A 115343-nucleotide genomic window follows, 5' to 3' on the forward strand; every position below is an offset into this window, starting at 1 on the left:
GGATGGTTGAGACTTAGATAGAAAACATACTTTTGGTCGTGTTCGTGGATGAAGTTGGATGGATCGTCAAATAAAACGGGCGCATTCCCGCCAATCCAGCCTGCTCCGTGTTCGTTGGTTAGATCCAAATCCGCGTAATAAAGGATACAATCTGATCTCTCGATTAAAATATTTGTTTTGTTCTCCATCCTTCGGTGCAACTCCTCTCAAAAACTAACATTACCGTCACAGCTGTGATAAAAATAGTGTTGCTGAACTGAATAGTGCTGGTTCGAATTCGTATAGTTATTATTTTATTATAATGAACGCTCGCAAACGAAGCGACTTCTCTCGAATGAATTCAGAGAGAAGTCGCCAGTTAAGCTTTTTTATATTGTGCAGCAGGATTCTTCCCCGTTCATGTCTTGCTTCGCTTTATTGGATGTTACCGAATACACGATCACTGGGTTGAAAAAAGAGGTCAAATCAGTTCATCCTGGTGACCTCACATACGATTCTTTAGGCTGATGACATTCTATTTGTTTGTGCTAAGCGACAACAAGTGTTTCAGATTATCATCGATAAATTGATTGTCGGCACTGTTGATGCCGCGACCGGCAAAGTGACCCCAGATGGATGGGATCGGGTTAAAGGTAGCATGAGGGATACGTGCAGCCTCATATTCATTATCGTCTGCTGTACAGAAGAGATCGGTGCTCCCTGGCATGATGAAGGCAAGGGCTTGTATACTCTTAAGCGCTCGTTCAAAATCTCCGTTATAGGAAGGGTTGGCACTAATATCTGCATGCTGACCTGTCCATAACATGGTCAGAACATTATGCGGATCCATATTCATAAAGCTATTTTCCCAGACACCAGCTACAAAATCCTCCAATGTGTCAAATCCCATCTCACGATAAAGCTCTTCTCTATAAAATGCATGGGATAGTCCCCATCCTGCATACACCCGACCAACGGCACGCATGTCTGTAGAGGTTAGCTGGTTTAGTTTGCTTGAGTCGAAGCCAACGGCAGATAGCAGTGAAGATTTTACCCCTTCCAGCACCACATATGTGTGAGGCCAAGGTTTGGCGATGCCTCCGAAAGGTGCAATTCGTTCGACCATCTCCGGGTAACTTGCACCCCATTGAAATGCCTGAATGCCGCCCATGGACCACCCAACGACAAGAGCAACTTTTTGAATACCGAATTTGTCAGTCAGCAGCTGGTGCTGGAATTGAACGTTGTCATAAATGGTTACCTGTGGGAAGTTAGCCCGATCGAATGGAGGCGGCGTATTACTTGGAGACGAAGATAGCCCATTGCCCAGCAAATTGGGAACGATAATAAAGTATTTCTCGGGATCGAGTGCCATCCCGCTGCCAATGAGCCATTCATTCTGAATATGCTGATCTCCAAAAGCCGTTGGATAGACAATAACATTATCCTTTTGTTCATTTAATTTTCCGTATGTTTTATAAGCAAGAAAGGCATTTGGTAACGTCACTCCTGATTGTAAAAGTACATCACCCAAATTATAAATTTCATAGTCCATCATGGATTCGCTCCCTTCAAAATGAAGACCACATGTTCACTGTGATCTCTTGTGCTCAGTATAGAGCCGTGATACTCTCAATAAAAGTGAATAGAATTCAAGATAGTATTCAATAAAATTGAAAGATAAGGGAGAAGCATCAGATGGAATTGCGTCAACTGAATACGTTTTGCACGGTTGCAACAACTTTGAATTTCACACGTGCAGCAGAAGTGCTGAGCTACGTTCCTTCCAATGTCACGATGCAAATTAAAGCATTGGAAGATGAGTTGGGTGTGCGCCTCTTTGATCGGTTGGGTAAGCAACTCGCGCTCACAACTGCGGGGAAACGGTTTTTAACACACGCCCAAGGCATTCTTGAGAAAATGGACGAAGCTCGCAGTGTTGTTCATGATAATGAAAAACTAAGTGGTACCTTAACGATAAGTGCGAATGAGGTTATTTGCTCCTATCGGCTTCCGCCAGTTTTCCAAAGGTTTCGTTCGCAACATCCCGGCGTTCGTCTGATCTTTCGCTCCGTTCCGAATCAAGAACTTAAGCAAACGTTATTCGAGGGAACGACAGATATCGTGTATATGCTGGATGAACCTATTCGCTCAAAGGGACTTGTGGTTGAATCACTTGTGGAAGAAAATTTCCGTTTGTTAGCGGCTCCAGATCACCCTCTCGTTAAGCGAGCTGTGCTGCAGTTAGAAGATTTTCATGAAGAAGTATTCCTGACGAATGAAAAGGGGTGTCCATATCGAACGATGTTTGATCGTTCATTTGAGAAAGAGGGCATGGATAGCATCACATATCTGGAGTTTCAAAGTGCTGAAGCCATTAAACAATGTGCGATCTCAGGCATAGGTATCGGATTTCTTCCCGAAATCGTCGTGCAAGCTGAAGTTGAGCGCGGGGAACTTGTTGTTCTTCCATGGCAAATTCCGGACTTACAGGTGCACACACAAATGTTGTGGCATAAGGACAAGTGGCTTTCACCGATCATGCTATCTTTTATTGAAGCAACAAGAGATGTTTTTCGTTCACAGATGAAGGAAGAAGAAGTATAGTCTCCTAGGTTAAAAAAGAAGAAAATGTCGATTTTAAATTTAGATGCTGCTCTTAGTTATATTACAATTCACTTTTGTGCATATCAATTCCGATATACTATAATAGAAGTAAAATACTGGATAGTAGGAGGATGAAAAGTTCATGATTAGTATGAAACAGGCACTTCGCGGAGCACTCGCTCTAGTTCTTGTATTCGGGGTGCTAGCACCAACACTAGTCTTTGCCGCCACAGGAGATGTCACTTCGATTGAGATCACCAATGAGAGCCCGCAGAAAATGAGTGTATCTGAGACGGCTACGCTTCAGGTTATGGCCGTCATTGAAGGTTTTGATAATAAACAGGATGTGACAGAGGGAGTTACGTGGTCAACCAGCAATGCAGCCGTTGTAACGATTGCAAAGGGGAAAGTGAAGGCTGTATCAGCCGGAGAAGCAACGATCTTTGCACAGCTCGATGGAGCGAAGGCTCAATTGGTTGTTCAGGTTCAGGATAAGATTAAGAGCATCAAGGCTTCGCCTACCTCCTATAGTTTTGTCAAAGGTAGTGAAGGTACACTGCCGAAAGTAACGATTACCCGTGCGAATGGCAAGTCAGAAGACGTCACTTCGGAGATTGTATGGACAGTTTCCAGCTCGTCGGCTGTGTTGGAAGACGGGAAGATCAGAGGTATTACACCTGGTCGCGTATTATTACAAGGGAAGTACGGTTCAACAACGGTGAAAGTACCGGTTGCCATCACGGATGTGATTACGAAGATCGATGTAACACCGAAGGCATTACAGCTCAACATCAAGAAGTCGAAGGCATTGAAAGTAGTTGGTACATATGCGAATGGCAAAACAATCAATCTTTCGAAACAGGTGATCTGGACCTCTTCTAATAATGGTGTAGCTACAGTTAAAAATGGTACCGTTAAGACGTTGACTGAAGGACAAGCAACCTTGACAGGAACGTATCAAGATCAGACAATCACTGTAGAGGTTACTGTCGTACCTTTGCTCAAAAAATTGATTACAGGGCAGAAAAAACTGGTGTTATCTCCGCAAGGAAGCACGACACTCAGCTTGATGGCTCAGTATGATACGGGCAAAATGACTGTCGTAACCAACAGTGCAGTATGGACCAGCACTAAGCCTGGTGTAGCGACGGTTACAAACGGGAAGATTCAAGCGGTATCCAAGGGCAAAACCTCCATTGTAGCAAAATGGGGAAACAAAAAAGTGAGCATACCTGTTACGGTAAAATAATCTCAGAACTACAACACGGGTCTGTAATATGATATGTATCTGGTGACAAATAGCGTTATATATGTAATATTTATACAAAAGAAAAGAGGCAGGGAGCGTAGATTATACGCTCCTTTCTTGTAACCTTTATCAGAATCGCAAGGATCGGATGTGATCGTTTGAAAGGTTCCATTATAAGTTCAGAGTGCAATTCGAATGATGTGGCTTATCTTCGATATCTCCTGTTATCGATTCTCTCGGCACTGACTTTTCAGATGAGTGACAAGATTGAAGGGATGAAACATCGTGCCTATACCAAGTACCTTGAAGGGTATCGATTGAAGAGTAAGCAGATCCAATGAGAAGCAGACTTGTCTATTTCATAGCAACGATCATCACGATGGGACTAGGTCTTGCTTCGCGTCATTATGGAGATCAGTTACCCAAGTGGGTGAGTGAACATGCAGGAGATGCACTGTGGGCAGGCATGATTTATTTTGGTGTACGCATGGTATGGCTTAGGCGTAGTAAAGTATGGACAGCGATGATTAGTTTGCTGTTCTGCTGGATGATCGAATTCTCACAATTGATTCAGACACCATGGTTGATTGAGATTCGTTCAACGTTGTTAGGTGCACTTATTTTGGGCCATGGTTTCCTTGTGGTTGATCTCATTCGTTATGCTGCTGGAATTCTGTGTGTGTATATGTTGGATCGTTATTTCCCGAGCAATATCAATCGCATGTAAGATGGTGAAGCAGGTATTTAGAAATAGGTGCCGATAAAGGTATCGATAAGGAGATGCTGTTGATGAATGTGGATAAGCTGTTTAGTGAATCCCCGGAATTTGAGACAGAGCGATTGTTACTAAGACGTCTCACAATGAATGATGTTGATGAGTATTTCCAATTTGCTTCCGATCCACGTGTGAGTCAACAGAGCTTGTGGAACAGCCACGAGACGGTTGAGGACTCGGTTCATTATATTCAACGCGTCTTGGACAACTATGAGCGTAGAACAGTTTATATATGGGCTTTTGTTTGGAAAGAGACAGGTCAACTGATTGGTAGAGGCGGGATCTTTGATCTGAATGAGTCTATGCATAGTGCTGAGCTAGGATATGCTATATCTAGTTTATATTGGAATCAGGGTGTTGCATCTGAAGCGATGCAGCCGATTGTACATTATTGTTTTGAAGAGCTTGACTGCAATCGTCTAGGTGGTAGATGCAATGCAGGTAATATAGGATCTGCACGTGTGATGGAGAAGATTGGCATGTCATATGAAGGAATACTGCGTAAGCAATTGAAAATCAAAGGTGTCTTCACCGATCAGAAAATATACTCCCGCATTCGGGATGATCTATAATACATGAATGACGGATCGAACTTGTAATGTTATAACATTGGTTTTGCATTGAACTTTACATATGAATTCAGGAGGTATAACGATGATCTACAGTATCATATCCCGCTCCACTTGGGAGCAACTATCGGGGGAGAGCTTCTATGCTCCTGACAGCTTGAATACAGATGGTTTCATTCATTGTTCTACGAAAGAGCAGATTCCGTGGGTAGCTGGGCAATATTATGAAGGACGTACCGATCTGCTCCTGCTTGGTATTAATGAGAAAGTATTACAGGCAGAGTTAGTATATGAGGATTTGTATAACTTAAACGAACTTTTCCCACATATCTATGGTCAGCTTAATCTGGATGCCGTGCAAAAGGTTCTCGATTTTAGCCCAAATGAAGATGGATCATTTTCTTTTCCGGAATAGTGAGGTAACTTCTGATTCTAATCATGTAGGAACCTTAACAGGAAGAGCTTCATCATCTGGTCGTAATGTGGAAATTGAAATTAACATTCTCATATCAGGAAAGGTGTGATGTTATGGATCTCAATCTAAGCTTTCTGGAGACTGCCGAGAAACAATTTTTATATTACAAACAGCTCGGGGATAAGGCCATGGCGCAACTTGAGACGGAGCAACTATTTCAATCCTGGAATGAAGATACAAACAGCGTTGCTGTGATAGTAAAGCATCTATGGGGAATATGTTATCCCGTTGGACAGATGTATTAACGACAGATGGCGAGAAAGCGTGGCGGGAACGTGATGCTGAATTTATCAACGATCTATCTAGCCGGGAGGAATTGCTGGACAAATGGGAGGAAGGTTGGAGCTGTTTGCTGAGCGCCATTCGTTCATTCACACCTGATCAATTATCCCATATCATCTACATTCGTAATGAGGGCCATACCGTCATGGAGGCAATCATCCGCCAGCTAGCACATTATCCGTATCATGTTGGACAGATGGTTTATGTCGCCAAAATGCTCAAAGAGACGTCATGGGATAGCTTATCCATTCCGCGAAATGGGTCTACCCTCTATAATGGCGACAAATTCGCCAAGCCTAAGATGACAAAGCATTTTACAGACGAGGAACTTAACAGGGAGGAACCAAAATGACACAATTAACTCTAATTCGCCATGGGAGTACGGCTTGGAATAAAGAGAAGCGATCACAGGGACAGACGGACAATCCGCTGGATCAAGAAGGCAGAGAACAGGCGGTATTGCTTGCCGCAAGGCTTAGCACAGATTCATGGGATGCGATCTACGCCAGTGATCTGGAACGTGCCAGTGAGACAGCCCGAATCATCGGTGATCGACTAGGTATCAAGGAGATTCATCTCGATCCACGTCTACGTGAAATGGGCGGAGGTCAGGTTGAAGGAACAACAGAAGAGGAGCGAGTGTCACGGTGGGGCGCAGATTGGAGCAGCCTAGAATTGGGGAGAGAGACAGCCGATGCGGGAACGTCACGTGGTATGGAGGTCATTGAAGAAATCTGCCGCAAGCATCCTCATGATCGAGTACTTGTCGTTAGTCACGGAGCGATACTCCGTAATACCCTTAGAGGATTGCTGCCTGAACTTGATGTAAGTGTTAAGCTGTCTAATACTTCGGTTACCCGCATCGAAAAGAACACAGAGGCTTGGGGTTGTGAGTTGTACAACTGCAGCGTGCATCTGAATACATCTGAAGGAACGCGATAGATGGAAGCTGCAGCGCTGAAAGAACAGTTGCAACTTTTCCGGAGGAACGATACATCGCCTTCTGATATTGAGAACCCATATGAAGTGGCATGGCATATGTTACGACATATTGGCAACACCGATCCGGTTCTGCGGGACGAACTGATCTATGTTACGTTTGCAACTTGGATTGCGCATGGTGTGTTCTCTGCTGACCAGCTGAGAGAAATATTGCATATAGCGATAGATGATGAGCATCTCTTCTATCGTCTGGGCGAGCAGGGGACGGACAGTGTGTTTACAAGAACATTTTCGGTGTTGTTATTGCCCCCTATTCTTAGCATGGATCGGCAAAGTCCTTTTCTAAACAAAACAGATATCGATCGTGTACAGGAACGTTTGGTTGCGTACTTGAAGGAAGAGAAGGATATTCGAGGGTACGTCGAGGATAAGGGATGGGCACATGCTCCAGCTCATGGTGCAGATGCCGCCGAGGATCTCGCGCAATCGTCTGATATCGATCGATCTGGCTTAAAGGAGCTAATGGCAGCACTCGCTGTGAAAATAATGGAGTCTAGTACAGTGTACATCTATGATGAGGATCAGCGAATTGCGCATGCCGTCGTAGCGATTCTCCGCCGTAACCTGTTGGAGCTAAGCGAAATTACGAGTTGGATCGATTCTCTTCAACGTTCAGATTCTAGGGGAATCCAGACACTGCAAGAGACCAGCCAGCAGGCGATGAATGTACGAGTCTTTCTGCAAACTCTATATTTTATGATCCGTACAGAAGAGGCAGAGCCGTTTACATTTGTTCGTCACGAAATGATAAAGGTTATTGATAAAGCTCGCCTTTGATGCGATATGCCTTCCGGCATGATTTGCATCCAATATGGATTCAAGCTGAAAGGTGATGACTAATCTGGGGTGAGGAGGAGAGAGCTTGAATACACCGATGTATTTATGGATAGAAGAGATGTTGTCTCCGATCAGCGAGTCAGCAATCATTATACGTTGCGGTGATATGATCTCCGATGAGGTTCATCAACGGGTAATGTCCGTCTGCTCTATGCTAGAACAAGATCATATGCATATATCAGGATTAATAGAGGCTGTGCCGTCATTTGCATCGGTCACACTTTTCTACGACCCTTATCTTCTAATGCAACATATGTCTAGCAGTCTAGATTCTACATCTACGACAATAGAAATAGGTGGATCATACGAACACCCACGAGCCGATACATCAGCCACCTCCCCATACATATACTTGCGTAACCTCCTCCTCTCCTCTTTACAAGAATTACAATCGGCGGCAGCATCCAAACAAGCCAGAACGGTTACGATACCCGTATGTTATGGGGGAGAGTTTGGGCCGGATCTTGAATATGTAGGGTCAGTGCATGCATTAACGCCAGATGAGGTTATCGCTATTCATACAGCAGGTGAATATCTGGTGCATATGCTTGGATTCGCCCCGGGATTCCCCTATTTGGGGGGACTATCTGCGCGTATTGCCACACCAAGACGTGCAACGCCAAGACTTCGTGTGGAAGCTGGCACAGTTGGAATCGGCGGTGAGCAGACGGGCATATATCCACTCGCGATTCCTGGAGGCTGGCAGTGTATTGGGCGAACCCCAATCGCATTGTTTCGTCCAGATGACAATCCACCTAGTTTATTGACTGCTGGGGATCGGGTTCGCTTCACACCTATATCCATTCAAGAGTATTTCGAACATCAGGGGGCTATGTCATGAGCATAGAAGTGATCCGCTCAGGTCTGTTGTCCACCGTTCAGGATGAAGGTAGATTCGGACAACGCCGGTATGGAATTCATCCCGGAGGAGCGATGGATACTTTTGCTGCGAGGGTGTCTAACATGTTAGTGGGCAATACTCGGAATGCAGCCGTAATTGAGATGACGATGACGGGGTCAGAGCTTCGGTTTGAGGAAGACCAGTTAATCTCCCTATGCGGAGCTGATCTGTCAGCAAAGGTAGATGATATGGACGTTCCGATGTGGCGCCCCATTGTAATGCCTGCCGGAGCAGTCTTGCGATTCGGACGATGTCGCTCAGGGCTCCGAACATATATGGCCGTTGCAGGTGGCATCGATGTGCCTGTAATCATGGGAAGCCGAAGTACGGATCTGAAGACCGGAATCGGTGGTATCGATGGACGTGCTTTGCATGTCGGTGACAAGCTGAGGATCGGAAAGCCTTCTGCAGAAGCGAGCATGATCTTGGATTTCTGGGGGACAAAACGGAAGTCTGATGTTCATCGTGTGAAAACAACTGCATGGTATTTCTCCAGCAATGAATGGCCTGGCTATCGCGCAGAGCCTGTTATTCGTATTGTACCGGGCATAGAGGATCGTGGATTTACGGAAGAAAGCTTAAGAAAATTTTACGAAGAGTCCTACCTTGTATTGCCTCAATCGGATCGAATGGGCTATCGTATGCAAGGTGCTGTCCTAGAACGGAAACAAGCCAGAGAGCAGCGATTATCTGAAGCGGTCACCTATGGAACGGTGCAGATTCCTGCGGACGGTCAGCCGATTATTTTGATGGCAGATCATCAGACCATAGGCGGCTATCCTGTACTTGGTCAGGTTGCTCGGGTTGACTTACCAATTCTGGCGCAGGCTAGACCTGGAACAAGGGTTACTTTTAGACAGATTACATTCAGGGAAGCGGAGATGTTATGGCTCGAACAGGAGCGGCATCTACGATTGGCTGAGAATTTCATTTGCAGCAGGATGGTAGCGGGAATGGAGGAACTTCGGTGAAACATGTGGATATAAACTGTGATCTAGGTGAAAGTTACGGGATTTATCAAATGGAATCGGACGAAGCAATATTGCCTTTGGTCACCTCCGCAAACATTGCCTGTGGCTTTCATGCTGGCGATCCGGGGACAATGAGGCGCACTGTAGAACTTGCCATGGAACATCATGTCGCTATTGGAGCCCATCCGGGATTACCTGATCTGCAAGGGTTTGGCAGAAGACGTATGGAGATTACTCCACGGGAAGCCTATGACATGGTAGTTTATCAAATGGGTGCTTTGAATGCATTTGTCCGTGCCCGAGGAGGACAGATGCATCATGTGAAGCCGCATGGAGCCCTGTACAATATGGCAGCCGTGGATACTAGCTTGGCCGAGGCAATTGCAGAGGCTATTTATCAGGTTCAGCCTGAACTGTATCTATACGGTTTGGCAGGTAGCGCCATGATCGAAGCAGCGGATCGCATTGGTTTGCGTAGCGTGAGTGAGGTATTTGCAGATCGAACCTATGGAGCAGACGGTAGGTTAACTCCGCGAAGTCAGGAGGGAGCACTGATTCAGCATACAGAACAATCGCTCAAGCAGGTACTTCATATGGTGAAGGAAGGACTTGTTGATACGACCGCAGGCACGAGTATACCTATTAAAGCGGAGACGATATGTATACATGGTGACGGGGTACATGCCCTTACGTTTGCACGCCAGATTCGTGCTATGCTAGAGGCCGAGGGAGTTACCCTGTCTGCGATAGGAACAATTGGATGAGTAGGAGAGATAAACATGACTAAACCGATACGTAATTCGGCGAAAGCTGTCATTGTACAGGATGGACGATTGCTCGTGATTCGTGTGGAGGATCAGTACGGTACAGCGTATATTTTCCCTGGTGGGGACAAGAGAAATATGAGGAATTGAAGGACAGCGTACTGCGGGAATGTCTCGAAGAGATTGGTCAGGCGGTTACAGTGGGTGAGTTGATGCACATTCGGGAGTATATCGGTAAAAACCACGAGTTCGCCGAGTGGGATGCGGATTACCATCAGGTCGAGTTTTATTTTGCATGCAGTTTAATCGATCCGGCAGCGACAAGTTACGAAGGCTCTAATCCAGACAACCATCAGGTTGGTGTGGAATGGATTCCGCTTGAAGACCTGTCTAAGGTTCGGTTATATCCAAAAAGAATCGGAGAGATGCTGCTCGCACAGGACTCCTCCAAGATCTATCTTGGCGATCTGAACTAACAGTAACTAATCAAATAGATGTGCCTATTTTGATATATAAACATTTTAATAAATAAAATTTCCAGTATTGTCACGTTTGCAGGTCCGGTTCATGGATTCACCAATGATGAGGTGGGTACACTATAAGTACAGGCTTATACAACAATATCGTTATAAGCGGTGCCAGTTGAAGAACTCTGAAAGTAGTGAAGGGAACGGAATCGATTCTGAAGAAGCAAAGCGCTCGCCTTTGTTTCTGAATTTTATACCGATAGAAATTTCAATGAGAAAATTCAGAAACAACAGCGATCGAAAGAACGATCCGTAACCGTAACGTCACACACAGCTTCTGTCAAAATACCCCCAAACCCGAAAGGAGCAACTCCCATGAACCGGACTGAATTGGAAGAGAACATTGTAAAGGCATTAGAGAATAATCCGTTTTGTAGCTTCTCCACGGTGGAGAATGGCAAACCCAAATCTCGCTATATGGCTCTGTTTAACGATGGAATGAACATTCATCTTGCAACGAATCGTCGCACGCATAAGGTAGAAGAATTGGAGAACAATCCGAATGTAAGCCTTCTGCTTGGTTATGAGTCGGGTGGCTCCAAAGAAGTTGTTGAGGTAGAAGGAACGTGTGAAATCACGAAAAACGAAGGATTGCGTGAACAGGTGTGGAATGATGAATTGAAGGCATGGTTTGACGGTCCTCAGGATCCGAATTATGTCATTCTGGACATTACACCAACGCGGATTGAATATACGGGGAAAGATCACGAACATCAAGTGTGGGAACAATAGAATTCGTACTTATGAATCACCTTTTGCGAACGATGCGTGAATGCACTGTTTCGGAAGAGGTTTCAACCGTGAGGCCATGTGGCTTCGCGGTTTTTTGAGGTTAGACATAATCGTTCTAAAATGGATATACATGTAAGATGAATGTAATATACGTATTTAGCATGATGAGTAAACTATTTTTAGAAAAAAACGCGAGGAATTTGTCGAAATTACGCATGATTGTGTAAAGTAAGGCAGGTATGTGCGGATAACGTAAAAAAATAAAGCTTTTCAACGACTTCACATTGCGGTATTATTTGGAATGTAAACGACACGCACAGATATGAATAGATGTTCATGTGAGATAAACTAACCTGGAATTTTGATGGTTTCATCAGAAGATCAGCACGCACAACCCATGGAATCTATCTTGGTCTGCGCTTGTTCGTTTGCGTACTAATGCATGATTCAATGTACATAACCGGGAGGGGTTATTTTGAAAAAGAGTAAGAAAGTATTATCAAGCCTGACTGCCGCTTTGGTTGCATTTAACGTGCTTGCGGTATTTCCAGTACCAGTATCGGCTGCGGACGCTGCCAAAGTTAAATTGCGGATTATGGAAACGACAGATATTCACGTCAATCTGCACAACTACGACTATTATTCTGACAAAGAAACCGATCAGTATGGACTGGCTAAGACAGCAACTCTGATCAAAAATGCACGTGACGAGGCGAAGAACAGCCTGCTATTTGACAATGGTGACTTGATTCAAGGAAATCCTTTGGGGATTATGTTGCCAAGATTGATCCACTGAAAAAGGGTGAAACTCACCCTGTATATAAAGCAATGAACCTGCTTGATTATGATGCAGGGAACATTGGTAACCACGAATTTAACTATGGCCTTGATTTCTTGGATATGACGCTTGAAGGCGCTAATTTCCCTTATATCAATGCCAACGTATATATCGATGACGGTGATGATGATGAAACGAATGACAAGAACTATTTCACACCGTATGAAATTCTCGACAAAAAAGTAACGGACGAAGATGGCAAAGAGCACACGATCAAAGTGGGCGTGATTGGCTTCGTTCCACCACAAATTATGCAATGGGATAGCGCGAATCTTGAAGGTAAAGTCATTGCCAAGGATATAATCGCAACTGCGAAAAAATTCGTTCCACAAATGAAGGCTGAGGGTGCTGACATTATTGTTGCTATTCCTCACTCCGGTTTCGAGGATATCCCTCAAACAGACCTGATGGAGAACTCCGTATTATATCTGAGCCAAGTTGAAGGTATTAACGCGATCTTGTTCGGACATGCCCACAAAGTCTTCCCAAGTGCTGATTTTGCAGGTAAAAAAGGTGTAGATCTTGAAAAAGGTACAATTAATGGCGTTCCATCTGTTGAACCAGGTTTCTGGGGCGATCACCTAGGTATTATTGATCTGGATCTGGAGCAAGTAGACGGCAAGTGGAAAGTAGTGGATTCTTCTACAGAAGCACGTCCGATCTATGATACAGCGAACAAAAAACCATTGGTGGACGCTGACCAAGAGATCATTGATGCTGTGCACGAAGAGCATGAAGGTACACTTGAATATGTTCGTGGTCCTGTTGGCGAGACAACTGCACCAATCAACAGCTTCTTCGCACTCGTTCAAGATGATCCATCCATTCAGATCGTAACGAATGCACAGAAATGGTATGTTGAGAAACATCTGCAAGGAACGGATTATGAGAATATTCCTGTATTGTCTGCTGGAGCGCCATTCAAAGCAGGTGGACGTTCAGGTGCTTCGTACTACACGAATATTCCTGCTGGTACGATCGCAATCAAGAACGTAGCGGATCTGTACGTATATCCAAATACGGTACATGCTGTTGAGATCAACGGTGCTGAACTCAAAGAATGGCTCGAATGGTCTGCAGGACAATTCAATCAGATCGACCCTGCCAAAGGTGGACAGCAGCAATTGATCAATATGGACTTCCCAACATATAACTTTGACGTTATTGACGGGGTGACATATCAGATCGATGTGACACAACCAGCGAAATACGATGCCAAAGCAACAGTGGTTAATGAATCCGCAAGCCGGATTAAGGATCTGAGCTTTGAAGGTAAACCGGTTGATCCAGCACAAAAATTCATTGTAGCTACGAATAACTATCGTGCTTCTTCATCCAAACTGGCCAATCCAGATGGTAAACGCATCGTTCTGGCTGCACCGGATGAGAACCGTCAAGTCATTATCGATTATATTCGTGAGAACAAAACGATTAACCCAACAGCTGATGGTAACTGGTCTTTGGCACCAATTAAACCGTCAGCAGGTGTAACTGCAGCAGCCTTGAATGATCTCGAAGTGGTGTTTGCTTCTTCTCCAGATGCGAAGGCTCTGGTTGAAGCTAATCCAGCGATGTCTTTCATCGGTACAAACGAAGATGGTTTTGCTGAGTATGGTTTGAAATTGACAGGAGACGCGGTTACAACTCCAACAACAGGGGCTGAGCCTACTCCAACGCCAGCACCAACTCCGACACCTGCACCGGCTCCAACACCTAAGCCACAACCGGAAAAACCTGCAAAGGACAACGTGGTATATGTGGTGAAAAAAGGAGATAACCTGTACCGCATCGGATTGAAATATGGTGTGGACTGGCGCAAACTCGTAACGGTAAATGCAATTAAAGATGTGCACAACTTGAAAGTTGGACAGAAAATCATAATTCCTGCTTCCTAATGTGCAGATTGACGACCGACAGTCTTAAGACTGTCGGTTTTTTTGATAAGTCTAAAAGCTCACTCCCCGTCATAGAGGAAGTCACCAAAACAGTAGAGATTAATTTGAATACCCGTGCTATAATATTTACAAACTTTGGGTATATACTAATATTAATGAAACGGCAAGGGGGTTCTACATGAATTGCAGTGGCTGCAGTCCAATTTATCCGATTGAGGATCAAGGTACTCTGTATCTGCGTCCGTTTTCCCCCATTTTGCTGGAAGCGCTGCAAACGCAGGGGATGAGTAGCGAGCATTCAGATCGCTATATCTGGGTGCATTTTGACAATCTTGACATGCTGCAGAGCAATCTGGAGAAGATCAGGAAGCTGAATCAAGCTGTATTGGACACGATTTCATTTCAAGTGAGAGCAATCCGTGAGCAGGCAGACCAGGAAGACTGGATCAGTCTGGGAATGCTGGAGAATCGGTTCAAGCATGCGGATATGGTTTCGATTATTTTAGAAAAAAGATTCAGTAGTCATATGCAGCCCATTGTGGATGCTTCACAGCAAATTATTGGATATGAATTCCTCTTACGTCCTGCTGAGAACGGAAGATCATTCAATGCGTATGAATTGTTTGAAATTGCACGGGATACGGGATTGCAATCCTTTTTAGATCGAACAGCAAGGATCTCGGCCATTGAGACGAGTTCCGTTTTTTTGCCACAGGGAATTAAGCGTTTTGTTAATTTCTTACCTTCCTCCATATATAACCCCGAATACTGCTTAACACATACATTTGAAGTCATTGAACGATTAAGGTTAGACCCTAAAGACTTTGTATTTGAAGTTGTTGAAACTGAGCCGATTAAACACATGGATGCCTTACAGCATATTTTTCAGGTATATCGTAATCATGGGATGTCTGTAGCGCTGGATGATGTGGGAGCCGGGTTTTCGACGGTAGAGCTGATGAATCGATTAGAACCGGATTTTGTCAAAATAGATCGGAGTCTCATTGATCATTGTGATGATGATCCTGTAAAACAGCAGAAAATCATTCATATTGTCGAGATGTCGCGTCGATTTGGCGGTCAGGTGCTTGCCGAAGGCGTGGAACGCATCGAAGAATTTGAGTTTTGTCGATCTGCCGGGATCGAGCTGGCACAGGGATATTATTTTGGGAAACCTGTGGCACAGCCTCCAACCTATTCGAATTGAAAATAGTATCAATACCAAATATGACCTTACACCTCGAACAAGTCACTTCGTATAGAAGTTGGCTTGTTTGGCATGCAATGTCCATTTTTTATATCAAATAAATCCCCCCATTCAGCCGATATATAATATAGGCCTTTAAGAGTAGTCCATACATAAAAGAGAATGAGGACAATTTTGATATTTGAGGGGGAGAAACGTGATGAGCCAGGATCAAAAGCAGATAAAAGCAGCTAAACCTGCCAAACCAAAAAATAATAAAAAGAAGAGTAAAAAGAAAGGTTTTGTCTGGAATATAAGGAACAAGCTATTGGTATCGTTCTTGGCCGTGCTGATTCTGCCTAGTCTGGCGATCGGCTTCGTTACGTTAATTATTGCAGAGGATAGCGTACAAGAACAACTGATGGATAGTGCCGAGCAAAGTGTGAGTACAGCGAATTCCATCGTGGAGAGCCAAGTCAGTTATAAAGTGAACGACATTAACTATTTTGCCAATACGCTTGATTCAAGTTTAATTAAGGGTGAGAACGATAGCACCGAGCTTCAGGCGAAGCTGGAGCAATATCTGGGTTTACATCCGGACGCCAATAATATTTTTGTAGGTACGACAGAGGGAGTCATGGTTCGGGGGAAACCGACGGAAAGTAGCTTGCGCGGCGATGCCTACGATCCAAGGGAGCGAGAGTGGTACAAGCTTGCGATGGCGAAGCCCGGCACAGCCGCTGTATCGAATGTGTCCCTTAATACGGATGGAAAAGCCGTTGTATTTATCTCCAAAACGTTGAGCGATCAATCCGCTGTAGTTGGTTTGTCCATGGATCTAACGGATCTGCGTGAACAGGCATCCATCAGGGTAGGTAAAGAAGGCTACGTCATTATTATGGATGCCAACAAAAATTATGTCGTATCTCCTGTTGTAGAAGCTGGAACGCAGGATACAAGTGATACCTTAAATGAGATGTTTGAGAAACAAGAAGGACAATTCGATTACGTGTATAATGATGCACCGAAAATGATGATTTTCTCTACTAATGAAGCAACAGGGTGGAAAATTGCCGGCACGATGTTTAAAAGTGAAGTAACCGAAGCAAGTAAAGATATTCGCATGGCAACATTTATTGTTATTCTGGCAGCTACATTCATTACCCTCATCTTTATTATCTGGTTTACGCGCTCGATGCTGCGTCCAATCAAACGATTGCAAGAATCGGCTAGAGCTGTAAGTAAGGGTGATCTGACTGTCAAAATGGAAACAGGTCGCAAAGATGAAGTGGGTGACTTGGCGAAGTACTTTGAACGAATGGTTGATAACCTCCGCATGATGATTCTGGGTGTGCAAGAAACGACAGAGCAAGTATCGGCTTCTTCGCAGGAATTGTCGGCTAGTGCAGAACAAACGACCAAAGCGATTGAGCACTCTACGCTGGCGGTACAGGAGCTTGCCGAAGGTGCAGAGCAGCAAGTAAGGAGTGTCAAAGAAGGTTCAGGACAAATGAGCCGTATGGCGGAAGACGTACGTCTTATGTCTGAACGTGTGCAATCCATTACTACGAATATGCGTCATACTTCAGGTGCGGCTCATTCGGGTAATGAGGCAGCGAGCGAAGCAATGGAACAGATGAATAGCATTCAGGAAACGGTGGAACAACTGGCGAAGGTAGTACAATCCTTGAATGCCCGTTCCGTAGAGATCGGTAGCATGGTTGATGTCATTGCTTCCATCTCCAAACAGACCAATCTACTGGCGCTGAATGCGTCCATTGAAGCGGCAAGAGCGGGTGATGCAGGTCGTGGCTTCGCTGTCGTAGCTGGAGAAGTGCGCAAGCTTGCTGAGGAATCCGGAAGCTCTGCGGCACAGATTGGGGATTTGGTTCATAACATTCGGATGGATATGGATGCAGCCCTTCATGCGATGAATGCAGCTCAGACTCGGGTAGGCGATGGTATTCAAGCCGTGAATACATCAGGGCAATCATTTGCTCAGATTCGTACTGCTGTAGAAGACGTTGTTCATACACTTGATGATCTGTCTGAAACAACGAAGCAGATGGAGCACGGTGCTACTCAAGTTGCTCAAGCAATGAATGATATCTCTATCGTTACCCAAGAATCGGCAGCGAACACCGAATCCGTATCGGCTTCGTCCCAAGAACAACTTGCATCTGTTGAAGAGATTGCTTCATCTTCTGCACATTTGAACAGCATGGCTGAACAGCTCCAAGGACTCTTGGGAATGTTCAAAATGATAGAAGATACGCCGAAGAAGAGCGACAAATCCTAAGTGATAACGGATTAACGTTCTAACCCATTTACAGCAAGAAAATAAAGATAGACAATCCTCCTGTTGCCCTGTATAACTAGATCGTCTGGTTATTCCGTACCGGTTGCGGTGTAATCGTATAATAGAAGAAGTGGATGATAGGGGCGCAGGAGGATTCATGACATATATAGCCATCTTAATATTTATCTTAACCATTACACTGGTCATCTGGCAGCCGCGAGGGCTGGGGATTGGTTGGTCTGCTATGGGTGGGGCGATTCTAGCGCTACTCTGCGGTGTTGTTAGCTTAAATGATGCATCTGATGTCGCTTCCATCGTATGGAATGCAACGCTAGCCTTTGTCGGCATTATCATGATCTCATTAATTCTCGATGAGACGGGTTTCTTCGAGTGGGCAGCGCTACATATGGCTAGACTTGCTGGAGGCGATGGACGCAGGTTATTCATATACGCGATCTTGCTGGGAGCGGCTGTGTCAGCACTCTTTGCCAATGATGGCGCAGCACTTATTTTGACACCCATTGTCTTGGCTATGGTAAGAGCGCTCAAGTTTGATGAACGCATGGTGCTAGCTTTTGTCATGGCCAGTGGCTTTGTAGCGGATACGACATCATTACCTCTCGTCGTCAGTAATCTAGTGAACATCGTATCTGCTGATTATTTTGGCATTACGTTTCTGGAATATGCTGCGAAGATGATTGTGCCCAATATATTTTCCATTGTCGCGAGCACAGTGATGTTATTTTTGTTCTATCGCAAAAGCATACCGCTTCGTTATGATATCACCGCTGCGCGTGATCCGAAGGAAGTTATTCGCGACCCACGTATGTTCCGCATTGCATGGTTCATGTTAGTATTACTGTTGGTTGCGTATACGCTTAGTGAGTTTCTCCCGATTCCAGTTTCGGTTATCGTGGGTGCCGTAGCACTGCTATTCGCATGGCTTGCGCGTAAGAGCGAAGCGGTTAATTTGAAACGGGTAGTGATGGAAGCGCCATGGTCGATCGTTGTATTTTCCGTTGGCATGTATATCGTCGTATACGGGCTTCGTAACGCAGGTTTGACTGACCATCTGAGTCGCTGGCTTGATGCGATCGCAGAACATGGTGTGCTAGCAGCATCTGTTGGGATGGGCGTCATTGGTGCAGTGTTATCCTCGGTGATGAACAATCTGCCTACCGTGCTGATTAACGCCCTAGCGATCCATGGTTCGAATGCTGAGGGCATTGTGCGTGAAGCGTTAATTTACGGTAATGTGATCGGCTCCGATCTAGGTCCCAAAATGACACCGATCGGCTCGCTTGCAACGTTACTATGGCTGCATGTGTTATCACGTAAAGGTGTGAAAATCACATGGGGATATTATTTCAAGGTTGGCGTAATCCTAACCATTCCAACATTGCTAATTACGCTTGCGGGTTTGGCGTTATGGTTGTGGATTCTAGGTTAGTAAACTAAAATAGTTACACTTTCTACTTCGATGACAGAATAACTTTCCGATCGCTGTTATCCCCAGATTTTTTGATTCCTTTTCTAAGGGAAAATCCAGGGATGGCGTATGCTTCCGATGTAGCTTTCTTTCAGAAAGCTTTCAGCCGAACGCTTCGCTTCTCCATGTTATTTCTGTCCTCTCCGTTCTCGTGTACATGTTTAGGTTATAAAAACAATTTAGTATAAAACTGCTCATAGTTGGTGCTGATGCACTCACTGTGAGCAGTTTTTTTATTAGCCGATTGTTTTCTGGGATAGCGACCAGGCGAGCATAACGCATTAAAACATGACCAGCCTCTCCTGAATTCCATCACTAATTGTTAAACACCGTTAACAATGGACGGTGGAGCAATTCATTGTAGGCCTGGTCTTTTTCCTACCCTTCCCTAGGCTGTAGATTGAAATGTTTGGGGAGTTTCATCAGCGCTGACATAGCGCAGGGAACGGAACGATTGTGGAAAAGCGGAGCGCTCGCCTTTATCCCCGGATGTTTTCCTTGGAAAAAACAAATCATATACATCAGGGGATAACAGCGATTGAAACAACGTCCGTTCCCGGAGCGACCTACTCAGCGATGAAGTATATCCAGTTATTTTCCAAACACAGCCTACATTTTTAACATTGCGTTTACAAAACAATGATTTTGAGATGACATACCGAAACTACAATGATTAAAGAGTTGATGGTGAACACACAAATTCACAAAACGCCATCACTAAATTGGGGGAGGAAAACAAAACTATGTTTAAAAAGTTGCCGTTTATTTTGATGACCTTGTCGTTCGTACTCGTGCTTGCAGCATGTGGATCGAACAATAACGCTGGAACAGAGGGTTCTGCAAGCAATGGATCAGGCGAAGCTGCCACTGAACTTAGTGGTAACATTCTGGCTGTTGGATCTACAGCATTACAACCTCTGGTTGAGCAAGCTGGACAGAAATTTATGGCAGTTGATGAATATAAGAACGTAACAGTACAAGTGCAAGGCGGCGGTAGCGGTACTGGTCTGACACAAGTGTCTGATGGACAAGCTACTATCGGTAACTCCGACGTATTTGCAGAAGAGAAATTGGAAGACGAAGCAAAAGCAAAAGAATTGGTTGACCACCAAGTAGCAGTTGTAGCTATCGCTCCAGTTAGCAACAAAGATGCAGGTGTAACAGACTTGACGAAGCAACAATTGATCGACATCTTCTCCGGTAAAATCACGAACTGGAAAGACGTTGGTGGTGCGGATCAAGCAATCGTTATCGTTAACCGTCCTGGTAGCTCCGGAACTCGTGCAACATTCGAGAACTTCGCACTGGGTACAAAAGTAGAAGATATCCAAGGATCTATTCAAGAAGATTCCTCAGGTACAGTTAAGAAATTGGTTTCCGAAACGCCAGGAGCTATTGGATACCTTGCACTTTCTTACCTGGATGACAGCTTGACGGTTCTGAAATACGAAGGCGTAGAAGCATCCGTTGAAAATGTTGAAGCTGGAACATACCCAGTATGGGCTTACCAACACATGTATACAAAAGGTGAACCTGATGCAGCTACAAAAGCATTTCTTGATTACATGCTGAGTGACGAAATTCAACTGACAGACGTTAAGGAACTGGGCTACATTCCAGTATCCGGTATGAAAGTTAAACGCGATGCAACTGGCGCAGTGACTCAATAATCTTTGAACTTGCTCATACAGCGAGAGAGGCGGACTTAGGTCCAGCCTCTTTGCGCGGTTTATGAAATAATCCCATATTTTACATTAATTCTACGATGAAGGATGGTTGTTATGGAACAGACCGAAGGGGAACGGTAATGAACAGCAACATGAAACCTCGCCGGCCCTTGAGAGAGAAACATTACTGGGAAGATTGGACAGGTCGTATTTATACGTCGATTTGTGTTGTTTTTCTGATCGTTGTTATGTTTTCCATTGTGTATTTTGTGGCGTCCAAGGGTCTGACGACCTTTTTCCGGGATGGCGTGAGTTTACGTGAATTCATATTTGGAAGAACGTGGAATCCGTCTGCCGAACCATCAGCTTATGGAGCATTACCGTTCATCACCGGTTCCTTTACAACCACCTTGCTGGCGGCTTTGATTGCAAGTCCACTCAGCCTATGTGCAGCGCTCTTTATGACAGAGATTGTACCGGGCAAAGGGAAAAAGATACTGCAGCCTGCAATTGAGCTGTTGTCTGGGATCCCGTCCGTTGTTTATGGATTTATCGGTCTGAGTGTAATTGTGCCTTTGATGCGTACTCTTTTCGGTGGAGCTGGCGTCGGGATTGCTGCGGGATGTTTGGTATTGGCTGTTATGATTTTGCCTACAGTAACAAGTATTATGGCAGACGCTCTCTCTGCTCTTCCTAAAGGATTGCGTGAGTCATCCTATGCTCTAGGTGCTACACGTTGGCAAACGATTTATCGTGTCATCATCCCAACGGTTCTACCAGCCTTGTTGACAGGGGTTGTACTGGGGATGGCTCGTGCATTTGGTGAAGCGCTGGCTGTGCAAATGGTTATCGGTAACGCACCACATGTACCGACGTCCCTGCTTGAGTCTGCTTCAACGTTAACTAGTGTTATCACATTAAGTATGGGTAATACGACAATGGATTCAGTTCATAATAATGCGCTCTGGAGTATGGCACTGGTATTGCTCGTAATGACCTTTGTATTCGTTATTCTGGTTCGCTTGCTTGAAAGGAGAAACCGGGTATGAGAATGAAGGCCAAAACAGTAGATAAAATTGCTACCTATGTCATCGTTGTGCTCGCACTGTTCATCGTTGCATTGTTGCTTGGGTTACTTGGTTTCATCTTGGCACGAGGAATTGGCCACATTGACTGGAACTTCCTGACCAGTGCACCCCAGATGCTCAAAGGTGGAGGCGGTATCGGACCGCAGCTCTTCAACTCCATATTCCTGCTTGTGTTAACACTGATTATTACGATTCCGCTCGGATGGGGCGGAGGAATTTATATGGCGGAATATGCGAAGCCAGGACGCATTACAAGCTTCATTCGCTTGGTCGTTGAGGTACTGTCATCCTTCCCGTCAATCGTTATCGGTTTGTTCGGACTTTTACTCATTGTAAATACATTTGGCCTGGGCTTCTCTCTAATCTCAGGTGCGATGGCGCTTGCGATCTTCAACTTGCCGCTTATGGTACGTACGACAGAGCAGGCTTTCCGCGCAGTTCCTAAGGAACAAAAAGAAGCTGGATTGGCACTGGGCTTGTCCAAATGGAAGATCATCACATCCATCTTGTTGCCTGTGGCTCTGCCAAGCTTAATTACAGGTACGATCCTGGCTTCTGGACGGATCTTTGGTGAAGCAGCTGCCCTCATGTTTACAGCAGGGATGAGTAGTCCACCGCTCGATTTCACGGATTGGAATCCAACGAGCCCAAGATCACCGCTCAATCCATTCCGTCCAGCTGAGACGCTGGCCGTTCATATCTGGAAAGTTAACAGTGAAGGCATTGGTCCAGATTCCAAGGAAGTTGCAGCCGGTGCGTCCGCAGTCCTTGTCATTCTCGTGCTAGCTTTCAATCTAAGTGCACGCTGGATCGGTCGGGTTGTATACCGTCGTATGACAGCTTCGAAATAAGGAGGAATCTCACATGGCCATACCTTTTGGTACGGAACAGTTAAGCATATATTATGGGCATTTCCAGGCAGTTAAACAGATCAGTCTGGCATTCCCTGAAGCAAGCGTGACGGCGCTTATTGGTCCGTCAGGCTGCGGTAAATCGACGTTCCTTCGTTCTTTGAATCGGATGAATGATGAGATCGCTGGATCTCGCACAGAAGGTCATATCTGGATGGACGGCAAAGACCTGAACGAGCCGGGTACGGATGTAATCAAGCTTCGCCAAAAGATCGGCATGGTGTGGCAGAAGCCCAATCCTTTCCATAAGTCTATTTATAACAATATCGCGTTTGGCCCCCGCTATCGCGGTACGAAGAGTAAAAAGGCATTGGATGAAATTGTGGAAAAAAGCCTGCGTCGTGCAGCTCTTTGGGATGAGGTAAAAGACAGACTTAACGAGTCGGCCTTGTCACTATCTGGTGGACAACAGCAGCGTCTGTGTATCGCACGCGCACTGTCGGTTGACCCGCAGATTTTGCTGCTTGATGAGCCAGCATCTGCGCTTGATCCAGTATCTACGGGTAAAGTAGAGGAATTGATCTCCGAACTGAAGAAGGATCTACGGATCGTTATTGTAACGCATAACATGCAGCAAGCAGCACGTATTTCGGATTTTACCGCGTATTTCTATTTGGGTAGCATGATTGAACACGGGAATACAGAACAGATCTTTACGAACCCGGACAATCGCCTGACACAGGAATACATTATGGGACGTTTCGGTTAATCTCAATTGGAGTGGTTGGAGGACATCGGAACTAAGGTAGGATAGAACATATAGAGAAATAAGAGAGCATAATTCTTGGGTGAACGCGCCAGGGTTATGCTCTCTTTTATATATACATGGAAAGATACTTCAATATTTTCTGAAAATATAATATGGGAAAGTTTGCCACACTCAAAACAATCATGCTACGATAATTTGCAGGTAATAAAGCAATAAGGAGTGGTGATGAGAAGGGTGATTAGAGAATGAACAATATACACAATGATGATACAAGTGCTAAAGAGAACACAACAGGCGGCACAATAGAGGAGAGCGAATTAGTAGAAACCGCATCCAATGCTTCTAGTCCAAAATCACTAAAATCACAGAGCCTTCGACGTCTTCATCCCAAAGTAAAGCGGGCAACCGCTATGACATCGCTGATCACCAATGGAATATTGGGCGCTATAGCGGCTGCGTACTTGGTCGTAGCATTTAATCGAGATTGGACGTTGTGGCCAGGCTGGGCTGCGCTCGGATTATGCATCTTGTCCTTCATCTGGTTTGGCTGTGCTCTGCCAGCACTCCAATATCGTTATTTCAGTTTCCGAGTTGCTGAGGATGAGCTTGAAATTCATTCCGGCTGGCTGTGGATTACTGACACGATTGTGCCAATGACACGTGTGCAGCAGGTAGAATTGGAGAGCGGCCCGTTGCTGCGAAAGTATGGGCTGGCTAAGGTTAGCATCGTTACCGCGGCAGCTACACTTGAAATCGCTGGTCTGGAGCGTGAGGAAGCGGAGCAACTCAAAAGAAATATTGGACATTTAGCCAAGGTGGAAGATCGAGATGAATGAGATGAATGAAACGAGTGAAACAACGCGCCTACACAAAAGTTATATTTTATTTCCTTTGTTCAGTGTCCTCAAATCGTTACTTCCCTTCTTCGTACTACTAGTATTCAGAGGGCTGAATTGGAGCGAAATCCCTTGGTATCTCTATGCAGGAGGTATCGCGCTTGTTTTGCTGCCCTCTCTTCTATATGGCTGGTTGAAATGGCGGAAATTCAGCTATACCCTGCAAGAGGATCGCATTGTACTACGGCGGGGGATGTTTGTACGGGAAGAGAAGTCTATCTATTTTAGCCGGATTCATGCTGTACAGACACAGCAGCCGTTAATTCAGCGAATGCTTCGAATCGCACAGCTTAAGATTGAGACGCCTGGTGGTAACAAAGAGGCAGATGGTGTGTTACCCGCTCTCCGTGTTGATGAAGCGAAGCGAGTGGAGCGATGGCTGTATCAGAAGCGGACTGAGGCAGTGGTGAAGGAATCTGCTGTGAACAGCCCCGAACAACAGATGGAGACATCCAGAGTAGAGATAGGAACCCATGATGAATATGCCGGAATTAAACGTGAGCAGGGTACAGAACCCGGTCTAGGATCAGTTCATGAGACGGGTGCAGATTCTAGACCAAACAGGGTGGATGGCTTAGAACTTCTAGAACCTGTTCATGCGGAAGATCCTGTACAACAGGAGCCGCTCCTGCGATTGTCGGCGGGCAGATTGTTTGTGGGGGCATTGACGACCATGAATCTGCCGCTCCTGCTCGTTTTTGCGACAGGGATCTATTCCTTTGCAGATGATCTGCTACCGGATCATTTTTATCGACGTCTAGTGGAGGAAGCTGGGAGTTTGCCGGCCATTTGGTGGCTAGGTCTAATTCCTCTCATGTTCCTGCTGGCTTGGATTCTATCAGCGGTGTTATTCACGATTAAGTATGCTGGGTTCACGGTAGAGCGTGAGGGTGGTAACATCTCCATCGTCTCAGGTCTGTTGGAACGCAAAAAACATGTGTTTTCGCCTACCAAGGTGCAGGCAGTCGCCATTAGAGAAGGCCTGCTGCGTCAACCCTTCGGGTATGCGGAGGTTGAGATTTATGTGCTGACTTCCGAGAAGGAGAAAAAAATGATGCTTCACCCGCTGTTACCCATGCGTGAGGTGAACGAATTGCTGGCAAGCATCGTGCCACAATATGAATTACAAACAGATATAGCGCAGCCGCCGACACGGGCGCTCTGGTTGTTTCTCCGTTGGAAACTGCTGATTGCCCTGCTAGTTGGAATTGCCGGAACGATATATTTTGGCATGGTGGGCGTAGGGCTATTCCTTCTGCTGCCTGTGTTCGGTATGTGGGGATATGCACGCTACAAGGATGAAGGACTGAACATATATGAGAAGCAGCTATTGATCCGCCAGCGGCAAATCTCCCGTCTGACCGTGTTAATGCGCCGTCCTCATGTGGTTACAGTGAATACCATCGCAACATCCCGCCAACGTGCTAGGTCATTGCTAACCGTACAGGCCACATTGATGGTGAACCGTGGCGGCTGGAGGGCGACCTTCTTGGATCAAACTCATGCGGTTGCTGTTATGAATTGGATGCATCAGGCTTCTTTCTATTCAAAGTCGAGGGGGAAACGATAGATGAAGAACAGCCAGGAGAGGGTAGAAAAGTCTGATAACCAGCCTGGCGGCTGGAAGCATGCCGGACTGTTATTAGGTGGAGTGGGTATATCCAACCTGGGTGATTTTATCTACATTGTCGCTATCAACCTGATGGTGCTGAACATGACCCAATCTCCAGCAGCCGTAGCAGGGTTATGGATCATCTCGCCAATCGCTTCAGTATGCACCAAGTTCTGGTCAGGCAGTGTCATTGACCGCTACGATCAACGCCAGTTGATGATTGGGCAGATATCATACGGGCATTGCTGGTCGCGACACTTCCCTTATTTTCAAATCTGTGGATGATGTATGCTGTGATGTTTCTGATTAGTATGTCGTCCTCGATATTTGTACCTTCTTCCCAGGTGTACATTACTCGGCTGGTACCGGCTGAGCGGCGTAAGCGATTCAATTCGATGCAGGCACTCATTAGCTCAGGAGCTTTTATTACGGGGCCTGCTGTAGCTGGCGTATTATTGTTCTATCTATCCCCGCAGTAGCGATCTACGTGAATAGTGTTTCGTTTGCTGTGTCCGCTCTGATTCTTATGATGTTGCCGAAATTGGGTATAGGCGAGCAGCGTGGTGGGCCATCGAAATTGTCGCCGCGGATCATCGCTCAGGACTGGCAAGCCGTGCTAAGGTTTAGCCGCAAGAGTGGTTACGTTGTAGGGATTTACGTCATTTTTCAGATTGTTCTCGTCATTGGCATGTCGCTGGATGCACAGGAAGTCGTGTTTATTCGCCAGGTGATGAACTTGTCTGAATCTCAATACGGGGCATTGATGAGTGTTACTGGCGTCGGTTATCTAGTTGGTTCGCTGCTTGTCACCCTGTTTGCCAAACATATTCCGATCCGTCATATGATGGGGATCGGCGTGCTTATGGTTTCGCTTGGTTATTTCCTATTTGCACGTTCGTTTTCCTTCGAGCTTGCAGCGTTCGCCTTTATCTTGCTTGGGCTGTGCTCAGCACTTGCCAACACAGGCCTGATTACCTTTTACCAGAATAATATTCCGGTAGATCTAATGGGCAGGATGAGCAGTGTCATTGGACTGATGCTGAGCGCGCTTCAAGTGGCTTCTATTTTGATTGCAGGGGTAGTGGCAGAATATTTATCCCTTCGTCTTGTGTATACGGTTGTCTCAGCAGCCATGATGTTAGTGGCACTTATCTTATGGATCACCAGCTTGCTTCCTTCAAGAAGTTCGTATTATCAAGAGGCTGTGACGAAGAGTGCAACGATGAAGTAGGTTAGACTGATGCGGAGAACAACTGCAGAAGTGAAATGGCTCGACAAAAAAAGAAAGAAAGTAATAGTAAGTAAGTTGGGCATTGGTGTGTCCTATAGGGGAGAAGGTCTTGGACAGAAGGTTTTAGACAGAAGTTTGCCTTAACACCCGAACCATTGGACACACCTGAACATACATAGAATTAACAGCAGAGATGTAAACAAATGAATAAACATGAGTGCCGATGTGACAAAAGTTCACAGTAGATAACGCTTACATTTGATTTGAAGCTAACAAATCGTTAAGTTTATTGACATGAAACTTCCGGTCGATTAATCTTAATGAGTAAGAGTGTTTTTTCGTCGGATCACGATATGATTTAGCTTTAATGTCACTATTTTGAATCATAATTATCATCATTCTGATCTCATCAGAATAATTCCATACAGCGAATGATAACGAGCGGGAGAGACCTGAGTTGGCTAAGTAAGATGGCCTGCGATCAGGCACCGAAGGAGCAAGCTGCCTACGCACCCGGCGCGGCGGTTAATCTCTCAGGTAAATGTACCATCGTTGGACGCAACTCTGGAGAGTGCGCATGATGCGCCACCCAAGGGGTATATGATTAAACAGCTTGGTACAGTATGTGTAAGAACAAGGCATGCACTGTATCGACTGACGCTGTTGATCATGAAACTCTCAGGTATCGAGGACAGAGAGAGGGCTTAAGGCCTTCTTCTGTCCTTTTTTGATGTCATCATTCAGTAATAATGGAACGTTATGGTTAAGTATCTGGATGAACATGACGAATACAAATGGAGGGTTTTTGATGCGTTTTAAAGATGTTTTCTCAATTATTGGTCCATCCATGACGGGACCTTCAAGTTCACATACGGCTGGTGCGGCGAGACTTGGCAGAATTGCTCGTCAGTGGTTGGGTTGTACGCCGGAGCGCGCCCGGTTAACACTATACGGATCGTTTGCCGATACGTATCAAGGGCATGGCACAGATCTTGCGCTAATCGGCGGATTGCTTGATTATGCGACAGACGATCCGCGAATACCGGATGCTGAAGAGTATGCAGAGCAAGCGGGTATGGAGGTTGAGTTTTTCACAAGTGGCCTACCTGCTCCCCATCCCAATACGGTCAAAATTGAACTGTGGCACGGTGACCGTGAATGTTCATTGATTGGTGCGTCCATTGGGGGCGGCAGTGTGTCAGTGCATGCCTTGAATGATTTTCGCGTCCAGATCAGTGGGGAGTTCCCAACATTGGTGCTGCGTCATGCGGACAAAGCAGGGGTGCTTGCATCCGTGACGTCCACCATCAGTTCCTCAGGCGTGAACATCGGTTATATGCAGGTAGACCGGAAAGGTCGGGATGGTGAAGCATTGACTGCGATGGAGATGGATGGGGCGCCAGACCCGAATATGTTAAGCCGTTTGAAGTCGCTGGATCATGTGCTGGATATTCGTGTAATTGATTTGAAGAAGGGAGTGAGTCCAGATGCGATTTAAGCATTTGCATGAACTGAATACGATCTGCACGGCTGAATCCAAGACCATTGCTCAGTTAATGATTGAAGAACAAGTCCAAGAGACGAATACGCCGGAAGCAGATGTCGTGCAGCAGATGTCTGAATATTATCAGGTGATGAAGGAAGCGGTTCATAAAGGACTGAATGAAGATACAGTTTCGCGCAGTGGTCTGACTGGTGGAGACGGCAAGAGGATGGCGGAATACATTCGTAAAGGAGAGACTTGCTCAGGTGATGCTTCAGCACTTGCGATGGCATATGCCCTGTGTGTCTCTGAAGTCAATGCATCCATGGGGCGAATTGTTGCTACACCGACAGCGGGTTCGTGCGGCATTATTCCAGGTGTGTTCATCAGTTCACAAGAACGTTTTGGCTGGACTGACGAGCATCTGGTTAACGGACTGTTCTGTGCTGGGGCGATCGGATATGTTATTGCAAACAATTCGTTTATCTCTGGTGCTGAGGGTGGCTGTCAGGCTGAGGTAGGCTCCGCGATTGGTATGGCGGCGGGTGCTATGGTTGAGCTACGTGGAGGCACGCCGGAGCAGGTTGTTCATGCGGTAGGTTTGGCGTTAAAAAATACACTCGGTCTTATCTGCGATCCAGTCGCAGGTCTCGTCGAAATTCCTTGCATCGTCCGCAACGGACTGGGCGCTGTAACCGCTCTAGCCGCTGCTGATATGGCACTTGCTGGGGTGCGTAGCGCCATTCCATCGGACGAAGTGATTGATGTCATGCTTGAAGTGGGCAGTGCTATGCCAAGCAGGCACCGTGAGACGGCTCAAGGTGGACTGGCTCAGACCCCGACAGGACGCAAAATGATGGAGAAGCTTGCGAAACCGAAGGCAAAGCGTGCTCCGGAACCAGAGTTAGAAACAGACGGGGCAGCAGGTTCAACGTCAGAATAAAATTAAAATATGAAGAGGCGCCTAGCAGTGTAGTAACCTTCTGCTGGCGCCTCTTTGGCTTTCATGGGTTCGAAACGGAAAGCTGGTACGAACCCCTTATATTACTCCAGAGCCATGCTTAACACTGCATATCCATAAGCCGGAAGCTCAATCGCAAGTATGCCATCCTCCAGTGCGATCCGGTGCTTCTCGCCAAACAGCTCATTCCAATCATCTGTACTCGTCTCCAGCTCAACGATGGCCGTTTCTTCTGAGCGATTGAACAGAATTAGAATGCGCTCTTCTTCATCCTGACGTTCCATGACAAGCTGGCTGCCACCTTCGCGGGCTTGTAGGAATCGAATCGTACCTTCAGCACGCAGAGCAGGATGAGCGTGACGGAGCGCGATAAGTCTCTGATAAAAATCAAACAGTTCACGGTCTTGCTTTGCCTCATCCCATTCCATACATTTGCGACATCCAGGATCATGATCACCGTCTAGTCCAATCTCGTCTCCGTAATAGATACACGGTGCACCCATGAAACTAAATTGGAATAATGCAGCCAGCTTCATCTTCCGTTGATCCCCTTCACAGAGGGTAAGCAAGCGGGGTGTGTCGTGGCTATCTAATAAGTTAAAAGCGACCTCGCTCGCCTGATGAGGATAGCGGGATAATTGACGACCAATAGAATTAGCAAATTGCTCGGCATGCATTGTATTTTTGACAAAGAAATGATTGACCGCTTCGGTAAACGGATAGTTCATCGACGCATCGAACTGATCACCCTGTAGCCATGCAGACGATTCGTTCCACACTTCGCCAAGGATGTAGGCTTCCGGATTGGCAGCCTTCACAACCCGGCGGAAATCTCGCCAGAAGGCATCATCTACTTCATCGGCGACGTCGAGTCGCCAGCCATCGGTGCCTACCTCTTTGATCCAATACTCGGCAACCTCCAGCAAATAGGCTTTCACCTCGGGATTCTCTGTATTTAGCTTTGGCATATGGGCTTCGAAGCCAAAGGTCTCATACGTGGGAATGCCATCCTTCACATCCAGCGGAAACTCATGTATGTGGAACCAGTCCTTATATTTGGATTCTGCGCCGTTCTGCTGTACATCGACAAACGGTGCAAATGTCTTCCCGGCATGGTTGAATACCGCGTCCAGAACGACACGGATTTTACGTTCATGGCACAGCTTAACAAGCCGTTTAATAGTATCTGCATCTCCAAAGTGCCTGTCTACCCGCATGTAATCCTCGGTATCGTATTTATGATTGGTTGTCGCTTCGAAGATCGGTGTGAAATAAATCGCATTAATGCCAAGCTCGCTGAGATAATCGAGGTGATCAATGACGCCTTGTAGATCACCGCCGAAGAAATTAAACGGTGTCGGCTCGCCTCCCCAAGGCTCGACCTTCTCTGGATTAAGCTCAGCATTCCCGTTTGCGAACCGTTCGGGGAAAATTTGATAAAACACGGCATCTTTCACCCAAGCAGGTGGCGTAAATACAGCACCTTCATGAATGTATGGGAACTGAAACATTCGCCCCGGCTCATCGGGTTCTTCCTCTTGGAAGTCGGTTTCAGTCATCCAGATTTGTTCGGTTTCACTTTTGAGGAGAAAAGCATATTTTAGACGGTGATAAGGAGGGCGTACTTGCCCTTCATAATAATCAAACATCGAGTCCGATGTATACTTCGTTAGAGGGATCAATTCTTTTGTTTGTTCCCAAGCGTATTTGTCCCCAGTCAGGGCGTGTACCTCGGTGAGGTCATTCTTTTTGGCACGTAGACGCAAGCGAACGGTATCCTTGTCATAGGCATAAGCCCAATTGCGTTTGGGTTGATGATAGATGGCTTCCAGCAGCATAGTAAGTATCCTCCCGTCGTAACACACAGCGTATGTTGGCATGTTGGATCGTAATCCCTCGAATGTGGCTGATTACTCTGCATGATGCAGAGCATCACTTGTTTATGTAACATTTCCCAGATGAGTGATTAGGTTATAATGGAATGTAGAGGGACTCACTGTACCCCGATGTCATGAATTTGTATCTATTTAATGCAAGAAGCTTGCCTTGATCGTTCAGATTCAAGAAGCTGAGAATGATCGAACAGCATCTAATTGTGCTTCAAATATATTTAACCCAAAGGGTAAAGAAGGGAAACGAATCGAGCGTATGAAGCCGAAACTATTATACATTGAAGATGAGATCGAAATTGCGACATGGGTTAGAGCAGATCTGGAAGAACGTGAATATGAGGTCATCTGGTTGGAAAGTGGTGAAGGTGCAACGGAGGCGGCCAAAGGCTGCGCTCTGATTATTCTTGACGTCATGCTTCCGGGTCTGGATGGATTTACGGTAGGGCAGCGACTCAAAAAAGAACATCCTAGCATTCCAATTGTCATGCTCTCGGCTAGAACGTCTATTGACGATAAGCTGCATGGACTTGATTTTGCCGATGATTATGTCACGAAGCCTTTTCACCCGGACGAACTAGCCGCTAGAATAGAAGTCCAATTGCGTAAGGCTGGGACGAATATTACTGCGGATGAAGTTGTGAAGCTTGATCATCTGTCCATCTATGAGAAGGATAATCGGATTGTGAATGAGCTTACGCAAGAGGAAGTCATTCTATCTGGGAAACAGTTCCATATTTTTGCGTACCTGCTCAGGCACATGGGCATGATTCGAACGAAGGAGCAAATCTATGAAGCGGTCTGGAATGAGTCCTATCTGGATGGAGACAAAACATTAATGGTACATATTCGTCATCTGCGTGAGAAATTGGAACGTGACCCAGCCAATCCGACCATCATTCAGACAATCCGTGGTGTCGGTTACCGCGTGAAGAAGCCATGACATGGCGAGTAGGCTCACGCAAAGGCAAGAAGCAACAAGAGCAGGAGTCTGTGAAAAAGAAAAAGCTCCGTTTCGGACGTTCCTTAATGTCCCGTTATATGTTTCTTATTTTGGCGGCCATTTTATTCGTGCCTGTCGTTCTTCCAATTACATCTATTATTTACGTGGTTGTGGTGAACAACAGTTATAACAATGATGCACCTTATGGTGACGTAAACCATATAAGCAATCTATGGTCTAAAGAGGCAATGAAATTAGGCGAGGCCAGTTCAACCGAGGTTGATCAACGGATCAAGCAGCTACATAACAGGTATCCCAAGTCTTCCATGTACCTGGTGGATGAACGTGGGAATACAATCTTTATGTTAGCAGGCGAAGGCGTAACTCTGTCAGAAGTGACGTCAGGCGATACGGTCATGAAGACGCTGCGATGGACATTGGATGACGGAAAGAGCGTCGTGACGCAAGTTCCAACCGTGTGGGATGCGGCGAGTACATTGCAATTTATGAAGGAAGCGACGTATCGAGATCCGCTCACGGTGGTTTCTTTTATCGAAGGCGGCGATCAGGACAAGGGAAAAGGCTTCATGGTAATTGAAGTTCCTCGTTACTTGATGCAAAAACAACAAAATAACTGGCCGATGGAGCTCCTGTACCTTGGGCTATTCATGGCCATCATCTTTCTATTCTTCATTCTGATGTCGATTCTGTTCTTCGCTCGTATTCGCAAGCGGTTAGTCCGTTTACAGACGGCAATGATGGCACCAGGCAAGGAAGGCATCCCGCTACCTGTTGATATCCGACGAGAGGATGAGATTGGGCAACTGGAGGAGTCGTTCAACGATATGATACGTCAGCTTACAGATAGTCGGCACCGGGAGAGAGAGGAAGAACAGCTGCGCAAACGTCTCATTGCGGGGCTTTCCCATGATCTTCGCACACCGTTGACGGTTATTCGAGGACATATGCACGCTCTGCACAAAGAGCAGCTAAGTCATACGGGCAATAATTCATTACTGCGCATGGAAGCGAAGATGGAGGATCTGGGTGGACTTATCGACAACATGTTATCCTATAACCTGCTGACGAGTGGAAAGTATACGTTGAAGCTGGAGGAGAAGGATATGCTGCGGATCGTCAGGGAAGTAGCTGCGGCATGGTATCCAGTCTGGGAGAAGGAACAGTTCGATATCGACATTGATCTACCGGACGAGCCCCTACTCTGGCAGGTGGATGAACAGGGCATGCGCCGTATTCTCGATAATCTGTTTCAGAACATTGTTCGATATGCAGCAGTAGGCAAATATATTGGCATCTCGACAGAGCAGATTCAGGGACAGACGGCACTACTTATTCAGGATCATGGGCCAGGCATGCTGGAGGATACAGGTACGAAGGGGACTGGGCTTGGTCTATCCATCGTGGATCTGTTGGTTCGTGAGATGGGTCTCCGCAAGAAGGTGGACAGTTCAGCAGAAGGGGTTCGAATCTATCTCTATGGCGGCTCAGGAGTGAAAAGTGATAAAACTGATTTTTAAACTAAACTTAAACTTCAGATAACGTTGATTTTAACCTTGGCGGGTTACGATGTTATCCGAGGTGATTAAACAGTGAGTGATAACATTATTCAAACGGCTAATCTATGGAAAACATATCGTAATCGAGCAGCAGTACGTGAGCTTGACCTGCATATCAAAAAAGGAGATATCTACGGCTTCTTAGGTCCGAACGGTGCGGGCAAAACAACAACGATTCGCATGCTACTAGGCTTAATTAAGCCAACAAAGGGTGTTATTCGAATCTTCGACCAAGATATTCGCAAAGATCGCATGGACATTCTGCGGCGTATAGGATCACTTGTTGAGTATCCTTCGTACTATGGTCATCTGAATGCGGTGGAAAATCTGGAGGCATTGCGCCGGATTATTAACGTGCCGAAGTCGAGAATTGCAGAAGTTCTGTCCATCGTGGATCTGACTCGGGATGCCAAACGTCCAGTGAAGGGATATTCTCTGGGAATGAAGCAGCGTCTGGGTATCGCGAGCGCCTTGTTGGGTGAGCCTGAGTTATTGATTTTGGACGAACCTACGAATGGGCTTGACCCGGCAGGTATTCAGGAAATTCGAGAGCTGATCAAACGTATGCCGCTGGAACATGGTATTACCGTTCTTGTATCCAGCCACTTATTGAGTGAAGTAGAGCAGATGGCGAGCCGAGTTGGCATTATCCGCGAGGGTAAGATGGTGCTGCAGGATACCATTGCTAATCTGCACAGTCAAACGGGCAGTTCTATTTGTCTGACGGTGTCCGAACCGGAAGACGCGATCAAGCTCGCTAGAGAGCAGGGGCAATTCGGTCAACGACAAGGTTCTGTGCTAACGTTCCCGTACATGGATAATAGCGCTATCGCATTATTAGTAAGACGTCTAGTTGAGCATGACCATGCCATCTATCGTGTGGAGGAACATCGCCAATCGTTGGAACACCTGTTTATGCGGGTGATTGGTGAGGGGGCGACCGTATGACGGGACGTGCTTTATCATCGGATTGGCTTAAGATTCGTGGCAAGGGCATCTGGTTTCTTGTATTCCTAGCTCCGATTGGTCTTACACTGATGCAGGCGTTGAATTTTGGATTACGATTGGATTATCTAAAAGGTGTTTATGGCGGAAACCTATGGGAAGGTCTTCTGGAGAATGTCATCGTCTTTGTACCCCTGGCGCTCATGTTAGGAGCAACCATTATTAGTTCCATGATGGCGAATGTGGAGCATGAACAGGGCTCATGGAAACAACTGCTGGCATTACCTATTTCAAGACCAGCGGTGTACTTAGCTAAATTCATCATGACCTGTGTGCTGCTGATCATTTCTTGTTTGCTGTTATCTGTTGGCACTATTGGGCTGGGATTGATCTTTGGGTTTGATGCGAGTGCGATTCCGTGGTTATCCATTGTTAAATTAGGTATTCTGCCGCTGGCTGGCGCACTGCCCGTATTATCCGTGGAGCTATGGCTCACCATGGTTTCCAAGAATCAGGCTCTACCTGTAACGTTTGGGATTGTTCTTGCAGTGACAGGCATGTTTGCGCTGACCATCTCACCACATTTTCCACTTGCTTGGTCAATGATGGCTTGGAAAGGCTCCTTGATCTATCCCGCGTTGGGCTTAGGCGTAGGCATCTTGATTATGCTGATGGGTATGGTTCATTTCAGCCGGAAGGATGTGGCGTAGATGAGCTTTGCGACAACCTATTTCCGAATCCTGTCTTCTGAACGGTTAAAAATGGGGAAATCTCCGATCTGGCTTTTAATTCTGCTTAGCCCGTTAATCGCGCTGCTCATCGGCTTGCTGTCATCGCCTTCTGGGCAATGGGAAGTGCTGATGAGTACAATGGTGCTCCTTCATGGCTTACTGCTGCTCCCAATTCTGACTGGTGTATTTACTTCTTTTGTCTGTCGATTTGAACATTCGGGCGGAGGGTGGAAGCAGATGCTGGTCTTACCGCTTACACGCACTGGTGTATATGCCGCCAAGCTCACCATTGTGTTGTTGCTCTTAGCGGGTACACAAGTGTTGCTATTTGCAGCCATTATGCTGGCAGGTCTCGTTCATGGTATAACGGAACCAATACCGTGGGGATTAATTGTGGGTAAGTTATCCCTTGGACTATTCGCCTGTGTGCCACTCGCTGCGCTACAACTGCTGGTCTCCTTGATCTGGAGCAGCTTTGCCGCACCACTCGCGCTGAACTTTGCTCTAACGGTACCGAATATTCTGATCGTGAACTCGGTGACATTTGGTCCATATTATCCATGGGCACAGCCGGTCATTCTTATGGCACCGATGGAAGGCGGGGATTTGGAGCCTACAATGTTCCGCTGGCGACGATGCTGACGGTTGTTGGTGGGAGTGCTGTTCTTTTTATCCTCGCAGGTATTCTCTATTTCAAGAAAAAAGAGATCTGATGAAGTGTGCCCCCTTGCTCCTTCTCGGTATATATAAGTTCAACTAAAGAAGGTTTACACTTACCACTTCGATGACAGAATAACCTTCCGATCGCTGTTATCCCCAGATTTTTGGATTCCCTTCTTCCAAGGGGAAATCCCCTTCAAGCACAGCGTGCAGATGTGATCTGCATGAATGCCTGAAGGGGATCTTTGTTTGTTATAGCACGAGTTTATTTGCTATCTTCTAATCCATCCGTCATGGATGGTTAATTCCCGAATGACTTTGGCAGGTGCTCCAGCCACAAGGGTGTTATCAGGAACATCCTTGGTGACGGTGCTTCCGGCAGCAACCACGGCATTTTTGCCAATCGTTACGCCAGGAAGAATGAGAGCCCCTGTTCCAATCCAGGCATTATCCTGAATCGTTATCCGCTGTGCCATCTCACTCCCATCATCCAGAGAATCGATTCGGTGGTATGCACTATCGAATATACTTGTGCGCGGTCCAATCATCACATTGTTACCAATGACAACCTCTATATTGGCGGCTATTCCTACGCCTGCGTTAATCAGTACATCGTCACCAATGGTTAGACGTGCTCCTTTGACCACTGTTAGCTGGGTTCCCCAAGGTTTCCCTATGATATTAAGTCGTTTACCTACCTGTAGTTCTCCCGATTTGTTCAAATACACTTTGCCTCGTATTCTCGGCAGTAGTCCAAGTGTAGGTTGTATTTTTCCGAACACAGCCCATCCCCGCATCTTGCCATACGCAATCTTCACCTTGTTCGGAAATACCATGTTCAACTTCATCCCTTCTGAAGGTTTATCAAAATTCAAATCTAAGCTTAGGCAGGTACTTCTCCTGTTGTGCTACGCTCCACCTGAACAGGAGTAGCGCTTCGTCCCTTCCCAATCTGACCGACCACGAATTTTCCAACGCGAACGCGATTGAGTAAATACACCGTGATGATGGAGAACGTGAGAGCCCCTAGGAACAGAACCGGAATCGTGAAATACCCTAATGATAAGGAGGCGGCTTGTAGTAACTGTGCCATCAGATGAAGGTAGAACCAGTGAACAAGATAGATCCCGAAGGAGTAGTCACTGATAAGAAGTAAACTTCGTGGAACGCGTTGAAGTCGGCTTGCGAATTGGTATAGCCCGAAGAAGAGAAAGGTCGTGAGCAAGAGCATATCAATCCGCTTGGAATCGGAGACAGGAATGATTTCGCTATGGTACAGGAATAATACGATTCCCATCAGAACCAATGGAAGCGTGCTAACCCATACTTTATGTTGGGCAAGAAGGGCTTTGAACTGTTCTATATTTCGACCACAGTAGTAGGCGAGTGAGAAGTAAAACAACCAACCGACAAAAGGCAGCCAATTAAAGCTACTCCAGATGATGCCGGATAGCGGAATGCTTTCAATTTTGCCTACAAAATTGAAGAATCCAAGATAAGCGACATTAATGATGAATGAGACGGTGATTACAGTTAAGGGATTCCATTGATCAAGGAGTTTTTTGAACAGGTAGAACAGTATGTAGAATTGAAAGATAATCACTACGAAATATCCGTGGAATCCTGCCAGAAAGATATGTTGGAATAACACGCTGGGTAGGCTTCCGAAGCTCCGATTCTCCGCGTCAAGAAATCCGGATACAGCAAGTCCGCTGTAAATTCCGCTGAATATAAGAAATGGAATGAAGATGTACTTGAACCGTTTGAGGAGGAATCCCTTTCTTATTCCGTCGCGGTATGAGTAGGAGAGTAGGAGAATGGAGATGAAGACAAACATTGGGGTGCCGAATTTGAGAAGAAGGTTCAGACTATCCAAAATGTTTCTTCCAATGACGTGCGAAGAATTCAACAGGTCGGTATAAAACTTGGTGGAGAAACCGATCGAGTGTGTGAGTACGATGGCTAGACATGAGATGCTTCGGAGAAAATAAATTTCAATTAATTTCTCTTTTTTCACAGACATATGCACATCCTTTTTTGTATCCATTATAACTTGTTTGATACAAAATGTATCGTTATATTTGTATAAAATTGGAACAATCTTTTCTTAATTGATTTACGTCTGTATACCAAATGATACTGCATTGAGAGAATTTCAATTTTTTTAAAGAGAGGTTTTGAGAATTTAAGGCGAGATATTAATCCAAAAAATATTGGAATCTGTTAAAATAAAAAAAGCTGTTTCTAGGCGGGTTTACATGGTTATTCGAGGGTAAGCCTAGTTATAATTACAGTGTTATATTTCGTTGTTATAAGAAGCTTTAGGCTAAGAAAAGAGGGGTAAGCCTTGGAAATGAATAAAACGGAAACCCTAAAACGCATTATTTCTGAGGGAAGTTCACACCAATCCTTGTTTTTTAACCACCCGGATGCCATCTATGTTATGGATATCCATGGAAACTATATTGATGCTAATCCCTCCGTTGAGCGGATTTCAGGGCACACACTTGAAGACTTGATTCATATGAACCGGGAATATCTCTGTCCACCAGAGAGTGAGAAATCACGTCAACAATGTATTGATGAAGTATTGGCTGGACGTTCAGTCAGTAACTCTCTCAAGTTCTATCATAGAGATGGCTCGCTGAGACAGGCGGATATAACTTATGTGCCGATCACGTCAGAAGGAGAAGTCGTGGGCATATATGGAATTGCCAAAGATGTAACTGAGATCATGGAAGTGGAGCGTAAGTTGCATGAGACCCAGGAAAAGTATCAGATTCTTGCGGATCATGCACAGGATCTCATCACGAAATGTTCGCTAGATGGAGAATTGCTGTATGTGTCTCCCTCGGTGTATCCTTTGCTTGGCTATCGACCAGAAGAGGTGACGGGCAAGTCCTTCAAAGACTACTGTTACCCAGGGGATTACCCAGATCCATTAGATGTATCCGTAATTGGCAATGGATGTACGATGCGTGTTATGCACAAAAAAGGGCACTACATCTGGATGGAGACGTTGGCGAAGCCGGTATCAGGCAGAGAAGGTGAAGATACGCAGGTTGTAAGTATCAGCCGAGATATTACACAGCATAAGGATGCAGATCGACGCTTAAGAGAGAGTCGTCAGCGGTACAAATCGTTATTTGAACATACGCCAGCGGCCGTGTATTCGTTGGATCTGGAAGGTAGATATAGTTCAGTCAACCGTAATCTTGTTCAATTGCTCAATATTCCGCGCAGTGAATTGATTGGGCGATCCTTTCTGAACAATTTAGACAAAAACGAAGTGCAGAATGGTAAAACCTACTTTGAACTAGTAAAGCAGGGAAAGCCACAGCACTATGAGACATGTGTCGTTAATGCTAGAGGTAGACAGATCGATGTATCCATCATGAATGTGCCTATCATTGTGGATCAGGAATTGGTCGGTGTATACGGTATTTTATCTGACATCACAGAGCGAAAAGATTATACGGAACGGATTCAAGAGCTTAGCAAGCAGCATACGCTGATTCTGAATTCGGTTACGGAAGGCATCTATGGTCTGGATGCAGATGGAATAACGATGTTTATGAATCCCGCAGCGGCATCGATGTTTGGTTATGAAGTGAAGGAGCTTGTGGGTAAAAGCTCGCATCCGATCATGCACCATTCTCGCGCAGACGGAAGTTATTTCCCCGTAGAAGAGTGTCCAATTCATATGACTGTCATGGATGGACAGCGACGCTTAATCAAAGAGGATGTATTCTGGCGTAAGGATGGAAGCAGCTTCTTGGTGGAATACCAGGTGACGCCAATTATAGATCAAGGTCAGATTCAAGGAGCCGTTGTCGTATTCAACGATGTCACTGGCGAACGTGAAATTGTACGTGCCAAGGAGACAGCGGAATTGGCGGCTCAGGCTAAGTCTGAGTTCTTGTCTATGGTGAGCCATGAGATTCGTACACCGATGAATGGGATCGTGGGCATGACAGAGCTTCTAATCGGGACGGATCTGTCTGAGGAACAGCGTGAGTATGCCCAGATTATACAGGAGAGCGGCGACGCATTGCTCAATATCCTCAATGATATTCTGGATTTCAGCAAGCTGGAGTCTGGCAAGATGGCGCTAGCTTACGAACCTTTCTCACTACGCAAAATGTTAGAGCAGGTGGCGGAGTTGTTCAAGCCTCGCGCGGATGAGAAGCAACTGAAGATCAGATATCGTCTCAATCCTAGCATTCCGGAATTCATGGTTGGTGATGCGATGCGGATTAGACAGATCCTTGTGAACCTCGTTAGTAATGCACTCAAGTTTACGGATCAGGGAAGTATTGATGTCACGGTAGACATTATTAAGGGACGCAGACCTGAATCCAGCGTGCTAGATTTTGCGGTTAAGGATACGGGTATCGGTATTCCCGCAGATAAGCTGGATCAGTTGTTCCAGTCGTTCTCCCAATTGCATCCGGTCATTAATCGGAAGTATGGAGGTACAGGGCTTGGACTTGTTATCTCGAAACGCCTTGTCGAGATTATGGGCGGAAGCATCAGCGTAGAGAGTGAGGAAGAAGAAGGTTCTACCTTCCGGTTCGCCGTCCCTGCCACAAGTGTCGATGTACCGGAAGAGGAAGCCGCACGCCAATTCTCACATGATCGTACACGTCAAGGTGACAAGGTGCCGATCAGTATATTAGTTGCTGAGGATCATCCGGTGAATCGGAAGATTTTGACTGAATATCTAGAGAAGCTTGGATACAAGCCAGATGTATGTACGAATGGTGTCGAAGCGATTGAGGCCATCTCTCAGAAAACCTATAATATTGTACTGATGGATATTCAAATGCCTGTCATGGATGGGCTTAAAGCGACGGATCTTGTCCACCGATTGATTCCACAAGATCGTATTCCAACGATTATTGCGGTCACGGGCAATTCGAAACGGGAGGATAAGGAGGCTTGTCTAGAGATCGGCATGCGCGACTTTATCAGCAAGCCTGTTATGCTCAGTGAGTTGAAGAGGGTGCTCCAGCAATGGGGACCAACCGATCAGCCGCAGCTTGCACCTAATTGAAGTGAGATCAAGTTTTAATTAAACTTGTATAGATACGCATAGATAAAGACGCCAGTGCATTCCTCTCGGGAATGGTCACTGGCGTCTTTGGTTACTTTTCACTAAGTTATACCATGGTAAGGCGATCTATACTTCCAGATAATACAGCGCAGGAGCGTTCGAATTTCTCGCGTTCGGATGCATCCAGATTCAATTCGATGATCTCTTGGATGCCATTGCCACCGATAATCGCGGGAACGCCCGCACAGACATTGTTCTGTCCATACTCTCCCTCAAGGATCGCGGAGACGGCGATGATCTTATGCTCGTCATTGAGGATGGAGCGTGTGATATGAGCAAGTGCATTACCGATGCCAAACTGGGTAGAGCCTTTGCGAGTGAAAATCTCCCAGCCTGCGTCCTTCGTTTTACGAGCGATATCTTCCAGATCGAGATGTTTGAAACGATCTTTGTGCTGCTCCATAATGTGCAGGATCGGCTTGCCGCCAATGGTAACGTGCGACCAAGCAACAAACTGTGATTCTCCATGCTCACCTAGAGCATAACCGTGCACACTGCGGGGATCAATGGAGAAGACCTCGGACAACAGTGTTTTGAGTCTGGAGGAATCGATGGAAGTCCCTGTGCCGATGACGTGTTCGCGTGGAAGACCTGACAGCTTCCATACCATATAAGTTACTATGTCAACCGGGTTCGCTGCGACGACAAAAATCCCGCTGAAACCACTTTCCATGATAGGGACGACAATATCTTTGGCGATGGATTCGGCTTCTTCCAGAATATCTAGACGTGTCTGACCAGGCTTAGGGTTCGCCCCAGCTGTGAGCACGATCACATCCATACTGCCACAGTCAGCATAAGTGCCTGCGTATACTTTGGTGCGATTATGTGTGAAGTCCATACAATGGGAAAAATCTAAAGCCTGCGCAACAGCGCGATCGTATGTCCGATCAACCATCATAATTTCCCTACAGATCGACTGATTAATCATTGAATATGCACAACTTGAACCAACAAGACCTGCCCCGATCACCGCTACTTTACCTGATTTGCCTAACACAGCCGTTCATCCCCCGTATCCTTTTGATTTTTCCGATTATTTTGAGTCCTATGTTAAGTATTGTCCTATAATTTATGCTGATAATGGCTTCTACGTTACATAAGATAACACACAAAAAAGCTATACAGCAATGATATCCGTTATCGCGGGAGCGTATTGGAGTAATGGAGTTAACAAAATTGACATGAATATCGTGTTTCCAAAATTTTGACGGCATTTGCATTGACCGCATTCGACATGACACCATTCTTGTAGGTTGTCGGATCATCAGAGATTTATGCGAATAAGTGGTCTGACAAAAGTTCTTATGAATCCACAGAAACAGAACTAAAGCGTCAAAGGGTTCGCAAGCAGAACTGACGAATACATATTGGCAAGCGAATCATAATGCATATGCATGTGCAAGTATCGTCCATGTATATGCGGAGTAGACAAGTTGCCCCGATCCGATGGTTGTTACAAAAGGTTGATGCAGAAGTCACGACCTTGATTACAAAACTTCATTCCGGGAGGGAATAATGATGATTGAAGAAGCAGGAGCTACGACGGAAACGGCCAAGAGTCTGGGCATTGGAGCCAGTACACTTCGAAAATATGCAGCAGCACTTGAGGAGCAGGGCTATCGGTTTGAACGCTCTGCCAACAAATCCAGACTGTTTCGATCCGAGGATGTGGAATGCATTGAACGTCTGATGACGGAGCTTAGAGAACATAATTTGCCCTTGGTGGATGCTGTGGTTACGGTTCTATCTCCAGAAGCATCCACAGTTGAAATAGGTGATACGTCCGAAAGCGAATGTGCGGCAACGATCATGCCTGCGTTATTCCCGGAAGGAGCCGAGCCGCCAAATAGCTTGAGATCATATGAGGGGTTAGGGCAGTTAGTTACTGAAGTAACGGCTGGTGCAGTGGCGCAGCAGGATGATCGAGTGCAGCAGCTACAGCACCGGGTGGATGAATTGGAATTAACCTTGAAGCATCTTGCCGATACGCATGAAGCTCTCCAAGAGCAGATGGAGAAGCAGCGCCTATGGATGAATGAAAAGCTGGAGGAAGAGCGGGATCGTGAATTGGTGACCAATTTACGCAGCTATCAGGGAAGAAAGCGCAAGCCTAAGGGAACGACGCTCCGCATGTTATTTGGGCTGCTGCCGAAGAAGCATAAGGAGGCATAAGCGTAAGCGGGCATACGGCATAAGATCCACTGCTGTTCGTGCTATGATTGCCCATCTTCGGACTGTTATAATAAGCTCCATAACAACAAGAAAATCAGCAAACAAAGCTTGCTCTGCATGATCATGATGGAGTGGTAGCGGTCGTATGCTAATGGGGATAATGAGTGGAGCTGCAACGAAGCTGGCAAAGATTGCTGGGACTGTGGACAGATCGACCCTTGCCAAAGGGGGCAAAAATAGCGGAAAGATATACGATATGCGAATTGCTTGGTATGGGAAGCTACGGACTGACATACCTCTGTATAGATGAACAAACAGGAGATGAGGTTGCGTTAAAAGGTTCGAAGCCCAGCAAAGGCAAGTTATCTGCCCGATTGCTGAGTAGAGAAGCAGATGTGATGAGCCGGCTGCAGCACCCGGCGATTCCCAAACTTTTGAATGCATTTATATATAAGGGAAGAAGTTACATTGCTATAGAATATATTCGGGGAGAGACGCTGGAGACGTATATCTTCGAACAGGGCCAGGTATATAGCGAACGAGAATGTATTGAACTGGCGAGCCAGTTATTATCTCCAATCGCTCATGTTCATCAGCAGGGTTATATCCATGGGGATGTACGAATTCCCAACGTGATTATGAAGGATGGGCACTTGCATCTGATTGATTTTGGCCTGGCGAGGCAAATGGGGGAGCCGTTGTTGCCAGAGCTGAAACGACGTATGCGTGAGTTGCCTGCACCTGAAGATGAACCAGCAACGCCTGATCAGGATTTGCAGGATCTCGGTCATTTTCTTCTATTTATGCTGTACTCTGCCTATGAACCAGAGAAAGGGAAAGCACCTGCAAGCTGGCAGGAGGAACTGGATCTTCAGCCGGATCTGGTCATTATGCTGGAGAGGTTGCTGGGGCTTAGACCTGGGTATGAGGCGGGGGCACCCGAGCTGCAGGCTGAGATGCAGCGGATTCTGCCCAAGCTGCATGGATCAGTTTAACATCAGGTGTAGGACGAAGATGGTGACGAATGACCTCTGTAAACGTCATAGCGGAGGTCCTTTTTGTTGTTAAATTATACGGAACGAATGCATAAAAAGGGTGTCGCGCTGGCTTAAAATACAGCCAGCGTGGACACCCTTTTGTTAATTTACACAGCACGCCAAAGTGAGTTTTACAAACCTAAATTGGAGTTCTACTATGCACATTCTATCGTTCAAGAGCGCGCAGCTTGATTAGCTTGAGCTATACTTTCTGCTCTTATAGTAACCAGAGCCATGACGGCTATCCCGGTATTTCATATCGGATGAGGAGTAGCGTTTATAGGAACGTTTCCCTGACGAACTGCTGTACCGTTTATAGGAACGTCGTCTGTCAGAGGAGCTGTAGCGCCTTCGGTGTGATGAAGATTTGGAGTCGAGAAGTTTGCCAAGAATTTTTTTGAGCATGAGCTTTCATCCTTTCGTCTACCATCGTTTTTAGCATATACGCACGGCCGAGGAAGAGGGTTTCGGGTTTCTTCAGAAAAATATATTCATAAAGATCGGGCCAGGCGTATAATAAATTGTTGGTATTTTCACGGTTATTTAACAATTTACTTATACTGAATTTCTTATTTTGAGTAATTAGCGTTACAATAGAAGACAAGGTAAGATCTTAACGGACAAGGAGAAGTCGTCATGATTACATTGAAAACAAAAGAGCAGATTGAACAGATGAAAAGAGCAGGTGAGATTCTTGCCGCATGCCATAGAGAAATAGCGAAAATGATTCGTCCAGGGATCACAACGCAGGAGATTGACCAATTTGCAGAAGCTTTTATGAAGAAAAATGGTGCAACGCCGGAGCAAAAAGGGTATAACGGATACCAATTTGCGACATGTGCTTCAGTAAACGACGTAATCTGTCATGGTTTTCCCGGGAAATATGTGTTGCAGGACGGCGACATTGTAACGATTGATATGGTCGTGAATTTGAACGGATGGCTCGCTGATTCTGCGTGGTCTTATGCAGTAGGGCAAGTTACACCAGAAGCACAACATTTGTTAGATGTGACCAAAAACTCGCTGTATAAAGGCATTGAACTTGCTGTCGTTGGCAACCGGATCGGGGATATTTCGCATGCAATCCAAACATATGCTGAAGGCGAGGGGCTGTCGGTTGTTCGTGAGTTTATCGGGCACGGCATTGGCGAGAAAATGCATGAAGAGCCGCAGGTGCCTCATTACGGCCCGCCTCATCGTGGACCACGACTCAAAGAAGGCATGGTCATTACGATTGAGCCTATGTTGAACATCGGTACGTTCCGCAGTAAGCTTGATTCAGATGGTTGGACGGCGCGTACAATGGATGGAAGCTTGTCTGCTCAATATGAGCACACCATTGCGATTACAGCAGATGGCCCAGTGATTTTAACGGCTCAATAGGGGAATACGACGGAGGCTCAATCACTATAAGTGCGTGTTCAAAAAGGGCGGTTTTCAGTACCAAGAAGATGGGATGAAGCTAGAAATGGAGTAGCGGAGCGTAGGCAGGACTACGTGAGCAACGGACATTTCGGCTGAATCCCATATTCGATGCTGAGATGCCGCTCGCGCATCCTTCGTAATCAAAAGCGGACTTTTTGAACAACCTCTATAATTTTAGTGAATTTCAAGGCGGCCCACGTTTGTGATCCGCCTGTTTCGGTTTAAAATATAAGAGTGTGTTCAAAAAGTCCTGTTTTCATTAGCTGGGGACGATTTGAACAACTTTTGATGAGAAGGTTATAACATATCGTGCTGGTGGTAGAGTGTAAGCGTAAGCGAGAGTTAATGCTGATCCACTGGTTACAAGGAGGTCATTAAGATGTCTGAAAATGAACAAATCGTACTTGCATCTCGTCCAGAAGGTGCACCATCCCGTGACAATTTCCAATTTATAAATACACCACTTCCTGAACCGGAAGCAGGACAGGTTCTGGTTCGTACATTATATTTGTCTGTTGATCCGTATATGCGAGGTCGGATGAAGGATACGAAGTCCTATTCACCACCCTATGCGCTGAACGAAGTGATTAAAGGCGGAGCAATTGGTCAAGTGGTGGAATCCTCGGAGCCTAATCTGCGTAAGGGTGACCTTGTGACAGGGATGTGGGGCTGGCAACGTTATGCGGCGGTTAATACAGGAGATCTTTCATTGATTGATACCGAAGAAGCTCCATTGACTGCATATTTGGGCGCGGTTGGACTTACGGGGCTAACAGCCTATTTCGGAATGGAGGATATCGGTAAACCTAAGGAAGGCGAGACGGTCGTTGTATCAGGCGCAGCAGGCGCGGTAGGGATGATCGCAGGACAGATTGCCAAGATCGTAGGCGCTCGTGTCGTAGGTATTGCTGGTTCTGATGAAAAATGCGCATACCTCAAAGACAAATTAGGATTCGACGTGGTATTGAATTACAAACAAGAGAACGATATGACTGCTGCCATTGAACGGGTATGCCCTGATGGCGTAGATGTCTATTTTGATAATGTTGGCGGCGAAATTTCGGATGCGGTGTTGCGTCACATTAACCGCAATGCACGTATCCCATTGTGTGGACAGATCTCGTCCTATAACTTGGAGAAACCAGATATTGGTATGCGTCCGCAGACCCTGTTGTTAACCAATACAGCATTAATGAAGGGGTTCCTATTAGGTGACTACGCCAAGTCCTTTAAGGAAGGGCGTGCGAAGTTAGCTAAATGGATCAAAGCAGGTCATATTCAATATGAGGAAAACATTGTAGAAGGTTTCGAACAGACACCTGACGCATTTATGGGTCTCTTCTCAGGGGATAACCTGGGTAAACAACTAGTTAAGGTTGCCGACCCTGAGTAATGTAGATGAAATGATGAAATGAGAATTGATGAAATGAGAATTGATGTGAAGTGAAGTGTACTATCCCTTTTGGTTCTGCGGCTGAATTCCAATGGGACGCAACCACATGGAACTTAGCGCTATAGAACTTAGCCTTATAGAACGCTTAACCTTAAAAAGACACGTTCTTCCGCATACCGATGCAGAGAACGTGTCTTTTGGTGTGTCTATGTGTGTGAAAAAATGGAGCGGAGAAAGATACACTTCAGCGAGTTTTCAGACGCGACCTAGGCTTCCTCTGCATTAATGACTTCTTTATAGTGCTTATACATGTACACACGCCAGCGGACGATCATACCGAAGGCGAGTAGGAAGAATAGTCCACCTGTCTGTGGAATGGATACATAACGCTGGATAACTTCATGCAATATGAGCCGCACAGCGAGCAGTCCAAGCAAGATAAAAGCAAAGCTGCGTGAGCGCGTTGCGAATATTTCGCCGTTAATGCGTTCGAAGCGAGTACTGCGGATAAGCGGATACGAGAAAATAAACCAACCCACAAGCAGTGCAATAGCTGCCCACAGCAGTGGGACATGCGTTTCAGGAACGACAAACATGAGAAACCCTGTGCTCATACCGAGTGGTGGAATCAGAATTTTACGAATAGTGACAGGGCGATGACTGGCTTTCATGCGAATGAAGATGGCGAGCAGCGCCATGATGAGCATACCTAGAGTTGCACCGATCTGAAGGTAAAATGGACTAATTTGAGCCACGAAGATATCCCTCTTTCTGGAATAATATATTACTGAAGCCTTTCGGATCATCATGTGAAGTCTCAGAATTTTCTTTCCCTATTATATCACAAACGTAGTTTGCCGATAGAATGCTTAGTAAGCATTTTGACCGTATCTAAGGACGGCTAATAATCAGCAGATCATACGTATATCGCACCGGTTGTAAGACGAACATTGTTCTTTGGAAATGGTTACTAGTGTAACCAATGGTAGGCGGTTTATTCGATTGAGGGACAAGTCATGAGTGAATATATGAGAAACAGAGTGCAGTGGTTTGGGAAATCCATGTCGGGATGGACGGAAACGGGAAGTAGTTATTTGGTTCAGGTGACCGGTTTAATCTGTGGAGGCGTGTTGGTGACACTCCTGGCCATCTATCTCGTTTTGTTGTGGAGAAATCGGCTGAAGCAACGAACGCTAAAACTCCAAAAAAAGGCCTTTCGCGACCTAATGGCTGATGATTCTTCACTTCGTCACTACCTTGCAGGAGGAGAGATCACACCAAAGCTGCTGGATGTGAGGAAAGTTCAGCAAAAAGCGCTACAGGAAGTGTTACTGCAACAACTGGAGGAAAGTACGGATGATCTCCAAAGGGAACGGATTCGCTTCCTCGCAGGACAGGCCTTTGGTACGTTGTACCGGACACAGCTTGGTTCGATGAAATGGAGTGAACGTATTAATACATTGCTCTACATAGAGCAGTTTCAGATGACGGAACTTCTACCTAGGCTGGAAGAGATGATGCGTTCTTCGTTATGTTCGATCCAGGAACGTTTTATTATTTTGAGAATTTACGCTAGATCAGGCTATGTACGATTAGTGAAAGAGCTGCTTAAGAGAAACACAGCCATGTCGGATTCGCAATATTTGCAGATCATGCTATTACTTACGGATGAGATCTGGGAGAAGGTCGTTGACCACTATGCGGAGCTTCCTGTGCAGGCAAAGTGTAGCGTCGTGGATGCCATGCGTATTCGAAATGTGCAAACGACGAGGGAGCTGGCGTTATTAGAACGACTGCTATTCGAAGATCATGTAGAGCAGCGCATCTTTTCGCTGCGTGCCTTAGCCCAGATCGGCAGGATGAGTGATGGAACCAAGGATAAGCTATTACTTGCTTGGCATGAAGAGAGATGTATTCGATCACGTCTAGAACGACTTATGTACGCTAGGTTGTTGGGACGTGTTCACACAGAGGGATTTATTGAGCATCTGAATGGACTTATGGGTGATCCCGCTTACGAAATAAGGCAGGAAGCTGCTAACTCTCTCGCTCAATATGATCAAGGAATCGAGAAATTACGCTGCGTAGCAAGAGTACATCCGGACAAATATGCGAGGCAGATAGCGGAAGAAACGCTGGAAAGGAAGCAGTATGAACGAAAGATGGCTTGAACTGCTGCAGAGTTTAATTCTGTTATGTTATAAAGGCATATGGATATATCTCGTTGTTGTGATCATCGCATGTATTTGGTTATTTCTAGCGGCCGTTCGTACGATGGTGCGAAAAAAGGATCTAGATCTGCTTCACTATGATGAAGTGCTTAATGAAGCACTCGCTCCTCCGGTGTCTGTACTGTTACCAGTTCATAATCGAGAGAACACCATTATTGCGGATGTAAATCATCTCCTTGATATCCATTATGGCTGCTACGAAGTGATTGTGATTAATGACGGCTCAACAGACGATACGATGGAACGATTAATGGAAGTGTATAAACTGTCTACTGTTAAGAGCAAGATTCATTATTCGAGTATTGGGCAGGCCGTTGGAGAGATCAGAGGTGCATATCGTTCATTGCGATACGATAATCTTGTCGTGGTCGATAAGCAGCATGGGGGACACTCCGATGCTTTGAATGCCGGAATACGTGTCTCACAATATCCGTATTTTGCATCCATTGGCCCTACAACCATGCTGGACAAATATGCATTTGTGAAAATAATGAAGCCTATTATGGCTGCATTGCCTGACGAAGAAATTATCGCATGTGGTGGGCGATTAGAGCTTGCGAACTCGCAGAAGGTGTCCTGCTCCAGATTCCACATTCAGAGTGAAAAGCCTGTTGCAGATCTTCCAAAAAGTCCACTGCTTATGATGCAGAGAATTGAGTATATCCGTGCATTTCTCATCAGTGGATTGGGCTTGGTTAGATATAATATCAATACGTTATTGTTCACGTCAGAAGCTTTTGGATTGTTCAAAAAAAGTTATGTTATGGAAGTCGGAGGATATAATCCTGATCCGAGAATGGCACACCTAGAGCTGATCATGCGTCTTCACAAGCACATGAAACAGATCAAGGGCAGGGGGCGAATCGTGTATATAGACGATCCCGTGTGCAGCACAAAAGTGCCTGAGTCATGTGCTGGGCTGCACCAGCAGCGAATACGCTGGCATCGTCAGTTGACCAACACTATGTGGGAGCAACGGGAGATGGCAGGCAATCCGAAGTACGGTTGGATGGGCATGGTGACGATCCCTTATTTTATTATGGTTGAATTGATTGGGCCTGTTTTGGAAATAGGGACGCTATTGCTATTATTCATAGGTCTGCTGCTGCCGTTTGTGGAGAACAGTCTATTAGTTGTGCTGGGTATGCTCTTACTGCTCTACGGTTCACTCCTATCTGCGGCAGTCATTCTATTTGAAGTTTGGCTGGCGCGTAGAAGGTATACGGCACGTGAAGTCACACGTCTGTTCTTGTACGCGTTATCCGAATCGTTCTGGTTCAGACCGATGAATAACATCTTCCGTATTCATGGACTCATCAAAGCTCTTTGGAGTCTGAGAGAGCATGGAGACTCAGGAAGGTCGGCTTATTCGGGGCTTCGGGCAGATAAGTAAAAGTGCTGGTAGTTTCACAGTATAAGTGCGTGTTCAAAAAGGGCGGTTTTCAGTACCAAGAAGATGGGATGAAGATAGAAATGGAGTAGCGGAGCGTAGATGGAGCTACGTGAGCAACGGATATTTCGGCTGAATCCCATATTCGATGCTGAGATGCCGCTCGCGCATCCTTCGTAATCAAAAGCGGACTTTTTGAACAACCTCTATAATTGAATTAAACTTTATTGTGTGGGACAGGATAAGAGGCGATGTCTAGGACACAATCATATAAAACAAGAGGGTTGCAGGGATGATGCTGCAGCCCTCTTGCGTGTTTATGAGTTACTCGCGGGATATGGTAGGAGACAGTTAACTAATTGTCTGTACGAAGATGCTTTAAGCCGTCAAGGAAGGCTGAAATCGTAAGATGTAGGCTCTCGCTTGCTTCGAAATTCATGGCGAACCCACCTTGTGCACCAATGGAGGCAAAGCCATGACACAGACTTCGTAGTCCACGCACCGCATGAAGCGCATCGGCTTCGGACAGTCCATACGGCTGTAAAGAGTCTAGCAACAACTGTAGCGCTACGGTGCTGGCCGCAGCGAGTTGTGGCTCATCCCGATCAGGGGCATGGAAGGAAGCTTCGTAAAGCCCAGGGTGCTGGCGTACAAAATGAATATAGGCGGTAGCGATATCCTGAATGGCTTCGCTACCGACACGTCCTGCGGCGGCCACGGTTAAAGCCTGGCCGAGCTGCTCTACGGACATCAGCGCAAGTTCCTGGCGAAGCCCGGGTAAACCGCTGATGTGGTTATAAAGCGACGGGGAGCGCACATCGAGCCGCTGGGCCAATGCGGCCAGCGTCAGCGCATGAAATCCGTCGCTGTCAGCAAGCTGGGACGCGGCATTCAGCAGCATGCCGCGATCCAGCCCTTGCCGCGGGCTCATCGAAGCCCTCCGGCAGGGCGCAGCCGTTGCTCGGCGTCAGCCATTGCTGCGCGCATCGCCGCTGCCGGCTGACGTAACATTCGTCCGTGGCCTACAGCCAGCACGGACGGCTCCAGCTCAGCCAAGCGCTTGGCGCTGGCAAGAGCGGTTTCACGGTGCCATGTGGCAAGCGCAGGAAATGGAAAGAGTGGGCGTAGCTGACCGGCAACGGCCAAGCCGCCATGCAGTTGATAGGCATCGCCGGCGATGAGGACGCCGCTGCGCGTATCCATAAACGCCATATGCCCTGGTGTGTGACCAGGAGTAGCAATCGCCAGTAACGATCCAATGCGATCCCCATCTTCGAGCAGGCGATCGGGGCGGGTGTGAATGTTCTTGGGTACACTGCCCCGTACCGGAGTCTGCGGTTCATCAGGTAATAACGAAGCATCTCCAGTGAGTAGTGCAGCGTCCCGTCTAGAGATGATCACCTCTACATCAGGGAGTGCATTCTTGAGACCGTCTAAGGCGCCAACATGGTCACCATGGGCGTGAGTTAGAATCACTTTGGTGATAGGTTTGTTAAGAGATTGAGCAGTGGCGAGGATACCCTTGAGACTGAACGGCATCCCTGCATCGACAAGAGTTAATTCACTGTCCTCTTCAACAAGATAAACGTTCACAGGAAAGAGCCGAGGTAGGAATGAAACCTGAATGACATTATATTCACATGTAATACGCATCGTAATTCCTCCTTAAAACTAATGGTATTAGTAATATAACTAATGTCATTAGTTTTCGCAATACCCTTTGCAAAAATAAACAAAGATACGAAAAGATTATTTTAACAAAAAAAGCGTTTTCAAAATAAAGATTACCGATTATAATGATCAAGTAAGCCCTTTCATATGTCTATCTTATTGGAGCCTTTCGCGAAGCGGAGGGCTCACTTTTTTGTTTTCTTTAATAGGTTAAATACATAGTGATCAAGTAAAGGGTGAGCTTGGATGTGAGGCTGTATATATAGACACATCAAGGGATATCCTGTGTTCAGGCACTGCGAGAGAAGAAGTTGACAAACATAACTGTCATTCATATAATAACAGTTATACTTACCTTGGATTGAAGTCCATCGGTGTTTTTTGCCGGGAAGGGAGTAAGTCATGAACAGCGAGTTTACCATTGCCGTCCATTGTCTTGTGTTTCTATCCATGAAGGAAGACTGTATGGCCAATAGTGAAGATTTATCTCAGAGTGTAGGTACACACCCTGCAAGAGTTCGTAAGGTGCTGAGTGTGCTGCGGAAGCATGGGTATTTGACAACCAAAGAAGGCGCTCACGGAGGGTACCTGCTTAATCGTGCAAGTGATGAGATCAAGCTTGGGGAATTGTACAGACTGGTTGCCGGAGGTTCACTTGGACCCAATTGGTGTTCTGGCGAATCAGGTTCGCCATGCGTTGTGTCCTCTAACATGAGGGATGTCATGGGAGGCATATATGACGGAGGCGAGGAAGCGCTGAGCATTTATTTTGATCGCATTTCCATCGAGGATGTGAAGCATCGGATCGGGAAAAGTGAAGGGCTATCTAAGTCCATGAATGAGTTACTGAGACAAGATAAGAATTAATTCTGGCTACAGAATTGATGTGGCTACAGTTTATATGTATACATTTCATATTTAGGCTCAGTTCTGATACCCTGTGATTATGGGGACACTGCAGACTGCGTATAGAACATAACAAGCGTTGCCCCGGTTTCGCGATTCATGAAGGCTTCAAGATTATTCCGGGCATAACGTGAACACAGATAGAGTTAATCTTCTGCGCTGATGTTATTTTCGGAAGGTGGGTATGTCATTACACCACTTATCATGGTTGTTGGATCAAAGCCTTGCGAAATTAAAAGCGATATAACAGCAATGATATTTACAATAATCAATAGAAATAGGAGTGGAGAACATGTCTAACAATGAAACACTTCGCGTAATTAGCGAACGTCACGCTGTCAAAAAATACGAAAAAGGTTTTGTATTGCCTGAGGCTGACCTGAATGCAATCTTGACTGCAGCTTCCGAAGCACCATCTTCTTGGAATCTGCAACACTGGAAATTCCTCGTTATTGAATCCGAAGCGGACAAAGCTAAATTGTTGCCAATCGCTTATGGCCAAAGTCAAATCGTAGACAGCTCGGTTACAATCGCTGTTCTGGGTGACCTGGAAGCTAACCGCAACACCTTCATCTACGATCAAGCTGTTGAAGCTGGTGCATTGCCTGGTGAGGTTCGTGATGCGTTGGTTGGACAAATCAACGGTGCTTACCAAAGCGCGCAAACTGCTCGTGATGAAGCGATCCGTAACGCGTCATTTGCTTCACAAAACATTATGCTCGCTGCACGTTCTTTGGGATATGATACTTGCCCAATGGGTGGTTACAATCCACAACAATTGGTTGAAACGTTCAACATTCCTGCACGTTACATCCCAACATTGTTGATCACTGTTGGTAAAGCTGCAGAGCCAGCTCGCCCAGCAGGTCGTTTCCCATTATCTGAAACTGTAGTTAAAGGTTCTTTCTAAGATAGAGCTACTATAAGCACCATTATACGGTGTGTATAAATTCAGCCGCATGTTCCTCAAGTGAGGGAACATGCGGCTGTTTTGCGTTCGAATACGGGAACCGGCATGAGTCCTCAGGTATGTAATACAGATCTTACGGGTGACGGTAGAGAAGAAGCAGTCATTATCATTCAGACGGGCAAAGGTACAGGGCTGGATAACTTCGATATTGATGTTCTTGGAGGTGACCAACCAAGCATTTGTCCATTGATCCAAGACAACCCCTTACCGTACAGCCAGCGATTAGACTAAGTGCATCTTGCCTGCCAAAGTCTTCTCGTGATCTGTGATAAGGGGCTTTTAAATTTCTGAATAGAATGGAGGTTACAGCGCAATTTCGCCTGTTATTCCACTGCTGTTACAGAAATAATAATTGAATTATTTTTCAGGTGTTTCGGGGACTACTGGTGCGTGAAAGTTATCCATATGTTCAATCGCATTGAACATCATCACAGCAGCTTCTGCGCGAGTAATAGCCTCTTTGGGATGGAAATTGCCTTCGGCATCCAATGTGTTAATCTTGAACGCTAACGAGCGCTGAACTGCTCCTTGATACTCAGGCGTAAGCTCTTGCTCATCTGTAATATCTACAGGTTGAAGCTTGATCATCGGTAGGCCGCCTTTGGCTTCGATGCCTTGCATGATGAACAGTGTAAATTGCTCACGAGTCATCGGTTTGGATGGATCGATATCATCAGCCATCTGGATGCCATTATATTTTGCACGAATGAAGGCATTGCTGTACCACACATGATCAAGCACCTTGGAGAAGGAATCACTTGGTAGAGGTTCTTTGACAAAACGGATCGTATCCAAATTCAGATCCAGGCCATCTGCAAGCAACTGTATACCTTGTGCCGTGTTTAATTGTTGTTCTGGTTTGAACAGGTTGTCGCTCACGCCTTTAATCAGACCATCTTGATGCAATGCTTCAATTTTATCTGCTCCCGCAACTCCCTGAAGATCTGTGAATCCGCCTTGCGCAGCATGAATAGGTGTAGCACCAAGAGATAAGGTAAGTAATGCTCCAGCAGTCATCAAAGCAATTATATTTTTTTTCATATCAAGTCGCCTCACTTTTCTAGGAAGGGTATCCCTTTGTATTAAAGTTATTTGCCCCTATAGACGACCCATCCCTGCAAAAGGTTGCTGCATTTTTCCATATATATTTTATGATATATAAAATTGAGCTACCCTTTGGACTTGTTCCGATAGTCGGTGGGTGATTTACCAATCATTTTACGGAATAACCGTGAGAAATAATACGGGTCTTTGAAGCCGAGTTTGGAGCTAATCTGCTTCACCGTCCAATCGGTAAAGTCAAGGTAACGACAGGAATGTTGGATCTTCAGCCTTAGAAAATAATCAATTGGAGAATGTCCTGTCGCTTGCTTGAACAGTTGTGAATAATGCGGGCAGATAAGCTGGCTTGTGCAGCCAATTCTTTGAGTGTGACCCCGCTTTCCAGATGCTCCAGCATGTACTGCACAGACTGTTCGGCAGCTCGTTTGCTGCTAATCATATTGCCCTCCGTACCATGTCCGTAAGCGAGCATGCCTAACATATATCCAACAATCTGTGAGGCGTACGTCATCGTTTGTAAAGAATAACCCGTCTCCAATGCTCCATAACATTCATGATATAGTTCCAGCCACTTCTGAGCTTTCGCCGGAGCCATAGTTAACAAACTTTCAGCCAGCAGTGGCTCCATATAGGCAGCGGCATGTTCACCACGTAAGTGAATCCAATAGATACTCCAGGGATCGGCTGAGTATGCGCCATAGATATGTGCGACATGGGCAGGAAGAACAACGAGACTGCCTGCTTTAACATCCTGCCTTTTGCCACCGTCCGTGGCGTACCATCCTGTGCCTTCGGTACAATACATTAAAATATGGGAGGGGCAGCCCTTTGGACGATCCCGGTAATGGTTCTCTGCCTCATGGAAGTATCCAATGTCAGTAACGTACAAACCGGACGTTACGGGATAAGCCGCGGCTTCCTCTAGTAGCGGGTCAGGTAATACGATTAGTTTCTGCATACGGAATCCGTCGGATTTGCGTAAGGTAGATGAGCTGTTATATGGTTTCATACTTGTATTATGGTGAGGTAGAATAAACGAGTCAATGATATTTGCGCAAGCGTTATCAAAATGAGCTTTGGTAGAATAACTTGAGCTTAGAAACTGAAGGACAACAAAGAGAATTGGTTAAGTACATAACAGAGAAGCAATATGAATTTTAGTTTTGAAGTTAGACATTAACGTTGAAGTTAAGGATTTTTCAGGCACGACCTAGCATGTAGGCACTTATTTTAGCATATAAGGAGCGATGGAGGAATGGAACAAGTGGTGAACAAGGATACGTTTTTCTATATCGGAACTTATGCATCAGCGGATCAACCAGGTATTTATGTAGGTGCGCTGAATTCGGATACAGGTGAGATGCGGATTGCACATGATATGGCAGGGGTGGACAATCCATCTTACTTGGCTTTAAGCCCAGGTAAAGACTCTATATATGTTGCAAGTGAAACGGATGAGGGAGAGGTATTGGTCTACCGCCGGGACATCTCCACGGGTGAGCTGCACCTTATGGATCGCAAAAGCACCAAAGGAGCCTCGCCTTGTTATGTCTCAGTCACGGCAGATGGCAAATGGGTACTCGCATCCAATTACAGTAGTGGGAGTGTCAGCGTATTTCCCGTAGGGGATCAAGATACGTTAGATGAGACGAGTGCGTTAATTGAGCATACCGGAAGAGGGCTGAACGACGACCGTCAGGAAGGGCCTCATGCACATTCCATTCAGCCAGATCCATCCGGACAATATGCAGTTGTATGCGATCTGGGGTTAGATCAGATCATTGTCTACCGTCTGGAAGAAGGTCGATTGGTAACACACCGGGAGACGAATCAACCTCCGGGTTCAGGGCCAAGACATCTCGTGTTTCACGAGAATGGCAAATGGGCCTATGTCATTAATGAGCTCAATAATACGGTGACTGCATTTATGTACGATGCGCGCAGAGGAGAGCTTAACACAGTGCAGCATATATCCACTCTTCCTGAAGGACATACGGGAGAAGGCACGGCTGCGGATATCCGAATCTCCCCTTGTGGACGTTTCCTATACGCCTCCAACCGTGGAGACGATAGTATTGTTCTCTATCATATTGATCAGGAATCCGGTGAGCTTGAAGCGGTGGATTGGACTTCCACACTGGGACAGACTCCGCGAAACTTCAATGTGCTGCCAGGGGGGATACTGCTCGTAGCCAACCAGGAAAGCAACAATATCGTTGCATTCCAGATGGATCGCGAGGATGGAAGACTCACACACACCGGCTTCAAGCTGGAAGTTCCACGTCCGGTATGTATTGTGCCTGTAGATTAAGATATTCTCTGCTGCAATCGACGAATACTGAACAACACATATAAGCTGTGAGATCATGTGTACGCACGTGATTTTACAGCTTTGTTATTTATATAGCTATCTGACAACAGATGCAATTTGGCTGAGTTTTCTTCGATTTCTTCTATAATCAAGCATTAGAATAATTACGAATAGAACAGCATAAAGAAAATACTGCTTCTTATCCTCTTGAATCGCATAGTAAGGGTATAACAATCCACATACGAGCATTAACACTACGTTTAATGACATCATCACCTGATAGTAGATCTTCATAGAGGCTCTCCTTCCTTCAAATATAGAATGGATAATAATAGGAGTTTAATATAAATTGTAACACACATACATAGATCGCATAAATACAACAAACCATTTCCCCGGCACAACAAATGAAAGTTACTAATTAAGTCCTATAGATGGAATTAAATGTTTAATTTAAAATGGTATACATTAAAGCGCTTACAATACAGATGCGCTACAGAGCATCGGGCTTACCAACACATTTGGGGAGGCTAATGGTATGGTCAATCGATCGTCATGGAAGCGCACGTTGCGAACGGCAGGCATTACTCTACTAAGTTCAGCATTGCTTGTTACATCTCTAGGTCTATCAGCTCCGTCGGTGACTCATGCAGCAGGAGCACGTCAGATGGAATTTCTAGACCGCGGAGTTGTGGCGGTGAAGACGGGGAATGGGGTCTTTGTGAGCTGGCGGTTACTCGGTACGGAAGGTTCGAATGTTTCTTTTAATGTATATCGGGATGGCACGAAGGTGAACGCTTCACCGATCACGAACAGTACTAACCTTCAGGATGCCAGTGGAACGAACAACTCCAAATACACGGTTCGAGCAGTCGTAGGCGGGACAGAGCAAGCGGCTTCCAAGGTAGCAAGTGTGTGGGGAAATAATTATCTGAACGTTCCTCTTAGTGTTCCCGCTGGTGGGACAACCCCGGATGGAGTTGCATATACCTACAGTGCCAACGATGCCAGTGCAGGTGATCTGGATGGGGACGGCGAGTATGAGCTCATCGTGAAGTGGGATCCTTCCAATTCCAAGGATAACTCGCAGAGTGGTTACACAGGGGAAGTATTTATCGATGCCTACAAATTGAATGGAACCCGACTATGGCGGATCAGTCTCGGCAAAAACATCCGAGCAGGCGCACATTACACACAGTTCATGGTCTATGACCTGGATGGAGACGGCAAGGCTGAGGTGGCGATGAAAACCGCGGATGGCACCAAAGATGGTGTAGGTACAGTAATCGGAGATGCGAGTAAGGATTATCGGAACAGCAGCGGATATGTGTTGTCAGGGCCAGAGTTTCTAACGGTCTTCAATGGACAGACAGGTAAAGCGCTCACCACGGTCAATTATGAGCCTGCACGCGGCACTGTATCGAGTTGGGGAGATAATTATGGTAACCGCATGGATCGTTTTCTAGCTACGATTGCTTATTTGGATGGAGAGCGACCAAGTCTAGTTATGGCACGAGGCTACTACACCCGGACAGTGCTCGTGGCATATAATTGGCGGAACGGACAATTGACGAAGCAATGGACGTTTGATTCGAACACTCCAGGCAACTCAGGCTACGCTGGACAGGGGAATCATAATCTAAGTGTGGCGGATGTGGATAACGACGGGAAAGACGAGATTATCTATGGTGCGATGGCAGTCGATCATGATGGAAAAGGTTTGTATACCACTGGGCTGCATCATGGCGATGCCATGCATCTGAGTGATCTGGATCCAGATCGCCCAGGGATGGAGGTATTCCAGGTTCATGAGACACCGTCTAATGCAGGCATTGAATTCCGCGATGCAGGAACAGGTCAGTTGATCTGGGGTATACCAACAACGAAGGATATTGGACGCGGCATGGCTGCAGATATCGATCCAAGGTATAGAGGAGCTGAAGTATGGGCGAACGGTGCGCTGTATACAGCGAAAGGGCAGAGAATCGGGACAACCGTACCTTCGTCTACGAATTTTGGCATCTGGTGGGATGGTGATCTGCTTCGCGAACTATTAGACAGTAACCGTATCGACAAATGGGATTATGCGAATGGACGGACGATGAATCTGCTAACTGCCTCAGGAGTTTCCTCCAACAACGGAACGAAGTCTACGCCGAACCTTCAAGCGGATCTGTTGGGCGACTGGAGAGAGGAAGTGGTATGGCGAACCAACGATAGCTCGGCACTCCGTATTTATACGACAACCGCACTCACGGACAAACGAATCCACACGTTGATGCATGATCCAGTGTACCGTCTGGGCGTAGCTTGGCAAAATGTAGCCTATAATCAGCCGCCACATACGGGCTTCTATTTGGGAGAAGGCATGAATCCACCTCCGATTCCGAATATTCGCATTGCAGGACAATAGGTGACAAGCCTCTCGGCGCATTGTATTCTGTCTGAGATTCTCATAATTCAGTTATATCAGTAACGTTAGTAACGTATCGAATATGGCTCAGAGATCGTTGGAAGGAATAGGGTATACGAACCCTATTCCTTTTTTGGCTTTTTTCCAGTTGTAAAATGAATTGGGCAAAAATCGGAAAAAACGTTTGACAGGTATAAGGGCTACCCTTATGATACATATAACTTACTAAACAGGTAGGAATAATTAAAAAGACTGTGTAACATGATGAACTTCTTCATGATTCAGTCCAGCAGCACAGAATGTCTTCTGAACAGAATAACGTTCTCACCGTATCGACGGAGGAACACCGCAGCACATCGACCGAGATAAAGCATACACGGCAGCGAGCCGGCATGACTTTGTGAGGGAGAGGTGTGTACAGGTGTCCCTCCGTTATTTGTTTTTCGGTGGTTCCAAGCTGTTCAGCCTGTTCATGTAGTCACGCAGATCCACAGGGGGAGTGTTATTGATGAAAAAGAGAGTTCAAAAAGGTATTCTATTTGGTCTGGCACTGGTGTTGACAGGCGTGCTGGCAGGTTGCGGAGCAAATGGCGGCGATTCTAGTGCAACTGGAACATCTGGAGGGCAGGATAGTGGTGGCGATAGCCCGAAGGCCATTGAATTGCTGAATGTATCTTATGATCCAACACGTGAGCTCTACGAGCAATATAACAAGGCGTTTGCGGCGTACTGGCAGAAGGAAAAGGGTCAGGACGTGACCATTAAACAGTCTCATGGTGGTTCGGGTAAACAGAGCCGCTCCGTCATTGATGGCTTGGACGCAGACGTGGTTACACTGGCACTGGGCTATGACATTGATGCAATTGAAGACAAAGGTCTCATTAACGAAGGCTGGCAAGATAAATATGAGCATAACAGCTCCCCATATACATCCACGATTGTATTCCTGGTAAGGAAAGGCAATCCAAAAGGCATCAAAGACTGGGATGATCTAATTAAGGGTGATACTCAGGTCATTACACCGAATCCAAAAACATCTGGCGGAGCCCGCTGGAACTATCTCGCAGCTTGGGGGTATGCGCTCAAGAAGAATAACAATGACGAGGAGGCAGCAAAAGCTTTTGTCAGTGAGCTGTTCAAGCATGCACCTGTACTGGATTCAGGTGCCCGCGGAGCTACAACAACGTTTGTAGAACGTGGACTTGGGGATGTTCTGCTGGCTTGGGAGAATGAAGCGTTCTTGTCCGTGAAGGAGCTGGGTCCGGATAAATTCGATATTGTCGTTCCTTCCGTGAGTATTCTGGCTGAGCCTCCGGTAGCTGTCGTGGACAAAAACGTCGACAAAAAAGGAAGCCGTGAAGTTGCTGATGCTTACCTGAAATATCTGTACAGTGAGGAAGGACAGACGATCGCGGCCGAAAACTATTACCGTCCAACACTGGATACCGTGGCCGAGAAGTTCAAGGATCAGTTCCCTGACCTGGAGCTATTCACGCTGAACGATGTATTCGGTACATGGCGTGATACACAGGCTAAACATTTCAATGATGGCGGGGTCTTTGACCAAATTTACGTTCCAGGCAGTTAAGTTTGGGTAATCTGTACTCGATCCTATGGCAAGGAGCCAACCAGCCTGACCGGCTGAAGGCAAGAGAGGATGACGTTCATGAGCAAGGTAATAGCAACCCGGAGGCGCACGCTTCCGGGATTCGGGTTAACGATGGGATACAGCGTATTTTACCTCAGCCTTGTTGTATTGATCCCGCTGACAGCCCTGGTGTTTAACTCCACAGGTTTGACCTGGTCTATGCTGGTGGAGACAGCCACGAATCCCCGAGTGCTCGCTTCATTTAAGGTCAGCTTCCTGACCGCAGGTGTGGCGGCTCTAATCAATCTGGGATTAGGGCTGCTCTTGGCATGGGTATTGGTGCGGTATGAATTTCCGGGTAAACGGCTCTTTGATGCCGTGATTGATCTACCTTTTGCGTTGCCAACAGCGGTGGCAGGGGTTGCTCTTACGGCACTGTACGCCGGCAACGGCTGGATTGGGCAGTTTATGGAGCCTCTGGGCATCAAATTGGCCTACTCTCAAGCAGGCATTACGCTAGCTCTGATGTTTATCGGTATTCCATTTGTCGTTCGAACGGTGCAACCGGTATTAGAAGAGCTGGAGGCCGAGGTTGAAGAGGCGGCTGCAACGTTAGGGGCAGGAAGATGGCGGATATTCCGTACCATTCTACTTCCTGATCTTATTCCCCCACTGCTGACAGGCTTCGCGTTGGCGTTTGCCCGAGGTATTGGAGAATTTGGCTCGGTCGTGTTTATTTCAGGCAATATGCCGATGAAAACGGAGATTGCGCCGCTGCTCATTATGGCGAAGCTTGAACAGTTTGATTACGCAGGAGCTACGGCTGTCGCTTTGCTGCTGTTGCTGGTTTCATTTATCCTGTTGCTGGTCATTAACTCCTTGCAACGATGGAGCCGGAAGGCAGGCAGGGCGTAACAGATTCGAATCGGTGCGCCCTAACGAATGCTATATCCACCGTGTGCAAGAGCCGCGGGAATATCTAGGCATTCAATAGGTTGTTATCTGATGGTAGCTTTTCACTTACCCCACTGAAGGAGGTGCAGCGTATGGCGGGTTCTGTTCCGCTGAGTTCGGCTTCGCGCATACCAAGTAGCCCTGGGCCAAACCGTGCAACTACGGAGGCTCCTTGGGTCAAATGGCTGTTAATTGGACTGGCAGGTCTTGTATTGTTGTGGTTGCTTATTTTGCCGCTGGTCATCGTCTTAATGGAGGCATTGAAGCAAGGATGGGGAGTCTATATCGCCGCTCTGACCGAGCCTGATGCGATGTCTGCTCTGAAGCTGACGCTGCTCGTTGCAGCAATTACAGTGCCGCTCAATACGATATTTGGTGTGGCGGCAGCTTGGGTCATTACGAAGTTCCAGTTCCGGGGTAAAGGAATCATGATCACGTTAATCGACCTTCCTTTCTCCATTTCTCCCGTTGTCGGCGGGTTGATCTTTGTATTGGTGTTTGGCTCTAATGGTTGGTTCGGCCCATGGCTGGCTGAGCATGATATCAAAATAATTTTTGCACTGCCAGGCATTGTACTGGCGACGCTGTTCATCACATTTCCCTTCGTCGCCAGGGAATTAATCCCGCTCATGGAGGATCAGGGAACCCGCGAAGAGGAAGCGGCGGTGACGCTAGGAGCCTCAGGATGGCGGATCTTCTGGAACGTGACGTTACCCAATATTAAGTGGGGACTGCTCTACGGGATTATTCTGTGTAATGCTCGCGCGATGGGTGAGTTCGGGGCGGTATCCGTTGTGTCTGGACATATTCGTGGTGAGACCAACACACTGCCGCTGCATGTCGAGATTTTGTATAACGAATATCAATTCTCTGCGTCTTTCGCCGTCGCTTCATTGCTGCTGATACTTGCTCTGGCGACATTATTGGTTAAGAGCTGGCTCGGGCATAAGAATGTGAGCGAACGATGAGTGAAGGCTAAGTACGGTAAAAAAGAATCCTTAACCGGTTAACGGAAAATACCGATTGACAGCTACTGGAAGCCCTGATATTGTATAATCCAAGTATATAGGTTGGATAAGAATGTTTTATAAGTCAGATGGATATAAGTGCGTGTTCAAGTAATATTGCGGGCACAGCCCGAGAAGAGGAGGCGGCTCTATGGCTAAGCCGTTGAAAGTGGATGAGGTATGGATGGACAGAATCGCTGGACAGCTCAATGACATGGAGTTTGGGTCGCTGCACATCGTGGTACACGAGGGTCAGATTGTACAGATGGAGCGAACAGAACGTAAGCGTTTTGAAAATACACCGACAAGTAGCGCCTCCAAATCCGGCGGTGCTGCACGGAACAACACGCCTCGTTCATTGCGCGGCTCCAATGCCAGCGGTGCGAAGGGATAGTATGATGCAGTGAGATGGAGTTTAGCGGGGCAAGGGTGATGCATGAGAAGATGTATCACTAGATTGTCTAGGATGTCTCCAGCAGAACTGTTTCGCGCGAAGAGTTTGGATGATGGGTAAAATAAAGAGAAGCCGCAGGTTGCGAGCTTCTCTTTGTTTTGTTTTGTATAATGAATACTGTGGATTAACCGGCCTTACAAATCGGTCTATTGTTGTGCCGTGATGTTTGATGATCACTGCAAATGTAGTCCAGTGAGCCTGCGTTACTCGTCCACTTTGGCACCGGATTTGCGCGTTGTGTTCACTTCGGTCTCCGTAGAAACTTTCTTTGCCGTAACTAGCTCTGTATGCCCTGCGTAAGGACGTTCACTGCGAGAACTTGTACCTGTGAGACGGAAACCAGACACGAACAATATGAGCTGCAAGCCCAACGTGTAAGGAGCGGCTACAGGTCCAATGAGGTGCAGGAGAGAGCAGAGTGCAATGAGCGCATATAACACCTTGGTCATCGTGCCGGATGCACCTGGTGTCCTGCGGCGAGGACTAGCCAAGAGCAGATAACCATAGAGCACTGTAATACATAGAGAGATGAAGCGAATCCAGAACAATGCGTTGACCCAGCCATGCCAGAATGGTTGATTCAGTCCTTGTTGAACAATGATGAAATCAGCGATCAGATACAGCAATGCTGCTACAGCTAGAGGCTCGACCGCAGATCGAATCACATTCCAGACGGCTTCCCACCAATGCACCGAGTGTGCCTGGCTGCGAAGTTCTTCCGATAGGCTGGAACTTTCTCGCTCCAAGGCTCTGTGCATCAAGGTTAGCCGCGCAGGATCGGGGTCTTGAATGCAGCTATGAATCTGATCCTGAAGCTGTGGTGATAGGCTAACGGCTGTTCTGCACGCCAGCATGGCGTTAAGCAATTCGTGCTGTTCGGCTTCCGTGCGTGTAGATTGGGTATTTTCAATAAAAGTGAGTTGCCCGAGCAGTGGTGTCGTTATGTATAATGTATCTCGTATCGCTTGTGTTCGTCGTTCTCGGCTTCGTCTAATTTCGGTGACAGACCATATGTATATGCCTAGGAAGATGGCAATAATTCCGAGCAATAAGGCTACGAAGCCTGGATATGAGAACAGAAAAAGCATCCAACGTTGTAGCACCGTTGTTCCTCCTTTGTACGAAAGTTGGGCGTAGCATAAATTCCGGTAATCTAAGCTTCTCTCACTATTACACAGGAAGTAGTTGAGTTCAAGCAGAAAGATGGGAATGGAAGAGGTGCAGCAAAGTTTATATGATACAGTTCTTGAAGAGATTGAACAGAACAAGGGAGAAGAGTACTCCTATGACGATGCTCGTGAATTTGTAGATTAGGGGAAGACCATGGCTAGTGGATCGTGGAAGATGCAGGTGGATGATCAAGGTCGGTTGTGGCTCGGTCAGTTACTGATAGACCTATCCTATCAATGGATAATACCTACTTATATTCCACCTGTGTTATTGTTAAAATCATGGCATAAGGTAACAAGAGTACAATTGTAATTTAGTATATTGGGGAGGGTTATTTCATGGATCACGTTATCGTTGAACACGCACCACCTGCCGTAGCCGAGTATTTATCGTTGCGAGAGATTGCAGGGATGAGTCCAAGAAGCCGTGAAGGCGCTGAGCGAGGATTGCCGAATAGTCTATTTGCTGTGTGTTTGCGACAAGATGGTGTACTTATTGGTATGGGACGAGTAGTGGGAGACGATGGTTGTTTCTATCAAGTGGTCGATATCGTTGTACATCCAGATGAGCAGGGTAAAGGGTATGGCAAGCTGATCATGAACGAGATCATGAAGTATCTAAAAGAGAATGTACCTGCCCGCGCTCTGGTGAGCTTACTTGCAGATGTTCCAGCGGATCAGTTGTATGCTCAGTTTGGCTTCGAGTATACAAGCCCGCAATCAGAAGGTATGTGGTGGAGACAAGAAGGATAGTTTGTTCTAAACCGTACATACATAATGAGTGAGGTTACAAGATGACCATGGGAAAACTGTCTAGGGTATTCCAGATACAGAATAGAGAACCACGGTATACATGCTGGGTTGCATTAAGATAGAGCCGGCGCATGATGTGATTAAGCATGGGCTGGTTGGATCTTTTGGCATGAAAGATTGCTAAATTAATAGATAGGCTTGAGGAGGCCGCATTTGCGGCTTTTTTTGTCATTACCGAATGTATACTTCATTGAGTTATTGCGGTTTGTGCGAATTACCTTAGCTAACACCCATGGAATGTTCCAGGTTGTCGGTGCTTGAAGGGGCAATAATAGAGGGCTGGATGAATTCATCGGTATTCCCCGTTTACAAGCGAGGCTGTTCGGTTTAAGATGGCGTGAGCCGTTTAAGGTTATAATAGTAGGATTGGGTATCACAATAACGGTACATTCGCATAATGGAATATATAGAAAAGAGGGATTAGATATGAAAGTAGCTATTTTTGGAGCAACTGGAGCAATTGGGAAGACAATCTTGTGGGAGTTAATGGATCGTGGGCATGAAGTGACTGCGATTGTTCGTGACCCATCGAAGGTTGAGATGAAGCATGAGCGTCTACGTGTAGAACAAGGAGATTTGCTTAACCCGGATCAGGTGGCTGATTTTACAGCAGGTCAGGAAGCGGTAGTGAGTGCCTATGGCCCGAAATTTGGCTCCGAGGAAGAGTTGCTTGAAGTTACACGTTCCCTTATTGAGGGTGTTCGACGTGGTAAAGCGGCTCGTCTTGTTGTCGTAGGTGGAGCTGGAAGCTTGCTGACGGATTCGAATGAAATGTTGATGGACACACCGGGGTTCCCTGAAGAAGTCAAACCGCTTGCGAAGGCTCATGCAGATGCATATGAGATCCTTGCGGAATCGGATATTAACTGGACCTATATGAGCCCGGCGGCGACAATCACGACAGGACAGCGGACTGGTCAGTTCCGAATCGGGATGAATCGTGTTGTAACGGACGATCTTGGCGAGAGCACGATATCGGTTGGTGACTTTGCAGCGGCTCTGGTGGACGAGTTGGATGATCCACAATTTATTCAATCCCGCTTTACGGTAGCTTACTAGGGCGTGTCTGAAAACTCAGAAGGACGCAGATTGGATCGAATCTTCGTTCCAAGCAAGGAAAGTGACTAAGTAGGGTGCGAAAAGGTGATAAAAGATGCACTTCAGCGGGTTTTGAGACATGACCTAATTACAGGGTACGAATTCCTTGAAATGCGGTTGGGGAGGGATGAGTTGTTGTTTATCGTTACGGCTGAACAGATGAGAAGCATCGACGAGCATACGATTCATACGCTAGGCATTCCTGCGGCAAGTCTGATGGAGAATGCGGGAAGAGCTATTGCGGAAGAAGTCATTCGGCTGTGCCGGGAAGAGCAAATACATGGTAGAGCAGGGCGTATGGATGAGTCCAAAAGAGGACAGACCCGGGCGCACACAGGGCCAGGGGATTGGCCTGGACGAGGTGGCGACATCACCGCCGATTCGGCGCTGGTGATGGAGCAACCCGGTGATCAGCAGTGGTATATGCTGATCGGCAAGGGCAATAATGGCGGCGACGGGCTGGTGGCGGCGCGCCATTTGGTTGAAGCGGGGCTCGGCGTGACTGTGGTGTACGCCGATACACCGGAGACACTGCGGGGCGAAGCCGCAGTGCAACGGGATGCCGCCGCGCAGCTCGGCATCCCTGCTCTTGTCCACGGGCGCGAAGCCGTGGACTTCAGCCGGTGCACAGGCATCGTAGATGCACTGCTGGGCACCGGCTCGCGGGGGGCGCCGCGCGAAGCTTACGCGGCGCTGATCGAGGCGGCGAACGACAGCGGTAAGCCTGTCGTGTCCGCCGATGTGCCAAGTGGGCTGAATGCCGACACCGGGGAGGTATACGAGCCCTGCATTCAAGCCCGGGTGACCGTATGCCTCGCGCTGCTCAAGCGTGGGCTGGTGCAGTACCCGGGCGAATCTGCCGCGGGGCGCATTGTGGTGCGCGCCATCGGCATTCCCACGCGGCTTGCGCCAGAGCATGGCACCACGGTCCGTCTGTTGACTGACGAGGTGCTGCGCGGTGCGCTGCGCGTGGACACTAGCCGTCTCCGGGCACCGGACGGCCACAAGGGCACCTACGGCCACGTACTGTTGGCCGCAGGAAGTCTGCCGATGAGCGGCGCTGGCCTGCTCTCGGCGAAGGCCGCGCTGCGCGCAGGCTGCGGGCTCGCCACATGGGCGCTGCCCGCGGCACTGCTGCCGCATGTCATCGGCACCGTGCCAGAGCTCATGCTCGCCGCCGCTGCCGATGGCGACAGCGGCGAATGGAACGCGGCTTCCGCAGACGCTGTGCTGCATCTGGCGGACAGCCGCGACGTGATCGCGACCGGCCCTGGGCTCGGCCGCTTCAAGGGCGACACAGACTGGCTACGCCGTCTGTGGCAACAGACGGATCGCCCGCTCGTCATTGACGCGGACGCCCTCAACATGCTGGCAGACGCTGGCCCACATGGGCCTCGCGACTGGGGCAAGCGAAGTGCGGCGACAATACTGACGCCGCACCCTGGCGAGATGGGTCGATTGCTGGGCATATCGACCCCGGAAGTGCAGCGTGATCGAATTGAACACGCTGCACGGTACGCCCGCGAGCAGGGCGTGACCCTTGTGCTCAAGGGAGCACGAACGGTCATCGCAACGCCATCCGGCGAGGCGTACATTAACACCACCGGACACGCCGGCATGGCGACTGGCGGTGCCGGCGACGTATTGACCGGCATGATCGCCGGTCTACTCGCCCAAGGGCTTAGCGCGGAGCAGGCTGCCGCGTTCGGCGTATATCTGCATGGTGCAGCCGCCGAACGAGCTGCCTTGCTCCGCGGTGATCCAGCGTCTCTGCTCGCAGGAGATATTATCGACGCACTGTGATGTCGATTTCCCAGTACACGTTGCCCTGCTTCATGAACAAGGGAGGCAGGCACAAACGCAGACGCTGGGTGCGATAATATCCCCTATCGTACGGGCATCACACCAATAACCGGGTTACACGACCCATCTCCATCAACAAACCGCAAACAAACGCAAATAAAGCTTAAAAACCTCCCGTCTCTCTCATGAAGAGAAACGGGAGGTTTTCTTTTGTTCTATTATGGTATATTGCATGTCCTTCGATCAAACCCAGCTTACCCAGCCTAAACTCAATTAAGCCAAACGACGACCAGAAGAACCTAACTTAAACAAGCTTGCCCTCAACTTTACATTCAACCTGCTCGTTCACCCTAATCTTCAACCTCAATGTTTAACTCCACACACGGAACCAATCCGAAAGGTACGCTTCAAACTACCAAGCTATCTACCCAGCAGTACCAAATACACTTACTTTACCGACCTCTAATGTAGCGCCTACCTATCGAAGCCTATCTATTGACGCCTACCTATAAACGAAACCGCTGCAACTCCTCATGCATCTCTGCACTGATCTCGCGGAGTGATTTCACCTTAAGACTTGCTTCAGCGAAGGATCGCTGTTGCTCCGTCGTAGAGGCTGTAATCTCTTCACTGCTCGCAGCCGATTGCTCGGTGATAGCACTGATGTTTTCGATGGCATGCTGCACTTGGGAACTAAGTTCATTCGAATGCTGCATCTCCTCGGCAAGCTGGTGGATACCTGTACTGATGCGCTCTGCACTTTGGCGAATCGCAGCGAAGGATTCCCGCGTCTGTCCAGTGGCCTCTTCCTGCTGGGCAAAGAGCTGCATGCTCTGTGCCACAGAGCCTTTAACCTTCTCCATAGATGTCGTAATCTCATCCACAGCCGCATAGATCTGTTTCACCGACTGGGCGGACTGCTCGGCGAGCTTGTTCACCTCACTGGCGACAACGGCAAATCCACGTCCAGCTTCACCTGCCCGAGCCGCCTCAATGGAGGCATTCAACGATAGAAGCGTCGTCTGCTTCGCGATTTCCGAGACGTATCCAGTCATGGTGGTGATGCGCTCGGCGCTTTCCTCCAGTTCCAGTACCGTCTGTTCCACCTCAGACATCGCCAGACGATTCACTTCGGCGAGACGAAGTTGTTCGGCGATCGCCTTATTGCCTTCCTCAACGGTATTCAACACCTCACGGCCATCTATAGCTGATTGGGAAGTAGCCTCCAGGTTGCTATTGAAGGTGTGCTGCATCTTGTCTACGACCATCACGGTTTCGCTCAAGTCCTCCGCAATTTTCTGGCTGCCAATCGACAGCTCTTCGGTGGTACGAGAGACTTGCTGCACAATGGCCTGAGAAGTATCATTGCCACGATCAATATCCTGCGCCATTTCATCAACACGGTTCCCGGCTGTACCAATAGATTGAATGATTCCGCGGATATTGCTGGTCATTAGGCGGAAGGAGCGACTGAGGTCATCAAGCTCGTCTTTGCCTTTGGCTTCGGGTAATTGTCCGGTCAGGTCGCCGTCGGCAATTTGCCCTGCGGCGACTTTTAACGTACCGATACGTCTAGCGATCTGGCGTGAAGTGTACATATTGAACAGCATGACCGCAACGAGCAATACGATGGCACCGCCGAGAGCGACCTGCCATGTTTGCTGAATGTTACGTTCCAGTTCAACAGTATATTGATCGTACCGTTCTCGGGTAATCTCATCCAACATATAGATGTCATTCTGTATACCTCGAACCCGTGTACTGTAGCGTTTGGCTTCCGCACTATTCATACTGCTCATCGCTTCAGTGGCACCTTGACTAAGTGTTGCTAATTTTGTTTGGATCGTCTGAATAAGTTCAAGCTGCTGATCCGTTTCTAGCAATCCATCCGTAAGCTCCTGAATCATCGTTTGACCATCTTCAAGCAAACGGTTGACCGCATCCTGATTACCTGCCGTCATAGAGAACGAATAGACATCAAGCGCCTGTTGGATCTGAATCTGATTGGCATTTAGTTCACTAACCTTGAGCATGGCAGGTACTAAATTTTGATTTTTAGCATTCATGCCAAGCAATTCCATAATGATATAAGCTACTAGCGCAAGGCATAGAAGTAGCGAGATTAGAGCGTTAAGTAATAGTTTTCCCTGTAATTTCATATGTGCGTACCTCCTCGAATCCGCTTGAGTTATTGATCCAGCTTAATTTTGATTTGACCGGATGAGATCTGAGTTTTCAGATCCTCGAAGGTTTGCTGCTCTTCATCACTGAGCGTGATATTATGTAGAGCGGTCAGGCCTACGGCGTTCTCAGCCAGCCCCTCGACAATTTCCTTTTGAGGGAAGGCGTGTTTATTTTGAATGAACGTGTGAACGGCATTGTAGATGGATACATCCACATTTTTCAACATCGATGTCAGAATCGCTTTTTCCGCCAAAAAGAATTGATCGGTATCTACGCCAATCGCGTGTTTCCCCAATTTCTGAATCTCCGTGAGTGCGCCGACCCCGGTTAAGCCAGCAGCCACATAGATTACATCAGCACCATTCTCCTGGATCAGTTGTGCAGCAAGTTCCTCACCCAGTTTGGCATTTCCAAAGTCTCCAGCGTAAATAATATCTACCTTCGCATCCGGGTTGGCAGCGAGTACGCCTTGCTCGAATCCCTGCTCAAAATTGCGAAGCACAGGAATCTCCATGCCGCCTAAGAAGCCAACATGATCTTCCGTGGTCGCCATCCCGGCAATAATGCCTGCGAGATAACTACCTTCTTCTGCCCGGAACGAGATGGAGGCAATGTTGGGCAGTTCGGACTGACTGTCAATCAGCAGGAATTGTCGATCAGGGTACTTCGTCGCTACTTTTTCCATATCGGCTTGAATGGTATCGCTAAGACCGATAATCAGGTCGAATTTGGCTTCGGCAAATTGTTCAAAGGAAGCTTCAGCAGTCAGCTTCTCATTAGGTTCACGATAGTCAAAGACAATGCTATTCTCATCCCTCGCTCGAACAAGCCCATCAAACGCAGCATCATTGAAGGAGCGATCCCCCAGACCAACTTCCGTCATCACGATGCCAACCTTCGTTCTGGCTTCCGTTGCCGTTGATGTAGGATTTGCTGAGCATGCTCCCAGAACGAACACCATTAGGATCAGAATCATGGTGAACCCTACGCGGGTGGTATGGTTTGTTTTCATGTGTGATACCCTCATTTCTGTCATGACAAAGTTTGATTGTAGTGTCTTTTTGCAATACATTGGAAAAAGATCTAACCGAGAGATATTGCGGATAAAATAATATAGGTAGGGAGTATTTCCCCTTATCTATATCGGATAGAGATGCACTGTGTTTTATGGTATGTACTGAAAATTTACGAAAATATAACCTAATTTCATGAATTAAACATTTGATTTACATTTCTTGACGTAACCATATGGTTATACGCTTATACAAGTTGTTTGCTGATGTAAAACTAGGGAGTGTCTTACATCTCATTTAAGGATATCTTCCGCCACCAGTTGGCTGCTTGCTGCGTCACGTTCTCTAGACTTAACCCGATATGCTTGCAAAATAGTTTCTTACCTGTAAGAGGTTGTTCAAAAAGTCCGCTTTTGATTACGATGGATGCCTGAAGGCATCTCAGCATCGAAGATGAAATTCAGCCGAAATGTCCGTTGCTCACGTAGTTTTGCCTACGCTCCGCTACTCCATTTCTATCTTCATTCCATCTTCTCGGTACTGAAAACCGACCTTTTTGAACACGCACTGTAACGTAATTCAGACAAAATATGCTCCTTTCGGAGTGATAAGAGACACTACAGGAAAACGAAAAAAACCAAGCAGAGATCATATGAATCATCTCTACTTGGCTCTGATTGACAGTTTGCCTTATGAATATGATGTGCCAGTTCATTACTCATATTCATCCATCCTGCATCACGAGCACACCGAATGATCGACGCAAGGTTTACTACCATGCGGCAATGGTGCCATCTGCTCGACTTTCCGTTCCTCCGCATAATACCCCATTGTCAAGGTTACGCCAGATGATCTGACCGCGACCGAACTGGGACGGATCGACCTGCACCTGGATATCATGCCCTTTACGGGCGAGTGCTTGTGCAATATGCTGCGGGAAGTCTGGTTCTACAAGAATGGTTTTGGCCTTGATCCACTGCCAGCGAGGGGAATCCAGTGCGGCCTGCGGATTCAGATGATAGTCGACTGTGTTCATCACAACCTGCACATGACCCTGCGGCTGCATGAACCCACCCATGACCCCAAATGGCCCAACCGCTTCGTTGCCCCGCGTGAGAAAGCCCGGAATAATCGTGTGATACGTTCGTTTTCCAGGCTCTAGTGCATTGGCATGGCTCGCATCCAGCGAGAAATTATGTCCGCGATTTTGCAGCGCAATGCCTGTACCCGGTACAACGAGTCCGGAGCCAAAGCCCATGTAGTTACTCTGAATAAAGGAAACCATATTGCCTTCACCATCGGCTGTCGCGAGGTATACCGTTCCGCTTGCGCGTGGATCACCTGCTTCCGGTGCACGTGCTGTATCACCAATGAGCTTGCGCCGTTCTTCCGCATAGGCTTCAGACAACAGCTCATCCACCGTTACGTCCATTTTACGTTCTTCCGTAATGTACTTCTCTCCATCGGCAAAAGCCAGCTTCATCGCTTCGAGCTGTCGATGATAACCGAGAACGGATTCCTTCTCGTCAAAATCATAACCCTTCAACAGATTGAGCGCAGCGAGGGCAATCAATCCCTGACCATTCGGTGGAATCTCCCATACATCATATCCCCGATAGGAGACCGAGATTGGATCAACCCACTCTGGCTTGAACGCCGCGAGATCCTCTTTTGTCAGATAGCCACCATGCTCTGCTATAAAGTTATGGATGCGCTCGGCCAGTTCTCCTTCATAAAAGTCTCGCGCTTCGCTCTCGCCAATTCGGCGCAACGTTGCCGCATGATCCGGCGAGCGCCACAATTCGCCAGCGGCGGGCACGCGCCCGTCCGGTGCAAATGTCTCAAACCACGCACGCCCTGCCTCGGCATTCCCCTGGCGTGCATAGATGTCGGCTGCCCGTGCCCAGTGGCGGGCCAGCCCTGGCGCAAGCGGATAACCTTCCTCCGCATAGCGGATGGCAGGTTCCAGCGCTTCCGCCAGCGTGAGCCGTCCGAAACGACGGCTCAGCTGAGCCCAACCCGCCGGTGCGCCAGGCACCGTCACCGGAATAACCCCAGCTTCGGCATCTCCGTATGGCCTGCCGCTTGAAGCGCCCCAATCGAAATGCTCTGAGGCGCAGGGCCACTGGCATTCAGGCCGTGCAGCTTGCCCTCTGTCCAGACGAGGGCAAAGGCATCGCCTCCAATGCCATTGGAGGTTGGCTCCAGCACGGTGAGTGCTGCCGCAGTTGCTATGGCGGCATCAATGGCATTGCCGCCTTTTTTCAATATCTCAAGACCAGCCTGTGCCGCGAGGGGCTGTGATGTGGCAACCATGCCTTGTTTGGCATAGACAGGTACACGGTAAGAGGGGAACGGTTGATAGAGTGGATCAAAATGCATCAGACGTCAGCTCCTTGTCACAAGATGTCATGTTCCGGTATTACCGAATAATCACTCCTAACCCTCTTCGCAACGGAACATGGGATATCCTGCTAATGGAGCCAAATTCACTCTGACATCAACGTTACAGCGTGCCAGAAGTACACAGCTGTAGCCTGTTCGATGCACACAACCAAAAGCTGTGCAACGCGCATAGCTCCCATCACGCATTACACAGCTTCTATCAGATTGTCTTATGTGGTTACCATATCGCCGCCGTTCACATGAATGCACTCGCCTGTGACATAGGAGGAATCCCGGGATGCAAGGTAGACATAGGCAGCCGCAAGCTCGTAGGGCTGACCAGCCCGACCCAGCGGTGTATCTGTCCCAAATACCTGCACATCTTCAGCAGAGAAGCTGGCAGGAATGAGTGGTGTCCAGATTGGCCCCGGGGCAACTGAGTTTACCCGAATCCCCTGCGCGGCGAGCGATTGAGAGAGTACACGGGTCAGTGAGACGACAGCACCTTTGGTGGAAGAGTAGTCAATTAACTGCACGTTACCTTTGTACGCTGTGATGGAAGCTGTATTAATGATCGATGCGCCTTTACATAGATGGGGGAGAGCCGCTTGAATCAGAAAGAAATAGGCAAACACATTCGTTTGAAATGTGTGGTAGAGCTGTTCTTCTGTAATATCGACAATGCTAGGCTGTACATACTGCACCCCATGGTTATTGACCAAAATATCAATTTTTCCGAACGTTTCCATCGTTGTGCGAATAACCGCTTCGCAGTTCTTTTTTAGCCTGAGATCAATCTCAATCAGCAGACACCGCTGTCCCAATTCCTCAATTCGTACACGGGTCCTCTCGGCGTCGGTTCGTTCATATAGATAAGCAATGGCTATGTCTGCACCTTCTTTGGCAAAAGCAATAGCTGCCGCTCTTCCAATCCCACTATCGCCCCCCGTAATAATAGCCACCTTGCCTTCTAATTTGCAGCTGCCAATATAAGCGGGATCTTCGCTGATCGGTTCGGGTACCATTAAGGTTTCGAGACCGGGCTGTTGATCCTGATGCTGGGGTGGAAAAGCTAGCTTTTGTTCCTTGCACACCGTTTTCTCACCATAAAAAGGATAGACGGGATTCATGAAAGCACATCCTCCTCGAACGTTCATTGATACGGATAACCTATGCATTCGCCCAGAAGAAGGTGCGGTATTCATCAGGAATCATTTGTTTTTTGCATGCGGAATATACCATAATAAGGATATACAATTATTCCATGTAGCTCCGTAAATGAAGTGTAAGATGAGATGTTGATCATACGATGGAGGTGTCAGGTGTCAATGAACATTCAAGGGATTAACCATCTGTGCTTTTCTGTATCCAATCTCGAAAAGTCCATCACATTCTATGAGCGGGCGCTTGGTGCTCGCATTCAGGTGAAGGGACGTAAGCTAGCCTATTTTGAGCTGGCAGGTTTGTGGATCGCTTTGAATCAGGAAGATGTCATTCGCAATTATACGGAACAAACGTATACACATATTGCTTTTACCGTTACAGAAGAGGATTTTGATGCATCTGTACAACAGCTGCGGGAAGCGGGTGCGAACATTTTACCAGGCAGACCGAGGGATACGAAGGACGCATTGTCCGTTTATTTTACTGATCTCGATGGGCACCTGTTCGAACTGCACACCGGGAACCTGCAGCGTAGGCTGGAATATTACCGTGAGGACAAACCACACATGACCTTTTATACGGAATAATTGAACGTCCAACACTTAAGTTCCAACACTCAAGTAGGATCTCATTTACAACTTGGTAAAGACATATAAAGATTACGTATAGAAAAGTTGGATTGAAAATAGCTTACACATCTCTTGTGTAAGTCATAGGTCACCTATAATATGGATTTAACCACCTTATTTTACCACTGTTAGATATTTTCCATTCCACAATAAACGAGTTGCCATGTCAATGTCCGATCTCAATCTCAATGTGTAAACATTCTCAAGGAGGTTTCTCATGATTGAATTTCCTAAACCAGATGTAGAGCAGTATTTTCAATCCTACCGGATAAGTCATTTTGCCGTATCGAGTGATGAGACACGTTTGTTTTTTGATAGCAACTTGAATGGTCAGCCCAATATTTGGGCGATGGATCTGCCGGGAGGGTTTCCTTATCCGCTGACATACTTGAATCAGAGCAGCATGTTTATTAAGCCCGACCCACTGGGGCGTTATATCTTAACTGCATTTGATCGTGATGGCAACGAGAGTTATCACTTATATGCCATTCCGCCAGAGGGCGGGGTACCGAAGCCGATAGTACCTGCAGAGCCGAATGACCGCTGTTACTTTGCTCATCTATCCGAAGATGGGGAGCGTCTGTACTATTTTACGAGTGCTGGCAATCCGAATTATCTGAATTCTCGTCGTCTTGATCTTGCTACGGGTGAGGATGTATTGCTCCATAGCGGGGAAGAGGTGTCCAACAGCTTGGCTGCGGTGAGTCCAGATGAGAAGAGCTTTGTCATTGTGAAAATGTACTCGAATACATATCAGACAGCGCATCTGCATCGAGATGGTGAGATCGAGGACATTTTACCTGTGTCAGAGCGGCAGAGTCAGGTACCTTTTGTCATCTATGTGGATGATAAACGTCTATTGATGCTCACCAATGATAACGAGGCGTATTCCTATATTGCGGAGTATGATCTAGATACTCGTGAATTCCGTCCGGTAGTTAAAATCGAAGGTGAAGATGTTGAGAGATTTCGTTGGCACAAAGAAACCGAAACGTTATATCTATGGACACTTACGGGCACGGAGAACCGGATGTACATCCTGGGCAAACAGGACGCTACGCCTCGGCGGGTGGACATGCCTTTAGATACGATTGCGCAGGCGACCGTGAGCCAATCAGGTAATCTGTATATCCTTGGACGTGGAGCTATTCAGCCACATAACATTTATCGATTGCCTGCGGGCAGCAACTCATGGGAACCCCTGACGAATAATCGGGTGACTGGGCTGAGTCCTGATGATCTGGTATATCCAGACGTGATCCGCTATAACTCGTATGATGGGCTGGAGATTGAAGCCCTGTTGTTTAAATCCAAGGCAGAGCTGGCAAATGGATATACGGTATTTTGGCCGCACGGAGGGCCTCAAGCCTCGGAGTCGAAGTTTTTCCGTCCGATGTTCCAGATGATGTTAGCTCAGGGCTACCATATTTTTGCACCTAATTTCCGGGGAAGTTCCGGTTATGGAGCTGAATTCATCAAGATGGTGGAACGTGATTGGGGCGAAGGACCAAGACTGGATTGTGTTGCTGGGATTCAGTGGTTGTTTGACCAGAACATCTCCTCACCAGATCGCCTGTTTGTTGTAGGTGGTAGTTACGGGGTTACATGACGTTGCTTCTCGCAGGTCGCCATCCGGAGCTGTTCCGAGCAGCCGTTGATATTTTTGGCCCAAGTAATCTGTTCACATTCCTGGAATCCGTCCCTGAGGATTGGAAACCCGTGATGGAGAAGTGGTTAGGTGATGCCGAGCGTGACCGCGAACGGTTAACAAAAGATTCGCCAATTACCTATCTGGATCAGATGGTGAACCCAATGCTGGTTATCCAGGGAGCTAATGATCCTAGAGTCGTGAAGGCAGAGTCAGATCAGATCGTGGAGGCGCTGCAGCAGAAGGGTCTAGACGTCGAGTATCTGGTGTTGGACGATGAGGGCATGGCTTCTCTCGTAAAGAGAATGAGATTCTCGTGTATCGGCGCATGCTGGAATTCTTACAGAAACATCAGGAAGCCCCGGTACAGCAAGTTTAATTCTGGACGGACTTGTACATTGGCAAGTAAACGTAACAGTACAAGTAAGAGTACAAGAGAAAGTAGAGAACAGGAGCAACACTTCTAACTTTAAGCTCCTAGCAAAATAGATCCATTTAAAAAACCGGCAGGACGTGAGAGTCTATCAACGTTCTGCCGGTTTTTCACATTTATTTTTCCAGACCTAATACTAACCATATTCTTCTGGTATATATACTATATTTTCAATTAGTCCAGCAGGGCAATAACCGAGTCAATATACTGCTGTGCCCATGTGGCAAAAGGTAGATCTGCATCCCAAGTGACTTGTTGAGTCGCTTTGGCTTCACCCCATACCAATATGCGCTGATATAGAAGATGGATTCGCAGGCGTTCAGCAAAATGCTGACACCGTTTCACATCCTCAGCACAGATCAGCTGTCGGTAAGTACATAGAAAGCTTTGAGCTAGCTCAGGCTTACGATGGCGAAGATACATAGCCGTTATTTTGGTCAGATCGGCGGTGCCATCTCCAAAATACGAAGTCGTAAAATCGAATAAACCACTAATCTGCCATGCATAAGGCGCCTCCTGCTGCTTCTCCATGACCAAATTCTCGGACTTATAATCACCCATGACAAAACTATAGACCGACATGGCTTCAAAAGCAGACCTAGCCTGACTTAGCTGCTCGTCCACCCAGTGTATATCCTCATCGGTAATTCTAGAATATTGGGTAGCATCCTGTAACCAGTAATCAATCGCGCCATATAACCAGTCCGAATACGTTCCTGCAAAAGGTACAATTCGCTCAGCTACCGGATCATACTCCCCTGCATTTGGCACCTTCCAGTGATGGAGTTCGGCGAGTGTATGTGCCAGCATCCTGGCAATCTGCCTTTCCTCGTCTGGATTCAGCGATGCTTGCAAGGCAGGATCATGCAGATGCTGTCCCGGTAATTCTGGCATAATGGCATAACTCCAACCGAGAAGTTCTGTCTCCTCATGAATCTGATAGGGGATAGGGACAGGAATAGTAGTGTGCTCTGCTAGCTGCTCTACGAAAAACTGTTCTTCCTGAAGCTGTCCGTTATATAACGGATTGCCTTTGAGGATATACTCACCCTGAGAAGTGTGGATATGCAATGTCTGTCCCATAACCCCTTCAGCCGTTCGGCGATAATGGATGAGTGTGCCGAGGTTGAGGTAGTCTAGCGCCTTCTGTAAATCCTTCTCTGCTATTTCTCCAAGTAAATTGGTGGCAAAATAAATACGAGTTGTCATAGAAACCTCCTGACTACTCCTTAGTCCAATTCAGCTCTGGAGAACAGGTCATGAATGAGATCATGCTGTTCACAGGCCTGTTTGAACCCTCGGGTGAACGTTATAAGTGCATCCTTGTTATCCGAGTAGACACAGAACATGTCGGCTTCAGGATCAAAATGAATTACAGCTACTAACTCGGGCATTTTTTCTTCGAGAAACACGGCTGCAAGGGAAGCCCAATCGTAACCATTGCCCTCAAACCCTTCGTCGGCACGTGATTCAAAGACTTCTTGCTTATACGTACCTACATTCAAAATAACAGAATAGGAACCCGTCTGTGCATCAATAAATATAAACGGTGCAAGTTCTTCTTTTAGTGTCGATGGCATTAGCTGCCCCTCCTTGGAAATAGGTTAATTGTCTTGTTCGTCTTCATCGAATATTTCGAAGGTGTCGGGATCAACCAGCCCACGTACAAATGCTTCAAAATTAGCAGCCAGGTATGTAATCTCGTAGTCATCTTCTTGATCGACATGAACTACACAGGGCTCACCCTCCGGGCCACAGAACCGATAATCCAGCATTACAACATCGTGACCTGCTGATGGACAATCACAGATCACGATTCCGAGATCAGGGTATCCCCAATCTTCAATCATGAACCGGCTTCCGAATTCCCCGCCCAGGGAGTACATTTTATCCCGTCCAATACCCAGGATGCTTGTAATCGCAATGTGATCCTCGGCCCAGGAAGTTGCTCCTTGAGTAGGGAATGCAGTGAGCGTTGGAACGCCACCATTTTGGGTATTCATCAGCTGAATGTAGGAAGCAGGCAGCTTGTACCCTAATTCCCGCTCAATCGAACCAATCATTTCCTCGTCAAAAGGCTCGGAGACATGGTTATCTAACGCATAATCGCTCTGCTCCCAGAACGATGCAGGAGCGTAGGTTCCAGAGGCGGCTCTAAGGTGATTCAATGTCCCACGACGTTCCCATTCATCTCGTTCCGCTTTATATCGTTGCAGGTCCTGTTGCATCTTTGCCGCTTTGGGTCTGAGCAATTCGAGGAACTCCAGCGTAGAATCGTCATGTGGCAAAAGTTCGTTCGCTCGCTCAAAAGCCAATAATGCCTTTTCATAACTCGCAATGTAGGCATATGCGTACCCTAAACGGTATTGCCAGAGCGGATCATTGGTTCCTCTCTCATGAACAGATAGTAACTGCTCAATTGCCTCCCGGTATCGTCCCGTATTGTTATAAGCCCTCGCCAGTTGACCAACTAGCTCGTAACTACGGTCAGATTCCGGGATGTTATGAATATGCTCTATAATGCGCTTGTACTCGTCCTGTTCATGCCAGATGTTCAGCTGTTCTAGCAGTTCTCTTTCCATCATTACACCTCATTTCTATAAATGCGGAGTCTTCCTTAATTTGTATATGTACATTGTACAAGGTCTAAAGTCAAAAAAACACTCCCGTCAGCAGACCGCCGTGAAGGCTTCCACTAAGAGAGTGTTTTGGTAATGCCGTTAGGCATATTCGGGTGAATTCCATATTCGATGCTGATCATGCCGCTAGGCATGTGTCGTAATCAAAATCGAACTTTTTAAACTACCTTTTACAGATCGTCGAATCCGTTGTCGTCGCCGACTTTACCGTAATTCCGCGATTTAGCTTCGAAGAAGTCTGTTTTGGTTGCATTCAGCGCTTCATCGGAGAATGGTTTGATCCAAGGCATGCAGTTTACATCAACGCCTTCATACGCTTTTTCCATACCCATCAGACGCAGGCGTTTGTTAGCGATGTACTTGATGTAATCTTCCAGCTCATTCAGGTCAATGCCGCGAACGTTGCTGAGCGTGTAGTGTGCCCAGTTCGTTTCGAGCTCAACCGCACGGTCAATCGTTTTGTACACGTATTCCATGTTCTCTGGTGTGTTCAGTTCTGGGAAGTCGATCAACAGTTGCTTGTACACTTCTGCGAAGAAGTAGCAGTGTTGGTTCTCATCACGCTGAATATAAGAGATCATTTGGCTTGTCGCCATCATTTTCTGGTCACGGGCCAGATTGTAGAAGAAGGCGAATGTACTATAGAAGAAGATACCTTCAAGGATCAGATCGGCAACCATCGCTTGGAAGAACGTCTGTGGAGACGGCTCATCCCGGAAGCTTTGATAGATGTCTGCGATAAACCGATTGCGATCCAGTAATACCGGATCATGCTTCCAGTATTCGAAGATTTCTTTTTGCTCTTGGTCAGATACGATGGAAGACAGAACGTAAGAATACGATTGGTTGTGAACAACCTCTTGTTGTCCAATGATTGCAGAGATCGCTTCAAGTGAAGAGTCGGTAAAGTAACGTTTAACATCACCAACAAACATCGTCTGCATGGAATCAAGAACAGCGAGTAGGGAGATGTTAATTTTGAATGTACGTTTCTCTTCCTCTTCCAGTTGCGCAAACTGTGAGGCATCTTTGGACATCGGAATTTCGTCCGCGATCCAGTGGTTAAGCAATAACACTTTGTACAATTTGTACATGTGAGGCATACGAATGTCGTTCCAGTTCAAGATCCCTGAGCATTCGCCTTCAATGATACGTGTCGATTGGTTAGGGGCTTCGGTATTGAAAATTTTCTGTACTTGCATAATCCGTTCACTCCTTAGAAATATTCACTGTGTAACTAAGCTGACAGAATAACCTTCTGATTTCTATATTCTCTCTTCTTCGTTGATGTGAAAATTTTAAATAATTATTGTAGTAAAACATCTATATCAACATCGCAAGTGATGTTGTGATCGGTTTTAGGCAAAAAAAGTACCAGGGCAACGCTATTTTGCATTCAAAACAGGATGCCCTGGTGGTCATCGTATGTCTGGTAAATATTTGCGAAGACAGTTTTAACTAAACATTTACACGAGAACGGAGAGGACAGAAAAAACCTGAAGAAGCGGAGCGTTCGCCTTTATCCCCGGATTTCCCCCTTTTAGCAAAAGGGATCAGAAGAAATCTGGGGATAACAGTGATCGGAAGGTTGTTCTGTCATCGGAGTGGTCAGTGTAAATAGTTCCTTTAGTTAATCAGCTTGCGCAAGAATCACATTCTTCAATCGTTAATGCACGGCTACGCACATAATACGTAGATTTCAAGCCAGCTCTCCAAGCGTGCAAATGCAGTTCCAGGAACTCCGTCGCTTTGATGTCTGGACGAACGTACAGGTTGAAGCTTTGGCCTTGGTCAACGTGACGTTGGCGAGCAGAAGCCATATTAATGGAAGCATGCTGATCCACCAGGAAGGCTGTTTTGTAGTACCAGATCGTTTTGTCGGACAGATCCGGTGCCGGGTTTGCAATTTTGTATGTTGTTTTCTCTTCATAAGACAACAGTTCGTACAATGGATCGATGCTGGCTGTAGAGCCGGCAATAATAGAAGTCGATCCGTTTGGTGCAATGGCGAACATCCAAGCGTTACGTACCCCGTTTTGTTGTACTTCAGCTTGCAGGTCTTTCCATTGTTCTGTCGTTACGAATTCACCTACGCGCTCACCGGAAGTGTACTCGCGTTGGTCGAAGTATTTACCACTTTCCCAGTCAGAGCCTTTGAATTTCGGATAATGTCCTTTTTCTTTGGACAACTCCATGCTGGCTTTAACCAGAAGGTAGTTAATTTTCTCATACAGATTGTCGTTATACGTAACAGCCTCTTCAGACTCCCAACGGATGCCTTCAAGCGCAAGCAAGTGATGGAGTCCGAATGTTCCCAGACCGACTGCACGGTATTGACTGTTCGTGTATTGGGCTTGCAGTACTTCAATATTGTTAATGTCGATGACGTTGTCCAGCATACGAACCTGGATGGGTACCAGACGCTCCAACACATTATGAGGCACGGCACGTGCCAAGTGAATGGAGTTCAGGTTGCAGACAACGAAGTCGCCAGGTACTTTGGAAATAACGATACGTGTTTGTCCGTCTTTCGTTACCAGTTCTTCCTTTTCTACTACAGTAGCAGATTGGTTCTGCATAATTTCGGTACACAGGTTGGAAGAGTAAACCATGCCATGAGCGCTGTTCGGGTTAGAACGGTTAACCGTATCACGGTAGAACATGTATGGTGTGCCTGTTTCCAGCTGGGATTTCATTACACGTTTCATGATGTCAATCGCTTGAACCGTAATCCGGGACAATAGTGGGTGATTAACAGCCTCTTCGTACTTCTGACGGAATGTTCCTTCGCCGAAGGACTCGTCATAGAAGTCTTCAAGTCCGAGAGCACGACCATTCTCGTCTTTCCAGCCCATAACTTTCTTCGTTTCGTGTGGGCAGAACAGATTCCATTCGCCGCGGCTTGCTACACGTTCCATGAACAAGTCAGGCAGACATACACCGTGGAATACGTCATGCGCACGCATCCGCTCGTCACCATTATTCAGCTTCAGGTCAAGGAATGCCAGAATGTCTTTGTGGAAGACATCCAGATATACGGCAATCGCACCTTTACGAGTTCCGAGTTGGTCTACGCTAACTGCTGTGTTGTTCAGTTGGCGAATCCAAGGGATAACGCCTGAACTTGTGTTTTTGTGACCGCGGATGTCCGAACCACGTGCTCTGACTTTACCGAGGTACACGCCGATGCCGCCGCCCATTTTGCTTAGACGTGCAACATCTGTGTTGGAATCGAAGATTCCTTCGAGGGAGTCGTCAACCGTGTCGATGAAGCAACTGGACAGTTGTCCGGCTACCTTTTTACCTGCATTGGACATCGTTGGTGTAGCAGCCGTCATGTACATGTTGCTCATAGCCCAGTAGGCTTCTTTAACTAGATCCATCCGTTTGTCTGCAGGCTCTTGGTGCATCAGGTACATCGCAATAACCATGTAACGTTCTTGAGGCAATTCCATCACTTTTCCATCAAAATCGTGAGCGAGGTAACGTTCTGCCAATGTGAGCAAGCCGATGTAGTCGAACAACAGATCGTTGCGGTAGTCAATGCATTCCGCCAACTCGTCAATCTGTTCTTTGCTATAGCATTCGAGCAGTTCTTCGCGATAGATCCCTTTCTTCACAAGATCTACGAGGAGAGGGTGGAATGCACCGTAAGGCTCGTCCGGATAAGATTTATATCTACGGTTGGTTGCCGCTTTTTTGTATAGAGAAGTAAGTAGGGAGCGTGCAGCTGCAAACTTCCAGTTTGGCTCCTCTTTGGTTACGAGCTCCAGTGCGCTCATCATAAAAGCATTACTGATCTCGTCCCCGGTAACTTCATCACGGCGGAGCTTGCTCGTCACTCCTTTTACCAGACGTTCCTTGTCCAGCATGTCTAGTCCACCCAGAATACGGTCGGCGTATACAGAGATACGCATATCGTCAAAGGCAAGCTGGCGGTTGTTCGGCTTGGTCACAACTTGTGGCATGAATATTCCTCGCTTTCGCATGTTTAAGAGATAAATTGGAGAAATTCTTTATATAAAGAATTGAGTGTTTTCTTGCGGTGATAGAACATATCAATTACATACTGCGGACTGAACGGCGGTAACAGGTCAAGGCGTAGAAGCGCTCAAAACAGAGTCAAAATGCAGCACAAATGCAGACCATGGTCATATAAAAAGCATTCTCCCTGCCTTGCGGCTGAAAATGCCCATGGATGCTCTGACTTCCTGCTTGTCACATTTTTCCTAATTCGACAGAACAGGGTGCTGTATGTAAGCTTTGGTCTGATAGAGACGTGCCTGTAATTTGAGGTGCCGGGTGCAGTCCAAACAGCCCCGTTAACCTCTACGTCAACTCTGTTTCGAGAAAGCGATTTACACCTACAGGGACGTGCATTTGAAGGTGATTTCATCCTGTTTTTCACGAGAAGGCAGAAGATGACTAATCGAAGCGGGGTAATCCAGTTTCACTACATTTTGTTGCTGTTAGAATACTGTAACCCAACATATAGTGTTTGTAAACAGGGTAGACACCGTGAAACGTAATTCCGAGTATACCAAAAATGCCGAGATTCCGCAAAGGAAAAGGTCTGGAAGATTTGAAGATTCTTCAAAAAAAATTTCGCCGAAATTGAATGACGTGAACACGTCAGTTTGAATTATTACGTATTCAACTGGTAGAATAAAATCAGTCAAAAACGAATCAATTTCATAAACTCTCAATTGATTCCAATAGACTAAATTCAGCGGCAACGGTTGTTCACGGATGCCCAGAGGAGGCGAAGCAGCATGGCCATAGCAGAGGTAACAGTCATTCCAATTGGAACAGGCACGACGAGTCTGAGCAGTTATGTCGCAGACATGCAGAAGGTGTTGGAACATCAGCGGGGCATTACATATCAACTTACCTCAATGAGCACCATTATCGAAGGGCCGCTTAACGAAGTCTTCACGGCGATTGCAGCTCTGCACGAAGCTCCGTTTCTATCAGGCGCCCAGCGCGTCTCCACTTCCGTCAAGATTGATGATCGTCGTGATAAGCCAGATGCCTCAAGCATACAGAAGCTGCAGTCGGTGAATGACAAGCTCGCATCTATGCCACAACGCCCGAATTAATTTTCACATGAGGCTACTCACCAATATAAACTTTCTCGTAACCAATTCCCTTTAGAAACCAAAGCACGTTTCGCTTAATAAAAATGAATCCCCCAGCCCTAAGGGTTGGGGATTCAAATACTGTATTTAGTCTGCTACTACCAAAGAAGCCCCAATGAGAGTGGAATTAGTAAAGCCGCCACCAACATTCTGGAAGGAGTAGTTCGTAATAGGCAAACCGATTACTGTAGCAAAATCTCCATCAAGCAAATCTCCAGTTGTTGCAGGGTACAATGCTGTAATATAGTTTCCATTATCATCCATAACGAGAACGATAGAGAACGTTGAACCCAGAGAATTATCTTCTTCGACTTGAACGACTTGCCCACTAACCTTCACAAATTTTTCGTAATAGTTGGCTACATTTTTATTCAGATGTCGAGTCGTTACGTTTGAGTCTACGAGACCTTTTACATTTTTGCGAAGTTCTGCAGTACTTGCAGGGAATAGATCGCTATGTTTTGCGAAGAAATCATAAGAAGTTTGATCTAATACACCTGTATCAGATGTGACATATGGCGTTAAGCTATTGAAAAAATCGGCAACAGCAACTCCAGCAGCGTTAGCATTTGGCGTTTGATCCAGAGAAGCAGAAATGCTCAAGGAGTCGATGATTTGATTCACTTCATCTTGGTCGTAAGAATCCTTGGCATAAGTTAACGTCATGCTGTAGAGATCTGTACTGGACGGAATCATATATTGAACAAGAACCACTTCTGTGCCAGTGTTATTTTTATATGTTCCCTCTAAAATACCTGCGTTATATTCTTTGTAAGGTTTGTTGGTGTAGTTAGTCTTTTTATACTCAGAGATACCGATCGAGGAACCATTTTGCAAATAATAGTTAGCCGTGTTATTGGCGAATTCTTCAGGATCAACTGAACCGGATGCACTTGCTTCAATCGTGAAATTAATATTATCTGCAAATTGGGCTGATGATGATTGATCCGAGAACGCAGCTTTTATTGCTGGTGCATTCCATTGGCTAGTATCTACACTTTTCCAGTCTTCTGGATATGAGAATGAGAAACCTTCCCCATTATATGTAGCGAACTTAGTAGCTTCAGCAGAGACCGTCTCAACAGGGGCAGTTTCAGTCGCAGCAGTTGTCTCTGGAGTTGTAGTATCGGCTGTTTTTGGTGTTTCTGTATTACCGCATGCACTAAGCAATGCAGCTAAGGCTAAAATTGAAATAAGCTTTTTCATGTATCTAACTTCTCCTAGTGTGTTCCCCATCGGATGGGATTTTTTCTAATATCGTCTTGTATTTGATCTTGCTTTGATTCTAATCCTTCATAATTGTGCGTGATAAATTCAAAAAAATGTTTAGTCTCATTCTTAAGTTGATCTGGTGCGTCGAGAAACTCTTTTAAAAAGACACCATAGATAGGATGACTCATATAAGAGGAAAACTTCGCGTTTAATTCCCTAGTTGAGCTTTTCAATGGTTCTGAGTTTAGACCGATAAGATAATCGGCACTTGTCTCCAAAACTGTTACCAAACGAGACAAGGCATCAGGGTCTGGCTTTCTATGGTTAGTTTCGTACCGGGACAATTGAACTATAGTGAGCTGTGTTTTTTCTGATAAATCCTTTTGAGACAGCCCCTTAAGTTCCCTTAAATGTTTGATGCGTTCACCCAGTGTTGACATAATCTCTCCTTCCTATGTTAATAGCAAAATAATAACATTACTAAATTATTGAGAAAGTATAATTACCAAAAAGGTAATTTTAACACTATTTATAAAAATATCCTCACAAAGATACCGTTAAGGTAACTCGATATAAGTGGAATAAATTAGAAAAGATGATTGTTAATTATTCTTAATGTGGAAGAACGGCGTGAATCAGGAAAATAAGTCTGTGGAACCAAGTGTTGCTGATATGTGCACTATCAAGAGCTTAAATAAGTCTCCAATACATACATGCTCGGAGCCAGCCCATTCCAGAAGGCATGAAGTGATTACGTATATTGGATAGCCCTCTGTAGGGATCAGCCCATTTTTACATAGAGCCCGGTCTAGAGAGGCACTGTTGCATATAGTGAACTGTACCTCAAATCGAAGGAGGGGTTTTACATGAGTGGAGTTGTAGGTGGATACGGCGGCTGGACGTCTACTGGTGCGATTCTGGTTTTGTTCATTCTGTTGGTTATCATCACTAAGGCATTCCTCGTTTAAAACATTTCCATGATCTTAATATTCTAATAATAAGGGAGGATTCACAATGAGCGAAGTAGTTGGAGGCGTAGGATACGGCGGCTGGACATCCACTGGTGCGATCCTGGTTTTGTTCATTCTCCTCGTAATCATCACTAAATCCTTCTGGGTATAATGATGAAGAACTCTGCCGGGTAACCGGTGGAGTTTTTTTAGTGGACAAGCTTTCGATAAATGACGTGATAATCAAGACGGATATGACCAAACAAAGTGCCCATTTTGTCAAAAACAAGGCTTTCGCCCGGTCCAGAGGTAGGCTAAATACATAGCTTAGGGGTGTAGGCAAATGCTAAGGAGGAATGAACGATGAGCGAAGTAAAACCAAACTCACCGAACGGACAGGGACACGTATATGGACAAATGGGAGGTCATGAGCATATGTACGGATACCAATACACAGGTCATGAAGGATATGGTTATGGATGTGGTGTACCTATGGGATACGGATATGGTTATGGTCATCAGCCTAACCAAGCTCCTGTAATGCAAGGGCACCATTGTGGTTATACTCCTTGTAAGCATGGTGGCGGAAGCTGGGGTTCAATGGGAACAATACTCGTATTGTTTATCCTGCTGGTCATCATCTCCAAAACGATGTTTGTCTAATCTAATCAACGAATATATAGGCTCTAATAAATAGAAACGAAATAAAGTGTAAATGGTGTAATGCAGGTGCCGAGCAGATCGGTGCCTTTTTTTTGCTCGTGTGCCCATAGATTTATCTTAGTCAGCCCTACCTTAGAGAGCAAGCCCAAGGAAGAAGGTTTTCGCCATACTTATACCCTGCTCACTAACAAGACATGGATTTAAAATCAATATTAGATACATGAGACGGGTAGATGGAAGGGGTTATTGAGATGTCAAAAAAGACAAACCAAACAAATAAAGCAAATAGTACAGGGAAGACCAAGAAGATGAATAAGGCGAAAACCATACATAGATCAGCACTGAGCATGAAGATTCAGGACATACAATTACAACCGGTGTTTGATCTGACGGCATATGAAGATGGATTTATGTTTGTATCGGCTTCGTTTGGTTATGACGGCAACCTATATATCTTGTTGATTGACCAGATTCCAGAACGTGAGCGTGGGATGTTTGTCCAAAGTGATCTTCAGCAGAAACGAGTCTATAAGGTACTTATTGTGGATAGCGTCCAGAATGCTGTACACGGGATAACTACGCTGGAGTCGCATTTTAATCTGCATTATGCTCAACCTCTTGGAGAAGAGCTTTTGCTTGTTGGAGCACGCAGCCGCTATTACGGGCAGGATCGCTATGATCTGAATGGCAAAATTGTTGATCGAGATGGCCAATTGCTGCATGAACTGCTGCTGGGAGATGGGATCGAACGAGTGCAGACAAGTGTAGAAGGGAATATATGGACAAGTTACTTTGATGAAGGAGTATTTGGAAATTTCGGGTGGTATGAGCCTGTAGGCGCACCTGGATTAATCGCATGGAATAGACAGGGACAGCAGATTTATGTGAACACCAAGGCAGATATTGCAGATTGTTACGCACTTAATGTGGTGTCCGATCAGGAGGTGTGGTTCTATTATTACACGGACTTCAAGGTAGGACGGATCACAGATCCGTATGATCAGCCACAGGTTTCGCTAGTTGAGACAGGGTTGTCTGGTTCTCATGTGGTCGCCACGAATGGAACGTTAGCGTTGTTTCAGAGCGGATATAATAAGAAGGGGCAATACGTTTTGTTACAGCTACATGGTGATAAGCTAAGTCTGGTGCGGCAGTTTTCCTTTGTTAGTGTAGATGGAGAGGCGGATGAACTACACGTACTGGATGGAAGAAAGGATCAGTTACTGTTCAAGGAACGCAGCCATCTGTATATGGTCTCATTGGATGAACTGACCGATGGATGGAGAAAGTGAGTGGACAGGATGTAGGAGTTGCTGTACCTCTCGTTTATGAGGATTTCCCTATGCTAATAATGGACATGGAAAAACACCCGGAACCCAATTCCGGGTGCTTTGTGTGTGTATGTTTTCAATCTTCTCAAGAATAAGTGACTTCCAAAACAACAAAAGCCCTACCTCTCTTTTGTCCTTGCGGCTCCGATGACCGCGCCAGTGTGAATGGGAAAATCTTGTGAAACTCTGTTATTACCGGGTCATGTGATTCAGGTTCTTCAATCTCCATAGGTTAGTGAACAATTCGCTGCGGTCGCAGCATGAAGAAAATATTCCGGGGTTAAAAGAAGACAGAAAATCATTTGAGGTTTAAAACCAACTCTTAGAGTATATCACACTCTGTAATTTTTTGCAAGATAAAGGAAAGAGAGCTTGTTACACAGCTATTGTGTCGTGTAAATATGATGATCTAATTAGACATGGCTTAGATTGCAGTTGATATCATGATTTATGAAAATAATTCAGAAAATTTCATATTTTATCTTCAAAAGTGTAATCCTCTTCAAATGTTTCAACGTAGGTTATAATATGGGGGAGCATAATGAAAGGGGCCCTCGGATGACAGAATCGATGGATGACAGCAGATTAATGCGTCAGATTGCAGAGCGAGATGCTTCGGCGCTGGAGCTTTTATATGACCGCTACGAGCGGGCTGTATATTCCTTTGCTTATCGGATCGTGGGTGATCCCATGACGGCAGAGGAAACGGTTCAAGAGCTGTTCTTGCGTGTCTGGAATAACGCTGAACGATATGAGGCCTCACAGGGGAAGCTGACCACATGGATGTTTGCGATCACACGCAATATTGCAGTGGACATGCTGAGGCGTAAGTCCAAAGGGGCAGCCACAACGACGGTGGAGCAAGAGACACTGACGGCGTATGCCGATGAATATACGAATACAGAAGCAGAAGTAGAACGTAAATGGGAAGGCACTCGAATTAAGGAAGCACTATCCCAGTTAAACGGTGATCAGCAACAGGTGATTGAATCGATCTATTATGCCGGGTTAACGCAACAGGAGGTATCCAGCAGATTCGGGATTCCGCTAGGTACAGTGAAGAGCCGTGTCAGGCTTGCGATGAGACAGCTACAGAAGCTGCTCGCCGATGCTGAATTGCATTCAGACACGGGAAGGGAGGGCATACATCCATGATAGAACGACATGAGGAGTGGTCTGATCTGGCACCGATGTATGTGCTAGGTGGGCTGGAAGCAGAGGAAGTGGAGGCATTCGAAGCTCACTTGAAGGAATGTGATGCTTGCCGCCAAGAGGTGAAGGAATTGCAGGAAGTAACGGGCTTCCTGCCACTCGCGGCGGAACCTGTGGCACCGCCGCCAGGCATGAGAGCACGTGTGCTAGGCAACGTGCTCGGACAATCGCAGGAGGGCGCCGGGGCGAAGCCGTCCACCGCTCCTGCGCACCCTGAAGCACCTGCTGTGCTTCAGGCAGATCTTGCGCCGCCCCGCGGGGAGGCGGCGCAGCCCGAGCCAGGGCTGCCGCCGGTAACGGCAGTGCCTGCGGCTCGGGCGGAAGAGGCTGCACAGGCACAGCCGTTGCAGCCTGGAGGGCGCGCGCGTCCGCGCGGCAGCCGCGCATGGCGCGTGGCGAGCGCTGGCCTCGCGGCGGCTGCGCTGGTGCTGGCGATCTATGCAGCGCAGCTGCAGAGCCAGCTCAGCTTGCTGACGCAGCAAGCTGCCGGGTCAGCAACAGCGCAAGCGCAGCTCGCCGAGGCGCAAGCGCAGAATGCGCAGCTGCAAGAGCAGCTGGCGTCAGCGTTAGCGCCTGCCCAGAGTATGCAGACGGGCGAAGCCGTCAAGCTTAGCCCTGCAACGCAGGACATTGTGGCGCAGGGTCTCGCAACGATTGTCATCGACAGTAAGGGTACTCATCTCGTCGTGCAAGCGGAGAACTTGCCTGAGCTGGAGGGGAAAGAGGCATTTCAAGTATGGTTGATCAAGGGGATACCCCGCAGAATGCCGGAACCTTCCTAAGTCACGATGGCACAGGGGCCGTGTATTACACCCTAGAATCAGGGAATGATTATGATACCGTAGCGATTACGCTAGAGCCGGATGCACTGGGTGATCAGCCGCGAGGTACGATGATTTTAGCTGCTAAAATAAAAGGATAATGCTCCCTCTGGATATACAAAAGGCTGCTTCTCAGGAAGCAGTCTTTTTGATGTGCATAGGCTCTGATTCTTCAAATTATGATTATGAAAATATTGTAATATTGACTCGCTTTGGATTGTATTAAAATCATTAAGTTTTTGGACTCAAATAACCGATAATATCCTATGAGCTATATCCTTAATCTGCCTCAGGCTTATCGAGGTAGCGTGGGTTGCACAGAGAGAGTGAGGGGTTTGGGTGGAAGTTTACCGTTCCTTTATCTTACGTTTGCTACGAAATTACCTCATCGGTTCATTAGGGGCTGTTTTTGTCGTGGGTACGGTCGTTATGGTATCCACTTTGCAAATACCAAATATTCAATTTATACGTTTACTAGCGATTGTGTTGATTTCGCTTGTGTTTATGCTGAGTGCGGAATGGCTTGCTTTTCGTGTGCAGCTTATGCCAATCCGGCGTTTTTTTGTTACAACTGAGCGCCATTCGAGGGAACAGATGGATAGCATGTATGAGAAAATTCACCGTTTTCCAGGGCGGACTATCTATCGAATCATGCTTCCACATCTATTAGGATTCTCACTGCCAGCTGCGGGGTTAACACTATGGATGCTGGACAAGGGCTGGGTGGAGTTCCCTTACTTTTATGTTTCGCTCGCAGCAGCATGTGCTATTTTGATTGCAGTGATGCATGCGCTGATCGAATATTTTCTTACGGTTCGGGCGGTAAGGCCGCTCTTGCTGGAAATTCGCCGTCGAGGCAAACGACAATATGGGGTTGAGCCCTCGCTTGAGGGACGTGTACTTGTGTCGATTCAGCGTAAGTTCCAGCTAAGTACGGCACTGATCGGGCTATTCCCATTGTTTTTATTTTTTCTAGCAACGTTTATCCGGTTACAGTACATGGACCCCGAATTTGCCAAAGAGTACATCATTTGGGGGTGCTCGTTGTTGTGTTAGGGGCGGGATTCGCCCTTGTGGGCAGTTGGCTGCTTATCCGCGACGTACGGGATCCTGTTGCTGATCTAACCAAAGAGATGAATCGAATCCAGGAAGGCGATCTGGGGAGAAGGGCTCCTGATTTGTATGCAGATGAATTTTCTGCGTTGATATCTGGATTTAATATGATGATTAACCGGCTGGAGATGAGACAGGAGCGTAATAGACAGCTGCTTCAGAGTTATTTCTCAACGCTAGCTGCTGCCTTGGATGCACGGGATAAATACACGGCTGGTCATTCCATGCGGGTCGCAGAATATTCAATTCTGATCGGGAAGCTTAGTGGAATGAATGAAGAGCAGGCTGACCTATTGTACAAATCCGCATTGCTGCATGATATCGGTAAGATTGGTATACCTGATGAAGTTCTGTTGAAGGATGGCAAACTTAGTGAAGAGGAATTCGCAATTATTAAAACCCATCCTGTGCTGGGAGAGAATATTTTGCTACAGATCGAACCAATTGATGCCATGGCGGACTTTCTACCTGGCGTCAGATCCCACCATGAACGGTACGATGGCAAAGGTTATCCGGATGGTAAGGCAGGACTCGATATCCCCCTCTTTGGCCGCATTATTGCAGTAGCGGATGCATTTGATGCGATGACCTCGGATCGTCCCTATCGGAACGGGATGAGCTATGAGAAAGCGTTAATGATTCTAGAAGAAGGAAAAGGATCCCAATGGGATCCCTATTTCGCAGGTTTATTTATTGACGAGTGGAGAAGGCAACAGCATCTTCAGAAACCGTCGGAGCAGGGGATCAGCTGATCCCTTGCGTCCATTTCGATTCTTTTCTGCGCCGGCGATGGAGAGCCAGGCCAGTGATGATTGTGAAAATGCATTCGCCGAGAATGATTGCACCCAGTGCATCATAGATGACATGTTGTTTGATCAACAGTGTGGATACGATAATGAGCGCAGCCCCTCCAGCTACCCATCGTTTAATAGATTTGCGGATACTCGGGACAGAGAGTACAGCGCGCATGACAAGATAAGAATGAAGCGCATGAATGCTCGGGAAACAATTATATGGACGATCCTGGCTGTAGAGCCATCCGAGAACAGATGCACCGAGACCTGTACCCGTTAGCTCTGGGCGCGGAACCATCGTCTGAAAGTTAAAATAAATGAGATAACAGATCCAGACACAAATGTTCATGGACAACAAGACGCGGTAATACATGAGTCGATCCTTGGCACACAGATACGCCAATACTCCAAATACAAACGGATACCAACCCAAATAAGGAATGGACATCGCGGGCACGAAGGGAATCATGCGGTCGATCGGGGAGTTCAGTACAACGAATCCGCGTTCTGGGCTATTCAGAATATCGTAGAACATTCCCATGACAGCCAAGGATAACATCAAGCTTAGCGACAGCCAGTAGGATTTACTTTTTAATAATTGCACAGCAGGCTTTCTCCTTTCATTCATGTTCGGGCACGAACATGATCACACAATGTAACTAGTTCAAATTTGAACAACAATATATTCTACTACGTCCAGACCACAAATTGAATCCTGATTTGTGTATATTTGTGTATTCTTTTGACGAATAAGAAATGCGGAAGCGGAAGTGGGCATGATATGATAGAGATACATACGAACACGAGGCGGTAGAGCCAGTAAAGTCGGGACAACAGGAGTGAGTGAATGCAATTTTCAAAAATGTTCGTACTGAATATGGGAATGCTGATTACGATTGCATATCTCGCTAGTGTTTTCTATAAATACATCGTAATACGTGCTTCCTCTCGGGTGAAACAGATCAGTTCGGTGCTGCTTCTCATTTTTGCAGGTTGGATCAGTACGGTTTTTGGCTTCCAGCTCACAGAAGAAGTGGTTTTTGATCTTCGGTATGTTCCTCTCATTGTTGCCGTTCTGACGTATAGGCAACCCTATAGCGTCATCCTCATTGGTGTGGGAATCGGGTTATCGAGACTAACGTTTGGCATTACAGATGCTACGATGGCAGCCGTTATTAACATGTCCATGCTGGGTGTAATGTGTGCGGGTTTAAATATATGGATGAGACGCAGCAGCTACAGACTGATCGTTAAAGGCATTATTGTCACACTCATCGTTAATGTGGTCAACAGTATCAATATCGCGATTGTAGGCGTGATTCCTGCGGCATACTTTTTCTCACATATCATGCCGTATACACTTCCTACAGGTATCGTGCTAAGCCTTATTTTTGCCTTCATCTTGCGTGATTTCCAGAACGAACAGAGTCGCATTTTACTTATACAGAGTACGAACCGGTTGTTATCCGTGCAAAAAGAAGAATTGCAGAAAGCGCAGATCGTGCTGGAGGATCGCGCCAAACAATTGATGATCGCCTCGCAATACAAGTCTGAATTCCTCGCTAATATGTCTCATGAATTGCGTACGCCATTGAACAGTGTCATTAACTTTGCTCAGATGATCAGTGAGAATGCGGATACGATGGATCAGGAGGATATCGTACGTTTTGCAACGATGATCGATCATTCTGGTCAAGAGTTATTAACGTTAATCAACGATATATTGGATCTATCCAAAGTAGAGGCGGGCAGACTCGACATCGTATTGGAGGATATCAGTATCGCCCAATTGACGGAGGATGTTATGAGTCACTTTCAATTGGTCGCGGAGAAAAAAGGCGTCGAGCTTGTGATGGAGCGCAAAAAAGGTGTACCCGAGACATTATGGTCAGATCCCCAGCGTGTTCAGCAGATCTTGCGAAACCTGATGTCGAATGCCATCAAATTCACCCCTCAGGGTACGGTGCAGTTGACGGTGAGTACTGAACAATCGAACAAGCTCTCAAGACCAGGACGCTGGCTTGTATTCGCGGTCAAAGATACAGGGATCGGCATCTCGGCAGATCAATTTGAGTCTATATTTGAAGCATTTCAACAAGCGGATGGCTCCATTAGTCGTAAATTTGGCGGTACGGGATTGGGTCTGTCCATCAGCCGAGATTTGGCACGTTTGCTGGACGGAAACATCCAGTTGGAGAGCGTGGAGGGCAAGGGAAGTACATTCCGGTTATACCTTCCGCTTAATCGTGAAAAAATGGGTTGACAATGATTGGACTGTGAGTAGAATTTGGGGTGACAACTAGCATTGGCCGGCGATAGAAGCCTGGTCTAAGGAGTGTATCCCCATACAGAAGATGGTCAAAGTAAACCCTCCCTCGTTTGCAAGCAAACTACGGCGTAAGGGTTCGAAGCAACGTACCAATTTAGCAATTGCAACGTGGGAGGGTGTACCGGCAATCATTTTACAGACTTTGCTGGGTGGCCCATTTTTAACGGGATTTCTGCTGTACCTTGGAGCCGGGTCAAGACAAATTGGTTTTGTGCTCGCAATTACGACGTTTGTAAACATTGCACAGATTGGTGCAGCCTATTGGATGCAGCGCATTCGCAGTCGAAAGCGTATGCTTCTGTTATTCGTTGGGGCGCACCGTATCCTGTGGAGTGCAACAGGGCTTATCCCATTTCTTTTCCCGCAGGAATGGTGGGTATCTATTTTTATCGGGATGTATACTGTAGCGTTTATTGCCAATACCATTGGCGGTATGATCTGGACATCGCTCATTGGAGACATTGTACCTGCCAAGGTCAGAGGGCGTTATTTCGGAATACGAAACACCATTCTGAACGCTCTTGGAAGCGTATGCTTATTTGTTGGAGGTATGGTTCTGGATCGTTTTCCAGGCGGGACGGGTTTCCTTATTTTGTTCATTCCCGTATGGATCTGTGCGATTGCGAATACCGTCATCTATTTATTTTATCCAGATATGCCTTTCGAGCGTTCCACGGAAAAAGGTTTTTGGCGTATGTTCAAAAAGCCATTTCAAGATCAGTCGTTCCTGAAGGCAACGCTGTTCTTAGCAGCTTGGTTGCTCATTCAAACTCTCATTGTTCCGCTGTATTCCTATGTCATGCTGGATTTGCTTAACGTGAACTACCAGACGGTGTCCATCATTACGGTAGTGCAGACCTTGGTTATGATGATGGGATTTTACCTGTGGGGTAATCTCAATGCGAGATTCAGCAACAAAACGTTGTTGTTCTGGACGTTGCCTATTATTGCACTCTCCTGTCTATCGTGGGGATTGATGTCGTTTATGCCAGTTTTGGTAGCGCTATTTTGCTCTCATATCTTTCTTGGCATTGGTGTGGGGGGCTTCAACCAGCTTGCCTTTAACTTCACCATTGGCGATACGCCCAAAAGCGAACGACCGATGTTTGTGGCGGTGTATTCAGCATTAACTGGGGTGACTTCTTTTCTTGGGCCATTAATCGGGGGCTCGCTGTATGAGAAAATGGAGAAGTGGCCTGAAACGATGACATGGTTTTCGACCTATGGCTTCCAGATGGGTGTAGGTGCAGCGATGTTAATCTTAACGTTTACGTTGGGGCGTCAGGTGTTACTGAAAAAGGAATGATCAGAAGGTTGTTTGGTTATCGGTGTGGTCTGTGTAATGTCCGTTAGTTCATTTAATATAAAAAAGGGAGGGATGATCATGGAGCATATCGAAAAGAAGGCCGTAGTGATCGGAGCTACCGGTCTTGTCGGCGGTCTATTAGTAGATCGTTTGCTTAAGCATTCATCCTACCGCGAGGTTCATGTATTTGTCAGGCGTCCATTGACGCTAGAGCATCCCAAGCTGAAGCAACACATCGTGGATTGGGATCAACTTCACGAGGCAGCGCAGTGGTTCACAGGTGTATCGGACCTGTATTGTTGCCTTGGAACAACGATCAAGAAAGCTGGCAGTCAGGAAAATTTCCGTAAAGTGGATTATGACTATGTTGTGGAAGCAGGAAAACTTGCGAAGCAGCACGGCGTTTCTCAGATGCTGGTCATCTCGTCGATGGGTGCGAATTCGGATTTGCGGGTGTTCTACAGCCGAACCAAAGGGGAAATGGAGGATGCTTTAACCGCCCTTGGCTTCAATTCATTGCAAATCTTCCGTCCTTCTCTCATTCTGGGGGATCGGAAGGAGACTAGAATTGGCGAGCAGTTGGGTGCGTATGCCATGAAGCTGCTGGATCGGTGGATGACAGGTAAGGCTGCTAAATATCGGGCGATCCCTGCGGCAACCATTGCTCAGGCAATGATCAATATTGCGCTTGTGGGGACGAAAGGTCATCACGTTTATTCCAATGAAGTTATTCATGTGCTTGGAACGGAAGCTTCCGTGGTATAATAAGCATCAAAATGAGTTCATCAACTTGCTACCCTATGGTGGCATGAGAACGAACATAAAGGAGAGTTAATCCATGAAAAAACCAATTTCTACGGATCAGGCGCCAGGCGCTATTGGTCCATACAGTCAAGCTGTCGATGCAGGTGACTTTATCTACACGTCTGGTCAACTGGGGCTCAACCCACAAACGGGAGAATTCGGCGCAGATGTACAAGAGCAGACTCGTCTTTCCCTGAGCAATGTGAAGGCGATCCTCGAAGCCGCAGGTACGACAATGGACAACGTTGTGAAAACAACCGTATTCCTGAAAGACATGAACGATTTCGTTCCTGTAAACGAAGTGTATAGCACATTCTTCACACAGCCATACCCAGCACGTAGTGCCGTTGAGGTTGCTCGTCTGCCGAAGGATGCACTTGTTGAGATTGAAGTTATTGCCCGTAAATAGGACAAGCCTAGGCTTAGCTTAGCGAGCTTGGTAAGAACGGATTATAGAAGTAAAGAAATACATAAAAAGCCGATTCTCTGGTCTTGATCGACCAGGGAGTCGGCTTTTTGAGTTACAATGTACTATGAAATGATATGTTTGGAGGAATCAAGCATTCGTGTTGGATGATTTGAGAAAGCTCATCCTAATGGTAAGTAATAATATATGTTAATCCCGATTCTGATTACGGGCGAAGAACAGCCATACCGCGTAGAGAGCAATCACGATCGCCAAGGCAATCGCTGTATAATAGACGGAAGTGACGTCTTTTTGCTTCAATGCAATGGCAATGTATGCCCATGTGAAGACGAGTGGATATACGCTATCGCGATAAGGGAAACTCACCAGTACAGCGAGAACAAGACCTACGATAAGCATAATAATTGTCCAAGTCGGTTCGCTGATGCCGAAGCCATCCCAACCGATTTTGTACAATAACACCGCAACGTTGATAATGGTAGCTACACTCACCCATCCGAGATAGATGCTAAATGGCAGCTTTACAAGCCACATTTCGGCAGTTGTCGGTAGCGTGATGGCACGTGTTTTGACATATAGCACAATCAGGGATAGTAGGAGCAGTACGATAATTAGTAGAGCGAGACCTGTCTGTAGGTTCTGAAAAGCAAAGATCCACGCCACGTTAAAGGCACAGCTGGCCAGAAACCAATATCCGAGCCGGGTGATTGAATCTCGCTTCCAGGATGCCGGAACAAACTGGTAAATGACGAAACCGGCGAGCAAGAGGTAGATCAATCCCCAGATGGCGAACGCGTATCCCGCAGGGGTTAGTAGAACAGGGTACATATCCGACACTTCTTTGTTCGTTCTGCCACCGATAGGTAGAGCATTCGAAAGGTAGTTCACAATGATAACAGCGATAAAACCAATTGCGTTTAACCACTTGTACGGATTATTACGTGACATGGTATTTCCTCCTTGGTTGAACAGAAATGAATGAACCACGGGTCAGTCTACAATGAATATACCCAGTTCTCCCACATTTTAATAAGGAGCGCGCAAAAAATATCCAAGACATCATGTAATTTTAGAAAAAGTCACTCATGGTGACACATTCACTCCCAGTCTGTCCCAATGTACGCAAGTTGAATCCATAATATGTCCGATATAATGGACTTCTTGTATAAAATGAACGAATGACTATTACACTTGCCACTCCAATGACGGCATAACCTTTCAAATGAATAGAAATTGATCGGGGGAAAGAAAAATTGTTTACAAGAGAGATGATGGAGAAGCAACAGACGTGGTTCTATGTAGCTGCTCTGCTTGTGGGGGCAGGAATTGGGCTTGGCATGCCCGATTGGGGATCTGCTCTGGTGTATACCGTTTCACCTGTGCTCGCATGTTTGTTATACAGCATGTTTGCGCAGATTCCTTTTCTACAGCTTAGAGAATCGATTTCGAATCTTCGATTTATAGGCGCATTACTGGTTGCTAACTTTGTTGTCGTTCCTGTGCTTGTATGGCTGCTTGTCCTCGTATTCCCGCAGACATCTGCTGTCTCGTTAGGAGTCTATCTAGTATTGCTAACTCCGTGTATTGACTACGTTATTGTATTCACTCAGCTTGGGAGGGGAAATGAGAAACTCATGCTTGCTTCCACCCCCATGCTGTTCGTGGTGCAGATGATCATGTTACCCGTGTATCTATGGTTGTTCATGGGTGCAGAAGCAGCGCAGATTATGCAGCTTGGGCCATTTGCCGAGGCGTTTCTGTTCCTGATCGTCATTCCGCTGCTGCTGGCGATCTGTACTCAGGTCGTATCTAAAGGCAGACCTAAAGGCGAGGCCATATTAAATGCCACCGCTTGGCTACCCGTCCCATTGATGGCTCTTGCGCTGATTGTCGTGGTTGCCTCTCAGATCGGGCAGGTGTATGAGGAGTGGGCTGTTATTGTTAACGTTCTTCCTATATACGTCGCCTTTATGATCGTAATGCCAGTATTCTCGCGTATGGTTGCGCGTATGTTCCGACTTGATGTGGGTGCAGGCAGGGCACTGATCTTCAGCGCCTCCACACGCAATTCCCTTGTTGTTCTTCCTTTGGCACTCGCGCTGCCAGCGGAGTGGGCTGCCATAACGGCTGCTGTAATTGTTACGCAGACGATTGTTGAGCTGGCGGGAGAATTGATCTATATTCGTGTGGTCCCTGCCGTGATAATAAAGGATTGAGTCGTTATTGATCTAGAGATTTTCGATAATCCCCAGGTGTCAGTCCTTCCATTTTCTTAAATACTTTACTGAAATATTTCTCGTCCTGGAACCCAACCATCTCTGAGATTTTGGCAATGCGTAGTGAAGGATTTTGGAGCAATAATTTGGCATTATTAATCCGCAGCTTCCCGAGATATTCCGACCAGTTCAGACCGAACTGCTGTTTGAATTTGCGAGAGATATATTCGCGGCTGAGATAGAAACGGGCAGAGATCTGTTGCAGGGACAAGTCCTCCTGATAATGAGCATCCATATAACGTGCAATCTCTTTCATCGGGTCATGGCTCGTATGGTGCTGTGCTGCTAGAGCCTTTCCAGCAGCGATGAGTCGCTGTTCCAACAAAGAGCGAAGGAGTGGAAGAGACAACATGCCTTCACGATCAAACGGCAGCTCAGCAAAAGGTAAGAATGGTTCATCCAGCTTATCCTGCTCATCTTCCTCTGTGGAAGACATACCTGCTGTATCGTCAAGCCAGCGTCCCAGCATCCAGTCCATCTCTTGAATCCACTGGAGCACTTGCTCCGGTGTAACTGTATCAAGCCGGGTAAGTGGATCGATCCACTCGCCTACAGCCGTAGATACATTAGCGTCACGACCACTTATCGCTGCTAATCGCAAGGGTTCTTCCATTGTGGATAACCGAAGACCTTTCGTTGCTGTGGACGAGTCCAATGAGGCATGGAATCTATGGTGAGTTTGTAATGCGTTTCTCCGCCATAGTCGCTGGCTCGCTTCCTGATACGCGTTGGGAATGCCAGATGGAAATACATCACAAGAAGCAATACCATAGTGAAGACGACGCTGAATTGTCTGTTCCAGTCCGGTGTTTACACGTTCCAGAACGGCCTGCAAAGAGGCTGGCGAACCCCAATGTAGCATAACAACCTGGTCTGGCTGATCGAGCTGGCGGAACACAACTCCTTCGTTGGGGGTACTTAACATCTCTGCACAGATATTGAGCACAGAGAAAACGAGCAGATCAGGCTGGCTGCGATATTTCGCCTGACAACCAGCATCGAGTTGAGACAGACTCGTGACGGCGATGTTGCATGTACTCACGAGTTGGGAGAGGTTCAGCTCATTACGAATTCTCTCCATTTGAGTAGTGCTATTGCCACGCCCAACGACTAATTCCGTAAGCAAGCGGTCATGATAATGTGGGCGCATCGTATTCATGACCATAGATTGTTGCATCGTCTGCACGCGAAGGGTCTCATCTTCCTGCCAAGCCTTAATTGCTTTTAACAAGGAAGCATTGAGTTCCTCCGTTTCGACAGGTTTCAATAGATAGTCCATCCCACCATAACGAATGGCGTGCCTAACGAGCTGGAAATCATCATACCCACTGATAACTAACACCTTGCTGTGTGGGGTATGGACAGAGATCCACTCCAGTAATTCCATGCCGTCTTTGCCCGGCATACGCATATCGCTCAATATAATTTGCGGCTCGTGTTCAGTGATGAGTTCAATCGCTTCATGCCCATCCGCTGCTTCCAATAACGTATCTACTCCCACAACATCCCACTGCCCCAGTAGTTTAATTGCGTCGCGGACGTGTTTTTCATCATCGACAATTAGTACTTTCATGCTGCTCACTCTCCCGCGTAAATTTTAACGATGATCTGCACGCCATGTGGCTCCTTATTACTGATATCTATGATTGCCGGGTGTTCTGTAGAGGAGTTGAGCCGCAGTCTTTGACCGACGTTACGCAGCCCAATAGACTCGTTTTCGTCTGTCTCTTTTCCCACGATCTCCGATGTACTTAATTCCTCGCGGAACCATTCCCGGATCTCCATAAGTTTCTCCTCTGGAATCGACGGGCCGTTGTTCTCCAGATGAATTTCAACCCAATGGTCGGTTGTCAGGTGACTATGGATGCTGATATATCCCTTGCCAGGCTGAACATCGGCTCCATGTTTGAAATAATTTTCAATGAGCGGCTGAAGCGTCATGCGTGGCATCTCCACAGATAATGTATCCTCGGCAAAATCCAAATTCACCTCTAGGCGTTCACCAAAACGCTCCTGCTGCAGCTCCAGATATAATCGCGCATGCTCGGCTTCTTCCCGCAAAGTTACACAAGTCTGATCTCGCATACTGTAGCGCAACATTTTCGATAAGGAAGAGAGCAGTGCATAAGCTCGTTGTCCTTGCTGTTGCAGGGCAAGTGTACCGATGGATTGAAGCGTATTGTATAGAAAATGTGGATGAATCTGAGCTTGTAAGGCTCTGAGCTGATTCGTTTTATTGGCAAGTTCAAGTCGATACTCTCTCAAGATCAAGTTATTCACCGTATCCATCATATCTCGAAAATGACGCGCAAGAACGCCGATCTCGTCCCGACTTGTTAAGCGGATATCCACATGTAGCCGGCCTGCCTGAATCTGATTCATATAACGCATCAATTGTTTGAGCGGACCTGTAATTCGAATGGAGATAAACAGTGTAGCCACAATGACCATGACTAGTGCGGCGATGGCGATCAGAGCGTTGTTCCACGTTAGCGTGTTCGCTCGTGCGTATAACGTTTCATTCGGGATCTGTTTAATGATGGTCCAGTCTGCAAATGAACTGCCTAATTGTTGATAGACATACATGGAATGCTCCTGCTCGAAATGACCTGAGCTCTTCTGAAAATGTACCTTCCCCGCACGAATATCATGTAATTCGGCGGCAACCTGCTTGTTCAATACAAGGCTATCGCTAACCTGTGAATGTCCTTGATAGATGATCTGATTATTGCGATCCACGATATAAACCTGTTCCTTCGCTGGGTCATATAACCGGCTACTGATCGCCGCAATGCTGTCCATATTTAGATCAATCGACAGGACGCCCAGACGTTCGGTTGAAGGAATATCCATAATAACGCGATGTAGCGTAATCACTGTTCTTGAAGGGTCATCCGCAGAGGCTGGTTTGAATCCAAATGTGTGGCTGGCGTGAGCCGATTCAATCCATATATCCTGACGGTTTGCATTTGACTGTCCATGAAGTGAATCGGAATATGCTTGTTTACGTTCTTCCCGTTTCGGGAAAGGGTTCGTGATGAGTGTAGACTGATTCGCTACAAAGGAGTGCAAGTAGAGCTGGAATACATCCGGAACAGCCGAACGAATCGTCTGTAGCGTGGTATATACCTCTGCTACAGCGCGATAATCCCCAGGGATCTTAGCTAAATTGCGTAGAAAATGGGGATCGTTATATACCGCGAGCGAAGCCCTTGCTACATTATCGATGTAGTTATTCAGGTTAGTCGATGCCTGATAGATCAGGCGTTTGTTCTCGCCAACGGCCTGCTCCCGCAAGGCTGTCTTGGTCTGAATAAATGTCATGCTGATGGACGCGAGCAGAGGTAAAGTCGTAGCAATCAGCATAAAAGCGATCAGTTTGGTACGGATACTATAGTATTTTTTCATCGTTGCACCCCTTCTGGTTGCATGTTAGGAAAGGACAATATTTTCCCCCCAACTGTTCACAAGCATCGGTGTTTCCTTGAACTTCATTGGGGTTTAATAGACGAAGAGACCAATTTCATCCATTAGAAGGGGAGAACGATATGAAGCATCGGCATTCATCCCAGCTGTTACAGCAGCTTGTGTTCGTGGGTCCCTCCATCGTCTTTTTTATTCTCATCATCGTAGTTCCTTTCCTGCTGGGAATGTACTATTCCTTTACGGACTGGAATGGGGTATCCACAAGCATTAATTGGGTTGGGTTTGACAATTTCGTGCATATCTTTGCGAATGATCCGAAGTTCCAAACTGCGTTCTGGTTCACAGTGCGCTTTACGGTGGTCGGTGTCATTCTGACCAATGTGATTGGTTTTTTCCTAGCGTACTTCCTGACCAAACCACTTAAGACGAGAAACATCCTTCGCACCATCTTCTTCATGCCTAACGTGATCGGTGGGTTGTTACTCGGCTTTATCTGGCAATTCATATTTGTGAAAGGGTTTTCAGCAGTTGGCGACGTGACTGGCTGGTCCTTCTTCAACCTTCCCTGGTTGGGAGATGAGCCGACCGCCTTCTGGGGTATTGTCATTGTATTTGTCTGGCAGACTGCAGGATATCTAATGGTCATCTATATCTCATCCCTGACCAATGTATCCCCCGACCTGCTGGAAGCGGCTGAAATTGATGGCGCTAGCCGGTGGCAGGTACTGCGCAGCATTATTTTACCGCTCGTGATGCCTGGTGTCACGATCTGTCTGTTCCTTGCCATTTCGTGGTCATTCAAAATGTTCGATCTGAATCTGTCCTTGACCAAAGGTGGACCGTTCGGTTCAACCGAGTCCGTAGCCTTGAACATTTACAATGAGGCCTTCGTGAACAATCGGTACGGAATCGGGACAGCAAAAGCACTTATATTCTTCGTAATCGTCGCCATCATCACGATGATTCAGGTACGTCTGACGAAGAGCAAGGAGGTCGAGGCTTAAATGGAAACGAAGAGTAACTACCGGTTAAGTACCATTGCTACTGAGATTATTATGGTGTTGCTTGGAATTCTGTTTCTGGTTCCGTTCTACTTCTTGTTCGTCAATTCGGTCAAAACATTTGGTGACCTGCTTACGAACTCAGCGGCATGGCCGGAAGTGTTCCAGTGGAGTAACTATGCTAACGCATGGGAGAAAATAAATTTCCCTTCTGCGCTGATGAACTCGCTTATCGTGACCATCGTGAGTAATCTGCTGCTCGTCCTAATCAGCTCGATGGCAGCGTACCGGATGGTTCGCAGCAACACCCTGTTTAACCGCATCCTATTCGGGATGTTTATCGCTGCGATGGTAATTCCGTTTCAGTCTATCATGATTCCGCTGGTTACCGTAACAAGTAATCTGGGACTGATCGACAGTCTAGGTGGCTTAATCATCTGTTATCTCGGATTTGGCGCACCGATGTCCGTATTCCTATTCCATGGGTTCGTTAAGTCGGTTCCTCTTGAGATAGAAGAGGCAGCACGCGTGGATGGAAGCTCTGCATACGGCGTATTCTTCCGCATTGTATTTCCACTCATGAAGCCGATGTATGTAACTGTCATTATCCTGAACACCCTCTGGATCTGGAATGACTATCTGTTGCCATCCCTTATTCTACAGAGCTCGAACCTACGTACAATCCCGATTGCGACCTTTGCGCTCTTCGGTCAATATACGAAGCAATGGGATCTGGCATTACCCGCTCTAGTCTTGGGCATCATGCCCATCATTATTTTCTTCCTGTTGATGCAGAAATACATTATTCAGGGATTACTGCTGGATCAGTTAAGGGGTAGGTGCGAGGGAAGGTCGCTCCGGGATCAGGTGCGCTTCCGATCGCTGTTGCTCCTCGGTGGCCTGAATATATGGATGCAAGGAAGCCACCGAGTATCAAAGGCGAGCGCTTCGCTTCTCCAGCGCAACCTGATCCCTCCGCTTCTGTCTCGCACGGAGGAAGTAGAAGGGGTTATGCCCGCCAGTCTTGGGCATAACCCTGGGAAAGAGAAGGTCAAAAGTGGCTGTCTGAGGGAGGTCGCTCCGGGATCAGGTGCGCTTCCGATCGCTGTTGCTCCTCGGTGGTCTGAATGGTTGAACGCAAGGAAGCCACCGAGTATCAAAGGCGAGCGCTTCGCTTCTCCAGCGCATCCAGATCTCTCCGCTCCTGCCTCGCACGGAGGAAGTAGAAAGGGTTATGCCCGCAATCCTTGGGCATAACCCTCGGAAAGAGAAGGTCAAAAGCGGCTGTCTGAGGGATGGTCGCTCCGGGATCAGGTGCGCATCTGATCGCTGTTGCTCCTCGGTGGCCTGAACGAATAGCTGCCAAGGAAGCCACCGAGTATCAAAGGCGAGCGCTTCGCTTCTCCAGCGCAACCAGATCCCTCCGCTCCTAACTCGCACGGAGGAAGTAGAAGGGGGTATGCCCGCCAGTCTTGGGCATAACCCTGGGGAAGAATAAGGCAAGGCTCGCTATGCGAGGGACACATCATTTAAACTACATTAGGGAGAGTGTATGTATGAAAAAAATGACGAAGTTTACGCTGCTCATGCTCATTGCGTTTTCCGTTATGCTTGCAGGCTGTGGTAATGGTGACAAGAGCGGTAGTCCAATTAACACAGATCCGCAAGGGAACGGGGAAGCCGCGACAGGCGACAAAACGATTAAAATCTTTCAATTCAAAGTCGAAATTGCGGAAGCGCTTAACCGACTCAAAGCCGAGTACGAATCAGCCCATCCTGGCGTCAAATTGGATATTCAAACCGTGGGCGGTGGTAGTGACTACGGTGCAGCACTGAAAGCGAAGTTTGCCGCGGGTGAGCAGCCGGATATTTTCAACGTAGGTGGATATCGTGAGCTGGATACCTGGCTGGAATACCTGGAAGACCTGTCCGATGAGTCTTGGGCAAAGGATGCACTGGAAGTAGCGAAGGAGCCTATGATGAAAGACGGCAAGCTCTATGGGCAACCACTGGCGTTAGAAGGATATGGCTTCATCTACAATAAGGATCTGTTTGCTCAAGCAGGTATCACCGAAATTCCAACGACACTGGAGCAATTGGATCAAGCTGCACAGAAGTTACAAGCGGCAGGAATCACCCCTTTTTCTAACGGATATCAAGAATGGTGGGTGCTCGGTAATCATAACGTGAACGTAGCGTTTGCCAACCAGACCGATCCTGTGAAATTTATCGAAGGTCTTAATGAAGGAACAGAGAAAATTCCGGGTAATCAAGTATTTGCAGATTGGATCAACTTGCTCGATTTAACGCTGAAGTATAGTAACAAAAACCCGTTGACCACGGACTACAATACTCAAGTAACTCTATTTGCTAGCGGTGAAGCTGCGATGATGCAACAAGGGAATTGGACACAAGTACAGATTGATGGAATTGATCCTGATCTGAACCTGGGTATCTTGCCGATGCCGATTACGAACGAACCGAATGACAAATTGTTTGTAGGTGTGCCGAACTACTGGGTTGTGAACAAGAATTCACAGGTAAAAGACGAAGCTAAGCAATTTCTGGAGTGGCTCGTAACCTCTGATGTGGGTAAACAGTACATGACCAAAGAGTTCAAATTCATCCCAGCATTCAGTTCTATTGAAGCATCTGAAGAGGATCTGGGCGATCTGGCGACAGACATTATGAAATACAGCCAGGAAAACAAAACATTAAGCTGGAACTTCAACCGTTTCCCTGAAGGTGTTCCGCAAGAATATGGCAGCACGATTCAAGCCTATGTGGCAGGCAAATCAGATAAAGAAGGCTTGCTTGATGCCTTGCAGCAAAACTGGGATAGTCTGAAAAAGTAAACTAGCTATCCTCATGACAATACATGTACGATTTTGCTAAAAATAAGACATTATCCACAGAAAAAGGTTATCCACACCCTTTAACGAAGTGAAAAAAGTAAAAGAATGCACAAAACACGAGTAAAGCCAGCCAGAACATTGTTTCTGGTTGGCTTTTTCTTGTGATCTGCCAGATAAATAGAAAAATATCTATCTAGAACAGACAATACATCAAATTATATTTAGGAATGTGGATAATCTCAGTAAAAGATTCATACGAATAGGCACATGTTATCCAGTTCATCCACCACATGTGGATATCCTGTGACTAGAATCGACTAGATGTGGATATGTCTAACGAGATGTTATCGTTTTACTGTTAACCATATTGCATTTTATTGATTAGTACTATATAGTTCTAAATATGAAAGAAGAACAACCCAAAACCCAGAATATACAGTCTACCCGATCCAAGAGTTCAAGTCCATTGAATCGAACAAAAGCGGTGGAAGTCGCCGCAGAGCTGTTTTTGCGCCAGGGCTATAGCTATGTCAGCATGGATGAGGTTGTACGAACAAGTGGAGTATCGAAATCTAACATCTATTATCATTTCAAAAACAAGGAGGAACTGCTGCAAGCGGTAGTACAGTATTGGATCACACAGTATGAGTCACAGCTATATCTGCTGCTTAGCCAGCATGAAAAGGGAGTAGAGGAACGAATATATTCGTTTATCTCCATGCTGTCCGCAGGCATTGAAGCGCGTAATTATGAGGGGAGCTGCCCCTTTATTACTCTATATATGCAGACGCCAGCGAGTGCGCCGGGGGTAAAAGATAGTATATCCCGCTTCTTTCGTGAGATGCAGCCCATGGTCGAAAAGTTACTGCAGCAAGGGCTTGATCGCGGCGAATTCCGCAAGGAAATTGAACCGCAATCCGCATCCGCGCTATTTATTGCAGCACTAGAGGGCTCGCTAGTTCTTGCGGAGACCGCTCGGGACACATCGGTGATAGAGCATTCCGTACGGACGTTTTGTCAGATGCTTCGTTAAACGAAGCTCTTTTTTTGAATATAATTAGTACTATATAGTACTAAATGAGAGGCGGAATAACGATAATGGAGTATCATACATACACAACAGAAATGAGCAAGAACGATCATGAAGCAACGACCATCCTACTTACAGGCAGCACTGGGTTCATCGGTAAGGAGGCAGTCAAACAACTCATGGGTGAAAATTCGGATCTGATCCTGCTTGTAAGATCCAAATTAAAAGCCCAAGCGACACTACAAGCATATGGAATAACGGACTTTAGCCGAATAACGTTTGTTCAAGGCGATCTGTCCGTTTCGGGACTTGGGCTTAGTACAGAAGATTATAAGCTAGCACTTGGAGCAGATGTCATCATTCATGCGGGCGGAACGATGGATGTGACACTGGAACGAACGTTAGCGGAGGGCATTTTTATGAATGGGGCTAAGGAGATAGCAGCACTTGCTGAGCAGATTCATCGTGCACGCGGACTCAGACATTTGATCCACGTTGTTGGTTTTATGAGTCCTTATGGGAAAAATGCTACAGAAGTAGAGGGTTCTATTGGTGAGGGTTCTACTGGAGGAACTGCCCATAATCCAGGTGATTTGCGTACAGCGAGCCGTAAAATGTTGCATACCGAGAGCGCCTATGAACATATGAAATTCGAAGCAGACGCGTATATTCGTAAGCACGCGGAGCGGTGTGCCTATCCTCTATCCGTTGTGAATCCAAGTACAGTTGTGGGTGCGTATCCAACGGGGAAACAGAACAAACGGGTGGTATCGGCATGCTTGTACAAGCGATGAGCAAGGGAAGAATGCCAATCATTCCTGGGGGAGCATCTCACTGGTTGCCGCTCATATCTAATGATGTGGTTGCACAGACGATTGTTTATCTATCCAGAGAAGTAGAGCCGAGCGGAGGTACATACCCCGTATTACTTCCAAAGGAAGACAGTCCTAATATGAAGGAACTCATTCAACTTATGGCGACGACATTGGATGTACCTTCACCCCGGTGGTCGGCTCCTCTTCCAATCATTCATGCAGCGATGAAGGCTGGTGGAGAACGAATTAGTGGTATCCCGCCAGAATCTATCTCGTTTATTACGAAGCAGCGTTTTGACGTGGAACAGACGGAGCAGTTATTTCTGCGCATGGGGCAAAGTATACCTAATGTCGTTCCGCTACTACCACATGTCATTGCTGATCTAGACTATCGTTTGACAAGCCCAGTCGTCGCAGGAAAGGCTTTACCTAAGGGTTGGATGAGGGCACGAAAAGGCGATCTAGCGGTGCTTGTCCACGAAGGTCAAGGTGAGCCGTGGGTAATCGTCCATGGATTAATGAGCAGTGCAGATGAAATGTTACCTCTGGGGCAGGCGTTACAACGTTTAACAGGGAATCCAATCTGGCTCGTGGATCTTGCAGGATTTGGCCGTTCTCCAGCTTTGGGAGCACAGCAAGGTGAGGTGGGCTTTAACGGTCAGGTGAAGGCGGTTGTAGGGGCGGTAAATGAGATAACTGGTTCATTCAAACTAGTGGGGCACTCTATTGGAGCCACTATAGCTGGAGCAGTCCTGCGAGAATGTAAACGATCGGATGTTCAACTGGCTGTGCTACAACCGGTGTGGACAGCTTCTGAGGATCAAGTTCAATGGTTGGCGTCTAAGCTTCCTAGACGAATGCTGCAAAAGCAACTTTCCCGAATGAGCTCAAGGCGCCTGGTAAAGCAATTCAAACGTGCTGATTCCACAATAATAGACGAAAAGGCAATTCTAGCTTATGCCGATAGAGTCTCTACTAGCTTGCGATCTCCTCGGATTGCTGGAGCCAATGCCGATCTTCTTCTCTGGATTCAGCGTCCTGATCGAGCTGTCGTGCCAACCTTTGATGAAGCGGCAAGAACACTATTGGTGTGGGGCAGGACAGACATCGGATATATGCGCCCGCAGGGGCTTCCAACTTCCTTAAAGTGTGCAGAACTTCCTTATGGACACCAGTTTCCGATGTTTCATCCACAAGAAACGGCAAGGCTGCTTGCTGATTGGCAAGTGGAACAGAACTTGTAGATATATGCCTGAACCATATGGAATCGTATACACAAGCTATCCACAATCCGCACCCCTTCCAAAGGCAGTGTAAAATCCTACGATAGTTTATCCTACAAATACACAACATATGCACAACATACTATAAGTTACCCACAGAATTGTGGGTAACTATACACAGTCTGTGGGTAACTTATGCACAAAATATCCACAATCTGTTGAAAGACAATATATTACAGCCGAATTTTCGTCTTTTCAATCCATTACGTTCAGATATCCACAGATGAATAAGTATTCAAATGAAGAAATAACAAAAACCTCCGTTCGACAAGTGGAAGCCACTGTTGACAGAGGTTTCTTCCATTTGCGGAACGGAGATAAGATACAAATTTATTTAGATTCTGTATTAAAACGGCTAACCTCACGTAGTAACTGATCCGCATGGTCAGACAATGCTTTGGCAGCAACGGATATGTTGCCAATGGATTGGGATTGTTCCGTTGTGGAAGAAGCAGCTTCCTCGGTAGAGGCGGCACTTTCCTCGGCAACGGCTGCCAGCCCTGTCATGACGTCAGACACTTGAGCGGCACCTGATTTGATCTCGTTCATACCTGTCGTTATGGAGTTGATTTTGTGAATAATTTCATCGATAGATTGGCGTATACGCTCAAAGGATGCTGAGGTATCTGCCATAGAATCGGATTGCTCCGCACTATTCAGGCGGAATTGCTCCAGTTCGGTCGCACTCTGTTGACCTGCGGCATGTAGATCATTCAACAATTGATCGATTCCAGCTACAGACTGAGAGGATTGCTCCGCAAGCTTACGCACTTCACCAGCGACAACAGCGAAGCCTTTGCCATGCTCTCCAGCGCGTGCAGCCTCAATGGAGGCATTTAGCGCCAATAGGTTGGTTTGGGCTGCGATGTTCTGAATACTATTCGTAATGACTGAGATTTCACTAAGCTTACTTAATAACAATTGATTGGACGTTTCCACTCGATTGGTTGATTCATGTCCTGCTTGAGAGAGATCATTCTGCCTTGCAATCGCATCGTTTCCGCTCTCCATGGCATGATTTACGTCTAAAATGGTTTCGGATGCTTGGCGTGCTTCGTCTGTAATTTGATCAATTACTTTATTGATGCCTGATACCATCTCAGCTCCAGCTTGAATGGATTCGGCTTGTTCGCCTGCACCTTTGGCAATTTCATCAATGACGGTTGAGATCTGTCCCGCAATTTCATTACTACCCGATGCATCCTTAAGCATGGTCTGAGAGGAAGATTGCACTTGTTGTGCAGATTGATCGACCTGTTGAATCAGACTGCGAAGTGAAGATGACATCTCATTGAAAGAGGTTCCGAGCTGAGCAATCTCATCTTTGCCTTTAACGGAAACCTGCACGGTGAGGTCACCTGCAGCCAATTGTTGTGCACTATTTTTCATAGCAATCAAAGGCTTAATCGTTTTTAGGGCTAAGAAATAAGCAAGAGCAGCCAAAATCAGAGTGAAGATTACGATAAATGCAATAAACAGTTGTCTCGTATTCGTAAATTCAGCTAAAGCAGATGCCTTGGAGATGGATGTAGCTGCAATCCAATTGGTGTTCGGAATTTTCTCGTAATAGATAAGCTGGCGATCATTGTTGTATGTATACTCTGACAATCCACTTGGCTCTGCAAGCATTTTACCTACGATTTCGGTATAGTCACTCTGTTCGGCAAGCGGCGTATTAAGCAGTTCTTGATTAGGGTGAGAGAGTACTACACCAGTTCGGTCTAGCAAAAAGGTGAAGCCATGTTCTGTTTTAATCGAGCTAATCTCATCTTTGATTGAATCCAAAGAGATATTTTCTGAAATGGCTCCTTGAAAGTTTCCGTTCTCGTCATGTAGAGGTACCCCGATAAAAATAGACTGTACACCCGCTTGGGTTACATAAGCATCACTGAAAGTAAGCTGATTAGAGGCCTTGATAGCAAGGTACCACGGACGCTGACGTGCATCAAAGGATGCGTCAGGCTGAAAACCTGCGCCATCCAGATATGTGCCATCCTCTAGCCCGAAATAAATCGTAGCGATATCTTCCTTATTACTTGGCAATTGGAATGCCTGAAGGTGTTCCATGCTAATTTCTTGAAGAGGAACGGTGTCATTGATGACCTTTCCGACGGTTTCAATAACTTTGGCTTGCGCCATTGCCCAGCCGCTGACCTCGGTTACTGCTGTTTGAACGGTGCTTTGTAGCTCATTATCTACCGATTCTGTAGCCTGCTTCTCTATCACGTAGAGAGAGAGGTATCCGATCGGTGCTGCTAGCAGGATACAGATGGCGGTGACGATGAAAATCACTTTGGTTTTTAGTGTCATAATGCTTACCTCGTTTCTGAAATAACACCCTGGGACTTTAGTCCTTGAACGAATGTTTAAATATACTATGTATATCGTCAATGTTTTGCTGTAATGTTACAGATGTGGAATAGGTAATATGAACCATGAAGGCTATCGAATACATCAGCGTGGTTTTGTTCTCTCTGTTCGAAGGGGAGGAGAGGATTTCGGGGCAAAAGCTAGAATCTCAGATTCATATCTCAGGGTAAAATTTCACCCGACCTAGACCGATATAATATGAATGAAGATTAGGGCGTGTCTCAAAACTCGCTGAAGTGCATCTTTTACCGTCTTTTCGCCCCCTGCTGCGTCACTTTCCCTTGACGTGCCCCGGCACGCCTGCGGAAAACTTTCTTGCTTGGAACGAAAATTCGTCAAAATCTGCGTCCTTCGGAGTTTTCAGACACGCCCTAGTTATGCCGAGTCACGAAGCCAAGTGAAATTAATTTATTTATGTGCAGATGA

101 protein-coding genes, 8 pseudogenes and 1 riboswitch (1 of these 110 cut by a window edge) are annotated in these 115343 nt (G+C 46.6%); of the genes and pseudogenes, 78 read left to right on the forward strand and 31 right to left on the reverse strand.

The window, feature by feature from the left end; genetic code table 11:
* A protein-coding gene (locus DMB88_RS02165; RefSeq protein WP_128100021.1) for a hypothetical protein crosses the window boundary here: on the reverse strand, window positions 1-188 show its beginning. 445 nt of this gene lie to the left of the window's left edge; the window shows 188 of its 633 coding nt (coding positions 1-188); it begins with the start codon at window positions 186-188; the stop codon falls past the left edge of the window.
* A gap of 326 nt (window positions 189-514) precedes the next feature.
* Window positions 515-1534, reverse strand: coding sequence for an alpha/beta fold hydrolase (locus tag DMB88_RS02170; RefSeq protein ID WP_128104268.1), 1020 nt, complete (start codon window positions 1532-1534; stop codon window positions 515-517).
* 143 nt (window positions 1535-1677) lie between these two features.
* Here DMB88_RS02170 and DMB88_RS02175 point away from each other — a divergent pair, with 143 nt between their 5' ends.
* The 29 genes and pseudogenes from DMB88_RS02175 to sdaAA all read left to right on the forward strand — a co-directional run bounded on the left by DMB88_RS02175 (window position 1678) and on the right by sdaAA (window position 29917).
* Window positions 1678-2586: a LysR family transcriptional regulator gene (locus tag DMB88_RS02175; RefSeq protein ID WP_128100022.1), complete on the forward strand. Its 909-nt coding sequence runs from the start codon at window positions 1678-1680 to the stop codon at window positions 2584-2586.
* Window positions 2587-2728: 142 nt separating this feature from the next.
* A complete protein-coding gene (locus DMB88_RS02180; RefSeq protein WP_128100023.1) occupies window positions 2729-3835 on the forward strand; it encodes an Ig-like domain-containing protein in 1107 nt (368 codons plus the stop codon).
* 337 nt (window positions 3836-4172) lie between these two features.
* Window positions 4173-4562 carry a ribosomal maturation YjgA family protein gene (locus tag DMB88_RS02185; RefSeq protein ID WP_128100024.1) on the forward strand — a complete coding sequence of 130 codons (390 nt, stop codon included), beginning with the start codon at window positions 4173-4175 and terminating at the stop codon, window positions 4560-4562.
* A gap of 62 nt (window positions 4563-4624) precedes the next feature.
* On the forward strand, window positions 4625-5182 hold the full coding sequence (locus tag DMB88_RS02190; protein ID WP_164848582.1) for a GNAT family N-acetyltransferase: 558 nt from the start codon (window positions 4625-4627) through the stop codon (window positions 5180-5182).
* Between the two features lie 82 nt (window positions 5183-5264).
* Window positions 5265-5594 carry a DUF952 domain-containing protein gene (locus tag DMB88_RS02195; protein WP_128100026.1) on the forward strand — a complete coding sequence of 110 codons (330 nt, stop codon included), beginning with the start codon at window positions 5265-5267 and terminating at the stop codon, window positions 5592-5594.
* A 113-nt stretch (window positions 5595-5707) separates the two neighbouring features.
* Window positions 5708-6288 (forward strand): annotated as a pseudogene (locus DMB88_RS02200) (DUF1572 family protein).
* Window positions 6285-6878, forward strand: coding sequence for a histidine phosphatase family protein (locus tag DMB88_RS02205; RefSeq protein WP_128100027.1), 594 nt, complete (start codon window positions 6285-6287; stop codon window positions 6876-6878). Before DMB88_RS02200 ends, DMB88_RS02205 begins: the two are co-directional and overlap by 4 nt.
* Window positions 6879-7715: a DUF2785 domain-containing protein gene (locus DMB88_RS02210; RefSeq protein ID WP_128100028.1), complete on the forward strand. Its 837-nt coding sequence runs from the start codon at window positions 6879-6881 to the stop codon at window positions 7713-7715.
* 97 nt (window positions 7716-7812) lie between these two features.
* Window positions 7813-8616: a 5-oxoprolinase subunit PxpB gene (gene pxpB / locus DMB88_RS02215; protein ID WP_128104269.1), complete on the forward strand. Its 804-nt coding sequence runs from the start codon at window positions 7813-7815 to the stop codon at window positions 8614-8616.
* Complete coding sequence (locus DMB88_RS02220; RefSeq protein WP_128100029.1) at window positions 8613-9647, forward strand: 5-oxoprolinase subunit C family protein; 1035 nt, start codon at window positions 8613-8615, stop codon at window positions 9645-9647. The genes pxpB and DMB88_RS02220 overlap by 4 nt, the downstream gene beginning before the upstream one ends.
* Window positions 9644-10411 (forward strand): LamB/YcsF family protein, encoded by a 768-nt coding sequence (locus DMB88_RS02225; RefSeq protein ID WP_128100030.1) that lies wholly within the window; start codon window positions 9644-9646, stop codon window positions 10409-10411. The genes DMB88_RS02220 and DMB88_RS02225 overlap by 4 nt, the downstream gene beginning before the upstream one ends.
* Window positions 10412-10426: 15 nt before the next feature.
* Window positions 10427-10561: a hypothetical protein gene (locus DMB88_RS31860; protein WP_368028297.1), complete on the forward strand. Its 135-nt coding sequence runs from the start codon at window positions 10427-10429 to the stop codon at window positions 10559-10561.
* On the forward strand, window positions 10558-10887 hold the full coding sequence (locus DMB88_RS02230; protein ID WP_368028298.1) for an NUDIX domain-containing protein: 330 nt from the start codon (window positions 10558-10560) through the stop codon (window positions 10885-10887). The genes DMB88_RS31860 and DMB88_RS02230 overlap by 4 nt, the downstream gene beginning before the upstream one ends.
* 366 nt (window positions 10888-11253) lie before the next feature.
* The gene (locus tag DMB88_RS02235; protein WP_128100031.1) at window positions 11254-11670 is read left to right on the forward strand and encodes a pyridoxamine 5'-phosphate oxidase family protein; all 417 of its coding nucleotides are present in this window, start codon (window positions 11254-11256) and stop codon (window positions 11668-11670) included.
* 475 nt (window positions 11671-12145) lie between these two features.
* Window positions 12146-14403, forward strand: a pseudogene (locus DMB88_RS02240) (bifunctional 2',3'-cyclic-nucleotide 2'-phosphodiesterase/3'-nucleotidase).
* A gap of 178 nt (window positions 14404-14581) precedes the next feature.
* Entirely contained in the window at window positions 14582-15610 is a 1029-nt protein-coding gene (locus DMB88_RS02245) for an EAL domain-containing protein (protein WP_128100032.1), read from the forward strand.
* Between the two features lie 199 nt (window positions 15611-15809).
* Window positions 15810-17888, forward strand: a complete 2079-nt coding sequence (locus DMB88_RS02250) for a methyl-accepting chemotaxis protein (RefSeq protein WP_128100033.1) — start codon at window positions 15810-15812, stop codon at window positions 17886-17888.
* A gap of 157 nt (window positions 17889-18045) precedes the next feature.
* Complete coding sequence (locus tag DMB88_RS02255) at window positions 18046-19338, forward strand: arsenic transporter (protein ID WP_128100034.1); 1293 nt, start codon at window positions 18046-18048, stop codon at window positions 19336-19338.
* A 782-nt stretch (window positions 19339-20120) separates the two neighbouring features.
* Window positions 20121-21047, forward strand: a complete 927-nt coding sequence (locus DMB88_RS02260) for a phosphate ABC transporter substrate-binding protein PstS family protein (protein WP_128100035.1) — start codon at window positions 20121-20123, stop codon at window positions 21045-21047.
* A gap of 137 nt (window positions 21048-21184) precedes the next feature.
* The gene (gene pstC / locus DMB88_RS02265; protein ID WP_128100036.1) at window positions 21185-22093 is read left to right on the forward strand and encodes a phosphate ABC transporter permease subunit PstC; all 909 of its coding nucleotides are present in this window, start codon (window positions 21185-21187) and stop codon (window positions 22091-22093) included.
* Window positions 22094-22095: 2 nt separating this feature from the next.
* Complete coding sequence (pstA, locus tag DMB88_RS02270; protein ID WP_128104270.1) at window positions 22096-22983, forward strand: phosphate ABC transporter permease PstA; 888 nt, start codon at window positions 22096-22098, stop codon at window positions 22981-22983.
* 13 nt (window positions 22984-22996) lie between these two features.
* Entirely contained in the window at window positions 22997-23752 is a 756-nt protein-coding gene (pstB, locus tag DMB88_RS02275) for a phosphate ABC transporter ATP-binding protein PstB (protein WP_128100037.1), read from the forward strand.
* Between the two features lie 245 nt (window positions 23753-23997).
* Window positions 23998-24588: a PH domain-containing protein gene (locus DMB88_RS02280; protein ID WP_128100038.1), complete on the forward strand. Its 591-nt coding sequence runs from the start codon at window positions 23998-24000 to the stop codon at window positions 24586-24588.
* Window positions 24581-26218 (forward strand): PH domain-containing protein, encoded by a 1638-nt coding sequence (locus DMB88_RS02285; protein WP_128100039.1) that lies wholly within the window; start codon window positions 24581-24583, stop codon window positions 26216-26218. Before DMB88_RS02280 ends, DMB88_RS02285 begins: the two co-directional genes overlap by 8 nt.
* Window positions 26219-26545 carry an MFS transporter gene (locus DMB88_RS02290; protein ID WP_128100040.1) on the forward strand — a complete coding sequence of 109 codons (327 nt, stop codon included), beginning with the start codon at window positions 26219-26221 and terminating at the stop codon, window positions 26543-26545.
* An 11-nt stretch (window positions 26546-26556) separates the two neighbouring features.
* The gene (locus DMB88_RS02295) at window positions 26557-26739 is read left to right on the forward strand and encodes a hypothetical protein (RefSeq protein ID WP_254438604.1); all 183 of its coding nucleotides are present in this window, start codon (window positions 26557-26559) and stop codon (window positions 26737-26739) included.
* An 8-nt stretch (window positions 26740-26747) separates the two neighbouring features.
* On the forward strand, window positions 26748-27491 hold the full coding sequence (locus DMB88_RS02300) for an MFS transporter (protein WP_128100042.1): 744 nt from the start codon (window positions 26748-26750) through the stop codon (window positions 27489-27491).
* A gap of 432 nt (window positions 27492-27923) precedes the next feature.
* Window positions 27924-28049, forward strand: a riboswitch (glycine riboswitch).
* A 250-nt stretch (window positions 28050-28299) separates the two neighbouring features.
* Window positions 28300-28989, forward strand: a complete 690-nt coding sequence (gene sdaAB / locus DMB88_RS02305; protein WP_128100043.1) for an L-serine ammonia-lyase, iron-sulfur-dependent subunit beta — start codon at window positions 28300-28302, stop codon at window positions 28987-28989.
* Entirely contained in the window at window positions 28979-29917 is a 939-nt protein-coding gene (gene sdaAA / locus DMB88_RS02310) for an L-serine ammonia-lyase, iron-sulfur-dependent, subunit alpha (protein WP_128100044.1), read from the forward strand. Before sdaAB ends, sdaAA begins: the two co-directional genes overlap by 11 nt.
* A gap of 101 nt (window positions 29918-30018) precedes the next feature.
* On the opposite strand, the gene DMB88_RS02315 is transcribed toward sdaAA, so the two are convergent.
* Window positions 30019-31773: an alpha-glycosidase gene (locus DMB88_RS02315; RefSeq protein ID WP_128100045.1), complete on the reverse strand. Its 1755-nt coding sequence runs from the start codon at window positions 31771-31773 to the stop codon at window positions 30019-30021.
* Window positions 31774-32083: 310 nt separating this feature from the next.
* Here DMB88_RS02315 and DMB88_RS02320 point away from each other — a divergent pair, with 310 nt between their 5' ends.
* The 5 genes and pseudogenes from DMB88_RS02320 to DMB88_RS02340 all read left to right on the forward strand — a co-directional run bounded on the left by DMB88_RS02320 (window position 32084) and on the right by DMB88_RS02340 (window position 36733).
* Window positions 32084-32767 (forward strand): response regulator transcription factor, encoded by a 684-nt coding sequence (locus DMB88_RS02320; protein ID WP_128104271.1) that lies wholly within the window; start codon window positions 32084-32086, stop codon window positions 32765-32767.
* Window positions 32764-34305 (forward strand): HAMP domain-containing sensor histidine kinase, encoded by a 1542-nt coding sequence (locus DMB88_RS02325; RefSeq protein ID WP_128100046.1) that lies wholly within the window; start codon window positions 32764-32766, stop codon window positions 34303-34305. The genes DMB88_RS02320 and DMB88_RS02325 overlap by 4 nt, the downstream gene beginning before the upstream one ends.
* 72 nt (window positions 34306-34377) lie before the next feature.
* A complete protein-coding gene (locus DMB88_RS02330) occupies window positions 34378-35292 on the forward strand; it encodes an ABC transporter ATP-binding protein (RefSeq protein WP_128100047.1) in 915 nt (304 codons plus the stop codon).
* Window positions 35289-35999 carry an ABC transporter permease gene (locus DMB88_RS02335; RefSeq protein ID WP_128100048.1) on the forward strand — a complete coding sequence of 237 codons (711 nt, stop codon included), beginning with the start codon at window positions 35289-35291 and terminating at the stop codon, window positions 35997-35999. The genes DMB88_RS02330 and DMB88_RS02335 overlap by 4 nt, the downstream gene beginning before the upstream one ends.
* A pseudogene (locus DMB88_RS02340) lies at window positions 36000-36733 on the forward strand (ABC transporter permease).
* A gap of 219 nt (window positions 36734-36952) precedes the next feature.
* Here the strand turns inward: DMB88_RS02340 and DMB88_RS02345 are convergent.
* Entirely contained in the window at window positions 36953-37516 is a 564-nt protein-coding gene (locus tag DMB88_RS02345) for an acyltransferase (protein ID WP_174715326.1), read from the reverse strand.
* A 47-nt stretch (window positions 37517-37563) separates the two neighbouring features.
* Window positions 37564-38703: an acyltransferase family protein gene (locus DMB88_RS02350; protein ID WP_164848583.1), complete on the reverse strand. Its 1140-nt coding sequence runs from the start codon at window positions 38701-38703 to the stop codon at window positions 37564-37566.
* A gap of 330 nt (window positions 38704-39033) precedes the next feature.
* Between DMB88_RS02350 and DMB88_RS02355 the strand changes: the two genes are divergently transcribed.
* Window positions 39034-41736, forward strand: coding sequence for a PAS domain-containing hybrid sensor histidine kinase/response regulator (locus tag DMB88_RS02355; protein WP_254438419.1), 2703 nt, complete (start codon window positions 39034-39036; stop codon window positions 41734-41736).
* Window positions 41737-41842: 106 nt separating this feature from the next.
* Here DMB88_RS02355 and DMB88_RS02360 read toward each other — a convergent pair whose 3' ends face one another.
* Window positions 41843-42796: an L-lactate dehydrogenase gene (locus tag DMB88_RS02360; RefSeq protein ID WP_128100051.1), complete on the reverse strand. Its 954-nt coding sequence runs from the start codon at window positions 42794-42796 to the stop codon at window positions 41843-41845.
* Between the two features lie 518 nt (window positions 42797-43314).
* On the opposite strand from DMB88_RS02360, the gene DMB88_RS02365 reads away from it, so the two are divergent.
* From DMB88_RS02365 to DMB88_RS02385, 4 genes are all read left to right on the forward strand, one after another.
* On the forward strand, window positions 43315-43971 hold the full coding sequence (locus DMB88_RS02365) for a MerR family transcriptional regulator (RefSeq protein ID WP_128100052.1): 657 nt from the start codon (window positions 43315-43317) through the stop codon (window positions 43969-43971).
* Window positions 43972-44135: 164 nt separating this feature from the next.
* Entirely contained in the window at window positions 44136-44966 is an 831-nt protein-coding gene (locus tag DMB88_RS02370) for a serine/threonine protein kinase (protein WP_128100053.1), read from the forward strand.
* Window positions 44967-45644: 678 nt separating this feature from the next.
* A complete protein-coding gene (map, locus tag DMB88_RS02380; RefSeq protein WP_128100055.1) occupies window positions 45645-46391 on the forward strand; it encodes a type I methionyl aminopeptidase in 747 nt (248 codons plus the stop codon).
* Between the two features lie 421 nt (window positions 46392-46812).
* On the forward strand, window positions 46813-47826 hold the full coding sequence (locus tag DMB88_RS02385) for an NADP-dependent oxidoreductase (RefSeq protein WP_128100056.1): 1014 nt from the start codon (window positions 46813-46815) through the stop codon (window positions 47824-47826).
* Between the two features lie 266 nt (window positions 47827-48092).
* Here the strand turns inward: DMB88_RS02385 and DMB88_RS02390 are convergent, their stop codons facing one another.
* Window positions 48093-48581 carry a CcdC family protein gene (locus DMB88_RS02390; protein ID WP_174715264.1) on the reverse strand — a complete coding sequence of 163 codons (489 nt, stop codon included), beginning with the start codon at window positions 48579-48581 and terminating at the stop codon, window positions 48093-48095.
* A 273-nt stretch (window positions 48582-48854) separates the two neighbouring features.
* Here DMB88_RS02390 and DMB88_RS02395 point away from each other — a divergent pair, with 273 nt between their 5' ends.
* Window positions 48855-49997 carry a HEAT repeat domain-containing protein gene (locus DMB88_RS02395; protein ID WP_128100057.1) on the forward strand — a complete coding sequence of 381 codons (1143 nt, stop codon included), beginning with the start codon at window positions 48855-48857 and terminating at the stop codon, window positions 49995-49997.
* Complete coding sequence (locus DMB88_RS02400) at window positions 49978-51450, forward strand: glycosyltransferase family 2 protein (protein WP_128100058.1); 1473 nt, start codon at window positions 49978-49980, stop codon at window positions 51448-51450. Before DMB88_RS02395 ends, DMB88_RS02400 begins: the two co-directional genes overlap by 20 nt.
* Before the next feature lie 352 nt (window positions 51451-51802).
* Here DMB88_RS02400 and DMB88_RS02405 read toward each other — a convergent pair whose 3' ends face one another.
* The 3 genes and pseudogenes from DMB88_RS02405 to DMB88_RS02410 form a co-directional block, all read right to left on the reverse strand.
* The gene (locus DMB88_RS02405) at window positions 51803-52198 is read right to left on the reverse strand and encodes a TetR-like C-terminal domain-containing protein (RefSeq protein WP_254438605.1); all 396 of its coding nucleotides are present in this window, start codon (window positions 52196-52198) and stop codon (window positions 51803-51805) included.
* Between the two features lie 51 nt (window positions 52199-52249).
* Window positions 52250-52378: pseudogene (locus tag DMB88_RS31865) on the reverse strand (TetR family transcriptional regulator); the annotation flags it as partial.
* Window positions 52375-53100, reverse strand: a complete 726-nt coding sequence (locus DMB88_RS02410) for an MBL fold metallo-hydrolase (protein ID WP_128100060.1) — start codon at window positions 53098-53100, stop codon at window positions 52375-52377. The pseudogene DMB88_RS31865 and the gene DMB88_RS02410, both read right to left, overlap by 4 nt.
* A 420-nt stretch (window positions 53101-53520) precedes the next feature.
* On the opposite strand from DMB88_RS02410, the gene DMB88_RS02415 reads away from it, so the two are divergent.
* The 3 genes from DMB88_RS02415 to DMB88_RS02425 all read left to right on the forward strand — a co-directional run bounded on the left by DMB88_RS02415 (window position 53521) and on the right by DMB88_RS02425 (window position 55225).
* Window positions 53521-53985, forward strand: a complete 465-nt coding sequence (locus DMB88_RS02415) for an RrF2 family transcriptional regulator (RefSeq protein ID WP_128100061.1) — start codon at window positions 53521-53523, stop codon at window positions 53983-53985.
* Between the two features lie 322 nt (window positions 53986-54307).
* Window positions 54308-54934, forward strand: a complete 627-nt coding sequence (locus DMB88_RS02420; RefSeq protein ID WP_128100062.1) for a nitroreductase family protein — start codon at window positions 54308-54310, stop codon at window positions 54932-54934.
* 105 nt (window positions 54935-55039) lie between these two features.
* Window positions 55040-55225 (forward strand): hypothetical protein, encoded by a 186-nt coding sequence (locus DMB88_RS02425; RefSeq protein ID WP_128100063.1) that lies wholly within the window; start codon window positions 55040-55042, stop codon window positions 55223-55225.
* A gap of 126 nt (window positions 55226-55351) precedes the next feature.
* Here the strand turns inward: DMB88_RS02425 and DMB88_RS02430 are convergent, their stop codons facing one another.
* From DMB88_RS02430 to DMB88_RS02440, 3 genes are all read right to left on the reverse strand, one after another.
* The gene (locus DMB88_RS02430; protein ID WP_128100064.1) at window positions 55352-56035 is read right to left on the reverse strand and encodes an S-layer homology domain-containing protein; all 684 of its coding nucleotides are present in this window, start codon (window positions 56033-56035) and stop codon (window positions 55352-55354) included.
* Window positions 56036-56163: 128 nt separating this feature from the next.
* Complete coding sequence (locus DMB88_RS31870) at window positions 56164-56415, reverse strand: helix-turn-helix domain-containing protein (protein ID WP_128104274.1); 252 nt, start codon at window positions 56413-56415, stop codon at window positions 56164-56166.
* Window positions 56328-57014: an AraC family ligand binding domain-containing protein gene (locus tag DMB88_RS02440; RefSeq protein WP_164848584.1), complete on the reverse strand. Its 687-nt coding sequence runs from the start codon at window positions 57012-57014 to the stop codon at window positions 56328-56330. The genes DMB88_RS31870 and DMB88_RS02440 overlap by 88 nt, the downstream gene beginning before the upstream one ends.
* Window positions 57015-57311: 297 nt before the next feature.
* On the opposite strand from DMB88_RS02440, the gene DMB88_RS02445 reads away from it, so the two are divergent.
* Complete coding sequence (locus DMB88_RS02445) at window positions 57312-58367, forward strand: lactonase family protein (RefSeq protein ID WP_128100066.1); 1056 nt, start codon at window positions 57312-57314, stop codon at window positions 58365-58367.
* Between the two features lie 96 nt (window positions 58368-58463).
* Here DMB88_RS02445 and DMB88_RS02450 read toward each other — a convergent pair whose 3' ends face one another.
* Window positions 58464-58661, reverse strand: a complete 198-nt coding sequence (locus DMB88_RS02450) for a hypothetical protein (RefSeq protein ID WP_128100067.1) — start codon at window positions 58659-58661, stop codon at window positions 58464-58466.
* A 373-nt stretch (window positions 58662-59034) separates the two neighbouring features.
* Here DMB88_RS02450 and DMB88_RS02455 point away from each other — a divergent pair, with 373 nt between their 5' ends.
* From DMB88_RS02455 to DMB88_RS02475, 5 genes are all read left to right on the forward strand, one after another.
* The gene (locus DMB88_RS02455; protein ID WP_302476291.1) at window positions 59035-60780 is read left to right on the forward strand and encodes a rhamnogalacturonan lyase; all 1746 of its coding nucleotides are present in this window, start codon (window positions 59035-59037) and stop codon (window positions 60778-60780) included.
* Window positions 60781-61288: 508 nt separating this feature from the next.
* A complete protein-coding gene (locus tag DMB88_RS02460) occupies window positions 61289-62368 on the forward strand; it encodes a sulfate ABC transporter substrate-binding protein (protein WP_128100069.1) in 1080 nt (359 codons plus the stop codon).
* Between the two features lie 78 nt (window positions 62369-62446).
* Window positions 62447-63283, forward strand: a complete 837-nt coding sequence (gene cysT, locus DMB88_RS02465; RefSeq protein WP_128100070.1) for a sulfate ABC transporter permease subunit CysT — start codon at window positions 62447-62449, stop codon at window positions 63281-63283.
* A 131-nt stretch (window positions 63284-63414) separates the two neighbouring features.
* Window positions 63415-64290: a sulfate ABC transporter permease subunit CysW gene (cysW, locus tag DMB88_RS02470; RefSeq protein ID WP_128100071.1), complete on the forward strand. Its 876-nt coding sequence runs from the start codon at window positions 63415-63417 to the stop codon at window positions 64288-64290.
* Window positions 64291-64480: 190 nt separating this feature from the next.
* On the forward strand, window positions 64481-64723 hold the full coding sequence (locus DMB88_RS02475; RefSeq protein ID WP_056704017.1) for a YezD family protein: 243 nt from the start codon (window positions 64481-64483) through the stop codon (window positions 64721-64723).
* 263 nt (window positions 64724-64986) lie between these two features.
* Here DMB88_RS02475 and DMB88_RS02480 read toward each other — a convergent pair whose 3' ends face one another.
* Complete coding sequence (locus DMB88_RS02480; RefSeq protein WP_128100072.1) at window positions 64987-65886, reverse strand: hypothetical protein; 900 nt, start codon at window positions 65884-65886, stop codon at window positions 64987-64989.
* An 82-nt stretch (window positions 65887-65968) separates the two neighbouring features.
* On the opposite strand from DMB88_RS02480, the gene DMB88_RS31690 reads away from it, so the two are divergent.
* From DMB88_RS31690 to DMB88_RS02495, 5 genes are all read left to right on the forward strand, one after another.
* Window positions 65969-66097 (forward strand): hypothetical protein, encoded by a 129-nt coding sequence (locus DMB88_RS31690; protein WP_302476281.1) that lies wholly within the window; start codon window positions 65969-65971, stop codon window positions 66095-66097.
* Window positions 66098-66106: 9 nt separating this feature from the next.
* Complete coding sequence (locus DMB88_RS30100) at window positions 66107-66265, forward strand: hypothetical protein (protein WP_164848585.1); 159 nt, start codon at window positions 66107-66109, stop codon at window positions 66263-66265.
* 26 nt (window positions 66266-66291) lie between these two features.
* Window positions 66292-66705 carry a GNAT family N-acetyltransferase gene (locus tag DMB88_RS02485; protein ID WP_128100073.1) on the forward strand — a complete coding sequence of 138 codons (414 nt, stop codon included), beginning with the start codon at window positions 66292-66294 and terminating at the stop codon, window positions 66703-66705.
* Window positions 66706-67191: 486 nt separating this feature from the next.
* Window positions 67192-67824, forward strand: coding sequence for an NAD(P)-dependent oxidoreductase (locus DMB88_RS02490; protein ID WP_128100074.1), 633 nt, complete (start codon window positions 67192-67194; stop codon window positions 67822-67824).
* 174 nt (window positions 67825-67998) lie between these two features.
* On the forward strand, window positions 67999-69666 hold the full coding sequence (locus DMB88_RS02495) for an NAD(P)H-hydrate dehydratase (RefSeq protein ID WP_128104275.1): 1668 nt from the start codon (window positions 67999-68001) through the stop codon (window positions 69664-69666).
* A gap of 506 nt (window positions 69667-70172) precedes the next feature.
* Here DMB88_RS02495 and DMB88_RS02500 read toward each other — a convergent pair.
* The 4 genes and pseudogenes from DMB88_RS02500 to DMB88_RS02515 all read right to left on the reverse strand — a co-directional run bounded on the left by DMB88_RS02500 (window position 70173) and on the right by DMB88_RS02515 (window position 76378).
* A complete protein-coding gene (locus DMB88_RS02500; RefSeq protein WP_128100075.1) occupies window positions 70173-71825 on the reverse strand; it encodes a methyl-accepting chemotaxis protein in 1653 nt (550 codons plus the stop codon).
* 29 nt (window positions 71826-71854) lie between these two features.
* Window positions 71855-72862, reverse strand: a complete 1008-nt coding sequence (locus DMB88_RS02505; protein WP_128100076.1) for a BMP family lipoprotein — start codon at window positions 72860-72862, stop codon at window positions 71855-71857.
* A gap of 773 nt (window positions 72863-73635) precedes the next feature.
* Window positions 73636-75245: pseudogene (locus DMB88_RS02510) on the reverse strand (gamma-glutamyltransferase family protein).
* 233 nt (window positions 75246-75478) lie between these two features.
* Window positions 75479-76378, reverse strand: a complete 900-nt coding sequence (locus tag DMB88_RS02515; protein WP_128100077.1) for an SDR family oxidoreductase — start codon at window positions 76376-76378, stop codon at window positions 75479-75481.
* A 198-nt stretch (window positions 76379-76576) separates the two neighbouring features.
* On the opposite strand from DMB88_RS02515, the gene fosB reads away from it, so the two are divergent.
* Both fosB and DMB88_RS02525 read left to right on the forward strand, forming a co-directional pair.
* On the forward strand, window positions 76577-76999 hold the full coding sequence (gene fosB, locus DMB88_RS02520) for a metallothiol transferase FosB (RefSeq protein WP_128104276.1): 423 nt from the start codon (window positions 76577-76579) through the stop codon (window positions 76997-76999).
* 259 nt (window positions 77000-77258) lie between these two features.
* Window positions 77259-79068: pseudogene (locus tag DMB88_RS02525) on the forward strand (prolyl oligopeptidase family serine peptidase).
* 228 nt (window positions 79069-79296) lie between these two features.
* On the opposite strand, the gene DMB88_RS02530 reads toward DMB88_RS02525, so the two are convergent.
* From DMB88_RS02530 to DMB88_RS02545, 5 genes are all read right to left on the reverse strand, one after another.
* Window positions 79297-80331 carry a phosphotransferase family protein gene (locus DMB88_RS02530; RefSeq protein ID WP_128100078.1) on the reverse strand — a complete coding sequence of 345 codons (1035 nt, stop codon included), beginning with the start codon at window positions 80329-80331 and terminating at the stop codon, window positions 79297-79299.
* Between the two features lie 20 nt (window positions 80332-80351).
* Complete coding sequence (locus tag DMB88_RS30670; protein ID WP_254438420.1) at window positions 80352-80702, reverse strand: immunity 51 family protein; 351 nt, start codon at window positions 80700-80702, stop codon at window positions 80352-80354.
* Window positions 80703-80726: 24 nt separating this feature from the next.
* On the reverse strand, window positions 80727-81707 hold the full coding sequence (locus DMB88_RS02535; RefSeq protein WP_254438421.1) for an SMI1/KNR4 family protein: 981 nt from the start codon (window positions 81705-81707) through the stop codon (window positions 80727-80729).
* Window positions 81708-81931: 224 nt separating this feature from the next.
* Entirely contained in the window at window positions 81932-82963 is a 1032-nt protein-coding gene (locus DMB88_RS02540; protein ID WP_128100079.1) for a ribonucleotide-diphosphate reductase subunit beta, read from the reverse strand.
* A 432-nt stretch (window positions 82964-83395) separates the two neighbouring features.
* A complete protein-coding gene (locus tag DMB88_RS02545) occupies window positions 83396-85729 on the reverse strand; it encodes a ribonucleoside-diphosphate reductase subunit alpha (protein ID WP_128100080.1) in 2334 nt (777 codons plus the stop codon).
* A gap of 804 nt (window positions 85730-86533) precedes the next feature.
* On the opposite strand from DMB88_RS02545, the gene DMB88_RS02550 reads away from it, so the two are divergent.
* On the forward strand, window positions 86534-86860 hold the full coding sequence (locus tag DMB88_RS02550; RefSeq protein ID WP_056704065.1) for an MTH1187 family thiamine-binding protein: 327 nt from the start codon (window positions 86534-86536) through the stop codon (window positions 86858-86860).
* A gap of 126 nt (window positions 86861-86986) precedes the next feature.
* Here the strand turns inward: DMB88_RS02550 and DMB88_RS02555 are convergent, their stop codons facing one another.
* Window positions 86987-88105: a PsbP-related protein gene (locus DMB88_RS02555; protein WP_164848586.1), complete on the reverse strand. Its 1119-nt coding sequence runs from the start codon at window positions 88103-88105 to the stop codon at window positions 86987-86989.
* 14 nt (window positions 88106-88119) lie between these two features.
* Window positions 88120-88551 (reverse strand): helix-turn-helix domain-containing protein, encoded by a 432-nt coding sequence (locus tag DMB88_RS02560; RefSeq protein WP_128100082.1) that lies wholly within the window; start codon window positions 88549-88551, stop codon window positions 88120-88122.
* A 426-nt stretch (window positions 88552-88977) separates the two neighbouring features.
* On the opposite strand from DMB88_RS02560, the gene DMB88_RS30520 reads away from it, so the two are divergent.
* The 9 genes and pseudogenes from DMB88_RS30520 (at window position 88978) to DMB88_RS31880 (ending at window position 94953) form a co-directional block, all read left to right on the forward strand.
* Window positions 88978-89079 carry a dihydroorotate dehydrogenase gene (locus DMB88_RS30520; protein ID WP_200956226.1) on the forward strand — a complete coding sequence of 34 codons (102 nt, stop codon included), beginning with the start codon at window positions 88978-88980 and terminating at the stop codon, window positions 89077-89079.
* Between the two features lie 46 nt (window positions 89080-89125).
* Complete coding sequence (locus DMB88_RS30525; RefSeq protein WP_217363767.1) at window positions 89126-89233, forward strand: YjcZ family sporulation protein; 108 nt, start codon at window positions 89126-89128, stop codon at window positions 89231-89233.
* A 410-nt stretch (window positions 89234-89643) separates the two neighbouring features.
* A pseudogene (locus DMB88_RS30530) lies at window positions 89644-89724 on the forward strand (YjcZ family sporulation protein); the annotation flags it as partial.
* A gap of 308 nt (window positions 89725-90032) precedes the next feature.
* Window positions 90033-91016: a hypothetical protein gene (locus DMB88_RS02570; RefSeq protein ID WP_254438422.1), complete on the forward strand. Its 984-nt coding sequence runs from the start codon at window positions 90033-90035 to the stop codon at window positions 91014-91016.
* A gap of 597 nt (window positions 91017-91613) precedes the next feature.
* On the forward strand, window positions 91614-92210 hold the full coding sequence (locus DMB88_RS02575; RefSeq protein ID WP_056704079.1) for an RNA polymerase sigma factor: 597 nt from the start codon (window positions 91614-91616) through the stop codon (window positions 92208-92210).
* Window positions 92211-92652: 442 nt separating this feature from the next.
* Window positions 92653-92880, forward strand: a complete 228-nt coding sequence (locus DMB88_RS30675; protein ID WP_254438678.1) for a hypothetical protein — start codon at window positions 92653-92655, stop codon at window positions 92878-92880.
* A 123-nt stretch (window positions 92881-93003) separates the two neighbouring features.
* Complete coding sequence (locus tag DMB88_RS30680; RefSeq protein ID WP_254438423.1) at window positions 93004-93189, forward strand: anti-sigma factor; 186 nt, start codon at window positions 93004-93006, stop codon at window positions 93187-93189.
* Between the two features lie 238 nt (window positions 93190-93427).
* Window positions 93428-94144 carry a hypothetical protein gene (locus DMB88_RS31875; RefSeq protein ID WP_368028308.1) on the forward strand — a complete coding sequence of 239 codons (717 nt, stop codon included), beginning with the start codon at window positions 93428-93430 and terminating at the stop codon, window positions 94142-94144.
* Window positions 94126-94953, forward strand: coding sequence for an HD-GYP domain-containing protein (locus DMB88_RS31880; protein ID WP_368028361.1), 828 nt, complete (start codon window positions 94126-94128; stop codon window positions 94951-94953). The genes DMB88_RS31875 and DMB88_RS31880 overlap by 19 nt, the downstream gene beginning before the upstream one ends.
* On the opposite strand, the gene DMB88_RS02590 is transcribed toward DMB88_RS31880, so the two are convergent.
* The gene (locus DMB88_RS02590; RefSeq protein ID WP_164848587.1) at window positions 94946-95599 is read right to left on the reverse strand and encodes a phosphatase PAP2 family protein; all 654 of its coding nucleotides are present in this window, start codon (window positions 95597-95599) and stop codon (window positions 94946-94948) included. The two genes, DMB88_RS31880 and DMB88_RS02590, sit on opposite strands and share 8 nt — an antisense overlap.
* A 243-nt stretch (window positions 95600-95842) precedes the next feature.
* On the opposite strand from DMB88_RS02590, the gene DMB88_RS02595 reads away from it, so the two are divergent.
* The 4 genes from DMB88_RS02595 to DMB88_RS02610 all read left to right on the forward strand — a co-directional run bounded on the left by DMB88_RS02595 (window position 95843) and on the right by DMB88_RS02610 (window position 99843).
* Window positions 95843-97258, forward strand: a complete 1416-nt coding sequence (locus DMB88_RS02595) for an ATP-binding protein (protein ID WP_128100085.1) — start codon at window positions 95843-95845, stop codon at window positions 97256-97258.
* Window positions 97259-97349: 91 nt separating this feature from the next.
* Window positions 97350-98630, forward strand: coding sequence for an MFS transporter (locus DMB88_RS02600; protein ID WP_128100086.1), 1281 nt, complete (start codon window positions 97350-97352; stop codon window positions 98628-98630).
* 87 nt (window positions 98631-98717) lie between these two features.
* The gene (locus DMB88_RS02605) at window positions 98718-99395 is read left to right on the forward strand and encodes an oxidoreductase (RefSeq protein WP_128104278.1); all 678 of its coding nucleotides are present in this window, start codon (window positions 98718-98720) and stop codon (window positions 99393-99395) included.
* 73 nt (window positions 99396-99468) lie between these two features.
* Window positions 99469-99843: a RidA family protein gene (locus DMB88_RS02610; RefSeq protein WP_128100087.1), complete on the forward strand. Its 375-nt coding sequence runs from the start codon at window positions 99469-99471 to the stop codon at window positions 99841-99843.
* Window positions 99844-100050: 207 nt separating this feature from the next.
* Here DMB88_RS02610 and DMB88_RS02615 read toward each other — a convergent pair whose 3' ends face one another.
* Window positions 100051-100809, reverse strand: coding sequence for a tryptophan-rich sensory protein (locus DMB88_RS02615; RefSeq protein WP_128100088.1), 759 nt, complete (start codon window positions 100807-100809; stop codon window positions 100051-100053).
* A 320-nt stretch (window positions 100810-101129) separates the two neighbouring features.
* Here DMB88_RS02615 and DMB88_RS02620 point away from each other — a divergent pair, with 320 nt between their 5' ends.
* Window positions 101130-102077, forward strand: coding sequence for an arsenic resistance protein (locus tag DMB88_RS02620; RefSeq protein WP_174715327.1), 948 nt, complete (start codon window positions 101130-101132; stop codon window positions 102075-102077).
* A gap of 4 nt (window positions 102078-102081) precedes the next feature.
* Here DMB88_RS02620 and DMB88_RS02625 read toward each other — a convergent pair whose 3' ends face one another.
* Both DMB88_RS02625 and DMB88_RS02630 read right to left on the reverse strand, forming a co-directional pair.
* Window positions 102082-103710: a response regulator transcription factor gene (locus tag DMB88_RS02625; protein WP_128100090.1), complete on the reverse strand. Its 1629-nt coding sequence runs from the start codon at window positions 103708-103710 to the stop codon at window positions 102082-102084.
* Window positions 103711-103715: 5 nt separating this feature from the next.
* On the reverse strand, window positions 103716-105545 hold the full coding sequence (locus DMB88_RS02630) for a cache domain-containing sensor histidine kinase (protein WP_128100091.1): 1830 nt from the start codon (window positions 105543-105545) through the stop codon (window positions 103716-103718).
* Between the two features lie 140 nt (window positions 105546-105685).
* Here DMB88_RS02630 and DMB88_RS02635 point away from each other — a divergent pair, with 140 nt between their 5' ends.
* The 6 genes and pseudogenes from DMB88_RS02635 (at window position 105686) to DMB88_RS02660 (ending at window position 112508) form a co-directional block, all read left to right on the forward strand.
* Window positions 105686-106567, forward strand: a complete 882-nt coding sequence (locus DMB88_RS02635; RefSeq protein WP_128100092.1) for a carbohydrate ABC transporter permease — start codon at window positions 105686-105688, stop codon at window positions 106565-106567.
* Window positions 106568-107380 (forward strand): annotated as a pseudogene (locus DMB88_RS02640) (carbohydrate ABC transporter permease); the annotation flags it as partial.
* Window positions 107381-108120: 740 nt separating this feature from the next.
* Window positions 108121-109419, forward strand: coding sequence for an ABC transporter substrate-binding protein (locus tag DMB88_RS02645; protein WP_128100093.1), 1299 nt, complete (start codon window positions 108121-108123; stop codon window positions 109417-109419).
* Between the two features lie 466 nt (window positions 109420-109885).
* Window positions 109886-110452 (forward strand): TetR/AcrR family transcriptional regulator, encoded by a 567-nt coding sequence (locus DMB88_RS02650; protein WP_128100094.1) that lies wholly within the window; start codon window positions 109886-109888, stop codon window positions 110450-110452.
* 65 nt (window positions 110453-110517) lie between these two features.
* A complete protein-coding gene (locus tag DMB88_RS02655) occupies window positions 110518-111243 on the forward strand; it encodes an SDR family oxidoreductase (RefSeq protein WP_164848588.1) in 726 nt (241 codons plus the stop codon).
* Window positions 111225-112508 carry an alpha/beta fold hydrolase gene (locus DMB88_RS02660; RefSeq protein ID WP_128100096.1) on the forward strand — a complete coding sequence of 428 codons (1284 nt, stop codon included), beginning with the start codon at window positions 111225-111227 and terminating at the stop codon, window positions 112506-112508. The genes DMB88_RS02655 and DMB88_RS02660 overlap by 19 nt, the downstream gene beginning before the upstream one ends.
* A gap of 369 nt (window positions 112509-112877) precedes the next feature.
* Here DMB88_RS02660 and DMB88_RS02665 read toward each other — a convergent pair whose 3' ends face one another.
* Complete coding sequence (locus DMB88_RS02665) at window positions 112878-114857, reverse strand: methyl-accepting chemotaxis protein (protein ID WP_128100097.1); 1980 nt, start codon at window positions 114855-114857, stop codon at window positions 112878-112880.
* Window positions 114858-115343 lie beyond the last annotated feature (486 nt).

The organism is Paenibacillus sp. DCT19 (assembly GCF_003268635.1).
Lineage (GTDB): Bacteria > Bacillota > Bacilli > Paenibacillales > Paenibacillaceae > Paenibacillus.

What these genes read in the sequence shown, in the direction of transcription:
- DMB88_RS02170 (WP_128104268.1), bottom strand. Translation starts at nt 1,534, where the DNA reads ATGGACTATGAAATTTATAATTTGGGTGATGTACTTTTACAATCAGGA.
- DMB88_RS02175 (WP_128100022.1), top strand. Translation starts at nt 1,678, where the DNA reads ATGGAATTGCGTCAACTGAATACGTTTTGCACGGTTGCAACAACTTTG.
- DMB88_RS02180 (WP_128100023.1), top strand. Translation starts at nt 2,729, where the DNA reads ATGATTAGTATGAAACAGGCACTTCGCGGAGCACTCGCTCTAGTTCTT.
- DMB88_RS02185 (WP_128100024.1), top strand. Translation starts at nt 4,173, where the DNA reads ATGAGAAGCAGACTTGTCTATTTCATAGCAACGATCATCACGATGGGA.
- DMB88_RS02190 (WP_164848582.1), top strand. Translation starts at nt 4,625, where the DNA reads ATGAATGTGGATAAGCTGTTTAGTGAATCCCCGGAATTTGAGACAGAG.
- DMB88_RS02195 (WP_128100026.1), top strand. Translation starts at nt 5,265, where the DNA reads ATGATCTACAGTATCATATCCCGCTCCACTTGGGAGCAACTATCGGGG.
- DMB88_RS02205 (WP_128100027.1), top strand. Translation starts at nt 6,285, where the DNA reads ATGACACAATTAACTCTAATTCGCCATGGGAGTACGGCTTGGAATAAA.
- DMB88_RS02210 (WP_128100028.1), top strand. Translation starts at nt 6,879, where the DNA reads ATGGAAGCTGCAGCGCTGAAAGAACAGTTGCAACTTTTCCGGAGGAAC.
- pxpB (WP_128104269.1), top strand. Translation starts at nt 7,813, where the DNA reads ATGTATTTATGGATAGAAGAGATGTTGTCTCCGATCAGCGAGTCAGCA.
- DMB88_RS02220 (WP_128100029.1), top strand. Translation starts at nt 8,613, where the DNA reads ATGAGCATAGAAGTGATCCGCTCAGGTCTGTTGTCCACCGTTCAGGAT.
- DMB88_RS31860 (WP_368028297.1), top strand. Translation starts at nt 10,427, where the DNA reads ATGACTAAACCGATACGTAATTCGGCGAAAGCTGTCATTGTACAGGAT.
- DMB88_RS02235 (WP_128100031.1), top strand. Translation starts at nt 11,254, where the DNA reads ATGAACCGGACTGAATTGGAAGAGAACATTGTAAAGGCATTAGAGAAT.
- DMB88_RS02245 (WP_128100032.1), top strand. Translation starts at nt 14,582, where the DNA reads ATGAATTGCAGTGGCTGCAGTCCAATTTATCCGATTGAGGATCAAGGT.
- DMB88_RS02250 (WP_128100033.1), top strand. Translation starts at nt 15,810, where the DNA reads ATGAGCCAGGATCAAAAGCAGATAAAAGCAGCTAAACCTGCCAAACCA.
- DMB88_RS02255 (WP_128100034.1), top strand. Translation starts at nt 18,046, where the DNA reads ATGACATATATAGCCATCTTAATATTTATCTTAACCATTACACTGGTC.
- DMB88_RS02260 (WP_128100035.1), top strand. Translation starts at nt 20,121, where the DNA reads ATGTTTAAAAAGTTGCCGTTTATTTTGATGACCTTGTCGTTCGTACTC.
- pstC (WP_128100036.1), top strand. Translation starts at nt 21,185, where the DNA reads ATGAACAGCAACATGAAACCTCGCCGGCCCTTGAGAGAGAAACATTAC.
- pstA (WP_128104270.1), top strand. Translation starts at nt 22,096, where the DNA reads ATGAAGGCCAAAACAGTAGATAAAATTGCTACCTATGTCATCGTTGTG.
- pstB (WP_128100037.1), top strand. Translation starts at nt 22,997, where the DNA reads ATGGCCATACCTTTTGGTACGGAACAGTTAAGCATATATTATGGGCAT.
- DMB88_RS02280 (WP_128100038.1), top strand. Translation starts at nt 23,998, where the DNA reads ATGAACAATATACACAATGATGATACAAGTGCTAAAGAGAACACAACA.
- DMB88_RS02285 (WP_128100039.1), top strand. Translation starts at nt 24,581, where the DNA reads ATGAATGAGATGAATGAAACGAGTGAAACAACGCGCCTACACAAAAGT.
- DMB88_RS02290 (WP_128100040.1), top strand. Translation starts at nt 26,219, where the DNA reads ATGAAGAACAGCCAGGAGAGGGTAGAAAAGTCTGATAACCAGCCTGGC.
- DMB88_RS02295 (WP_254438604.1), top strand. Translation starts at nt 26,557, where the DNA reads ATGTTTCTGATTAGTATGTCGTCCTCGATATTTGTACCTTCTTCCCAG.
- sdaAB (WP_128100043.1), top strand. Translation starts at nt 28,300, where the DNA reads ATGCGTTTTAAAGATGTTTTCTCAATTATTGGTCCATCCATGACGGGA.
- sdaAA (WP_128100044.1), top strand. Translation starts at nt 28,979, where the DNA reads ATGCGATTTAAGCATTTGCATGAACTGAATACGATCTGCACGGCTGAA.
- DMB88_RS02315 (WP_128100045.1), bottom strand. Translation starts at nt 31,773, where the DNA reads ATGCTGCTGGAAGCCATCTATCATCAACCCAAACGCAATTGGGCTTAT.
- DMB88_RS02320 (WP_128104271.1), top strand. Translation starts at nt 32,084, where the DNA reads ATGAAGCCGAAACTATTATACATTGAAGATGAGATCGAAATTGCGACA.
- DMB88_RS02325 (WP_128100046.1), top strand. Translation starts at nt 32,764, where the DNA reads ATGACATGGCGAGTAGGCTCACGCAAAGGCAAGAAGCAACAAGAGCAG.
- DMB88_RS02335 (WP_128100048.1), top strand. Translation starts at nt 35,289, where the DNA reads ATGACGGGACGTGCTTTATCATCGGATTGGCTTAAGATTCGTGGCAAG.
- DMB88_RS02345 (WP_174715326.1), bottom strand. Translation starts at nt 37,516, where the DNA reads ATGGTATTTCCGAACAAGGTGAAGATTGCGTATGGCAAGATGCGGGGA.
- DMB88_RS02350 (WP_164848583.1), bottom strand. Translation starts at nt 38,703, where the DNA reads ATGTCTGTGAAAAAAGAGAAATTAATTGAAATTTATTTTCTCCGAAGC.
- DMB88_RS02355 (WP_254438419.1), top strand. Translation starts at nt 39,034, where the DNA reads ATGAATAAAACGGAAACCCTAAAACGCATTATTTCTGAGGGAAGTTCA.
- DMB88_RS02365 (WP_128100052.1), top strand. Translation starts at nt 43,315, where the DNA reads ATGATGATTGAAGAAGCAGGAGCTACGACGGAAACGGCCAAGAGTCTG.
- map (WP_128100055.1), top strand. Translation starts at nt 45,645, where the DNA reads ATGATTACATTGAAAACAAAAGAGCAGATTGAACAGATGAAAAGAGCA.
- DMB88_RS02385 (WP_128100056.1), top strand. Translation starts at nt 46,813, where the DNA reads ATGTCTGAAAATGAACAAATCGTACTTGCATCTCGTCCAGAAGGTGCA.
- DMB88_RS02395 (WP_128100057.1), top strand. Translation starts at nt 48,855, where the DNA reads ATGAGAAACAGAGTGCAGTGGTTTGGGAAATCCATGTCGGGATGGACG.
- DMB88_RS02400 (WP_128100058.1), top strand. Translation starts at nt 49,978, where the DNA reads ATGAACGAAAGATGGCTTGAACTGCTGCAGAGTTTAATTCTGTTATGT.
- DMB88_RS02405 (WP_254438605.1), bottom strand. Translation starts at nt 52,198, where the DNA reads ATGTCCGTAGAGCAGCTCGGCCAGGCTTTAACCGTGGCCGCCGCAGGA.
- DMB88_RS02410 (WP_128100060.1), bottom strand. Translation starts at nt 53,100, where the DNA reads ATGCGTATTACATGTGAATATAATGTCATTCAGGTTTCATTCCTACCT.
- DMB88_RS02415 (WP_128100061.1), top strand. Translation starts at nt 53,521, where the DNA reads ATGAACAGCGAGTTTACCATTGCCGTCCATTGTCTTGTGTTTCTATCC.
- DMB88_RS02425 (WP_128100063.1), top strand. Translation starts at nt 55,040, where the DNA reads ATGAGTCCTCAGGTATGTAATACAGATCTTACGGGTGACGGTAGAGAA.
- DMB88_RS02430 (WP_128100064.1), bottom strand. Translation starts at nt 56,035, where the DNA reads ATGAAAAAAAATATAATTGCTTTGATGACTGCTGGAGCATTACTTACC.
- DMB88_RS02440 (WP_164848584.1), bottom strand. Translation starts at nt 57,014, where the DNA reads ATGCAGAAACTAATCGTATTACCTGACCCGCTACTAGAGGAAGCCGCG.
- DMB88_RS02445 (WP_128100066.1), top strand. Translation starts at nt 57,312, where the DNA reads ATGGAACAAGTGGTGAACAAGGATACGTTTTTCTATATCGGAACTTAT.
- DMB88_RS02450 (WP_128100067.1), bottom strand. Translation starts at nt 58,661, where the DNA reads ATGAAGATCTACTATCAGGTGATGATGTCATTAAACGTAGTGTTAATG.
- DMB88_RS02455 (WP_302476291.1), top strand. Translation starts at nt 59,035, where the DNA reads ATGGAATTTCTAGACCGCGGAGTTGTGGCGGTGAAGACGGGGAATGGG.
- DMB88_RS02460 (WP_128100069.1), top strand. Translation starts at nt 61,289, where the DNA reads ATGAAAAAGAGAGTTCAAAAAGGTATTCTATTTGGTCTGGCACTGGTG.
- cysT (WP_128100070.1), top strand. Translation starts at nt 62,447, where the DNA reads ATGAGCAAGGTAATAGCAACCCGGAGGCGCACGCTTCCGGGATTCGGG.
- cysW (WP_128100071.1), top strand. Translation starts at nt 63,415, where the DNA reads ATGGCGGGTTCTGTTCCGCTGAGTTCGGCTTCGCGCATACCAAGTAGC.
- DMB88_RS02475 (WP_056704017.1), top strand. Translation starts at nt 64,481, where the DNA reads ATGGCTAAGCCGTTGAAAGTGGATGAGGTATGGATGGACAGAATCGCT.
- DMB88_RS30100 (WP_164848585.1), top strand. Translation starts at nt 66,107, where the DNA reads ATGGCTAGTGGATCGTGGAAGATGCAGGTGGATGATCAAGGTCGGTTG.
- DMB88_RS02485 (WP_128100073.1), top strand. Translation starts at nt 66,292, where the DNA reads ATGGATCACGTTATCGTTGAACACGCACCACCTGCCGTAGCCGAGTAT.
- DMB88_RS02490 (WP_128100074.1), top strand. Translation starts at nt 67,192, where the DNA reads ATGAAAGTAGCTATTTTTGGAGCAACTGGAGCAATTGGGAAGACAATC.
- DMB88_RS02500 (WP_128100075.1), bottom strand. Translation starts at nt 71,825, where the DNA reads ATGAAATTACAGGGAAAACTATTACTTAACGCTCTAATCTCGCTACTT.
- DMB88_RS02505 (WP_128100076.1), bottom strand. Translation starts at nt 72,862, where the DNA reads ATGAAAACAAACCATACCACCCGCGTAGGGTTCACCATGATTCTGATC.
- DMB88_RS02515 (WP_128100077.1), bottom strand. Translation starts at nt 76,378, where the DNA reads ATGAATCCCGTCTATCCTTTTTATGGTGAGAAAACGGTGTGCAAGGAA.
- fosB (WP_128104276.1), top strand. Translation starts at nt 76,577, where the DNA reads ATGAACATTCAAGGGATTAACCATCTGTGCTTTTCTGTATCCAATCTC.
- DMB88_RS02530 (WP_128100078.1), bottom strand. Translation starts at nt 80,331, where the DNA reads ATGACAACTCGTATTTATTTTGCCACCAATTTACTTGGAGAAATAGCA.
- DMB88_RS30670 (WP_254438420.1), bottom strand. Translation starts at nt 80,702, where the DNA reads ATGCCATCGACACTAAAAGAAGAACTTGCACCGTTTATATTTATTGAT.
- DMB88_RS02535 (WP_254438421.1), bottom strand. Translation starts at nt 81,707, where the DNA reads ATGATGGAAAGAGAACTGCTAGAACAGCTGAACATCTGGCATGAACAG.
- DMB88_RS02540 (WP_128100079.1), bottom strand. Translation starts at nt 82,963, where the DNA reads ATGCAAGTACAGAAAATTTTCAATACCGAAGCCCCTAACCAATCGACA.
- DMB88_RS02545 (WP_128100080.1), bottom strand. Translation starts at nt 85,729, where the DNA reads ATGCCACAAGTTGTGACCAAGCCGAACAACCGCCAGCTTGCCTTTGAC.
- DMB88_RS02550 (WP_056704065.1), top strand. Translation starts at nt 86,534, where the DNA reads ATGGCCATAGCAGAGGTAACAGTCATTCCAATTGGAACAGGCACGACG.
- DMB88_RS02555 (WP_164848586.1), bottom strand. Translation starts at nt 88,105, where the DNA reads ATGAAAAAGCTTATTTCAATTTTAGCCTTAGCTGCATTGCTTAGTGCA.
- DMB88_RS02560 (WP_128100082.1), bottom strand. Translation starts at nt 88,551, where the DNA reads ATGTCAACACTGGGTGAACGCATCAAACATTTAAGGGAACTTAAGGGG.
- DMB88_RS30520 (WP_200956226.1), top strand. Translation starts at nt 88,978, where the DNA reads ATGAGTGGAGTTGTAGGTGGATACGGCGGCTGGACGTCTACTGGTGCG.
- DMB88_RS30525 (WP_217363767.1), top strand. Translation starts at nt 89,126, where the DNA reads ATGAGCGAAGTAGTTGGAGGCGTAGGATACGGCGGCTGGACATCCACT.
- DMB88_RS02570 (WP_254438422.1), top strand. Translation starts at nt 90,033, where the DNA reads ATGAATAAGGCGAAAACCATACATAGATCAGCACTGAGCATGAAGATT.
- DMB88_RS02575 (WP_056704079.1), top strand. Translation starts at nt 91,614, where the DNA reads ATGACAGAATCGATGGATGACAGCAGATTAATGCGTCAGATTGCAGAG.
- DMB88_RS30675 (WP_254438678.1), top strand. Translation starts at nt 92,653, where the DNA reads ATGGCGCGTGGCGAGCGCTGGCCTCGCGGCGGCTGCGCTGGTGCTGGC.
- DMB88_RS30680 (WP_254438423.1), top strand. Translation starts at nt 93,004, where the DNA reads ATGGTTGATCAAGGGGATACCCCGCAGAATGCCGGAACCTTCCTAAGT.
- DMB88_RS02595 (WP_128100085.1), top strand. Translation starts at nt 95,843, where the DNA reads ATGCAATTTTCAAAAATGTTCGTACTGAATATGGGAATGCTGATTACG.
- DMB88_RS02600 (WP_128100086.1), top strand. Translation starts at nt 97,350, where the DNA reads ATGGTCAAAGTAAACCCTCCCTCGTTTGCAAGCAAACTACGGCGTAAG.
- DMB88_RS02610 (WP_128100087.1), top strand. Translation starts at nt 99,469, where the DNA reads ATGAAAAAACCAATTTCTACGGATCAGGCGCCAGGCGCTATTGGTCCA.
- DMB88_RS02615 (WP_128100088.1), bottom strand. Translation starts at nt 100,809, where the DNA reads ATGTCACGTAATAATCCGTACAAGTGGTTAAACGCAATTGGTTTTATC.
- DMB88_RS02620 (WP_174715327.1), top strand. Translation starts at nt 101,130, where the DNA reads ATGATGGAGAAGCAACAGACGTGGTTCTATGTAGCTGCTCTGCTTGTG.
- DMB88_RS02625 (WP_128100090.1), bottom strand. Translation starts at nt 103,710, where the DNA reads ATGAAAGTACTAATTGTCGATGATGAAAAACACGTCCGCGACGCAATT.
- DMB88_RS02630 (WP_128100091.1), bottom strand. Translation starts at nt 105,545, where the DNA reads ATGAAAAAATACTATAGTATCCGTACCAAACTGATCGCTTTTATGCTG.
- DMB88_RS02635 (WP_128100092.1), top strand. Translation starts at nt 105,686, where the DNA reads ATGAAGCATCGGCATTCATCCCAGCTGTTACAGCAGCTTGTGTTCGTG.
- DMB88_RS02645 (WP_128100093.1), top strand. Translation starts at nt 108,121, where the DNA reads ATGAAAAAAATGACGAAGTTTACGCTGCTCATGCTCATTGCGTTTTCC.
- DMB88_RS02655 (WP_164848588.1), top strand. Translation starts at nt 110,518, where the DNA reads ATGGAGTATCATACATACACAACAGAAATGAGCAAGAACGATCATGAA.
- DMB88_RS02660 (WP_128100096.1), top strand. Translation starts at nt 111,225, where the DNA reads ATGCTTGTACAAGCGATGAGCAAGGGAAGAATGCCAATCATTCCTGGG.
- DMB88_RS02665 (WP_128100097.1), bottom strand. Translation starts at nt 114,857, where the DNA reads ATGACACTAAAAACCAAAGTGATTTTCATCGTCACCGCCATCTGTATC.